Source organism: Streptomyces sp. CA-243310 (genome assembly GCF_050936775.1).
Lineage (GTDB): Bacteria > Actinomycetota > Actinomycetes > Streptomycetales > Streptomycetaceae > Streptomyces.
This window is the reverse complement of the sequence record NZ_JBNJMF010000002.1, coordinates 2,955,587-3,070,929: the sequence shown is the minus strand read 5'-3', so window position 1 is coordinate 3,070,929 and position 115,343 is coordinate 2,955,587. Positions and strand designations below refer to the sequence as shown.

The following is a 115,343-nucleotide window of genomic DNA, read 5'->3' as shown; positions in this document are numbered from 1 at the left end:
GGTGCGGTCAGGGGTTCAGCGGCTTCGTCATGCAGCGGCTGGAGTCGTGGAAGCGGTAGTGGCCGAACTTCTGCGACAGGGTGTAGCCCGACGAGCCGTAGAGGGCGATGGCCTCCGGCTGTTGGTCGCCCGTTTCGAGGACCATGCGGGTGCGACCCGCCGCCCGGGCGTCGTCCTCCAGCACGGCCAGGATGCGCCGGGCCAGACCGAGGCCGCGGGCCTCGGGGACCACGTACATCCGCTTGATCTCGGCGTCACCGTCCGAGTACCCCTCCTCGCCGTGATCCTGGCTGCGCCAGGCACCGCTGGCCACCGGGGTGTCCGAGGCGTCGTAGGCGAGGAGGTAGAGGCCGTTCGGCGGGACGAACATCGCCGGGTCGAGGAAGGTGGCGTCGCCCTCCCCCTCGTAGCGCTCCTGGTATTCGATCTGTACCCGGGCGTCGAGTTTCGCCGCGTCGGGGTGGTCGTAGGCGACGGTGCGCAGGGTTATCCCATGAGACATCCGAACATCGTACGGAACGCTCCCGCTAAGGTGCTGGGATGCTCACCGTGACCTCCGTGAATGTGAATGGGATCCGGGCCGCCGCGAAGAAGGGCTTCGTGGAATGGCTGGCGGGATCCGACGCCGACGTCGTGTGCCTCCAGGAGGTGCGGGCCGAGGAAGGGCAGATCCCGGTCGAGGCCCGGGAGCCGGAGGGCTGGCACACCGCGTTCGCGCCGGCCGCGGCCAAGGGGCGGGCCGGGGTCGCGGTGTACACGCGCAGGGCGCCCGAGGCGGTGCGGGTCGGATTCGGGAGCGACGAGTTCGACGCCGCCGGCCGCTACCTGGAGATCGACCTCCCCGGGGTGACGGTGGCCAGCCTGTACCTGCCGTCCGGCGAGGCGGGTACCGAGAAGCAGGACGAGAAGTACCGCTTCATGGCCGAGTTCCTCGATCATCTCGTCCGGCTCGGGGAGCGGGCCGCCGCCGACGGGCGCGAGGTCGTCGTCTGCGGCGACTGGAACATCTGCCACCGGGAAGCCGACCTCAAGAACTGGAAGACGAACCGCAAGAACGCGGGCTTCCTGCCCGAGGAGCGCGAGTGGCTCGGGAAGGTGTACGAGCAGGCCGGGTACGTCGACGTCGTGCGCGCGCTGCACCCGGACACCGAGGGTCCGTACTCGTGGTGGTCCTACCGGGGCCGGGCCTTCGACAACGACGCCGGCTGGCGGATCGACCTCCAGGTCGCCACCCCGGGACTGGCCGGCAAGGCCGTGAAGGCCTTCGTGGAGCGCGCGGAGACCCACCCCGAGCGCTGGTCCGACCACGCGCCGGTGACCGTCGTCTACGAACTCGGCGTCTGAGGGCGCTGCTCCCGCTGCTGGTGCAACCGGTCCATAGCCATCGTCAGCTCGGCCTCCACCACGCTCTTGGCCAGCGGGCGCAGGCGCGGGACGGCGTCGTCCGCGATGTGCGTGGATATGAGCTCGGTGAACAGGGCCGCCATGGCGTCCGCGTGCTCGCGGACCCGGCGGCCCGTCTCCAGCACCGCCGCGAGCGGAACGCCCTCGCGGACCAGCGCCGAGGAGACGTCCAGCAGGCGGCGACTGACGTGCACGATGGCGTCGCCGTCGGTGGCGAGGTAACCGAGGTCCAGTGAGGCCGCCAGGTTCTCCGGGGTGACCTCGCCCTCGAAGTAGTCGGCCAGGGCCTCGGGGGACATGCGCACCGGGGTCTCCTCGGACCAGCCGATGCCGAGCAGCTCCCCGAGCTGGCCGACGTCGCGCCCGTTCTCGAAGGCGGCCGTCAGCTCCGCGATGCCGCCGAGGGTGTGGCCGCGTTCCAGCAGGCCGGCGATGGTGCGCAGGCGGGCCAGGTGGTGATCGTCGTACCAGGCGATCCGGCCCTCGCGGCGGGGCGGCGGCAGCAGCTTGCGCTCCCGGTAGAAGCGCAGGGTGCGCACCGGGATGCCGGCCGCCTCGGCCAGCTCCTCCGTACGGTATTCGCGCACGGCACTCGGCACGATCGTCGTCCTTGCTTCCGTCTCGTTGTCGGCCACGTGCGCAGCCTAGGCGGTGTCCCGTCCGTCGGGCGGCGTCCCGCCGATCGGGCGTACCCCGGGCGTACCCGCAGTAACTTTCCGGGCGCGACCCCTACCCATGAGTACGAGGCTGCTCTACTCTCCCGATTGTGCCAGTGATTGCTGGCAGTGTTGCACTGGTGGTTGTGGCTGGGCTGGGCTGGGACTGCGGAAGCGGAGGCGGCGGGCATGGGTGGCAAGGGTGACGGCGTGGACGGGCGCGAGCACGTGAGGGTGGCGGTGATCGGGTCCGGGTTCGGCGGGCTCGGGGCCGCCGTACGACTGCGCCGCGAGGGGATCACGGACTTCGTCGTGCTGGAGCGCGCCGATTCCGTGGGCGGCACCTGGCGCGACAACGACTATCCGGGGTGCGCCTGCGACGTGCCCTCCCACCTCTACTCCTTCTCCTTCGCGCCCAACCCCGACTGGCCCCGGACCTTCTCGGGCCAGCCGCACATCCGGGCCTACCTGGAGCAGGTCGCCGACACGTTCGGGCTGCGACCGCACATCCGACTGAACTCCGAGGTCCGGCTGATGCGCTGGGACGCCGACGAGCTGAGGTGGGAGATCGAGACCCCGACCGGGAGCCTCACCGCCGACGTGGTGGTCTCCGCGACCGGGCCGCTGTCCGACCCGAAGATGCCCGAGATCCCCGGGCTCGCCGAGTTCCCCGGCAAGGTCTTCCACTCGGCCCGCTGGGACCACGACTACGACCTGCGCGGGAAGCGCGTCGCCATGATCGGTACCGGCGCCTCGGCCATCCAGATCGTGCCGGCCATCGCTCCCGACGTGGACCGCCTCACCCTCTTCCAACGCACCCCGCCGTGGGTGATGCCGCGCACCGACCGGGCCATCTCCGCCTTCGAGCGCCGGCTGCACCGGCAGTTGCCCTTCACCCAGGCCGCCCGGCGCAGGCTGCTGTGGGGGATCCGGGAACTCCAGGTCAGCGCCTTCACCAAGCGGCCGAACCAGCTCGGCCTGGTCGAGTCCCTGGCCAAGGCCAACATGGCGCGTTCGATCAAGGATCCGGGGTTGCGGGCCAAGCTGACGCCCTCGTACCGCATCGGCTGCAAGCGCATCCTGCTGTCCAGCGAGTACTACCCGGCACTGGCCCGGCCCAATGTCGATCTGGTCGCCTCCGGGCTCAAGGAGATCCGGGGCTCGGTTCTGGTCGCCGCCGACGGGACCGAGACCGAGGTGGACGCGATCGTCTTCGGCACCGGGTTCCACGTGACGGACATGCCGATCGCGGACCGGGTGGTCGGCACCGACGGCCAGACCCTCGCGGACGCGTGGAAGGACGGGATGAAGTCGTTGCGCGGTGCGACGGCCGCCGGCTTCCCCAACTGGATGACGATCATCGGACCGAACACCGGTCTCGGCAACAGCTCGATGATCCTGATGATCGAGTCGGCGCTGAACTACATGGCCGACTACCTGCGGCAGTTGGACACCCTGGGAGGCCGGACCGCGCTCGCGGCCAGGCCCTCCGCCGTGAACGCGTGGAACCGACAGGTGCAGTCGCGGATGGAACGCACCGTCTGGAACACCGGCGGCTGCACCAGCTGGTACCTGGACGCCAACGGGCTCAACACGACGGTCTGGCCGGGCACCACCGGCGCCTTCCGCCGCGAGACCCGCACCGTCGACCTCGCCGAGTACGAGGTCCTCCGCAAGGGCGGGGAGCCGCGGGCGGAGCGGGCCGCCGCAGGGGCCGCTTCGGGCGGCGCTCAGACCTTCCCGACCGCCGCCCCGACCTCCCTGATCGCCCCGATCGCGTCGGCCTCCCGCGCCGGCGGGGCCGAGGTGGACGCGCCCGGGGTCGCCGTGCGTGAGGCCGCACCCGCGGTGGCCGTCACGAGCGACGGGAGCGCCGCGTGAGCCGCCGTCCCGCCCACGTCACGTCCGGACCCTACGCGCCCCCGGTCGCCGGTCGGGAGCTCACCGCCGTCTCCGCCGACGGGGCCCGGCTGCACGTGGAGGTGCACGGCGACGCGGGCGCCCCGCCCGTGGTGCTGGCCCACGGCTGGACCTGCTCCACCGCTTTCTGGGCCGCCCAGACACGGGACCTGGCCCGCGACCACCGGGTCATCGCCTACGACCAGCGCGGCCACGGCCGCAGCCCCGTCGGGCTCCGGCACGGCACGACCGCCCTCGCCGACGACCTGGTGGCCGTACTGAAGGCCACCCTCGCGCCCGGCGAACGGGCCGTCGTCGCCGGGCACTCGATGGGCGGCATGACGATCATGGCCGCCGCCGGGCGGCCCGAGTTCACCGAACACGTCGCGGCCACCCTGCTGTGCAGCACCGGCAGTGGGGGGCTCGTCGCCGAGGCGCTGGTGCTGCCGATGCGTGCCGGACGCGTGCGGACCGGGATCACCAAGGCGGTGCTCGGCTCCCGCGCCCCGCTCGGGCCGGTCACGCCCGTCGCGAGCAAGGTGCTCAAGTACGCCACCATGGGGCCCGGTACCGCGCCCGACCGGGTCGAGGCCGTCGCCCGCATCGTGCACGGCTGCCCCGCGGCCGTCCGGTACGCCTGGTCCCAGGTCCTGGCCGACCTGGACCTGGGCGAGAACCTGGCCCGACTGACCGTGCCCACCGCGGTCCTCGCCGGTACCGGCGACCGTCTGACTCCGATCGCCCACGCCCGCCGCCTGGCCGCCGCGCTGCCCGACTGCCGCGGGCTCACCGAGCTGACCGGCATGGGACACATGACCCCGATCGAGGCCCCCGAGGCCGTCACCCGGGCCGTGCGAGAGCTGACCGCCCTGTACGCGGGAAGCGCTGGCCACCGGCAGGACCACGACACATCCCCGAAGGAGAAGACGCCGTGAGCGCTCGCAGGAGTCTGGAAGGTCAGGTCGCCGTCGTCACCGGCGCCGCCCGCGGGGTCGGTGAACTCCTCGCCCGCAAACTGTCCGCGCGCGGGGCGAAGGTGGCCCTGGTGGGTCTGGAGCCGGAGGCCCTCAAGGAGGTCTCCGAGCGGCTCCACACCGAGAGCGACCACTGGCACGCCGACGTCACCGACCACGAGGCGATGGCCCGGGTCGCGCAGGAGGTCAAGCAGCGGTTCGGCAAGGTGGACATCGTCGTCGCCAACGCGGGCGTCGCCGCCGGCGGGCCGTTCGTCGACTCCGACCCCGACGCGTGGCGCCGGGTGATCGAGGTCAACCTGATCGGCGGCGCCGTCACCGCCCGGGCCTTCCTGCCCGTGCTGATGGAGAGCCGCGGCTACTTCCTCCAGATCGCCTCGCTCGCCGCGATCACCCCGGCGCCGATGATGACGGCGTACTGCGCCTCCAAGTCCGGTGTCGAGGCGTTCGCGCACTGCCTGCGCGCCGAGGTCGGGTACAAGGGCGTCAAGGTCGGCGTCGGCTACCTCTCCTGGACCGACACCGACATGGTGCGCGGCGCCGACCGGGACGAGGTCATGCGGGAGTTGAGGCAGCGGCTGCCCTGGCCCTCGAACCGCACGTACCCGCTGGGGCCGGCCGTCGACCGGATCGTGGCCGGCATCGAGCGGCGTTCGCCGCACGTGTACGCGCAGTGGTGGCTGCGGGGCATGCAGGGCGTGCGCGGCTACCTGCCGGGCATCATCGCGACCGTCGGGCAGCGCGAGATGGCACGTTTCGAACCGAGGCTCGGCGGCGTCTCCAAGGGGCTCGTGGGGGCCGGCGGGGCCGCGGACGAGCAGGGGCGCAGCACGTCCCGCTGATCGCGCCGACGGTGGTCACGACGGGGCGGATCCCGACCGGATCCCGACGGGACTCCGACCGGACCTCGACCGTCAAGTGCCCGAAATGCGCACTTAACGACCGCGTGGAAGTCTGGGCGCATGTCTATCAGGGAGCAGTTCCAGGACAAGGCGAGAGAACTCGAACGCAGGGCCGCGAAGGCCCGGGAAGCGAGGGACGAGGCGAAGGACGCGCCGGGGGACCCGATGCCGACGGCGGTACGGGACCGGGCCGCCGGACCCGGTGACGCGTTCGACCGGCCCTTCGAGGAGTAGGCCGAGGGGCGGGTCGGGACGGGTGGGACGAGGACCGTGTGACGAGGACCGTGTGACGAGGGGCGGGACCGCGAGCGCGGTCCCGCCCCTTCGACGACCCGCCGCTACCGCGCCGAATCGGCCGGGCGCGGCGGCAACTTCGGGCGTCGCAGGTCCGGGGCGTCCGCGTAGCCCGGGGGTACCGCCGCCGGGTCCTGCTCCAGCAGTTCCAACGCCAGGTGCACCGCGTCGTCGAGTACCGCGTGCCGGCCCTCCGCCCAGTCGAGCGGCGTGCGCAGGATCGCCAGGTCGGGCTCGACGCCGTTGTTCTCCACCGACCAGCCGTACTCCGGGAACCAGGCCGCGTTCATCGGCACCGTGATCACCGTGCCGTCGCCCAGGACGTGCCGGCCGGTCATGCCGACCACCCCGCCCCAGGTGCGCTGGCCGACCACGGGGCCCAGCCCCAGCAGCTTGAACGCCGCCGTGATCATGTCCCCGTCGGAGGAGGTCGCCTCGTCGGCCAGGGCCACGATCGGGCCCCGGGGCGCGTTGGAGGCGTACGACACCGGCTGGGCGTTGCGCGTCAGGTCCCATCCGAGGATCGAGCGGGTCAGCTTCTCCACGACCAACTCGCTGATGTGACCGCCGGCGTTGCCGCGCACGTCCACGATCAGTGCGGGTCGGGACATCTCCATCCGCAGGTCCCGGTTGAACTGCGCCCAGCCCGAGCCGCCCATGTCGGGGATGTGGAGGTATCCGCACCGGCCGCCGCTGAGCTCGCGGACCACCGCCCGGCGTTTGGACACCCAGTCCTGGTAGCGCAGCGGCCGTTCGTCGATCAGGGGGACGACCGCGACGCGGCGCGCCCGACCCTCGCCGTCCTGCTCGAAGGTCAACTCGACGGTGGTGCCGCCCGCCGCGTCCAACAGCGGGTAGGGGCCGGTCACCGGGTCCACGGGGCGGCCGTCGATGTGCGTGAGCACGGCGCCCTCGCGGATGCCGGTGCCGGCCAGTGGGGAGCGGGCCTTGGAGTCCGAGGACTCGCCGGGCAGGATCCGTTTGATCATCCAGGCGCCGTCCCGGCACACCAGGTTGGCGCCGAGCAGGCCGATGGCCCGCTGGTAGTGGGGCGGGCCCTCGTTGCGGCGGGCGGGGGAGACGTACGCGTGCGAGGTGCCCAGTTCGCCGAGGACCTCGCGCATCAGGTCGGCGAACTCGTCGGGGGAGGCGACCCGTTCGACCAGGGACCGGTACTGGCGCAGCACCCCGTCCCAGTCGATGCCGCACATGTCGGGCTCCCAGAAGTAGGCGCGGATCAGCCGGCCGGCCTCCTCGTACGCCTGGCGCCATTCGGCCGCCGGGTCCACCTCGTGCAGGATGCGGCGCAGGTCGAGGTAGACGGTGGAGTCGCCGTCGCCCGACTCGGTCGAGGGGACGGCCCGCAGGTCTCCGTCGTCGTTGATCACCAGCCGGGTGCCGTCGCCGCTGACCGCGAACCAGTCCAGTCCGGAGGCGAGTTCGCTCTTGCGGGCCTTGGAGATGTCGTAGTGCTCCAGCGTCGGCTTGCCGCTGGTGTCGGAGGGGTTGGCGAAGGTCTCGCCGAGCGCCCCCGAGATCGGCCAGCGCAGCCACACCAGGCCGCCGCCGTTGACCGGGTACAGGGCCGAGTACTTCGACGCCGTGACGGGGAAGGGCGTGACCCGGCTCTCCAGGCCCTCCACTTCCACGGTCACCGAGCCGTCCCCGTCGCCGGACTCGCCCTCCACCGGGTCGAGTCCGCCCGCCGCGGGGCGGCCGTCGGGGGAGAAGGCGAACGGCGAGGGTGTCGCGGAGGACAGCGGCACCAGGTACGGGCGGCAGCCGAGCGGGAAGGACAGGTCGCCGGTGTGGACGTCGTACACCGGGTCGAAGCCGCGCCAGGACAGGAAGGCGAGGAACCGGCCGTCCCGGGTGAACACCGGGTTCTCGTCGTCGAAGCGGCCGTTGGTGACGTCCACGACCGTGCGGGTGCCGGGGCCGGCGATGCGGGCCATCTTGATCTGGCGCAGCGAGCGCCCGATGCCCGGGTGCGACCAGGTCAGCCAACAGCCGTCGGGGGAGAACGCGATGTCGGTGACGGGCCCGTTGATGGACCGGATCAGCTCGGTGACCTCCCCGTCGGACTCCTCGGTCGCGTCGATCAGCAGCAATCGGCCGTCGTTGGAGGCGACGGCGAGCCGCTCCCCGTCCGGGTCGGAGAGCAGTTCCAGTACGCGGCCCAGCCGGCCCGAGGCCAGCCGGCGGGGTTCGCGGTCGCCGGAGGCGCGGGGCAGGTAGGCGATCTCGATCGCGTCCTCGCCCTCCGCGTCGGTCACGTACGCCACCTGGCCGCCGCTGCCGAGCATCTCGGGCAGCCGGGCCCGTACGCCCGGGGTGTCGGCGATGGTGCGGGCCGGTCCGTCGCGGTGGGTGAGCCAGTACAGGCTGCCGCGCACGACGACGGCGCTGGCCCGGCCGGTCGCGTCGACGGAGAGCGAGTCGACGTGGTGGGCGGCCGGGATCTGATAACTGCGCCGGCCGGCGCGCGGGCCACCGAGGCGGACCTCCAGCTTGCGCGGGACGGCGTCCGGGGCGAGGGAGTCCACGAGCCAGAGGTCGCCCGCGCACTGGTAGACGACCCGGGTGCCGTCGCTGGAGGCGTGCCGGGCGTAGAACTCCGCGTGGTCGGTGTGGCGCCGCAGGTCGGTGCCGTCGGGGAGGCAGGAGTAGAGGTTGCCGATGCCCTCGTGATCGGAGAGGAAGGCGATCCGGCCGGCCACGAACATCGGCGAGTCGAGATGGCCCTCCACGTCCTCCAGCAGCCGCCGGCCGTGCAGCCAGAGCCGGCCGGTGGCGCCGCCGCGGTACCGCTTCCAGGCGGCGGGTTCGTGCGGGGGCTTGCCGGTGAGCAGCAGGGTTCGGCGCTCGCCGTTCGGTTCCTCGCGCACGGCGATGTCGGACACCGGGCCCCAGGGGAGCTTGCCGCCGGGGCTGCCGTCGGTGGGCAGGCTGTAGGCCCAGGAGTAGTACGAGAAGGGCTGGGCGTGCGAGGAGACGGCCAGGATGTCGCTGCGGCCGTCCTTGTCGGGCGGGGTCCAGCCGCAGACGCGGGTGTCGGTGGAGCCCCAGTGGCTGAGGCGGCGGGCCGGACCGCCGTCCACGGGCGCGAGGTGGATCTCGGGGTCGAGGCTGCGCCAGGTGGTGAAGGCGATGTGCCGGCCGTCGGGGGAGAACCGCGGGTGGCCGACCCGGGTCCGGTCGACGGTGATCCGCCAGGCCCGGCCGGCCGGGCCGTCGGGCGGGGCCAGGGGTGCCACCCAGAGGTCGTCCTCGGTGGCGAAACACAGCAGGTCGTCGTGCAGGTGCGGGAACCGGAGGTACGCGACGTCGTGACTCACCCCCCAATGCTTTCCGCGCAGGGGGGCCCTGGCAACTCGTACAGGTGATCCATGACACTCCCCGAAGCGAAACGGAACGGTTTCGTTTCGTTCGGGGGGAGGGTACTCTCGAAGGAGTACGAAACCGTTTCGTTCGGATGGGAGGGCCCGGGGATGCCCGAAGAGGTCGCGTCGCGGCGCAGCCGGATCACCCCCGAGCGGGAAGCCGAACTCCACGGGGCGGTCCTCGACCTCCTCCGCGAGGTCGGGTACGAGGCGCTGACCATGGACGCGGTCGCCGCCCGCACCAAGTCCAGCAAGGCCACCCTCTACCGCCAGTGGGGGAGCAAGCCCGAACTGGTGGCCAAGGCCCTGCGATGCACCCAGCCGGTCTCCCTCCGGGAGATCGACACGGGCAGCGTGCGCGGGGACTTCGCCCTGATGGTCGAGCACTCCGACGACGCGCAGATGGCCAAGGACACCGCGCTCATGCGGGGTCTGGCCCATGCCGTCCACGAGAGCCCGGAACTCCACCAGGCACTGCGCGACCTGCTCGTCGATCCCGAGATCAACGGGCTCCAGATGATGTTGCAGCGCGCGGTGGCCCGGGGCGAGATCGCCCCGGACTGTCCGGCGCTCGACTTCGTACCGCACATGCTCATCGGGGCGTTCATCGCGCTCCCTCTGATCGAGGACCGGTCGGTCGACCGGACGTTCCTCGGCCAGTTCCTGGATGCCGTGGTCTTCCCCGCCCTCGGCGTCTGAGTCCCCACGCACGACCCGTACCGCTGCTCCTGACACGCCGCTCTCGTCGTCGGGCCGGCTCACCACGCCCTGTCCCATCCCACGACTCGAACGGGAGAACCACCGACGTGGCCACCTTCCTCTACCGCCTCGGCAAGGGCGCCTTCCGGCGTCGGCGCCTCGTCGCCCTCGTCTGGGTGGCGCTGCTGTTCGTCGCCGGCTTCGGCGCGGCCTCGGCGTCCGCGCCCACCTCAGGCTCCTTCTCGATACCCGGCACCGAGGCCCAGAAGGCCTTCGACCTGCTGGAGCAGCGCTTCCCGGGCATGGCCGCCGACGGCGCCACCGCCCGTATCGTCGTCAAGGCGCCGGCCGGCGCGAAGGTCACCGACCCGGGTGCCAAGACCGAGGTCGAGAAGATCATCTCCGGCCTGCAGAAGGGCCCCGGCGCCGAGCAGATCGCCAAGATCGACGACCCCTACCAGGTCAAGGCCGTCAGCCAGGACGGTTCCACCGCCTACGTCAGCGTCAAGTACGACGTCAGCGGCATGGAGCTGAAGGACGACACCCGCGACGCCCTGAAGGTGTCCGGCAAGGCCGCCCAGGACGCCGGGCTCACCGTCGAGATCGGTGGCGACGCGCTGATGGCCGCGCCCGAGACGGGCTCCGGCGAGATCATCGGCATCGCCATCGCGGCGATCGTCCTGGTCATCACGTTCGGCTCGCTGATCGCGGCCGGACTGCCGCTGCTGACCGCGCTGATCGGCGTGGGCATCGGCGTCTCCAGCATCACGGCCCTCGCCAACGTGCTGGACCTCGGCTCCACCACCTCCACCCTCGCGATGATGATCGGCCTCGCCGTCGGCATCGACTACGCCCTCTTCATCGTCTCCCGCTACCGCGCGGAGCTCGCCGAGGGCCGCGAGCGCGACGAGGCCGCCGGCCGGGCCGCCGGAACCGCCGGCTCCGCCGTCGTCTTCGCCGGCCTGACCGTGGTCATCGCCCTGGTGGGCCTGGCCGTCGTCAACATCCCGATGCTGACCAAGATGGGCGTCGCGGCCGCCGGCACGGTGGTCATCGCGGTCCTCGTGGCCCTGACCCTGGTCCCGGCCATCCTGGGCTTCGCCGGCAAGAAGGTCCTGCCGGCCGGTGCCAAGAGCAAGCTGTTCGGCAAGGGCGGGGCGAAGGCCGAGGGCGCCGAGCCCAAGGCCAACGGCGGCACCCGCTGGGCCCGCTTCGTCCTGCGCCGCCCGATCATGGTGCTGCTGGTCGGTGTGATCGGCCTCGGCGTGATCGCCATCCCGGCGAGCAAGCTGGAGATGGGCCTGCCGGACGACGGCGCCCAGCCGGTCTCCACCACCCAGCGCAAGGCGTACGACCTGCTGTCCGACGGCTTCGGCCCCGGCTTCAACGGCCCGCTGATGATCGTCGTCGACGGCGACAAGGCGCTCGCCGACTCCACGGCCGACCGCATCAAGGGTCTGGAAGGGGTCGTGGCGGTCACCCCGCCGATGTTGAACAAGGACGGCGACGCGGCGATCATCAACGTGATCCCGAAGGACCGGCCCTCCTCGATCGAGACCGAGAACCTGGTCCACGAGATCCGTGACGGCAGCGGCGACGACGTCCTCGTCACCGGCGCCACCGCGATGAACATCGACTTCTCGCAGAAGATGAACGACGCGCTGCTGCCCTACCTGGCGCTCGTGGTCGGCCTCGCCTTCCTGCTGCTGATGCTGGTGTTCCGCTCGATCCTGGTCCCGCTCAAGGCGGCCCTCGGCTTCCTGCTGTCGGTCGTCGCGGCCCTCGGCGCGGTCGTCGCGGTCTTCCAGTGGGGCTGGCTCGGCTCGCTCTTCGGGGTGGAGCAGACCGGTCCGATCATGTCGATGATGCCGATCTTCATGGTGGGCGTGGTCTTCGGCCTGGCCATGGACTACGAGGTCTTCCTGGTCACCCGCATGCGGGAGGCGTACGTCCACGGCGAGCGTCCGGGCCAGGCCGTCGTGACCGGCTTCCAGTACAGCGCGCGGGTGGTCGTGGCCGCCGCCGTCATCATGATCGCCGTGTTCTCGGGCTTCATCGGAGCCAGTGAGCAGATGGTCAAGATGATCGGCTTCGGCCTGGCCGTCGCCGTCTTCTTCGACGCCTTCGTGGTCCGCATGGCGATCGTCCCGGCGGTACTGGCGCTGCTCGGCCACAAGGCCTGGTGGCTGCCGAAGTGGCTCGACCGGCTCCTGCCGAACGTGGACGTGGAGGGCGAGAGCCTGCGCAAGCACCTCGGCGACTCCGGCGACGCCTCGGACGGTCCGGACAAGGACCGCGAGCTGATCAACGCCTGACCGTCATCGCGGCAGAGGCCGGCCCCGCACCCGAAGCACCGGGTGCGGGGCCGGCCCCGTTCGCGCCCGCCGGTCGGACGGGTGCGGTGGCGTTGGGCCTAACGGGTGGCGTGCTCGCCGACCGGCGTCGCGGCGGGCGTCGCGGCGGGGGCGTACGTACGGCGCAGGAAGCGGCGCAGCGCGGAGAGGTCGAACTGGACCACGGCGACGCCCTCGGGGGAGTGGAACTCGACGATCGCCTGCACCCGGCCGCACGGCCAGACCCGTACGTCACCGGTCCCGGTCGGGGCGGTCAGGCCCGCCTCCAGGAGGGCGCGGGGGAAGACCCACTCGTTGTCCGTGCCCTCGGGGGACAGGTCGGCCGGGAAGACGATCCGTACGGCCAGCGGCTCGGCGGAGGTGAACCGCAGGAGGACCGGAATCGCCCGGTAGAGCGGATCGTCCGTGATCACACGGGCGCGGACGCGCTCCTCCACGGTGGTGGTCACCTCGGTCACGTGGGGACTATCGGCGGTCGCTGACATCGACACCGCTCCTACAAATCGGACCATATGCGTCTCTATTGCCCCAGCGTCGCACATTCCAACGAATCCGCGCGCCACTATTTGGGGCGCGTACGCTCTTGCCAACGGTTTGCAAGTGGGCACTATTCTTGAACGGTTAAAGACTTTGTCAGCGCAACACCGGCCCGAGCTCCCACGCACCCCACCGCCATGAGCCCCACCGCCGTGAGCCTTACCGCAGGAAGCGGAGCAGACACATGCATGTCCCCGACGGCTTCATCGACGCCCCCGTCTCCATAGCCGCGGGCGTCGCTGCCGCGGGCGCGGTGGCGGTCAGCCTCCGCGGCGCCCGCCGCGAGCTCGACGAGCGCACCGCACCGCTCGCCGGCCTGGTCGCCGCCTTCATCTTCGCCGTGCAGATGCTCAACTTCCCGGTGGCCGCCGGCACCAGCGGCCACCTCCTGGGAGGGGCCCTCGCCGCGATCCTCGTCGGCCCCTACACGGGCGTGCTCTGCGTCTCCGTGGTCCTGCTCATGCAGGGCATCCTCTTCGCCGACGGCGGTCTGACGGCCCTCGGCGTGAACATCACCGTCATGGGCGTCGTCACCGTCGTGATCGCCTACGCGATCTTCCGCGGCCTGGTGAAGGTGCTGCCGACCGGCCGGGCCTCGATCACCACCGCCGCCTTCGTCGGGGCCCTGCTCTCGGTGCCCGGCGCGGCCACCGCCTTCACCGCGATCTACGCCGTCGGAGGGACGACCGACATCCCGGTGGCCAAGGTGTTCACCGCGATGGTCGGCGTACACGTCCTCATCGGCATCGGCGAGGCCCTCATCACGGCCGCGACCGTGGGCGCCGTGCTGGCCGTCCGCCCCGACCTGGTCCACGGCGCGCGCGGGCTGGCCACGCCGCTGAAGCTGCGCGTCGACGGCGAACTCGTCGACGCCCCGAGCGCCGCCCCGGCGCCCGTCGCAGCCGCCCGTTCCACCAAGCCCGTGTGGATCACCGGCCTGGTCACCGCCCTCGTGCTGGCCGGTGTCGTGTCCTACTACGCCTCCGCCAGCCCCGACGGGCTGGAGAAGGTCGCCGCCGACAAGGGCATCGACGCCCACGTCGAGGAGCACGCCTCCGCGAACTCCCCCGTCGCCGACTACAGCGTCAAGGGCGTCGGCGACGCCCGACTGTCCGGCGGCCTCGCCGGGATCATCGGCGTCGGCGTGACCGTCGTCGTCGGCACCGGCATCTTCTGGGTGGTCCGACGCCGCCGCGCCGAGGACCTGACCGCCACCTCCACCGCCGTGCCCACCGCCTGACATGGGGGCCGGCCACACCCACAAGCTCTACCGGCACGGGCACTCGCCCCTCCACGCCCTGCCGCCGCACTGCAAGCTCGCCGCGACCTTCGCGTTCGTGCTGGTCGTCGTGTCCACACCGCGGGAGGCGATGTGGGCCTTCGGCCTGTACGCCCTCCTGCTCGCGGCGGTCACGGCCGTCGCACGGATCCCGGCCGGCTTCGTGCTGCGCCGGCTCCTGATCGAGGTGCCGTTCGTCGCCTTCGCCGTGCTCATGCCCTTCGTGGCGGAGGGCGAGCGGGTCGAGGTGCTCGGCATGTCGCTGAGCGTCTCCGGCCTGTGGGGCGCCTGGAACGTGCTCGCCAAGGGCACCCTCGGGGTGGCCGCCTCCGTCCTGCTCGCCTCGACGACCGAACTGCGGGCGCTGCTCCTCGGCCTCCAGCGGCTGAAACTGCCGCCACTGCTGGTCCAGATCGCCTCGTTCATGATCCGGTACGGCGACGTGATCGGCGGCGAACTCCGCCGGATGTCGATCGCCCGCCGCTCGCGCGGGTTCGAGGCGCGCGGGATCCGGCACTGGGGGGTGCTGGCCAAGACGGCCGGCGCGCTGTTCATCCGGTCCTACGAACGCGGCGAGCGGGTCTACCTCGCGATGGTCAGCCGCGGCTACTCCGGCTCCATGCCGGTGATCGACGACGTCGCGGCCACGCGCGCGCAGTGGGCGTACGCGGCCGTGCTCCCGCTGGCGGCGCTCGCCGTCTGTCTGATGGGGTGGACGCTGTGAACGCGATGGGTGGAGTGGACACCGTGAACGTGCCGGGTGGGACGGGCGCCGCGAACGTGATGCGTGGGCTGGACACCGTGAACGTGCCGGGTGGGACGGGCACCGCGAACGTGATGGGATGGACGCCGTGAACGCCCCCTCGACCCCCGCACCGGCCTCGCTGGACGTATCCGGCCTCGCCTACGCCTACCCGGACGGACACCAGGCCCTCTTCGGTGTGAACCTGACCGTCGGGCAGGGGGAACGCGTCGCCCTCCTCGGCCCCAACGGCGCGGGCAAGACCACGCTCGTCCTGCACCTCAACGGCATCCTGGCCGGAGGGGTCGGCACCGTGACGGTGGCCGGGCTGCCCGTGGAGAAGCGGAACTTCGCCGAGATCCGCCGCCGGGTCGGCATCGTCTTCCAGGACCCCGACGACCAGTTGTTCATGCCCACCGTGCGCGAGGACGTGGCCTTCGGCCCCGCCGCCGCCGGCATGCGGGGCGAGGAACTGGAGCAGCGGGTCCGGGAGGCGCTGGAACAGGTCGGCATGGCCTCCTTCGCGGACCGGCCGCCGCACCACCTGTCCTTCGGCCAACGCCGACGGGTGGCGGTGGCCACCGTACTGGCGATGCGGCCCGAGATCCTGGTCCTGGACGAGCCCTCCTCCAACCTCGACCCCGCCTCGCGGCGCGAGCTGGCCGACATCCTGCGCTCGCTGGACGTGACGGTGCTCATGGTCACGCACGACCTGCCGTACGCGCTCGAACTGTGCCCGCGCGCGGTGATCCTCAGCGACGGGGTCATCACCGCCGACGGGCGGACACAGGACCTGCTGTGCGACGAGGAACTGATGGGCGCCCACCGGCTGGAACTCCCCTTCGGCTTCGACCCGCGTTCGGTGACACCGCCCACGCCGGCGGCATAAGCGCCGGCGGTCGGTTGTTGGAACCGTCGTGGAGATCCAGGGTGAGGTGACGGAGGGCTTCGAGGCCGTCCGGGACGCGTTCGCGCGCAACTTCGAGGTGCTCGGGGACCGGGGCGCGGCCGTGGCCGTGTACCGCGACGGCCGCAAGGTCGTGGACCTGTGGGCCGGTACGAAGGACGTGGACGGCGGCGACACCCGGGGCACGGACGGCGCGTCCGCGGTCCATGCCCCGGAAGGCGCCGCGCCCTGGACCGCGGACACGGCGCAGGTCGTGCGCTCGGCCACCAAGGGCGTCGCCGCGGCCGTCCCGCTGCTTCTCCACCAGCGGGGGCTGCTGGACCTGGACGCGCCGGTCGGGGCCCACTGGCCGGAGTTCAAGGCGGGCGGCAAGGAGCGGACACGGGTCCGCGACCTGCTGGCACACCGTGCGGGCGTCCCGGCGCTGGACCGACCGTTGACGCCGGCCCAGGCGGCGGACGGCGAGAGCGGGCCGCGGGCCGTCGCCGAACAGACCGCCTTCTGGCAGCCCGGCACGGACCACGGCTACCACGCGCAGACGTACAGCTGGCTGCTGTCGGAACTGGTGCTCCGGGTGACCGGCACGTCGGTGGGGCAGTGGCTCGCGCGGGAGGTCACGGGGCCGCTGGGCCTGGACTTCTGGATCGGGCTGCCCGACGCCGAGGCGGGACGGGTCGGCAGGGTCGGACCGGTGGAGCCGCCGGCGTCGGCGGGAGCGCTGCGCACCCGGCCCCGCAGAAACGTTTCGGAGGCCTACGCCGACCCGCACTCGCCGACCCGGCGCGCCTTCGCGGCCATCGACCCCCTGCCCGACGAGAACGACCCCGCCTACCGGGCCGCCGAACTGCCCGCCTCGGCCGGCATCGGCACCGCCCGGGCCCTGGCCGGCTTCTACGCCGCGCTACTGGGCGACACCGAGGACGGAACCCGCCTCTTCACCCCCGAGACCGCGGCCCTGGCGTCCTCGGAACTCTCCTCGGGACCGGACCGGGTCCTCGTCGTCAACACCCGCTTCGGCCCCGGCTACATGCTGCACGGTCCGGCCTCCCCGCTGCTGTCCCCGGCCTCCTTCGGGCACCCGGGACGCGGCGGCTCGCTGGCCTTCGCCGACGCGGAGGCGGGCATCGGCTTCGGGTACGTCACCAATTCCCTGGCCAAGTCGGTCACCGCCGACCCCCGCGCGCAGTCCCTGGTCCGGGCGGTACGCGCGTCCCTCTGAGCGCGGTCCCGCCGGGCGCGCGGCCTCGCCGTGGGCGCGGGTCGGGGCGCGGGTGGGGGGCGCGCGTCGGGGCGCGCGTTCGCGCCTCGGGGCTCGCGGCTCGGGAACGTCCGTGCTCGCGGCTCGGGGGGACGCCCGTGCTCGGGGCTCGGGGGGACGCCCGTGCTCGGGGCTCGCGGACGTCCGTCAGGGTGGCGCCCGCGACGGTCACGAGCTGCTTCGGATCCATGCGGAACACCGTGTGCGGCGTCCCGGCCGCCGCCCACACGACGTCGTGGTCCAGCAGGGAGCGGTCCGCCAGGACCCGGGTACGGGAGCGGTGGCCGAAGGGCGGGACGCCGCCGATGGCGTACCCGGTCGTCTCCCGGACCAGAGCGGCGTCCGCCCGGGTGACCTTCGCCGCCCCCAGTTCCCTGCGCACGGCCTCCACGTCCACCCGGGACGACCCGTCCATCAGAACCAGTACCGGCACCCCGTCCGCCGCGAAGATCAGCGACTTCACGATCTGGCTGAGCTCGCAGCCGATCGCCGCCGCCGCGTCGGCGGCGGTACGGGTGCCGTCCGGGAAGGTCCGTACGGACAGGTCCGTCAGTCCCAGTTCGGCCAGGGCTTCCGCGAAGAGGGGGTGTGTGGTGGTCATGTCGCCACCCTGGGCCTCGGTGTCGTCCCGTCGCCGAGGTGCTTTCGAAGTCCCGCCCGGCTCGAACGGCGACCGCGACCCGCAGGGCGGGCCCGCGATCACCCCGGCCGGATCAGGAACGCAGGACCGCCGCCACGATCGGGCCCGCCGCGTCACCGCCGTGGCCACCGCCCTCGACCATCGCCGCCGCCGCCACGTCGTCGCTGAAGCCCGTGAACCAACTGTCCGGGCTCGCCGCGCCGTCCACCTCCGCCGAGCCGGTCTTCGCGCCCTTGTCGCCGCCGACCGAGGCCATCGCCTCGGCGCCGGTACCGCTGGTCGCCGTCAGCCGCATCATGGACACCAGTTGGCCGCGCACCGACGACTTCATCGTGCGCGCCGCCGTCGCGGTCGGCCGGCCGTCCAGCTCGGCGGAGACCAACAGCGGCTGGTGGAACCGGCCGCTGCGCGCCGTCGCCGTGATGGACGCGATGTTCAGCGGGTTCATGGTGATCTGGCCCTGCCCGATGTACTCGGCCGCCGACTCCGCGCCGGTCGTCACCGGGACCTTGCCGTCGAAGGACTTGATGCCCGTCTTCCAGTCCAGGCCGATGCCGAAGACCTCCGTGGCCTCCTTCGACAGCGCGGCGTCCTCGTCGACCTCCTTGATCTGCTTGATGAAGGCGGTGTTGCAGGACTTGGCGAAGCTCGTGGAGAAGTTCGTGCCCGCCGGCAGTTGGAAGTTGCTCAGATTGTGGAAGGAACGGCCGCCCCAGGAGACCGTCTTGTCGCACGGGGCGGGCCTGTCGGCGGCCACCTTGCCCCGGTCGAGCAGCATCGCCGCCGTGACGATCTTCATCGTCGATCCGGGTGCGCGCGTGCCCGTCATCGCCGCGTTGTAGCCGTCCTTGCGGTGGTTGGCGATGGCCAGGATGTGACCGTTGCTCGGCTTGACGGCCACCACCGAGGACTCCGGGTACTTGGCCACCGCCTGCTCCGCCGCCGCCTGCACCTTCGCGTCCAGGTACGTCTTGAGCGTGCTCGGCTCCCCCGCCACCAGGGTCAACAGCGTGCGTCGGCCGCCGCCGTCCTGCCCGGCGTCACCGTCCTGAGTGGGAGCCGTGGCCGGTTCGATCCACAGCTCCACTCCCGCCTTGCCGCCGGCCTTGCCGCCGTAGACCTCGCGCAGTTGGGCCAGTACGGGCCGCAGCGACGGGTACTTCTCCGGGGTCAGTTCCTGGTCGTTGCGGTCCACCAGCTTGACCGGGGGACTGGCCGGTGTGCCCGCGCGCAGACGCTCGCCGCGCTTGAGGTCCGGATGGATCACCGATGCCTGCCAGTCGACCAGGGCCTTCCCGGTACTGAGTCCGCGGACCACGGTGAGCCGGGACTCGTACGCGAGGGGCTTGGTCGTGCCCTCGTAGGTGACCTCGGCCTCGACCTTGAAGGGCACGGTCGTGCCGCTCGGGGTGCCGGGAGTGATCACCGCCTTGGACACGTAGGCCCTGGCCTTGAAGTCGGCGACCGCCGACAGTGCCTCGGACGCGTTGTTCGTCCAGTCGGCCGCCGCGCGCTCGTCCCCGGCCGCCCACGCGGTCAGGAAGCCCTTCGCGGCCTCGGAGGTCTCCTTCTCGGTGACCGGCCCCTCTCCCCTCGACGCGCCGGCCGCCGTCGTGCCGTCGGTCGTGTCGTCCTTGCCCCCGCCGGTGTCGCCGACCAGTGAGTACATGCCGTATCCGGCTCCGCCGATCATCGCGAGGAAAACCCCGCCGATGATGGCACCCTTCGCCGCCCCGTTCACTTGCGTCCCCTCCCCAGGAACCACGGTTCTCTGAACATGTTCAAGAACCCCTGGTGTGGACATTACGCTGAGCGAGCGCGTGTTGCGCGCGTTGTTACCGGACCGGAACGTGCCCCCCGTCACACGCCGAACGGGGCGCCCGGGCCGGAGCGTTGACGATGGGCGCGGCACCGGGCGCCTCGGCGGTGCCGGTGCGGGCGGCCGTCGGGTCGCCCGTCCGCCCGGCGCTCCGCCCCATGCGACGGGGCCCGGCCGGGCCGGATGCCGGTCCGGGAGTTCCATGGGGTTCTCCCGGTATGCCGGAATCGGCGAAAGTGCTGCAAAGCGACAGCCGAGCCGGATACCGTCCCAGCTCAGCAAGCCTGCTCCCCGCACGTGCGGGGATGGCCCCCAGGAACCAGGCCACGGTGCTGGTGTCCCCCGCTGCTCCCCGCACGTGCGGGGATGGCCCCTCGTGCGCGAAGTCCTCCAGCCAGACCCCGTTCTGCCCCCGCACGCCGCGGGGATGAGCCCCGCGACATGCCGAGGGCCCGGCACCTCCCGGTGCCGGGCCCGCGGATTGTGCTGCTAGACCCAGGTGTCCAGCCACATGCGGCCGCGCCAGGAGTCCATCGGGAGGGACTGGCCCGTGTAGATGGGCCAGAAGTAGATGAAGTTCCAGATGATCAGCAGGACGAGTACGCCCGCGCCGATCGCGCCGATCGCGCGGCGGCGTTCCGAGGAGCCCGCCGGGCCGAGCATCGCGCCGATCATCATCGCCACGGCCAGGCACAGGTACGGGACGAAGACCACCGCGTAGAAGAAGAAGATGGTCCGCTCCTGGTAGTTGAACCAGGGCAGCAGGCCGGCGGCCAGCGCGCACGTGATGGCGCCCGCCCGCCAGTCGCGGCGGAACAGCCACCGCCACAGGACGTACAGCAGCGCGAAGCAGCCGGCCCACCAGAGCAGGGGTGTGCCCAGGGCCAGTACCTCGCGGGCGCACTTGGCGGTCTCCGTGGCCGGGCAGCCGTCCGTGCCGGGTGCGGGGGACTCGTAGAAGTACGAGACGGGCCGGCCGAGCACGAGCCAGCTCCACGGGTTCGACTCGTAGGTGTGGCCCGAGGTCAGGCCCACGTGGAACTTGTAGACCTCGGTCTCGTAGTGCCACAGGCTCCGCAGCCATTCGGGCAGGAAGGACAGCGAGCTGTGTTGGTCGTTCTTGGCGGCCCAGTCGCGGAAGTAGCCGCCCTTGCCGTTGTCGGGGCTGAGGATCCAGCCCGTCCACGACGCCAGGTACACGCCGATGGCCACCGGCACCGTGGAGAGGAAGCCGGGCAGCGCGTCCTTGCGCAGCATCGCCGCGTACGGGGCGCCCGCGCCGGCGGTGCGGCGCGCGGCCGCGTCCCACAGCACGGTCAGGATCCCGAAGAAGGCCAGGATCACCAGGCCGTTCCACTTGGTGCCGAACGCCAGGCCCAGGCAGACGCCCGCCAGGATCCGGTACGGGCGCCAACCCAGCCGCAGTGTCTCCGCGACGGCGAGGTCGGGACGGGTGCGCCCGTCCTCGTCCACGGGGAGCGCCGCCGCGAGTTTCGCCCGGGCCTTGTCCCGGTCGACGACCAGCGCCCCGAAGGCGGCCAGGACGAAGAACATCAGCACCAGGTCGAGGAGGGCCGTGCGGCTCATCACCAGGTGCAGGCCGTCCACCGCCAGCAGCGCGCCCGCCAGGCAGCCCAGGAAGGTGGAGCGGAAGAGCCGGCGGCCGATCCGGCACAGCATCAGCACGGACAGCGTGCCGAGCACGGCGGTCATGAACCGCCAGCCGAACGGATCGAAGCCGAACATCCACTCGCCGATGCCGATCACCCATTTGCCGACCGGCGGGTGCACGACGTAGCCCGGGTCCAGCGGCAACGCCACCCCGTCCGGGTCGGACAGGATCGACTTGTCGATGTCCTTGGGCCAACTCGCCTCGTAGCCCTGCCGGATCGTGGCCCAGGCGTCCTTGGCGTAGTACGTCTCGTCGAATATCACCGCCTTGGGGCTGCCCAGGTGCACGAACCGCAGCACCCCGGCGACCAGGGCCACCAGCAGCGGTCCGACCCACGCCAGGACCCGCTGCCAGGTGACCGCCGCCGCGGCCGGCACGCCGAGCGCCGTCCACAACTGTGCGGAGGGGCGGGCGTACGGGGGCACGAGGCGGGTGCGGACGTCCGCGTCCGGGGTCCGCGGCGCGTAGCCGAAGCCCCGCAGACGGCGGAGCCAGACGGACGGCTCGGGCTCGGAGTCGCGTCCGTCCGAGGGGGCGGGCGGGGCCCCCGCGGGGCTGGGCGGCGGCGTCGCGGTACTGGTCACCGGGTCATCGTAGGGAACGCGTCCGCGGGAACCCCAGCGCCGGGGCGGCCCGGGGCGTGCCGGCTGGGGCTCCTGAGAGGATGGGCGGGTGACGACTGACCAGCCCCGCGGCGCCGATACCTCCCCTTCCACCGGTGTGCTCGTGCTCGCCGGCACCCCGATCGGCGATCTCGCCGACGCCCCTCCCCGGCTCGGGGCCGAGCTGGAGCGGGCCGACGTGGTCGCCGCCGAGGACACCCGGCGGCTGCGGAGGCTGACCCAGGGGCTCGGGGTGCACACCACCGGGCGCGTCCTGTCGTACTTCGAGGGCAACGAGTCCGCGCGCACACCCGAGCTGGTCGAGGCCCTGGAGGCCGGCAAGCGCGTGTTGTTGGTCACCGACGCCGGCATGCCCTCGGTGTCCGACCCCGGCTACCGGCTGGTCGCCGCCGCCGTGGAGAAGGACATCAAGGTCACCGCCGTGCCGGGGCCCTCCGCCGTGCTGACCGCGCTCGCCCTGTCCGGATTGCCCGTGGACCGGTTCTGCTTCGAGGGCTTCCTGCCGCGCAAGGCCGGCGAGCGCCTCGGCCGGTTGCGCGAGGTCGAGTCGGAGCGCCGCACCCTCGTCTACTTCGAGGCGCCCCACCGGCTCGACGACACCCTGGCCGCCATGGCCGAGGTCTTCGGCGCCGACCGGCGGGCCGCCGTCTGCCGCGAACTGACCAAGACGTACGAGGAGGTCAAGCGCGGCGGGCTCGGCGAGCTGGCGGAGTGGGCCGCCGAGGGCGTGCGCGGGGAGATCACGGTCGTCGTCGAGGGCGCCCCGGCCGCCGGCCCCGGCGACGTGGACGACGAGGAGCTGGTGCGCAGGGTGCGGGTGCGAGAGGAGGCGGGGGAGCGTCGCAAGGAGGCCATCGCCGCCGTCGCCGCCGAGGCGGGCGTACCCAAGCGGGACGTTTTCGACGCGGTCGTCGCGGCAAAGAACGCGGCACAAAAGGTGCCCGGAATCGGAAAAGACCGGGCCTGAAAAGCAAAGCTCAGGCCGTGTATCGGGCACTTTGGGCATGACTCGGCCAAAGGCCGTCCAACAGTCGACAGGGCCTGATGCGCTCCCGCCTCCAGAGGCGTCCACTGGCTATGCACCAGTGGAACAGAGGAGCTGGCATGACCGAGATCGCAGACACCCCGGTACCCGGACCCGTCGTCGCCGCCACCGTCGAATCCCCCGTCGTCCCCGCGCCCTTGAAGCGCGACGTCCCGACCGTGCACGAGGCGTACTCGTTCGCCTGCATGAAGTGCGGATACGGCTGGGAGCAGGGCTACGAGATAGAGCACCACGTCGACGCCGAGGGCCGGCCCGTCATCGTCTACACGGTGCAGGGCGAACGGGTCCCGTCCCCGCTCTCCAACCCGACGTGCGTGAACTGCGGCGGCCACGTGGTCCGCATCATGCGCGAGGGTCAGGTCAAGTCGGTGCTCGGCACGCTCGACCGGCTCTACCACCACCCCGTGGCGCCCGGCATCGCCGGACCCGTCCCGGCCGGGGCGAACACCCCGCGCACCCCCAAGCCCCGCAAGTCGCCCCGGGCGCACGCCGCCCCGGGGTCGGTGCCCGGGACCGAAGGGGAGGGGCGCCCGGGACTGCTGGCCCGGCTGACGCGGCGGTTCCGCCGGTCCTGAGCCCGCTCCCGCACGGGACGCGGGGAGGCGTCCCGGAGCCCCGGTCATAGGATCGGCCGTATGAGCCGTACCGCCAACGACGCACCGCCCCCGCCGCCCGAACCGCTGCGGGTGGCGGTCGCCGATTCCCACACCCACCTGGACATGCAGTCGGGCACCGTCGAGGAGGGCCTTGCCAAGGCCGCCTCGGTGGGCGTGACCACCGTCGTGCAGGTGGGCTGCGACGTGAAGGGCTCGCGCTGGGCCGCCGAGACCGCCGCCGCGTACGCGAACGTCCACGCGGCCGTCGCCCTCCACCCGAACGAGGCCCCCCGCATCGTTCACGGCGATCCGGACGGCTGGTCCCGGCAGGGAGCCCGGGCCGGCGGCGGCGACGGCGCCCTCGACGAGGCGCTCGCCGAGATCGAGGCCCTCGCGGCGCTCGACCACGTGAAGGCGGTCGGCGAGACCGGCCTCGACTTCTTCCGCACCGGCCCCGAGGGCATGGCGGCGCAGGAGCGCTCCTTCCGCGCCCACATCGAGATCGCCAAGCGCCGGGGCAAGGCCCTGGTCATCCACGACCGCGAGGCCCACGCCGACGTGCTGCGCATCCTGCGCGAGGAGGGCGCGCCCGAACGCACCGTCTTCCACTGCTACTCGGGGGACGCCGAGATGGCCCGCGAGTGCGCCGCCGCCGGCTACTACATGTCCTTCGCCGGCACCGTCACCTTCAAGAACGCCGCCCCGCTGCGCGAGGCCCTCGCCGTGGCCCCGCTGGAACTGGTGCTCGTGGAGACCGACGCCCCGTACCTCACCCCGGCGCCCTACCGCGGCCGACCCAACGCCCCGTACCTGATCCCGGTCACCGTGCGGGCCATGGCGGCCGTCCGGGGCCTCGACGAGGACGCCATGGCGACCGCCCTGGCCGCCAACACGGCGCGCGCCTTCGACTACGTCCCGCCGAGCCCCGGCGCCGCGCTCTGACAAGCGCGCCGCTCTGACGAACCCGTCGCTCTGACACACCCGTTCGCCTGACACGCTGCGTAACCGAACGACTTTGGTGCGTGACGGTCGTTCCCGTTAGGGTGCCCTGCCCGAACCAGCGGGGCCGGACCAGTGGAGCGAGCGTCGTGAGCGATACCCAGGGCAGTCACCGCCGTGGCGGCGGTCCCGTCGGTCCCGTCCCGGAGGCGTACCCGGCGCCCCCGACCCCGGCCGGGGCGGTGCCGGAGTCCTGGGATCCGGGGCCGTCGGGGCCGCCGGGGGCCGCGCGCGTCACGGAACGAGATCCCGAACCGGTGTGGCCCGAGCCGGCGCGACGCGCGCCCGGCGCGGATCCCGGCCCCGCCGACGCGGTGGCCCGCCCGGACGCCGCCACCCTCCCCGCGGTGCCCGTGTCCGGTGTGCCCGCGCCGAGGGCCGCGCGCCGCCGCAACCCCCGCGAGCCCGGGTGGTCCCGGGGGTACGACCCGGGCGCCGACACGCTCCTGTCGCCCCACGGGCCGCCGGTCGAGGAGCCCGCCGGCCCGGGACGCCGACGCCGCCCGGACACCGGGCCCGGGCTCGCCCCGACGGGGTACACCGGAGCCCCGGGCACCCTGGGGATCCCGGCGGCCCCCGGCTCGGGGCGGCGCCGGGGAGCGGTCGCCGCCCCCGAGGCACCGGAGGAGCCGGCCGCCGGCCGCCGCAGGCGACCGCTCCCCACCACCGTCCCCACCGGCGCGGGAACGGTGGGACAGGGTCCGGCGGGTGCGGGCCCGACCCCCACGCTCGTGGAGTCCGCCCCCGCCCGGTCCCGGTCCCGCCGCTCCACCGGCACCGCGGCCGACACCTGGCGGCGGATCGTCCCGCAGGCGCTCGTCGTCGCCTTCCTCGCCGGCGGCACCACCGCGTTCGTCGCCGCAGACAAATCGGTTCGGCTCACCGTCGACGGAGTCCCGAGGTCCCTGCACACCTTCGCCGACGGGGTCGATGAACTCCTCGCCGCGGAAGGCCTCGGAGTCGGCCCCCACGACCTCGTCGCCCCGGCCCGCGGCAGCGCCCTCGACGACGGCGAGGACGTCGTCGTCCGCTACGGGCGACCCCTGCGCCTCACCCTCGACGGCCAACGCAGCCAGGTGTGGACCACCTCCCGCACCGTCGAGGGCGCGCTGCGCCGGCTCGGCATCCGCGTCGAGGGCGCCCACCTCTCCGCCCCCCGCACCACCCCCGTGCCGCGCAGCGGCCTCACCCTCGACGTCCGTACGGAACGCGGCGTCACCTTCCTGGCCGACGGCCGCGAGACCACCGTCCGCACCAACGCCGCCACCGTCCAGGAGGCCCTCGACGAGGCCGGCATCAGCCTGCACGGCCAGGACAGCACCTCCGTCCCGCCGACCGACTTCCCGCGCGACGGCCAGATCGTGACCGTCCTGCGCATCACCGGTACCCGCGAGGTCCGCGAGGAGCGCATCCCGTACGAGATCGAGTGGGTCAGGGACGACGACCTGTTCGCCGGCACCGAGGTCGTCGAACGGGTCGGCCGGCCCGGGACCCGCCGGGTCACCTACGGCCTGCGCACCGTCAACGGGGTCCGCCGGCCGCCCCGCCGGCTCGCCGACGAGATCGTCCGCGCACCCGTCAACCGGCTCGTGAAGGTCGGCACGAAGGTCCTGCCCGACTCCGTCGCCGGGGCCGACGGCCTCGACTGGGGGGCGCTGGCCCGGTGCGAGTCCGGCGGCCGGCCGGACGCCACCGACCCGTCGGGGACCTACGGAGGGCTGTACCAGTTCGACGTACGGACCTGGCAGGCCCTCGGCGGCAGCGGACGCCCGCAGGACGCGCCGGGGACGGAGCAGACGTACCGGGCCAAGAAGCTCTACGTGCAGCGGGGGGCGACTCCGTGGCCCCACTGCGGCCGTAGGCTTTACCGGTGAGCACCGCAGAGCAGCAGCCCGAGAGCACGACCCCCGACGCCCTTCTCGGCCCGGCCGACATCCGGGAGCTGGCCGCCGTACTCGGCGTCCGGCCGACGAAGCAGAAGGGTCAGAACTTCGTCATCGACGCCAACACGGTCCGTCGGATCGTCCGCACCGCCGAGGTGCGCCCCGACGACGTGGTCGTCGAGGTCGGCCCGGGCCTGGGCTCGCTGACGCTCGCGCTGCTGGAGGCCGCCGACCGGGTCGTCGCCGTCGAGATCGACGACATCCTGGCCGCCGCCCTGCCCGCCACCATCGAGGCACGGATGCCGGCCCGCAAGGACCGCTTCTCCCTCGTGCACTCCGACGCGATGCTCGTCACCGAGCTGCCCGGTCCGGCGCCGACCGCGCTCGTCGCGAACCTGCCCTACAACGTGGCGGTCCCGGTGCTGTTGACCATGCTCGACCGGTTCCCGACCATCGAGCGGACCCTCGTCATGGTGCAGGCGGAGGTCGCCGACCGGCTCGCCGCCGAGCCCGGCAACAAGGTGTACGGAGTGCCCTCCGTCAAGGCCAACTGGTACGCCCACGTCAAGCGCGCGGGCTCCATCGGCCGCAAGGTCTTCTGGCCCGCGCCGAACGTCGACTCCGGACTCGTCTCGCTGGTCCGGCGCGCCGAACCGATCAAGACGACCGCCTCCAAGGCCGAGGTCTTCGCCGTCGTGGACGCCGCCTTCGCGCAGCGCCGCAAGACCCTGCGCGCCGCGCTGGCCGGCTGGGCCGGCTCGGCGGCGGGCGCCGAGGCCGCCCTGGTCGCCGCCGGCATCTCCCCGCAGGCCCGCGGGGAGTCCCTGACGGTCGAGGAGTTCGCGGCCATCGCCGAGAACAAGCCCGCCGCGCAGAGGCCCGCACTGTGAGCGAGCACGCGACCGAGTACCCGGCCGCGCGGGCGACCGACTCCCCGGCCGGGCCCGTCACCGTACGGGTCCCCGCGAAGGTCAACGTCCAACTGGCGGTCGGCGCCGCCCGACCCGACGGCTTCCACGACCTCGCCAACGTCTTCCTGGCCGTGTCCCTGTACGACGAGGTCACCGCGACCCCGGCCGCCGGGACCAAGGTGACCTGCGAGGGACCCGACGCCGACCAGGTGCCCCTGGACCGCACCAACCTCGCCGCACGCGCCGCCGAGATCCTGGCCGGGCGGGCCGGGCTCTCCCCGGACGTGCACCTGCACATCGCGAAGAACATCCCCGTCGCGGGCGGCATGGCCGGCGGCAGCGCCGACGGCGCCGCCGCCCTGGTGGCCTGCGACGCCCTCTGGGGCCTGAACACCCCGATGACCGAACTCCTCGACATCTGCGCGGAACTCGGCAGCGACGTGCCGTTCAGCCTGGTCGGCGGCGCCGCGCTGGGCACCGGACGGGGCGAGATCCTCACCCCCGTCCCCGCCGGCACCTTCCACTGGGTCTTCGCCGTCGCGGACGGCGGACTCTCCACCCCGGCCGTCTTCCGGGAGTTCGACCGGCTCGCCGCAGGCCGCGACGTCCCCGCCCCCCAGGCGTCCCCGGCACTGCTGGCCGCCCTGGCCTCCGGCGACCCCGACGCCCTCGCCCCCACCCTGGTCAACGACCTCCAGCCCGCCGCCCTGTCACTGCGCCCGCAGCTCGCGTCCGTCCTCGCCGCCGGCACCGGGGCCGGGGCGCTCGCCGCGCTGGTCTCCGGCTCCGGGCCCACGACGGCGTTCCTGGTCCGCGACCCCGAGGCGGCGGTCGAGGTCGCCGCCGTCCTCGACGCCTCCGGGCTCTGCCGCGCCACCCGCGTGGCCTCCTCCCCGGCCCCCGGCGCGACCCTGCTCTGACCGGCCCCGCCCCGCCGGCGCGGCCGTTCCCCGGCCCCGGCGGCGGGGCGGTACCCAGACCGGACATGAGTACCCGCACTCTGTCGGGGCCCCCGTGCGGCGGGCGACCGTGGCCCCATGACAGTCACCGCAAGCGAAATGGCCGCGGCCACGCCCGCCACTCGGGACCGGTACGTCGACCTGTTGCGGGTCGCCTCGCTCGCGACCGTGGTCCTCGGGCACTGGCTGATGGCCGCCGTCGGCCCCGACGGCATGGGGAACCTGCTCGGGGTCGTGCCCGACCTCCAGCCGCTCACCTGGGCGTTCCAGGTGATGCCCGTGTTCTTCTTCGTCGGCGGCTTCTCGCACGCCCTCTCGTACCGCTCCCTCACCCGCACGACGGACGGCCCGGTCTACGCCTCCTTCCTGCGCGCCCGGCTCCAGCGGCTGCTGCGCCCCACCCTCGTCTTCGTCGGCGTGTGGACCGCCTGCGCCCTCGTCGTGCAACTCGCCGGCGCCGACCGGGGGCCGCTCGCCGGCGCCGCGCTGCGGCTGGTGACGCAACCGCTGTGGTTCATCGGGATCTACCTCGCCATGGTCGCCTTCACCCCGCCGTTGCTGAAGCTGCACGAGCGCCGCGGCTGGGCCGCCTTCGCCGGCCTCGCCGGCGCCGCCGCCCTCACCGACGTGCTGCGCTTCGCGCTCGGCGTCCCCTACGTCGAGTTCCTGAACTTCGCCTTCGTCTGGCTCGCCGTGCACCAGCTCGGCTTCCTGCGCGCCGACGGGCGACTCACCCGCCCCGCCGTCCTCGCCGCCGCCGGCCTCGCGGGAGCCGCGCTCCTCGTCGCGTACGGGCCGTACCCGCTCTCCATGGTCGGGATGCCCGGCGAGAAGGTGTCCAACATGGCTCCGCCCACCCTGGCCCTGCTCTGCCACGGCATGTGGCTGGTCGGCGCCGTGCAGCTCCTCGCCCGGCCCGCCGCCGCCTGGGTGGCCCGGCCCCGCGTCTGGCGGGGCGTCGTCGCCGCCAACGGGATCGCCATGACCGCCTTCCTCTGGCACCTCACCGCCATGCTGGCCGTGTACGCCGCCCAGATCGGCCTCGGCCTCACGCTCCCCGAGCCCGCCGGCGCCGCCTGGTGGGCGCAGGTCCCCGTCCGCCTGCTCCTCGCCGCCGCGCTGACCGGCGTGCTCGTCGCCGCCTTCCGACGCTTCGAGGCGCCCGTGCGCGGCGGCGCCCGCCCCGGATCCGGGCCCCGCGCCGCCCTGGGGATCACCCTCTGCCTCCTCGGGATCCTCGGCCTGTCGACGACCGGCCTCGGGGGGCTGCTGGAGGGCCACAGCGCCACCCTGATCGCCCTTCCGGTCACCGCGCCCGCCGCCATCGCGATGGCGCTCGGCGGGTGGCTCCTGGTGGAACGGTCCGCCTCCCCCCGGAGGGTTAGGCTGAGGGGCTGATCCACACCCCTTCCCTGGAGCGCGTCTGATGGCCGTCAATCTGGTCAATGTCGAGGCAGTCGGCAAGGTGTACGGAACCCGTGCCCTGCTCGACGGCATCTCCCTCGGCGTGTCCGAGGGGGACCGGATCGGTGTCGTCGGCCGCAACGGCGACGGCAAGACCACCCTCATCCGGATGCTCGCCAAGCTGGAGGAACCCGACACCGGTCGGGTCACCCAGAACGGCGGACTGCGCATGGGCGTCCTCACCCAGCACGACTCGCTGGACCCCTCGGCCACCGTCCGGCACGAGATCATCGGGGACATGGCCGACCACGAGTGGGCCGGCAACGCCAAGATCCGCGACGTGCTGACCGGCCTCTTCGGCGGCCTGGACCTGCCCGGCTTCGGCCAGGGCCTGGACACCGTCATCGGCCCGCTCTCCGGCGGCGAGCGCCGGCGCATCGCCCTCGCCCAACTGCTCATCGCGGACCAGGACCTCCTCGTACTCGACGAGCCCACCAACCACCTCGACGTCGAGGGCATCTCCTGGCTGGCCCGCCACCTCCAGGAACGCCGCTCCGCACTCGTCTGCGTCACCCACGACCGGTGGTTCCTCGACCAGGTCTGCACCCGCATGTGGGACGTGCAGCGCGGCGACGTCCACGAGTACGAGGGCGGCTACAGCGACTACGTCTTCGCCCGCGCGGAGCGCGACCGCATCGCCGCCACCGAGGAGTCCAAGCGGCAGAACCTGATGCGCAAGGAGCTGGCCTGGCTGCGCCGCGGCGCCCCCGCCCGCACCTCCAAGCCCCGCTACCGCATCGAGGCCGCCAACGAGCTCATCGCCGACGTGCCGCCGCCGCGCGACACCTCCGAGCTGATGAAGTTCGCCAACGCACGCCTCGGCAAGACCGTGTTCGACCTGGAGGACGTCACCGTCCAGGCCGGGCCCAAGACGCTGCTCAAGCACCTGACCTGGCACCTCGGCCCCGGCGACCGCGTCGGCCTGGTCGGCGTCAACGGCGCCGGCAAGACCTCCCTGCTGCGCGCCCTCGCCGAGGCCGCCCGCACCCAGGGCGAGACCCAGCCCGCCGCCGGCACCGTCACCGTAGGCAAGACCGTCAGGCTCGCCTACCTCTCCCAGGAGGTCGGCGAACTCGACCCGTCGCTGCGCGTCCTGGAGGCGGTCCAGCGGGTCCGCGACCGTGTCGACCTCGGCAAGGGCCGCGAGATGACGGCGGGACAGCTCTGCGAGCAGTTCGGCTTCACCAAGGAGAAGCAGTGGACGCCCGTCGGCGACCTGTCCGGCGGTGAGCGGCGCCGGCTGCAGATCCTGCGCCTGCTGATGGACGAGCCCAACGTCCTCTTCCTCGACGAGCCCACCAACGACCTCGACATCGAGACCCTGACGCAGCTGGAGGACCTCCTCGACGGCTGGCCCGGCTCGATGATCGTGATCTCCCACGACCGGTTCTTCATCGAGCGCACCACCGACACGGTGATGGCCCTGCTCGGGGACGCGAGCCTGCGCATGCTGCCGCGCGGCCTCGACGAGTACCTGGAGCGCCGGAAGCGGATGATCGACGCCGCGGCCCCGGCGCCCGCCCCGGCCGCCGCGAAGTCGACGGCCTCCGGCGATTCCCGCGCGGCCAAGAAGGAACTCCAGAAGATCGAGCGGCAGCTCAACAAGATGTCGGACCGCGAGTCGAACCTGCACGCGCAGATCGCCGAGAACTCCACCGACTACGACAAGGTCGCCAAGCTCGACGCCGAGCTGCGCGAACTCATCTCCGAGCGGGACGATTTGGAGATGCGCTGGTTGGAACTCGCCGAAGACGCGTGATCGTCGTCTTCCAGCCACGCCGACCGGCCCGATAACGGCCGAGTCACAGGCCGGTCCGCCCTTGGGAACAGGGGCCGGACCGGCCCGGCACAAGAACGGTGTCAGTGATAGAAAGGGCATCCTCCACCCTCCCTGACCTCCTGACGCCGAAGGTATGCGCTGATGACCGAGCCGCCCCAGCCGCCGAACCAGCCACCCACACCTTCCGGTTACGGACACCTCCCGGGCCCGCCGCAGCCCGGCTACGGGTTCCCGCCCCAAGGCGCGAACCCGTACGCCCAACAGCCGCCGACCGTCCCGCAGCAACAGGCGCACCCCGGCTACGGATACCCGCCGCCCATGCCGCCCGGCCCGCCGCCGGGCGGCCCCGCGGGCCCCGGCGGGCAGCGCCGGCAGAAGCTGCTGATCGTCATCGCGGCGTCCGTCGCGGGCGTGCTCGTCCTCGGCACCGGCGCCTGGTTCGTCTTCGGCAAGGGGGACGACGAGGCCGGGAAGCCCGTCGCGCAGGCCTCGACGCCCGCCGACGCCAAGCCCTCCGTCTCGGCCTCCGTGGACAAGGGCGACGGCAGCGGCAACGGCAGCGGTGACCAGGAGGACCTCAACGCCGGCCGCAAGCAGGGCGAGGACAAGGTCCTCTGGCTCAAGAACAGCAAGGTGGACGGACCCGGGGCCGGCGTCGCGGCGAACGGTCAGTGGATCGTCGGCGACACCGTCGTCAAGAGCGTGTGGAAGTCCCTCACGGGCTTCGCCGTCGCGGACGGCAAGGAGAAGTGGACGCTGTCCTTCCCCACCGAACTGTGCGGCGTCACCCCCGACACCACCACCGACGGCAAGACCGTCGTCATGTTCAAGGACGGCGAGTCGGACAGGTCCATCTGCAACCAGATGCGACTGGTCGACCTCAAGACGGGCAAGGCGGGGTGGACGAAGGCGGTGCCCAAGGAGGGCCTGTTCGACATCATGACCAGCCCCACCCTGTCGATCACCGGGGACACCGTCGGCGTCAACCGGTCCACCACCGCGAGCGCCTTCAAGGTCAGCACCGGCGACAAGCTCTTCGGCAGCGCCCAGGCCGAGGGATGCAAGCCCGGGAGCTACATCGCCGGCAACAACAGGATGATCGCCATCGCGACCTGTTACGACGACGACCACACCGTCGAGGTCCACGACGCCGACCCGGTCACCGGCAAGGCGACCTGGAACTACCGACTTCCCAAGAACCACGACGTGACCAGCGTCTACTCGCTGGACCCGCTCGTCCTCGACATCAGCGACAAGGACAAGAAGGAACGCGCCATCGTGGTCCTCGGACCCGACGGGAAGCAGCGCACCAGCGTCACCGGCGAGGGCAGTTTCGCCAACAAGTGCGGGGGCAGCCTCTTCGGATCCGTCGAGGTGTGCCGCGGCGCCGTGGTCGACTCCAACACCCTCTACCTGCCGACCACCCCGGCCGCCGGCACGGGCAACGAACTCGTCGCCTTCGACCTCGGCACCGGCAAGGTGAAGTGGCGCGCCCCGGCCGGCGAGAAGCGGACCCTCACCCCCGTGAAGGCCGTGAACGGACAACTGGTCGCCTACCGCGCCGCGGAGCAGGACAAGGGCGGCGAGATCCTCACCTATCCCGCCGGCGGCGGCGAACCCGCCGCGACCCTGCGCAACCCGTCCGGGCCCGCGTCCGCTGTCGAGAACTCCTTCTACAACCCGAGGATCGACTACGTCGACGGACGTCTGTACATCTCCGTGACCCGCCTGCTCGCCAAGGGCAAGGACGAGAAGCTCCTGATGGTCTTCGGCAAGTGAACGAACCCACCGAGCCGCCCACCGAGCCCCCCACCGAGAGGCAATGGCACCCCATGAGCACCCCGCCGCCCCCCAACCGGCCGCCGTCCGGCGGCTTCGGCGCCCCGCAGGACCCCCCGCCCGGCGGGTTCTCCACCCCGCCACTGCCGTCCACCCCGCCGCCGGTCCCGCAGCAGCCGCCCGGCGCGCCCTCGTACGGCTACCCGCAACAGCCGCCCGGCGCACCCGCGTACGGCTACCCGCAGCAGCCCGGCGCCGGCACTCCGCCGCCCGCCTTCGGCCACCCCACCGCCCCCATGTACGCGGCCTCCGTCCCGTCCGGCGGCGCCCCCGGCGGCAACCGTGACCAGCGCAACCAGCTGATGATCGTCGGTGCGGCCCTGCTCGCCATCGTCCTCATCATCGGCGGCGGCTTCTGGTACGTCTCCGGCGACGACGGCGGCTCCACGCCCACCGCGAAGGGCGACCCGACCGGGAGCCCGGGCGACGACAAGGCGGCGGTCGGCGCGGGCGGCAAGGAGAAGGCCCCCGGCAACCCCAAGTCCAAGGTGCTGCTGAACCTGCCGAGCCCGACGCCGACCGACACCGTCCAGGTCCCGGGTTCCTGGATCACCGACACCACGTACGTCAAGTCGGACATCGGCAAGATCGTCGGCTACAACCTCGTCGACGGCGGCAAGAAGTGGGAGGTGCCCCTTCCCGGGGAGATCTGCGCCGCCACCCACCACGTCAGCGACAACAAGTCGGCCATCCTCTTCCGGCCCACCCAGCCGACGGCGGAGAGCAAGTACCCGCCCTGCACCCAGGTCGGCGTCATCGACCTGAACGCGGGCAAGCTCCTGTGGTCCGGCAACGTCAAGGGCGCCACCTCCGGCGACAGGCCCGCCTCCTTCGACGAGGTCACCCTCAGCGGCCAGACCGTCGCCGCCGGCGGAACCAACGGCGGTGCGGCCTGGAACCTCGCCGACGGCAAGTCCCTGTGGACCCCCAAGGTCGACGCCGAAGGCTGCTACGACTACGGCTACGCGGGCGGCGAGGCCCTCGCCGTCATGCGCAAGTGCGGCAGCGGCGCCGAGCGGAACCTGATCGCCCAGGCCCTCGACCCGGCCACCGGTGCTCCCACCTCCTCGTACAAGCTCTCCGAGGGCATCGAGTGGGCTTCCATCGTGTCCACGAAGCCCCTGATCGTCGGCGCCGACGTCGGCAAGACCGCCAAGAACGCCACCGGCGTCAGCGACCTCTTCGTCATCGACCCCAAGGGAGAGCTGAAGGCCCGCATCCCGCTGAACTCCGGCAACTTCGCCGGCAAGTGCGGCAGCACCGAGGTCGAGAAGTGCACCGGCATGCTCGTCGGCAACGGCAAGCTCTACCTGCCCTCCTACGAGCACCAGGGCCAGTCCTCCTACGGCCGCACCAACGAGCTGCTCTCCTTCGACCTGGAGACCGGCAAGCAGACCAGCGACCGCGCCGACGCGGGTGAGAAGTACCAGCTCTACCCGCTGCGCATGGACGGGTCGAACGTCATCGCCTACAAGGAGCCCCCGTACGACAAGGGCGGCCAGATCGTCAGCATCGACGGCACGACGATGAAGGAAACCCTCCTCATGGAGAACCCGGCGGACAAGGAGACCCAGCGCGCCGAGACCGGTGACTTCTCGCCGGAGTTCTCCGAGTACCGCTACCACGACGGGAAGCTCTTCATCTCGCGCCGATCGGTGAGCAAGCCGCGCTCCGGCGGCGACCCGGACTACCTGTTCGTGTCCTTCAGCGCGAGCTGATCCCGCCACCGCGACACCCCGAAGCCCCCGGAAGGTCCGCCCTTCCGGGGGCTTCTGCGCGGTAACGAGGACGCCCCGTCGAACAAGCGTGTAGCTTGCCGGGGCAGAGGAGCGGGGGAGGGTGCCCTCATGGGCGTACGGGTCATGGTGGTCGACGAGCACCGGCTGCTGGCCGAGGCGCTCGCCTCGGCCCTGAAACTGCGCGGCCACCGGGTGCTCGCCGCGGCCGCGCCGGCCGTCGGCGCGGCCGAACTGGTCATCAACCGGTCCCCGGAGGTCTGTCTCTTCGGCACCGCGGTCCCCGCCGAGCCCGGGGTCTTCGAGCCCGTCGTCCGCATCAAGCGGGAGCGCCCCCAGATCGCCGTCGTGGTCCTCGGACCGGTGCCGAGCCCGCGCGGGATCGCCGCCGCCTTCGCCGCCGGCGCCTGCGGATACGTACGCCACGACGAGCGCATCGAGGGCGTGGAACGGGCCCTCGCCAAGGCGCGGGCGGGGGAGGTCGCGATCTCGCCGCAGCTGCTCCAGGGAGCGTTCGGGGAGTTGCTCAACCCCGCCGCCCAACCCGACGACGAGGGAAGCCGATTGCTGCGGCTGCTCACCCCCCGCGAGATCGAGGTGCTCGTCCGGGTCGCGGAGGGCGAGGACACCCGGCTCATCGCGGCGGGCATGGCCATCGCGCCGAGCACCGCCCGCACGCACGTGCAGCGGGTGCTGATGAAACTGGGCGTGGGCTCCCGGTTGGAGGCCGCCGCGCTGGCCGCCCGTACCGGCCTGCTGGACCGGGCGGTCCCACCGGTGCGATCCATCTCCCCGCCCTTCGAACGCGATTGAGGGACGGGCGGCGCTTTCCCCTGAGCGCTCGGATCGGGTAAGCCGGGGGGCGGCACGTGTTCCCGCGTGCCTTCCCGGCGAGAGGCGACAGACGAGTGAGCAAGTACCTGGTCACAGGTGGAGCCGGATACGTGGGCAGCGTCGTGGCCGCCCACCTGCTGGAGGCGGGCCACGAGGTCACGATCCTCGACAACCTGTCCACCGGCTTCGGAGAGGGCGTCCCGGCGGGCGCCACCCTGATCAACGGGCGGATCCAGGACGCCGCCGAGTACCTGGACCCGTCCTTCGACGCCGTCCTGCACTTCGCGGCCTCCTCACAGGTCGCGGAATCCGTCGCCGACCCCGGCAAGTACTGGGACAACAACGTGGGCGGCACCCTCGCCCTGATGACCGCGATGCGCGACGCCGGCGTGCGCAGGCTGGTCTTCTCCTCCACCGCCGCCACCTACGGCGAGCCGGTCGACGGCCCGCTGACCGAGGCCTCCCTGACGGCTCCCGGCAATCCGTACGGCGCCTCGAAGCTGGCCGTCGACCACATGATCGCGGGCGAGTGCGTCGCCCACGGCCTCGCCGCGGTCTCACTGCGCTACTTCAACGTGGCGGGCGCCTACCGGGGGCTCGGCGAGCGCCACGACCCCGAGACCCACCTGATCCCGCTGGTCCTCCAGGTCGCCCTCGGCGAACGCGAGTCGATCGCGGTGTACGGCGAGGACTACCCGACCCCCGACGGCACCTGCGTACGCGACTACATCCACGTCGCGGACCTGGCCGAGGCCCATCTCGCGGCCCTGCGCGTCGCCACCGAGGGCGAGCACCTGATCTGCAACCTCGGCAACGGCAAGGGGTTCTCCGTCCGCGAGGTCGTCGACACCGTCCGCCGGGTCACCGGCCGCGAGGTCCCCGCGGTCGTCGCCCCGCGCCGCCCGGGCGACCCGGCGGTCCTGGTGGCCTCGGCGCGCACGGCCCGCGAGCGGCTGGGGTGGACCCCGACCCGCTCGGACCTCACCAACATCGTCACGGACGCCTGGAACTTCGCCCGCGCGCAGCGTTCCTGACCGACGACGGGTGACGGGTGACGGGTGACGGGTGACGGGCGACCGGCGACGGGTGACCCGCGACCGGCACCGCTCCCGTCCGTCCGCGTGGTCCACGCCCCTCGCGCCTTCCCGGCGCGGGGGGCGTGCGCGCGTGCGGGCGGGCGCCGTGTACGGGCGCTCCGCGCGGGCGCCCGGCGTGCGCGAGCGGGGTGGAACGCACCCCGTGCAACTGCCCGTGGCACGAGCCCGTGTGGAAAGCCGATTCCGAAGCGACCCGATGGTCGAAAACAAGCCACGGCCGGAGCTGTTCTGGACGACCCCGCCGGAAAATCGCTCGAAAAACTTCTGCTATTCGGCCAACCGCGAGACCGTGCCGGCCCTACGCTGAGCGTGACGCCGGTGGGGGCCGGTGTTGATTCAGGGGTCGAGACAAGTCGGGTACGACGTCCGGTCTGGGTAGTGCAGAGATGTCTCGGCGGCGGCCGCGGCGACTGCGGATCACCCGGTCCGGGCGCCGTACCCGCCGTCGTCCGTTCCCCGACCCTTGGGGGTTTTGTGGTTCGTATCCGGGTTCTCGTGGTCGACGATCACCGCATCTTCGCCGAATCTCTCGCAGCCGCGCTCGCGGCCGAGCCCGACGTGGACGTGTCCGCGGCGGGCAGCGGTCCGGCCGCCTCGCGCTGCCTCGAACGCGCGGCGGCCGAGGGCCGTCGCTTCGACGTCCTGCTGGTGGACGCCGACCTCGGCGCCGCCGTCGGAGCCGTGCCCACGCAGCGCGAACCGGGCTCCGGTCCGCCCGCGCCCGGGCCCGGCGCGGACGGCATCGCACTCGTCGCGAACGTCCGGGTGGCCCACCCGGGGGTGCGCACGGTGGTCCTCGCCGAGCGCGACGACCCCCGCCGGGCCGCGCTGGCGCTCCAGGCCGGGGCCTCCGGCTGGGTGGCGAAGGACTGCTCGCTGTCGCGGCTGCTGGCCGTGATCCGAGGGGTGCTCCGCGAGGAGACGCACCTGCCGCCGGCGCTGCTGACCGGAGTGCTCCGTGAGCTGACGGCGGCCCGCAAGCACCGCACGGACAGCGAACGCCTGGTGGAGTCCCTCACACCGCGCGAGCACGAGGTGCTGCGCTGCATGGTCGCCGGGCTGGGTCGCAAGGACGTGGCCGCGCGGCTGTTCCTGTCCCCGCACACCGTCCGCACCCACATGCAGAACGTGCTGGGCAAACTGGGGGTGCACTCCACGCTGGCGGCGGTGGCCCTGGCCCGGCGGGCAGGCGTGCGACCGGCCGAACTAGCCGGGGATGTTGTCGAACGGAGCGGTCAACCGGCGTAGCAGTCCGGCGAGGTCACCGCGCTGGCCCTGGGAGAGCTGGGCGAGGATCGCCCGCTCCTGGGCCAGCAGGCCGGCGAGCGACTGGTCCGCGCGGTCACGCCCCTCGGCGGTGAGCCGGACCAGGACGCCGCGCCGGTCGTTGGGGTCGGGCAGTCGCTCGACGAGGCCCTTCTTGGCGAGCCGGTCGATGCGGTTGGTCATGGTGCCCGAGGTGACGAGGGTCTGCGTCAGGAGCTGGCCGGGGGAGAGCTGGTAGGGCGCGCCCGCGCGCCGCAACGAGGTCAGTACGTCGAACTCCCACGGCTCCAGGCCGTGCTCGGAGAAGGCGAGCCTGCGGGCGCGATCGAGGTGACGCGCGAGCCTGCTCACGCGACTCAGGACCTCAAGCGGTTCCACGTCGAGGTCAGGGCGCTCTCGCCGCCATGCCGCGACCAGTCGATCGACCTCGTCCTCCATGTCGATCAGTGTAAGGGGTCTGTCGATGTGAAGTCTCTTCAGTTCGAGAATCTCAAGCCTGGATATCTTGCAACCATGTCTCTTGACGTCAAGATATAAATGGGGTGACGATGGGAAGGGAGGGGCCGGAACCGCTTCCGCTTCCGATCGCCCCACCCAGCAGGGAGGCTCACCCATGCATTCCGACACCGCGCCGGCCCGGACCCCCGCCCCCGGCTCCCCCTCCGCACCGACCTGGGATCCCCGGCAGTACCTGCGCCACGCCGGGCACCGCGCCCGGCCCTTCCTGGACCTGCTGAACCGCATACCCGAGCTGCCCACCCGCCCGGCCCGGATCGCCGACCTGGGCTGTGGCCCCGGCAACGTCACCGCACTGATCGCCGAACGCTGGCCCGAAGCCCGGATCACCGGCTTCGACCTCTCCCCGGAGATGCTCCGCCGCGCCGGCGAGGAGTACGCCGGTCCCACCATCGGCGGCGGCCGGCTCGACTTCCGCCACGGCGACCTCGCGCACTGGCTCCCCGAGGAGACGTACGACCTGATCGTCTCCAACGCCGCCCTCCAGTGGGTGCCCGGCCACCCGGGCTCCTTCGGCCCCTGGATCAACGGACTACGGCCCGGTGGCACCCTCGCCTTCCAGGTCCCCGGCAACTTCACGGCCCCCAGCCACCGCCTCCTCGCCGAACTCTGCGACACCCCGCGCTGGCGCGACCGCCTCGCCGGCCACGGCGCGCACTACGTCCATCTGCTGGAACCCGCCGAATATCTCGCCCGATTGATCGAACTCGGCTGCTCCGCCGACGTCTGGGAGACCACCTACCATCAGCTGCTGACCGGGACCGATCCGGTGCTCGACTGGGTCAAGGGCACCGCCCTGCGCCCCGTGCTCACCCGGCTCGGCGAGGACCGGGCCGCCGTGGACCTGTTCCTCGACGAATACCGCGAGGCGCTGCGCGAGGCCTACCCGCCCGGCCCGCAGGGCACCGTCTTCCCGTTCCGCCGCATCTTCGCCGTCGCCCGCAAGGAGGCCTGACCGTGCTCACCGCCGTCGACCACGTCCAACTCGCCGCACCACCCGGCGCCGAAGACCTGCTCCGGGCGTACTACTCCGACGCCCTCGGCATGTCCGAACTGCCCAAACCGCCCGTTCTCGCCGGCCGGGGCGGCTGCTGGTTCGCCGCCGGCGCCGTACAGCTCCACCTGGGTGTCGAGGAGGACTTCCGGCCCGCCCGCAAGGCCCACCCGGGACTGCGGGTCACCGACATCGAGGCGTACGCGCGCCGCCTGCGCGAGCACGGGGCCGAGGTCGTCTGGGACGACGACCTGCCCGGATACCGCCGCTTCTTCTCGACCGACCCCGTCGGCAACCGGCTCGAGTTCCTGGAACCGCACCACCCGGAACCCTGCCTGGAGGCCGCGGGCTGACCGCACGCCGATCCGACACGACGGCGCCCCGCCACCGGAGACCGGTGGCGGGGCGCCGTCGTGCACGGGTGTGCGCGGAGAAATCAGAGGAGTTCCGCGTACGTGTTCCAGCCGCCACCGAGACTGGTGCGGCCCTTGAAGGTGTTCAGGCCCTTCTCGCCGGTCGCCGAGTAGACGTAGGCGACACCGGCGGAGTCCACGCCCACCAGGTCCGTGCGGCCGTCACCGGTGACGTCGCCGGCCGCGGTGAGCTTGCCGAGGCCGTTCCAGCCGCTGCTGCCGATCTTGACGCGGTCCCCGAAGGGGGCGGCGGCGGTGCCGGTGCCCGGGTAGGCCCACAGGGCGCCGTCGGTGCCGCGGGCCAGCAGGTCCGCGCGACCGTCGCCGGTCACGTCGCCCGCGCCGATCAGCTTGTTGTAGATGCCCCAGCCGGCGCCGAGCTTCACGCGGTTCCCGAAGCCCTGGCCGTTGCCGCCCTTGCCCGGGTACAGCCACAGCACGTTGGACTTGTCCCGGGCGAGGAGGTCGCCGTAGCCGTCGCCGGTGAGGTCACCGACGCCCGCGAAGGCGTTGTAGATGTTCCAGCCGCCGCCGAGCGGGTAATCGCCGTCGTACATGTCGCCCTCGACGCGGTACAGCAGGTCCGCGCGGGACGACGTGGTCAGCGAGGAGGTCAGCGTGATGTCGACCACGGACAGCGGCCAACCACCGTCGCTGGAGATCTGCTCGCGAGGGGCGAACGAACCGTCGCCGTAGGTGCCGTAGCCGAACAGCGTGCCGCCGGCGGTGCGGCCCCACAGCTCGGCCTTGCCGTGCGCGGGGATGCCGCCCTGGCCGGCGAACAGGGCGACGGACCGCCAGCCCTTGCCCAGGTCATGGGGGTTGACGAGCGCCCCGTTCGCGTCGGCGGCGTACAGCCGGCTCTGGCCGCTCACGGTGCGGGCCAGCACAAGACCCTGACCGTTGCTGTCGTTGAGCGGGACGAGCTGGTTGAAGCCGTTCCAGCCGGTTCCGGTCTGCACGCTGTCGCCGAAGGGCGCCGTAGCGGAGCCGGTGCCCTTGTAGAAGTACATGACGCCGGTCGCCGTGGTGGCCACGACGTCGGTCTTGCCGTCGCCGTTGTAGTCCACGCCACCGATGAGCTGGGAGAACGCGCCCCAGCCGGCGCCGAGCAGGACCCGGTTGCCGAAGGGGGTGTCGTAGCCGGCCTTGCCCGTGCCCGGGTACAGGTACAGCTGGCCGTCCTTGGTGCGGGCCAGCAGGTCGGCGTTGCCGTCGCCGGTGAGGTCGCCGGCGCCGAACACCTTGTTGTAGATGTTCCAGCCGCCACCGCTCCACATGGCACCGCTGGTGCCCGAGGTGGAGTACGCCTCGGCGAGGGAGAGACGGCCGGTGACCGTCAGGCGCAGCAGCTCGGGCCGGCCGTTGTGGTCGAGGTCGCCGACCGGGATGAGGTCCTTGAAGTCCTCGGCGGAGTCCGTCTTCGAGACGTCGAACGTGGTGTCCGCCTCATTGGATCCCGAGGCCTTGAGGTAGGTGGTGTGGTTCAACCCTCGGTAGAGGATGTCGTCGGCGCCGTCGCCGTCCACGTCGAACAGGTTCCACGCGGCGCCGGCGGCGGCGTTCGCGCCGGCTGCCAGACGCTGCTTCTGCTGCTTCTGCTGCTTCTGCTGCGGGGCGGCCTTCGCCTTGCCCGTCGGCAGGTGCCCGGCGACGCGGTCGTCGGCGGCGACCTTCGGGGTCGTGGTGACGGGCTTCGGCAGTTCTGCCGCCGAGGCCGCGGAGGCCATCAGCATGCCCGTGGCGAGGGCGGTGGCGGTGCAGGCCGCAATGCGACCGGAGCGCGTGATGCGCATGAAAGACAAGAGGTCTCCCTGTATGAAAGCAGGCGAAACCGGGTCGAATGTACCCGCGCGGAGGCGCGCTGAAGCGCGTCGCATCGCACGTGAGGTCTCATTCCCCCCCGGGAAGTAACCGAACAGTACAGCCGGGGAGCGCACGGCAGTAGCCATTTGAGGCGCTGTTTTGATCACGTTCAGAACGCACGGTGCCCGGGCACCGGGGCCCGGGCACCACCCGCCGCGCGGCGGGGTCGATCAGCTCTTGCGATGGCCCACCAGTCGGGGCTTCGCCTCCAGGTTCTCCAGTCCGTGCCAGGACAGGTTCACCAGGTGCGCCGCGACCTCGGCCTTCTTCGGCTGCCGCGTCTCCAGCCACCACTGCCCGGTCAGCGCCACCATGCCCACCAGGGCCTGCGCGTACAGCGGCGCCAGCTTCGGATCGAAGCCCCGGGCCTTGAACTCCAACCCGAGGATGTCCTCCACCTGCGTGGCGATGTCGCTGATCAACGACGCGAACGTGCCCGTCGACTGCGCCACCGGCGAGTCCCGGACCAGGATCCGGAAACCGTCCGTGTAGTTCTCGATGTAGTCCAGCAGCGCGAACGCCGCCTGCTCCAGCAGCTCCCGCGGATGCCCGGCGGTCAGCGCCCCCTGCACCCCGTCCAGCAACTGGCGCATCTCCCGGTCCACGACGACCGCGTACAGGCCCTCCTTGCCGCCGAAGTGCTCGTACACCACCGGCTTGGACACCCCGGCCTTCGCCGCGATCTCCTCCACCGAGGTGCCCTCGAAGCCCTTCTCGGCGAACAGCGCACGGCCGATGTCCAGCAGTTGCTGACGTCGTTCGGCGCCCGTCATCCGGACCCGGCGGCCACGCCGGGGCTTGTCACTGCTGGAACTGCTGCCGTCGATCGCCACGTCACCCATCATGCCGCGTTCGAGGACTTTTCCTTGCGCCGGGCGTCGATGCGCGCCTCGGACGGCCACCGCACGTCAGAGGCCCAGCCCAACTGCTCGAACCAGCGGATCAGCCGGGCGCTGGAGTCCACCTGGCCGCGCAGCACACCGTGTCGGGCCGAGGTCGGATCGGCGTGGTGCAGGTTGTGCCAGGACTCGCCGCACGAGAGCACCGCCAGCCACCACACGTTGCCGCTGCGGTCCCGCGACTTGAACGGACGCTTGCCCACCGCGTGGCAGATCGAGTTGATCGACCACGTCACGTGGTGCAGCAGTGCGACGCGCACCAGCGAGCCCCAGAAGAACGCCGTGAACGCGCCCCACCAGGACATCGTCACCAGACCGCCGACCAGCGGCGGCAGGGCCAGCGAGAACATGGTCCAGAAGACGAAGTCGCGCGAGATCCGCCGGATCGCCGGATCCTTGATCAGGTCGGGCGCGTACTTCTGCTGGTCGGTCTGCTCCTCGTCGAAGAGCCAGCCGATGTGCGCCCACCACAGGCCCTTCATCAGCGCCGGCAGCGTCTCCCCGAACCGCCACGGCGAATGCGGGTCGCCCTCGTGGTCGGAGAACTTGTGGTGCTTGCGGTGGTCGGCCACCCAGCGCACCAGCGGACCCTCCACCGCCATCGACCCCATGATCGCCAGTGCGATCCGCAGCGGTCGCTTCGCCTTGAAGGAACCGTGCGTGAAGTAGCGGTGGAACCCGATGGTGATGCCGTGGCAGGCCAGGAAGTACATGAACACCATCAGGCCGACGTCCAGCCAGCTCACCCCCCAGCCCCAGGCCAGCGGAATCGCCGCCAGCAGGGCCACGAAGGGGACGGTGATGAACAGCAGCAGGGCGATCTGCTCGACGGACCGCTTGTTCTCGCCGCCGAGCGTCGCCGACGGTTCGGACGTATCGGAGGGCGCGGACGCGTCCTCGATCAGATCGGGACTGATGGTCACAGTGATCCCCTGGGGGGTGAGGGAGACGGCAGGTGCCCTTACAGGGCACCCTACGGACCCGTAAGTTACGGCATCGTAAGTATGGCAAAGGTCCCGTGCGGGGCAAGAGGACCACGGGCCGCCGGTCGGGTGGGACAAACCGCCGCTACCGTCCGGTACGCACGGCTCTGCCGGGGCACCGGCACGGGACACCTATCCTGGTCACGTCGGACAGCGCGGTCCGCACGGGCAACCCGAGCTGCGCACCAGCGGGGACACCCCCGGACGAGATCCGGGAGGCGCCGCGGCGCACGGCAGGGAGCCCACCGCCCAGTAGCGCTCGAACACTGCAAGGAGCCGCACCTGTGAGCAGTGCTGACCAGGCCCCCCAGGCCCCCGTCACCCAGGCCGACACCGACCGGGCCGAAACCGCGAACGCCGAGCTGCGCGCGGACATCCGCCGCCTCGGAGACCTCCTCGGGGAGACCCTCGTACGCCAGGAGGGTCAAGACCTCCTCGACCTCGTCGAACGCGTCCGCGCGCTCACCCGCACCGACGGCGAAGCCGCCGCCGAGCTGCTCGGGGACACCGACCTGGAGACCGCCGCCAAGCTGGTGCGCGCCTTCTCCACGTACTTCCACCTCGCCAACGTCACCGAGCAGGTGCACCGCGGCAAGGAACTGCGCGCCCACCGCGCCGCCGAGGGCGGGCTCCTCGCCCGCACCGCCGACATGCTCAAGGACGCCGACCCCGAACACCTGCGCGAGACGGTCAAGAACCTCAACGTCCGCCCCGTCTTCACCGCGCACCCCACCGAGGCGGCCCGCCGCAGCGTCCTCAACAAGCTGCGCCGCATCGCCGCTCTCCTGGAGGAGCCCGTCACCGGCGCGGGCGACCGCCGCCGCCACGACCTGCGGCTCGCCGAGAACATCGACCTCGTCTGGCAGACCGACGAGCTGCGCGTCGTGCGTCCCGAGCCCGCCGACGAGGCCCGCAACGCCATCTACTACCTCGACGAGCTGCACGCCGGCGCCGTCGGCGACGTCCTCGAGGACCTCGCCGCCGAGCTCCAGCGCGTCGGCGTCGAGATCCCGGCCGGCACCCGCCCGCTCACCTTCGGCACCTGGATCGGCGGCGACCGCGACGGCAACCCGAACGTCACCCCCGACGTCACCCGGGACGTGCTGATCCTCCAGCACGAGCACGGCATCACCGACGCCCTCGAACTCGTCGACTTCCTGCGCGGGCTCCTGTCCAACTCCATCCGCTACACCGGGGCCACCGAGGAACTCCTCGAATCCCTCCAGGCGGACCTGGAACGACTCCCCGAGATCAGCCCGCGCTACAAGCGGCTGAACGCCGAGGAGCCCTACCGACTCAAGGCCACCTGCATCCGGCAGAAGCTCGTCAACACCCGCGAGCGCCTCGCCAAGGGCACCGGCCACGAAGAGGGCCGCGACTACCTCGGCACCGCCGAGCTGCTCACGGACCTCACCCTCATCCAGACGTCCCTGCGCGAACACCGCGGCGCCCTGTTCGCCGACGGCCGCATGGACCGCACCATCCGCACCCTGGCCGCCTTCGGGCTCCAGCTCGCGACCATGGACGTGCGCGAGCACGCCGACGCGCACCACCACGCGCTCGGCCAGCTCTTCGACCGGCTCGGCGAGGAGTCCTGGCGCTACGCCGACATGCCGCGCGACTACCGCGGCAAGCTCCTCGCGAAGGAACTCCGCTCCCGCCGGCCGCTCGCGCCCACGCCGGCGCCGCTCGACGCCGCCGGACAGAAGACCCTCGGCGTGTTCGGCGCCATCAAGGACGCCTTCGAGAAGTTCGGCCCCGAGGTCATCGAGTCGTACATCATCTCGATGTGCCAGGGCGCCGACGACGTCTTCGCCGCCGCCGTCCTCGCCCGCGAGGCGGGCCTCATCGACCTCCACGCCGGCTGGGCCAAGATCGGCATCGTGCCGCTCCTGGAGACCACCGACGAGCTGAAGGCCGCCGACGTCATCCTCGACGCCATGCTCGCCGACCCCTCCTACCGGCGCCTCGTCTCCCTGCGCGGCGACGTCCAGGAGGTCATGCTCGGCTACTCCGACTCCAGCAAGTTCGGCGGCATCACCACCAGCCAGTGGGAGATCCACCGCGCCCAGCGCCGGCTGCGCGACGTCGCCCACCGCTACGGGGTCCGGCTGCGCCTGTTCCACGGCCGCGGCGGCACCGTCGGCCGCGGCGGCGGCCCCTCCCACGACGCGATCCTCGCCCAGCCCTGGGGCACCCTCGAAGGCGAGATCAAGGTCACCGAGCAGGGCGAGGTCATCTCCGACAAGTACCTCGTCCCGTCCCTGGCCCGCGAGAACCTGGAACTGACCGTCGCGGCCACCCTGCAGGCCTCCGCCCTGCACACCGCCCCGCGCCAGTCCGACGACGACCTCGCCCGCTGGGACGCGGCCATGGACACCGTGTCCGACGCCGCGCACGACGCCTACCGCGCGCTCGTCGAGGACCCCGACCTGCCGGCGTACTTCTTCGCCGCGACCCCCGTCGACCAGCTCGCCGACCTCCACCTCGGGTCCCGGCCCTCCCGCCGCCCCGACTCCGGAGCCGGCCTCGACGGGCTGCGCGCCATCCCGTGGGTGTTCGGCTGGACCCAGTCCCGCCAGATCGTGCCCGGCTGGTACGGCGTCGGCTCGGGTCTCAAGGCCCTCCGCGAGGCCGGCCAGGACATGGTCCTCAGCGAGATGGGAGAGCGGTGGCACTTCTTCCGCAACTTCCTGTCCAACGTCGAGATGACCCTGGCCAAGACCGACCTGCGGATCGCCCGGCACTACGTGGACACCCTCGTCCCCGACGAGCTGAAGCACGTCTTCGCCCGCATCGAGGCCGAGCACGAGCTGACCGTCCGTGAGGTCCTGCGCATCACGGGCGGCCAAGAGCTGCTGGACTCCCACCCGGTGCTCCAGCAGACCTTCGCCGTCCGCGACGCCTACCTGGACCCGATCTCCTACCTCCAGGTCTCCCTGCTGGCCCGCCAGCGTGCCGCGGCCGAGCGCGGCGAGGAAGCCGACCCGCTCCTCGCCCGGGCCCTGCTGCTCACCGTCAACGGAGTGGCCGCCGGTCTGCGCAACACCGGCTGACGCACCCCGCACACGCAGGAAGCCCCCGCCGATCCGGCGGGGGCTTCCTGCGTTCCTGTGTACGCGGACTCCGTCAGGAGTTGTAGGTGGACTGCGCGCGCTCCAGGCCCTCCTGGATCAGGCACTCCACCGCGTCCGCCGACCGGTCGACGAACCAGTCCAGTTCCTTGCGCTCCGTGGACGAGAAGTCCTTCAGCACGAAGTCCGCCACCTGCATCCGGCCCGGCGGCCGACCGATGCCGCAGCGCACCCGGTGGTAGTCCGGTCCCATCGCCTTCGTCATCGACTTCAGACCGTTGTGTCCGTTGTCCCCGCCGCCCAGCTTCAGGCGCAGCGTCGGATAGTCGATGTCCAACTCGTCGTGGACCGCGACGATCCGGTCCAGCGGAACCTTGTAGAAGTCGCGCAGCGCCGTCACCGGCCCGCCCGACAGGTTCATGAACGACATGGGCTTGGCCAGCACCACCCGACGGTTCGCCGGGCCGGGCGGGCCGATCCGGCCCTCGATGACCTGTGCCCGCGCCTTGTGCGCCTTGAACTTGCCGCGCATCCGCTCCGCCAACAGGTCCACGACCATGAACCCGATGTTGTGACGGTTGCCCGCGTACTCCGCCCCGGGGTTCCCGAGACCGACGATCAGCCAGGGGGCCGTGTCGTCCGACATCAAAAGCTCCTTAACGAAGACGACCGCCGTCCCGCTCCAGTGGAGCCGGACGGCGGTCGTTCAGCACGTGCCGAGAGGGGAGGGCGAGGCTCAGGCCTCGGTGGTCTCGGCGTCGGCGGCCGGCTCCTCGGCCTGCGGGGCGACGACCTGGAGGACGGCGATGTCGCCGTCGACGGCCAGGGTGGTGCCCTTCGGGAGGACCAGGTCCTTGGCGTGGATGGTGGCGCCGGCCTCGAGGCCCGCGATGGAGACGGTGACCTCGGTCGGGATGTGGGTGGCCTCGGCCTCGACGGAGATGGTGTTCTGGAGGGTCTCCAGCATGTTGCCGCCGGCGGCCAGCTCGCCCTCGGTGACGATCGCGACGTCGACGGTGACCTTCTCGCCCTTCTTGACGATCAGGAAGTCGACGTGGGAGATCGTGCGCTTCAGGGGGTGCTTCTGCACGGCCTTCGGGATGACCAGCTCGGTGCCGGCGTCGCCGAGGTCCAGGGAGAGCAGGACGTTCGGGGTGCGCAGCGCCAGCTGAAGGGCGTGGGCGTCGACGTTGACGTGCTTCGGGTCGGTGCCGTGGCCGTAGATGACGGCGGGGGTCAGGGCGTCGCGACGGGCCTGACGGGCAGAGCCCTTGCCGAAGGTGTCACGGAGCTGGGCGGAAAGCTTGACCTCGGACATGCTCACTCCTCGTGGGGTGACGGAATTGGACGACAGTCACCCGGCCGGAACGGCCTGCTACGAAGAGCGCGTCGATAACGGAGTGCCGGCACCCGTGTGAACAGGTACGGCCTCCCTCGCCGAGCAACTCGTGGAGTCTACCCGGCCGGGAGGCCGTACCCAAAAGGATCTACCGCGCAGCGGTGGGAGCGATTACTGCTGCTCCTCGAACAGGCTGGTGACCGAGCCGTCCTCGAAGACCTCGCGCACGGCGCGCGCGATCATCGGGGCGATCGACAGCACCGTGATCTTGTCGAGCTCCAGGTCCGACGGGTCGGGCAGGGTGTTCGTGAACACGAACTCGCTGACCTTGGAGTTCTTCAGGCGGTCGGCCGCGGGGCCGGACAGGATGCCGTGCGTGGCCGTCACGATGACGTCCTCCGCGCCGTGCGCGAACAGCGCGTCGGCGGCGGCGCAGATGGTGCCACCCGTGTCGATCATGTCGTCGACCAGGACGCAGACGCGGCCCTTGACCTCACCGACGACCTCGTGGACGGTCACCTGGTTGGCGACGTCCTTGTCGCGGCGCTTGTGCACGATGGCCAGCGGCGCGTCCAGGCGGTCGCACCAGCGGTCGGCCACGCGCACGCGGCCGGCGTCCGGGGAGACGATCGTGAGCTTGGTGCGGTCCACCTTGGCGCCGACGTAGTCCGCGAGGACGGTCAGGGCGGACAGGTGGTCGACCGGGCCGTCGAAGAAGCCCTGGATCTGGTCGGTGTGCAGGTCGACGGTCAGGATGCGGTCCGCACCCGCCGTCTTGAGCAGGTCCGCGACCAGGCGCGCCGAGATCGGCTCGCGTCCCTTGTGCTTCTTGTCCTGGCGGGCGTACCCGTAGGACGGGACGATCACGGTGATGGAGCGGGCCGACGCGCGCTTCAGCGCGTCGATCATGATCAACTGCTCCATGATCCACTTGTTGATCGGAGCCGTGTGGCTCTGGATCAGGAAGCAGTCCGCGCCACGAGCCGACTCCTGGAAGCGGACGTAGATCTCACCGTTCGCGAAGTCGAAAGCCTTGGTCGGCACGAGGCCGACACCCAGCTGGTGTGCGACCTCCTCGGCCAGCTCGGGGTGGGCGCGGCCGGAGAAGAGCATCAGCTTCTTCTCGCCGGTCGTCTTGATCCCGGTCACAGCACTGTCTCCTCAGACGTGTGGAAAGCTGCTCGCCCCCGTGCGCGTCCGTCCCGCACACGGTGAGCCAGCCGAATTGCGTGCACCTATCACGGTACGCCGTCCAGGGCGTACCTGTTTCCGGTCAGTTCACCTCAACGGCCGTCGGAGTCCTCCGCGGCCACCGACTGGGCCGCCGTCGCCGCGGCGCTCCCCGGACGCTTGCGGGCCACCCAGCCCTCGATATTCCGCTGCTGGCCACGGGCCACGGCCAGCGCGCCGGCCGGGACGTCCTTCGTGATCACCGAGCCGGCCGCCGTGTAGGCGCCGTCCCCGATGGTGATGGGCGCCACAAACATGTTGTCGGAGCCCGTCTTGCAGTGTGAACCGATGGTCGTGTGGTGCTTGTTCTCGCCGTCGTAGTTCACGAACACGCTGGCCGCGCCGATGTTCGTGTACTCGCCGATGGTCGCGTCGCCCACGTACGAGAGGTGCGGCACCTTGGTGCCCTCGCCGATGGTCGCGTTCTTCATCTCGACGTAGGTGCCGGCCTTGGCCTTCAGGCCGAGGTTCGTCCCCGGACGCAGGTACGCGAACGGGCCGACGGACGCCGACTCGCCGATCACGGCGGTGTCCGCCACCGTGTTGTCGACGCGGGCCCGGGGGCCGACCCGGGTGTCCTTCAGGCGGGTGTTGGGGCCGACCTCGGCGCCCTCCGCGACGTGCGTGTTCCCCAGGAGCTGCGTACCGGGGTGGATGACCGCGTCCTGCCCGAAGGTGACCGTGACGTCCACCAGCGTGCTCGCCGGGTCGACGACGGTCACGCCGGCCAGCATCGCGTTCTCCAGCAGGCGCGCGTTCAGCAGGGCCCGCGCCTGGGCGAGTTGCACCCGGTTGTTGATCCCGAGGATCTGACGGTGGTCGGCGCCGATCGCCGCGCCGACGCGGTGGCCGGCCTCGCGCAGGATGCCGAGGACGTCGGTGAGGTACTCCTCGCCCTGGCTGTTGTCCGTGCGGACCTTGCCCAGCGCGTCGCTCAGCAGGGCCCCGTCGAACGCGAAGACCCCCGAGTTGATCTCACGGATCGCGCGCTGCGCGTCGGTGGCGTCCTTGTGCTCGACGATCGCCGTGACGGCGCCGTCGGCGCCGCGGATGATGCGGCCGTAGCCGGTCGAGTCGGGCACCTCGGCGGTCAGCACGGTGACGGCGTTGCCGTCGGCCTCGTGCGTGGAGGTGAGTTCGGCGAGGGTCTCGCCGGTCAGCAGCGGGGTGTCGCCGCAGACGACGACCACGGTGCCGGCCTGTTCGCCGCCGAGTTCTTCGAGGGCCATCCGGACGGCGTGTCCGGTGCCGTTCTGCTCGTACTGGACGGCCGTGCGGACATCGGTGTCGATGTCGGCGAGGTGCGCGGTGACCTGCTCGCGTGCGTGGCCGACGACGACCACGAGGTGTGCGGGGTCGAGCTCGCGCGAGGCGGCGACGACGTGACCGACGAGCGAACGCCCGCTGATCTCGTGCAGAACCTTCGGTGTGGCCGACTTCATGCGGGTGCCTTCACCCGCTGCGAGTACGACGACGGCTGCCGGGCGGGTTGCGCTCACGGGGGTGCCCTTCGGCTTCGGGGGTGGACCCGTGAAGGATAGCCGGGGGCGGGAGGGCGGAAACGAAGCCGGGTCCCGACCGGAGGTCGGGACCCGCATGTGTGAAAGCTCCCCCGCCAGGACTCGAACCCGGACATAAGGCACCAAAAGCCTCAGTGCTGCCAATTACACCACAGGGGATCAATCGTGACTTGACCGGACATTACTCCCTGGTGGTCGAGTCGACGAGACCTACTATGCCGCACCACCACCCCTCATCGCGACGGTATGGATCGGTGCCTTGCGGTACGCGCGTCGCGCGACGCGCGTGAGGGGTGTCGCGCACTTCGGCCGCGGGAATTTCGCTCGCCTGCCGCCCGGGGCCCCTGCGTAGGCTGGACGGCATGACCAGTACGGGGGAAGAGCGGGACGGGATGGGGCGCGACGGCCCCTGGTGGTGGGAGAGGCGGCGGAGCGCCGCACTGGACGTGGGACTCGGCGTGGTGTCGGCCACCGAGTGCGCCGTCGAGGGGGTGTCCTTCGCCCACGAGGCCGGCATTCCCGTGGCCCTCGGGGTGCTGTTCGGGATCGTGGTGGGGGCCACGCTCGTGCTCCGGCGCAGGTGGCCCATCGCCGTGGTGCTGGTGGCCATCGCCGTGACGCCCGCCGCGATGGGGTTCCTCCTCGCGGTGGTGGGCCTGTACACGCTGGCCTCCTCCGACGTGCCCCGGCGGATCACCGCCACGCTCGCGTCGATGTCGCTGGCCGGGACGTTCGTCGTGATGTACATGCGGACGCGCGGGGACGTGGAGGCCGACGGGACGCTCGTGATCGTGCTGTCCGTGTTCGTGGCGGTGGCGCTGACCGTGCCGCCGGTGCTCCTCGGCCTCTACATCGGGGCGCGCCGCCGGTTGATGGAGAGCCTCCACGAGCGCGCGGACTCGCTGGAGCGGGAACTGTCGCTGTTGGCGGACCGGGCCGAGGAGCGGGCCGAGTGGGCCCGCACGGAGGAACGGACGCGGATCGCGCGGGAGATGCACGACGTGGTCGCCCACCGGGTGTCGCTGATGGTGGTGCACGCGGCGGCCCTGCAGGCGGTGGCCGTGAAGGACCCGGTGAAGGCCGTGCGGAACGCGGCCCTGGTGGGTGACATGGGACGGCAGGCGCTGACGGAACTGCGCGAGATGCTGGGCGTGCTGCGGGCCGAGTCACCGAAGCCGGCCAGCGCCTCCCTGGCGCCGGCGTGGGCGGGGATCTTCGAGGACGGGCCGTCGATCGGCGAGCTGGAGGCGCTGATCGGGCAGTCCCGCACGGCGGGGATGGTCGTCGAGCTGGACGTGCGGGGCGAGTGCCCCGGCTATCCGGCGGAGGTCGAACAGACCGCGTACCGGGTGGTGCAGGAGGCGTTGACCAACTGCCACAAGCACGCGCCGGGCGCGAAGGTCGTCGTACGGCTGGCCCACCGGGACGGCGAGGTGGCCATGCAGGTGGAGAACGGGCCGTGTGACGGCAAGGCCGCCGAACCGCGACTGCCGAGCGGCGGCAACGGCCTGGTGGGGATGCGGGAGCGGGTGCTCGGACTGGGCGGGGTGTTCGTCTCGGGGCCGACGGAGGACGGCGGCTTCAAGGTGTCGGCGGTCCTGCCGCGCGAGCGGTAGGAGGCGCCTTCCCGCAGACGTCCTTCGGAGGTCGGGGGCGGGCCCCGACCTCCGACCGGGTCAGCCCGTCGTGAGACGGACCGGCTGGAGACCCGTCAGGAGCAGGGCCAGGGCATCGTCGAGGCTCGCGCCGAGGAACCAGTCCCCGGTGTGGTCGATGCCGTAGACGCGGCCCTCGCGGTCGATGGCGAGGTGCGAGCCGCCGTCGGTCTCGGCGCCGAGCGGGCTCAGCTCCGTGGACAGGGCGCGCCCGAGGTCGCAGAAGGTGCGGGCCAGGTGGAGCCCGGTGAGCGGGTCCAGGCGCACGCGGGCGGGGGCTATCTGACGGCCGGGCCCGGGGCCGGCAACGGTCAGACCGCCGAACTCCGCCCAGGCCTCGACGGCCGCGGGGAAGACGGTGTGCCGGTGCCCGGCGGGGGTGGTGTGGTCGCGCAGGGCGTCGGCCCAGTACTCGGCCTGCTTGATGTCCCAGCGGCCCGGCTCCCAACCGGCGGTGCGCAACGCGGAGTCCACCGGCCCCGGGAAACGGGTGGCCGAGGAACGGTCGTAGGAGGCGGACGAGGGGGACGAGGTGCTCATGGCGGCTACTCGGAGTGGGTGAGGTCGACGGAACGTACGCCGAAGTGGGCGAGGAGGGCGTCGCAGGAGCGGCACGGGGGCGCGTAGGTCCCGTGGAGCGGGTCGCCGTCCTCGCGGATGCGACGGGCGGTGATCCTGGCCTGTTTCAGTGAACGGCGCGCCTCGCTCGCCGTCAGCGGTTTGCGGGACGCGCGCTTGCTGCGGGCGCCCTCGACGCCGGCGAGGTGGCGGGAGAGGAGCATCGCTTCCGGACATCGGCCGGTGAACCGTTCCCGCTGTCCGCTGGTGAGGGTGTCGAGGAAGTCCTGTACGAGCGGGTGCAGCACGGGTGGCTGGTCGGCCTTCCCGGCGGTGCCGGTGAGGGTTTCCCCGCGTACGGAGAGGGCGGCGGCGACGGTGGGGAGGATGCCGTCGCGCCGGAAGCGGAGCACGGGGACGGCGGGGCCGTCGGTGCTGCTCCAGCGCAGACGGGGATCGCCGGCGGGACCGGCTTCCGTCGGTTCCGTCCGGTCTGTGCGTGTTGCCGTGTTCTGCATGCTGCGTGTTCCCTCCCGTGGCGGCGGTGCGGGCCGCTGTCGCGCACGCCCCCGTGCTGCGGGGACAGCCTGTCAAATGTCCCCTGTGGTGGGGAAGCGGGGTCGAATATTCGTATCAATTCGGCTCTTCCCACCCCACGTGAGGGGGTGTGGCCGGCATGCTGCTTCGGCTGCGGGTGAGCCCCTTGCCGGAGCACATAGGCTGTGGTGAACCAGCCAGATCCAGCAGGGGGCTACCGCCATGACGACAGGTCGGCTCGGGCAGCAGGCCGCGCCACCCAACGCCGCTTACTCGGGGCAGGTCGTGCATTTCCCGGACCCGGTCCGGGCCGCTCGGCATCCCCACGGAGTACGGATCAGCGGGGACGGGCATCCCGATTTCTCGCCCTACGCGCGCGCCGCGGTGGAGATCGCCGAGCCGCCGGAGGGCTTCGGCGTGGACGAGCTGCGCCTGACGGACTACGTGTCCGCCAACGCGGCGATGCGGGGGGCGGGCCACGAGCTGTGGGACACCGTCGGCCCGGTGGCGACACCGCACGGATGGACCTGGCACCACGTGGCCGGGACGCGGCGGATGGAGCTGGTCCCCGTCGAGGTGAAGGCGCTGCTGCGGCACCACGCCGGACTGGCGACGGCGCCCGTGGACCACGAGAAGCGCGGCACGCGCCCCCTCCAGGAAGTGCGCCCGGCGCACCTGGGGCTGCCGAAGTCGGTGGTGTCGGTGTCCGAGCAGCAGGTGCAGGGCGTCGAGGAGGACCTCGGCTACCGGCTGCCGGAGGCGTACCGGGCGTTCCTGAAGGCGGCGGGCGGCTGCGCGCCGGTGGGCGCGGGCCTGGACGTGGACCTCGGGGTGCTGGTCGACCAGCCGTTCTTCACGGTGCGTGAGGAAGCGGCGGTCAACGACCTCGTCTACGTCAACAAGTGTCTGCGGGACCACCTGACGAAGGACTACCTGTGCGTGGCCTTCGCGCAGGGCGGGCTGCTCGCGGTGAAGGTGAAGGGCGAGGGGATCGGCTCCGTGTGGTTCTCCCCGTACGACGACGCGCGCGACCGGGACGGCTGGTCGGTGCAGGAGCGCGTGGAGCGGCTGTTGCTGCCGTGCGGTGCCGATTTCGACGCCTTTCTCGAACGCTTGGCGGGTAACCCGCCGGAGCTGGAGACGGTGGCCGGTCTGATGGTGGACGGCGGATTCGCTCGTTCGGTTCCGGTGGCGGGTTCCGCGCCGGTGGAGGGGTGACGGCGCGATGGTGACCTTCGCACAGGCGCAGGAACGCGCCGAGGAGTGGATCAACGGGGACGTGCCCGCGTACCAGCACCGCGAGGTGCGCGTGCGGGAGTTCGGGCTGGGCTTCGTGGTGTGGGCCGAGGACCGGGCGGCCGGTCCGGTGTCCGGCGGTGGCCGGCAGCGGCTGGTCATCGCCCGGGACAGCGGCGAGGCGACGCTGTGGCCGGGGCTGCCGGTGGGTGAGGTGATCCGGCGGTACGAGGAGGAGTACGGGGCCGCGACCGTTCCGGAGGGCTCGGAGGCCTCGGTCCCGCCGCCGCGGATCGACTCGGAACAGACCTCGTTCATGCTGAGTCCGCCCGAGTGGTTGCAGGAGGCGGCGGACCGTGCGGGGATCCCGCGGGCCCCCGCCGCGGACTCGCCGGACGCGGCCCTGTCGTCCGGTGCGGGACCGTCGTCCGACGAGGCCGCGGGTGTGGGTTCCGGTTCCGGGTCGGGGGCCGTTCCGGCGGAGCCCGCCGTCCCGGTCGGCGGCCCTTCCGTGCCCGCCGCCCCGGCGCCCGGCACGGCCGACGCCCCGGGTGACGTCGTACCGCTGCGGCGCGGCGGCGAGATTCCGTACGAGCCGACCGCCAACGACGGGTTCCCGATCGGCGCCACGCCGTGGGCCGGTACCGATGTGAACTCCGGCGCGGACGAGGGTTCCGTGCCCCTGCCGGCGACGGTGTTCGCGCCGCCGCTGTCCGGGTCGGACCGGGAGGACGCGCCGGCCGCGGCGGCCCCCGACGCGCAGACCCAGCTCATGGCCGGTGGCAGCCGGCTGCCGCGGACCGCGGTCGTGCCCGCCCTGGGGCACGGGCCGGACGCGGGCGACATCGCCGACGCGCCGACGAGCAAGGCCCAGCTCTCCCGGCCGGGGTCGGGCGCTTCCGTGAGCCCGCCCGGGCCGCCCGGTCCGCCCGGTGCGCCCGGAGCCTCCGCTCCGGGGCAGCCGCCCGTGCCGCCCCGGCCGCCGGGTGTGCCCGGTGGTGGGGTGGATCACGCGGCGACGATGCTCGCGGGTCCGGGTGTGGGTGCGGCGGGGCCCGGTGCGCCGACGCCTCCCGGTCCGCCCGGGGTTCCGGGTGCGCCCGGTGGTTCCGGTTTCGCCGGTCCTCCCGGTCGACCCGCTCCTTCCGGTGGCGGGATCGATCACGCCGCGACGATGTTGGCGGGCCCGTCCGTCGCGCAGCCGCCCGGTCCGCCGGGTGCGCCGGGTGCGCCCGGTGGTGGGGTGGATCACGCGGCGACGATGCTCGCGGGTCCGGGTGTGGGTCCGGCGGGTCCCGGTGCGCCGACGCCGCCGGGTCCGCCCGGTTCTCCTGGTGGCGGCATCGATCACGCCGCGACGATGTTGGCGGGCCCGTCCGTCGTGCAGCCGCCCAGGCCCCCCGGCGCGCCCGGGGCTCCCGGTACTCCCGCCGGCGGGACGCCGCACCACGCCGCGACGATGCTCGCCGGCCCCGGCGTGCCCCAGCCGCCCGGTCCGCCCGGCGCACCCGCCGCTCCGGTGCCGCAGCACATGGCACCGGCGCCGGCCGCGTCCGGCGCGCCCACCGTCGGCCCCGGCTACCAGGCCGTGCTGCGCTACCGCGCGCCCGACGGCTCCGAGCAGCAGCTGATCCGCCGCTCGGCGCCCGGCACCCCGCACCCCGAGTGGCAGATCCTGCACGAGCTGCGCGCCATGAACGTGCCGCCGCAGCAGGTACTGGAACTGCACACCGAGTTGGGGTCCTGTGAGCTGCCCGGCGGCTACTGCGCGCGGATGATCCGCGAGACCTGGCCCCAGGTCCGGATCACCAGCGTGGCCCCGTACGGGACGGATCACGCGAGCCGTCAGCAGGGCATGCGGCACCTGATCACCCACCAGAGCGAACTCCATCAGGTGGCGGACGGGCCGGCGCGTCCCGCGCCGGTACGCGCGCCGCTGCCGCAGGTCCCCCTCCAGCCGGCGATCCCGTTGGAGGCCATCGCGCAGGAGTTGGCGGGGGCGTTCGGTCCGCAGGGCGTGTTCCGCTTCGACCAGCGGGCCGTGTCCCGGCAGGGCGTGCCGGAGATCGTGGCGCAGACCCTGATGTGGTCGGGGCTGCCGGTGGACTTCGGCCCGTTCTTCTGGGCGCAGGCCGTGCCCGGTCAACCGGTGCCGACACTGGCCGAGTTGGCGGCGCAGCGACAGGTGCAACCGGCATCGGACGCGGGCTCGTACCTGGTCGTCGGAAGCGACTTCGGCAAGGCGCTCTGCGTGCAGTACGGGACGGCGCACATAGTGGCGGTCCCGGTGGAGGCCGGTCCGGGCGGTGCTCCGGTACCGCCGCAGTTCGTGAACTCCAGCCTGCCGCAATTCGTGCGGTCGCTGGCGATGTTGGGACACATGTGGCGGCTGCGGCAGCACCTGACGCCGGAGCAGGCGGGCCGCTGGACGGTCGATTTCCAGACGAATCTCGCGGGCCTCGACAGCGCGGCGCTGGCGTCGCCGGAGAGCTGGTGGTCGGTGCTGCTGGAACAGATGTGGGACGGACTCCTCTGACCCGCGGGTCCGTGTGAATGGCCGGGCCGGAACCCTCGAACGGGGTTCCGGCCCGGCCATTCCGGCTTCTGCTCGCAAATGACGCATCCTTGACAGGAATCCCCGCGAGAGAGGCGCTTCCAGGATGAGTGCACCCATGTCACCTCACGGTCCCCATGGTTTCGCGACCGTGCGCGGCCGCGGCTACCGGCCGGAAGAGGTGAACCGGTACCTCGTGCGCCTCTCGGCCGGCCGGGACGAGGCCTGGGAGCGAGTGGCACGGTTGACCGTCCTGGCCAAGCAGATGGAGGCGGAGGCGGAGCTGCTGCGCGAGCGGGTCGCCTCGCTCGCCCCCCAGACGTACGACGAGCTGAGCGAGCGGGCCCGGCGGATCCTGCTGCTCGCGCAGGAGGAGGCGGACTGCGTACGCGCCGACGCGCGCGCCGACGCGTTCACCACCCAGGGCGCCGCCGAGGCGCACGCGGACCGGGTGACCGAGCTGGCGCGACAGGACGCGGAAGCGGTACGGGAACAGACCGAGGTCCGGGCCCGACAGGGACTGCTGCGGGCGCGCCGGGAAGCCGACGACGCCCGGGCGGAGGCCCGGGACGACGCGTCGGCCTGGCGGTCGCAGGCGCACGCGACCCTGGTCGAGACGCGCCGCCGGTCGGACGAGCTGCTGGCGGAACGCGAGCAGGAACACGCGGACCGCCGGGATGCGGCCGAACGGGAACTGGCGGCGCGGGAAGCCGAAACGGAAGCCCGGCAGACGGAGTCGGAACGCCAGGCCGACGCGCGGTTGGCCGACGCGCGGCGGGCGTTCGCCGAAGCGGAGGAATCGGCGCGGCACGGACAGGAGGACGCCGAGGCCCGGGCGTCCGAGGTGCTGGCGCAGGCGCGGGTGCGGGAGGAACGGGTCGGGCGGGAGACGGAACGGATCCTGCGGGAGCACGGGGAGGCGCAGGACGAGATGCGGGCGCACATGAACCACGTGCGGGCCAGCCTGGCCGCGCTTACCGGGAGGGCGCCGGCCTGAGCCCTGGCCGGGCGGGGGGGGCGTGGTCGGGACGGGGTGGGGTGTCGTCCCGGACTGTGCGGTGCAGGCGCCCCGGGGCGGTGCGGCCCGTTCGACCTCGCCGGCCGGTCCCGCCGTCCCCGCCTCGCCGACGTTTGAGGCGCGAGGCGGAGCCCCGTCACGCTCGGCGGGGGCGGGGCCGCTTCGTGCGGTGGTGCGAGGCGGTCAGAGGGTGGGGAGGAAGGCCGCGATCAGGGGGGCGATGGTGGGGAGGTGGGTTTCGAGGGCGAAGTGGCCCGCGCCCTCGAAGACGTGCACCTCCGCGTCCGGCGCGTCCCGCAGGTACGCCTTGGCTCCCGCCGGGGTGAAGAAGGGGTCGCCCGCGCCCCAGAGGACCAGGACGGGGAGCCGCGCCGAGCGGAGCCACGCCTGCCAGGCGGGGTAGTGGGCGAAGTTCGACGCGTAGTCGAAGGCCAGGTCGGCCTGGGCGTCCGCGCGGCCGGGGCGGGCGAGGTGGTGGAGGTCCAGGGTCCAGGAGTCCGGGGAGATCGGCGCGGTGTCGGCGACCCCCGTCTCGTACTGGAAGCGGACGCCCTCCTCGGCGAAGAGTCCGCGGACCTTCTCCTCGTCGCCGGGGACCTCCCGGCGCAGGCCGGCGAACGCGCGGGCCGCGTCCGACAGTCCCTCCTCGTACGCGTTGCCGTTCTGCACGATGAGGCCCGTCACCCGCTCCGGTCGGCGTGCGGCGATCCGCAGGCCGACCGGGGCGCCGAAGTCGAAGACGTACAACGCGAAGCGGTCCAGGGCGAGGGCGTCGGTGAAGCCCTCGACGATGTCCGCGAGCCGGTCGAAGGAGTACGTGAACCCGTTCGGGGTCTCGGTCCGGCCGGAGCCGGGGTAATCGGGGGCGATGAGCCGGTACGGGGTGTCGGCCAGGGCGTCCATGAGGCGGGCGAACTGGTGGGAGGAGGTCGGGAAGCCGTGCAGGAGGAGCAGCACGGGGGCGTCGGCCGGGCCGCTCTCGCGGTAGGCGACGGTGACGCCGTCCACGTCGACGGTGCGGTGCTGGATCCGGGCCACGGTCATCACATGCCTCCTGGGGTGCTTGTTCCATTAGTCTCGGGGAGCGGGGCTAATGGGTCAAGGGGGTTGGGTACCATTAATGGCGTGACTGTGAACTTTCCGCTCATCGGCGAGCACCTCGCGCTCGACCTGCTGAACACCCGTCCCGCCGACGGAGACCTCATTGCCGAACCCGAGGGCCTGACCGGGTGGTTGGGCGAGGAGGCCGGGCGGCTGGGGCCGGTCGCCGGCGGGGTCGGGGAGGCCGAGGTGGCCGCGGTGGTCGCGGTACGGGAGGCGGCGCGGGCCGCGTTGGCCGCCGTACGGGGTGGTGAGAGGCCGCCGGTCGACGCGCTGCGCGTGCTGAACGCGGCCCTGGCGGGCGCCCCCGCCCACCGGGCGCTGGACTGGACCGCCGGATCGGGGCTGACGGCCGATCGCGTGCGCCCGACCGTCGATCCGGCGGCGCGCCTCGCGGCGGAACTCGCCGAGGGGGTGACGGAGCTGCTCACCGGGCCGCGGGTGGGGGAGGTGCGGGAGTGCGAGGGGCCGGAGTGCGTGCTGCTGTTCCTCCCGGCGCACCCGCGGCGGCGGTGGTGCGTGGCGGGCGCGTGCGGGAACCGGGCCCGGGTGGCCCGCTACTACGCGCGGCGTCGGGCCTGACCGGGGATCTCGGGGCGCGGGTGGCGGTAGGGGTCGCTCCTGAGGCCGTGTGAGGTCACCACCACGGTGAAGGTGGGCGCGGTCCCGTCCGGGAGGGGGGCCGTCAGGGTGGACGTCGTGGGGTCCAGGGTCGAGGGGACGGCCGTGTCGTCCACGCTCACCCGGGCGTCCTCGAAGCCGCCGCCCGACACCGTGAGGACGCCGTCGGCGAGCGCGACGTCGGTGATCACCGGGTTGGCCCGGGTGGCCATCTTGTTCACCAGGTAGGCGCCCGCCGGGGCGCCGGTCAGGGCCCAGATCTCCGAGGGGAGGCGGGGGAGCCCGCCGCCGACGTCCGACAGGAAGAACAGCACGACGTAGAGCATCGTGACCGCGCTGAGGGCGACGTACTGGAGGTCCATCAGGTCGGTCCGGCCGCTGTCGTTCGCGATGAGGTCGCGCAGGGGTCGTCGGCCGCCGGGTGTGGGCTTCGGGGCGGGTTTGGCCATGCTGCCGTTCTCCACGCGCACCCCGACGACGGCCTTCGCCGCGATGAGGGCCACGTACGGGCCGCCGAGGAGCGGCAGGTACACCGTGGTCAGCGAGGACAGCGGGCCGTGTTCGCCCTGGAACCAGTCGACGCCGCCGCCGGCCGTCAGTCCGTACGCGAGGATCGCCAGGAGCAGCCAGAGCAGGATCACCGTCCAGGCCAGGGCCAGGGTGGTGGAGGTGGAGAGCCGGCCGTCGCGCCCGGTGACGAAGCCGGGGTTGCGGCGCAGCCGCAGGGCGACGGGGCAGGTCAGGGCGGCCAGTAAGAGCAGGGCGAGGAGTGCGGAAGTCATGGTGTTCCCCCGGGTGGTGTCCGTGGGGAGAAACATGGCCCATCCGTTCGGGTCATGACAACCCGGGTCGGTCCTACCGCTGTTCGGGCAGGACCGGGAACTTCCGCGGCGCCACCAGGAGCAGCACCACCAGCGCCGCCACCGCGGCGGCCGTCGCGCCGAGGAAGACGTGGTCCACCGCGGCGTCCACGGCCTCCCTCAGGTAGTCGGCGGCGGCCGGCGGGAGCCGTCCCGGTCGGTCGAGTGCCTTCGACACGTCGTCCAGGTGGTCCGGCAGTCCCGCCACCGGGGCGTCCGCGAGCCGGGCGGCCATGGTGGCGTTGGCGACGGCCCCCGTCAGGGCCGCTCCCACGCTCTGGCCGACCTGCCGGGAGAACAGCACGGAGGCCGTCGTGGTGCCCCGCTCCGCCCAGCCGACGGTGGACTGCACCCCGACGATCAGCGGCAGTTGGAACAGGCCGAGGGCGCCGCCGAGCAGCAGCATGACCAGTGCGGGCTGCCACACCGAGCCCGGGTACGGGAGCAGCGTGAAGCCGAACAGGGCCACGGCGGCGATCCCCACCCCGAGGACGGCGCTGTCGCGGAAGCCGACGCGCCGGTAGACGTGTTGGGACAGGGCGGCGGTGAGGGGCCAGGTCAGGGTCATCGCCGAGGTGAGCAGCCCGGCGCCGACGGCTCCGAGGCCCAGCACGCTCTGGGCGTAGATCGGCAGGAACACCTGCGGGGCGACGATCAGCAGGCCGAGGGCGCCCATGGCGAGGTTGACGGCCGCGATGGTGCGGCGGCGCCAGACCCAGCCGGGCAGGATCGGTTCCGCGGCCCGGCGCTCCACCCGGACCACCACCGCGGCCAGGACCGCGCTCGCGCCGAACAGCCCCAGGGAGGGTGCCGACAGCCAGGGCCAGGCGACACCGCCCTGCACCAGGGCGTAGAGCAGCACTCCGCCGCAGGCGAAGACCCCGAGGGCGCCCGCCCAGTCGACGGGCCCCCGGCGGCCGGGCGGCCGTACGGGCTCGACGAGGTGGCGGGCGATGAACCACAGGGCCACGGCGGCGGGCGGCACGTTGACCAGGAAGATCCACCGCCAGTCGGCGTATGTGGCGATCAGGCCGCCGACGGCCGGGCCGGCCAGTGCGGACACGGCCCACACCGCGGACATCCGGGCCTGGATGCGGGGGCGTTCCCGGCCCGGATAGAGGTCGGCGGCGAGGGTCTGGACCGTCCCCTGGAGGGCGCCGCCGCCCAGGCCCTGGATGATCCGGAAGGCGATGAGGGCCGGCATGTTCCAGGCGAGCGCGCAGAGCACGGAGCCGACGAGGAACAGGGCCGTCCCGAAGATCAGCACGGGCTTGCGTCCGTGGGTGTCGGACAGCTTGCCGTAGACGGGGAGCGAGACGGTGGTGGCGAGGACGTACCCGGCGAAGATCCACGAGAACACGGCGAAGCCACCGAGGTCACCGACGATCTGGGGGACGGCCGTGGAGACGACGGCGGCGTCGAGGGCGACGAGGCTCATGGTCAGCATCAGCGAGACGACGACCACGGACTTCGGACGCCCCGGTGCGGGCGCGCCGGCCGCGGGGTCCTCTGTGGCGGAAACGATTCCTCCAATGATTCCGCCGCTGGTCCCGCCGCTGTTTCCCCCGGCGTTTCCCCCGGGCGGTCCGGTCGGCGGGACGACCGCCTCGGCCGGCCCCGAAGGTTCCTCTCCGAGGGGCGGTTCCGCTTTCTCCCCCATGCCCGTCGAACCCCCTTCACCGTGCACGCATCCGCGGGAACACCTTCTCACCGCGCGTGTTTCCGGCGGTATCCCTCACCTCGGGTCCATCGAAGGGTGCAGAACCCCTAGGGGTTCGTCAGCACAAGGACCCAGGGGCCGTTCGTCCCGCCGGAGGAGGTGGACGGTCCCGGTACGTCTTTAACTGGTTCACATGAGGCGAGGCCGTCGGGGGGTGGGGACAACCCCCCGACGGACACGGAGACGGGCACCAGTGCGCCCGAACGCCCCCGCGCCGGAGACTTCACGACGGCGGCACACGGATCACCGCGAGCCGCCGCCGCAGCGGACGCACGCACCGACGCGACGCACGCCGAGGAACGAACGAGGGGAAACACCGTGACAACGGCTATGACCGAAACCAGGCACGGGGGTACTGGAGGGCATGAAGCCGTCGCGGCCCGGGCACGCAAGGTCGTCAAGGCCTACGGCTCGGGAGAGACCCGCGTCGTCGCCCTCGACGCGGTGGACGTGGACATCCGGCGCGGACAGTTCACCGCGATCATGGGCCCGTCCGGCTCCGGCAAGTCCACGCTGATGCACTGCCTCGCCGGCCTGGACACGGTGACGAGCGGCGAGATCTTCCTCGACGACACCGAGATCACCGGCCTGAAGGACAAGAAGCTCACCCAGCTCCGCCGGGACCGGATCGGCTTCATCTTCCAGGCGTTCAACCTGCTGCCGACGCTCAACGCCCTGGAGAACATCACGCTCCCCATGGACATCGCGGGCCGCAAGCCCGACGCGGAGTGGCTGAACCGGGTCGTCGAGACGGTGGGCCTCGCGGGCCGCCTCAAGCACCGCCCCACCGAACTGTCCGGCGGCCAGCAGCAGCGCGTGGCGGTCGCCCGCGCCCTCGCCGCCCGCCCCCAGATCATCTTCGGCGACGAGCCGACCGGAAACCTGGACTCCCGGGCCGGCGCCGAGGTCCTCGGCTTCCTCCGCCAGTCGGTGGACGAGCTGGGCCAGACCATCGTCATGGTCACCCACGACCCCGTCGCCGCCTCCTACGCGGACCGCGTCATCTTCCTCGCCGACGGCCGGATCGTCGACGAGATGATCGACCCGACCGCCGACCAGGTCCTCGACCGCATGAAGGCCTTCGACGCACGCGGGCGGACCTCGTGACCGTCATGAAGACCGCGCGACGCAACTTCGTCGCGCACAAGGGAAGAATGGCACTCTCCGCCATCGCCGTCCTGCTGTCCGTGGCCTTCGTCTGCGGCACGCTGGTGTTCACGGACACCATGAACACCACCTTCGACAAGCTGTTCGCCGTCACCAACTCCGACGTCACGGTCAGCCCCAAGGGGGTCGCCGACGGCGAGGAGAACCCGGGCAGCGGCAAGCCGCGGACGCTGAACGGCTCGGTCGTCGACCGGGTCGAGAAGGCCCAGGGCGTGAAGTCCGCCGAGGGCGGCGTCCTGTCGATGTCCGTCACCGTCGTCAACACCAAGAACGAGAACCTGGGTTCGACCACCGGTGCCCCGACCATCGCGGGCAACTGGAGCGACAACGAACTCAAGTCGATGAAGATCACCTCCGGCAACGCCCCGCGCGGGCCGACCGAGTTGATGATCGACGCCGACACCGCCGAGAAGCACCACCTCGGCCTCGGTGACGAGATCCGCACCATCGCCGTCACCGGCGACAACCGGGCGAAGATCAGCGGCATCGCCGCCTTCACCGTCACCAACCCGGGCGCGACCGTCGTGTACTTCGACACGGCCACCGCCCAGACGTTCCTGCTCGGCTCCGCCGGCGCCTTCACGCACGTCAACGTCACCGCCAAGGAAGGGGTGAGCGACGAGCAGCTCAAGCAGAACGTCGCCGCCGCCGTCGGCGCCGACACGTACAAGCTCCAGACCGCCAAGGAAGCCGCGGACGCCAACCGCAAGGACGTCGGCTCCTTCCTCGACGTCATGAAGTACGTGATGCTCGGCTTCGCCGGGATCGCCTTCCTCGTCGGCATCTTCCTCATCTTCAACACCTTCTCCATGCTGGTCGCCCAGCGCACCCGGGAGATCGGCCTGATGCGCGCCATCGGCGCCGACCGCCGGCAGATCAACCGGTCCGTCCTCGTCGAGGCCTTCCTGCTCGGCGTCGTCGGCTCCGTCCTCGGCGTCGCCGCCGGAGTCGGCCTGGCCGTCGGCCTCATGAAGCTCATGGGTCAGATGGGCATGGACCTGTCCACCGACGACCTGACGGTCGCCTGGACCACCCCGGTCCTCGGCCTGGTCCTCGGCGTCGCCGTCACCGTCGTCGCCGCCTACATCCCCGGCCGCCGCGCCGGGAAGGTGTCCCCCATGGCCGCCCTGCGCGACGCGGGCACCCCGGGCGACAAGAAGGCCGGCCGGATCCGGGCCGCCCTCGGGCTGGTCCTCACCGGGCTCGGCGGCGCGTCCCTCTACCTCGCCGGCGTCGCCGAGGAAGCGGCCCCGGGATCCCTGTGGCTGGGCCTGGGTGTGGTCCTCACCCTCATCGGCTTCATCGTGATCGGCCCGCTCCTCGCGGGTGTCGTGGTCAGGGCGCTGTCCGCCCCGGTGCTGCGGCCCTTCGGATCGGTCGGCCGGCTCGCCGAGCGCAACGCGCTGCGCAACCCGCGCCGCACCGGCGCCACCGCCGCCGCGCTCATGATCGGCCTGGCCCTGGTCGCCTGCCTGTCGGTGGTCGGATCCTCGATGGTGGCCTCCGCCACCGACGAACTCGACAAGTCGGTCGGAGCGGACTACATCGTCAACTCCATGACCGGCCAGCCGGTCATGCCGCAGGCCGAGCAGGCACTGCGCGCCAACAAGAACCTCGATCACGTCACCGCCTACCGCGAGGTGCCCGCCAAGATCACGGCCCCCGACGGTTCCACGGTCACCGAGGGCCTGGGCGCCACCGACCCGTCGTACGCCAAGGACATCCGCCGCACGATGCGGGCCGGGGAACACGCCGACGCGTACGGTCCGAACGCGATGGCGGTCGGTTCGCTCTACGCCGACGAGCACAGCATCAAGCTCGGCGACACGCTGACGGTCGCCTTCACCGGCGGCAAGACCGTCAAGCTGAAGGTCGCCGCGATCACCGGCGACGAGGGCAACATCGACAAGGGCATGAAGTACGTGTCCACCGCCGTCGCCGAGGCCAACGTCCCGGCCGACCGGATGCCGCGCCCCTTCATGCTGCTGGCCAGTGCCAAGGCCGGTCAGGCCGACACCGCGTACGCCGAGGTCAAGGCGGGGCTCGCCGAGTACCCGCAGTACAAGGTGCTCAACCAGGCCGACTACAAGCAGTCGCTGAAGGACCAGGTCGGCCAGCTGCTGAACATGGTCTACGGGCTCCTCGCCCTCGCGATCATCGTCGCGGTCCTGGGCGTGGTGAACACCCTGGCCCTGTCGGTGGTCGAGCGGACCCGCGAGATCGGCCTGATGCGCGCCATCGGTCTCTCCCGCCGCCAGCTGCGCCGCATGATCCGCCTGGAGTCGGTGGTCATCGCCCTCTTCGGCGCCCTCCTCGGCCTCGGCCTGGGCATGGGTTGGGGCGCGACCGCGCAGCAACTCCTCGCCCTCCAGGGCCTGAAGGTCCTGGAGATCCCCTGGCCGACCATCCTCGGGGTGTTCGCCGCGTCGGCCCTGGTGGGCCTGTTCGCCGCACTGGTGCCGGCCTTCCGGGCCGGGCGGATGAACGTATTGAACGCAATCGCCACCGACTAGCTCGGGAGGCGGTTGTCACGGGGGTACGCCGGCCCCGGTCGTCCAGTCGGACGACCGGGGCCGGCGTCGTGCCAGGGGGGCGGGCCCGCCCCCTGGCGCCCGTCGTCACTCCCCGCGACGACGGCAATCCCCCGCGCGGTCGGGGGAGACGCGTCGTAGGCTGGGAACCCCCGGCCCGTTCACGTGTCGGGCCCTTCGCGTTGCCCCTCCACCGGACGGAAAGCCCTCCTCATGAGCCTGTACGGACTGCTCGACGCCGTCACCCGGGACCCCGCCCTCGCCGAGGCGGTCGCGGCGGCCGGGGACGGCAACCGGATGCACGTGGACCTGGTCGGCCCGGCCGCCGCGCGGCCCTTCGCGATTGCCGCGCTGGCCCGGCGTACCGAACGGACCGTGCTGGCGGTGACCGCCACCGGACGGGAGGCCGAGGACCTGGCCGCCACGCTGCGTTCCCTGCTGCCGCCGGACGAGGTGGCCGAGTACCCCTCCTGGGAGACGCTGCCCCACGAGCGGCTCTCCCCCCGCAGCGACACCGTGGGCCGCCGGCTCGCGGTGCTGCGCAGACTGACGCACCCCAGCAAGGACGACCCGGCCACCGGTCCCGTCTCCGTGGTGGTCGCGCCGATCCGCTCCGTGCTCCAGCCGCAGGTCAAGGGGCTGGGGGAACTGGTGCCGGTCAGCCTTCGGCAGGGGCAGTCCGTCGATCTGGGGGAGGTCGTCCAGGCGCTGGCCGCAGCCGCTTACGCGCGGGTCGAGCTGGTCGAGAAGCGCGGCGAGTTCGCCGTGCGCGGCGGCATCCTCGACGTGTTCCCGCCCACCGAGGAACACCCGCTGCGCGTGGAGTTCTGGGGCGACGACGTCGAGGAGATCCGCTACTTCAAGGTCGCGGACCAGCGGTCCCTGGAGATCGCCGATCACGGGCTGTGGGCCCCGCCCTGCCGTGAACTGCTGCTGACCGACGAGGTGCGGGGGCGGGCCGCCTCGCTCGCACAGGAGCACCCGGAGCTGGGGGAACTGCTGAACAAGATCGCCGAGGGGATCGCGGTCGAGGGCATGGAGTCCCTCGCGCCCGTCCTGGTCGACGACATGGAACTGCTGATCGACGTCCTGCCGGCCGGGTCGATGGCCGTCGTGTGCGACCCGGAGCGGGTACGGACCCGGGCCGCCGACCTCGTCGCCACCAGCCAGGAGTTCCTGATGGCCTCCTGGGCGGCCACCGCCGGCGGCGGACAGGCCCCGATCGACGTCGGCGCGGCCTCGCTGCGGGGCATCGCCGACGTCCGCGAGCACGCCCGCGCACTCGACATGATGTGGTGGTCGGTCTCCCCGTTCGCCGCCGACGACAGTGCCGACGGGGCCGACACCCTCAAGCTCGGGATGCACGGCCCGGAGGCCTACCGGGGCGACACCGCCCGCGCGCTCGCCGACACGAAGGGGTGGATCGCCGACGGCTGGCACACCGTGTACCTCACCGAGGGGCACGGCCCGGCCGCCCGCACCGTCGAGGTGCTCGGCGGCGAGGGCATCGCGGCCCGCCTGGAGGCGGACCTCGCGGTCCTGGAGCCGGGCATCGTGCACGTGACGTGCGGCTCCCTCGACAACGGCTTCGTCGACCCGGCGCTGAAGTTGGCCGTGCTCACCGAGACCGACCTGACCGGGCAGCGCACCGCCAGCAAGGACCTGGGGCGGATGCCGACCCGGCGCCGCAAGTCCGTCGACCCCCTGACCCTGGAGGTCGGGGACTACATCGTGCACGAGCAGCACGGCGTGGGCCGCTACATCGAGATGGTCCAGCGGACCGTGCAGGGCGCCACCCGCGAGTACCTGCTCGTCGAGTACGCGCCCGCCAAGCGCGGCCAGCCCGGCGACCGGCTGTACATCCCCACCGATCAGCTGGAGCAGGTCACCAAGTACGTCGGTGGCGAGGCCCCGACCCTGCACCGGCTCGGCGGCGCCGACTGGACCAAGACCAAGGCGCGCGCGAAGAAGGCGGTCAAGGAGATCGCCGCCGACCTGATCAAGCTCTACAGCGCGCGGATGGCGGCCCCCGGCCACACCTTCGGCCCGGACACCCCCTGGCAGCGGGAACTGGAGGACGCCTTCCCGTACGCGGAGACGCCCGACCAGCTCACCACCATCGCCGAGGTCAAGGAGGACATGGAGAAGTCCGTTCCCATGGACCGGCTGATCTGCGGCGACGTCGGTTACGGCAAGACCGAGATCGCCGTGCGGGCCGCCTTCAAGGCGGTGCAGGACGGCAAGCAGGTCGCCGTCCTCGTGCCCACCACGCTGCTGGTGCAGCAGCACTTCGGGACCTTCTCCGAGCGCTACAGCCAGTTCCCCGTCAAGGTGAAGGCGCTCTCCCGCTTCCAGAACGAGACCGAGTCGAAGGCCACCCTGGAGGGGCTGCGCGAGGGCTCGGTGGACATCGTCATCGGCACGCACCGACTGTTCTCGCAGGAGACGAAGTTCAAGGACCTGGGCCTGGTCATCGTCGACGAGGAGCAGCGGTTCGGCGTCGAGCACAAGGAGCAGCTGAAGAAGCTCCGCGCCAACGTGGACGTGCTGACCATGTCCGCGACCCCGATCCCGCGCACGCTGGAGATGGCGGTGACCGGCATCCGCGAGATGTCGACGATCACCACCCCGCCGGAGGAGCGCCACCCGGTGCTCACCTTCGTCGGCCCGTACGAGGAGAAGCAGATCGGCGCGGCCGTCCGTCGCGAGCTGCTGCGCGAGGGGCAGTGCTTCTACATCCACAACCGGGTCGAGTCCATCGACCGGGCCGCCGCGAAGCTGCGCGAGATCGTGCCCGAGGCGCGGATCGCGACGGCGCACGGGCAGATGTCGGAACAGGCCCTGGAACAGGTCGTGGTGGACTTCTGGGAGAAGAAGTTCGACGTCCTCGTCTCGACCACGATCGTCGAGTCGGGCATCGACATCTCCAACGCCAACACCCTGATCGTGGAGCGCGGCGACAACTTCGGTCTCTCCCAACTCCACCAGTTGCGCGGACGTGTGGGCCGCGGTCGCGAGCGCGGGTACGCGTACTTCCTGTACCCGCCGGAGAAGCCGCTGACGGAGACGGCGCACGAGCGGCTCGCGACGATCGCCCAGCACACCGAGATGGGCGCCGGCATGTACGTGGCCATGAAGGACCTGGAGATCCGCGGCGCGGGCAATCTGCTGGGCGGCGAGCAGTCCGGCCACATCGCGGGCGTCGGCTTCGACCTGTACATCCGCATGGTCGGCGAGGCCGTGGCCGACTACCGGGCCGCCATCGAGGGCGGTCCGGAGGAGGAGCCGCCGCTGGAGGTCAAGATCGAGCTGCCGGTCGACGCGCACGTCCCGCACGACTACGCGCCCGGTGAGCGGCTGCGCCTCCAGGCCTACCGGTCGATCGCCTCGGCGAACTCCGAGGCCGACGTCAAGGCGGTGCGGGAGGAACTCACCGACCGCTACGGCAAGCTGCCCGAGCCGGTGGAGAACCTGCTGCTGGTGGCCGGGCTGCGGATGCTCGCCCGTGCCTGCGGGGTCGGTGACATCACCCTCCAGGGTCCCAACATCCGCTTCGGGCCGGTGGAGTTGAGGGAGTCCCAGGAGTTGCGGCTCAAGCGGCTCTACCCGGGGGCGGTGCTCAAGCCGGCCGCCTCGCAGGTGCTGATTCCCCGGCCCAAGACGGCGAAGGTCGGCGGGAAGCCGTTGGTCGGGCGGGAACTGCTGGCCTGGACCGGCGAGTTCCTCGCCACGATCCTCGGCTCGTGACCCACGCGGGTGGCTCGTGACCCACACGCGGGTGCGGAACCGGCGGACCCGCCGGCTCCGCACCCGCGTCGGCGGACTACCTCGTCGGGTCGTCGTCCACGCCGAGGCGCTTCTCCGCCTCCTGCTGGGCCCGGTCGACCTGGTCGGCGTACTTCCCGCCGGTCTTCTCGTTGGCCTCTTCCTCGAGGTTGTCCGAGACGTCCTTGCCCTTGGTCTTGGCCTGATCCCTGAACCTGTCGAAGATCCCCATGCGTACGACCTCCTGATGGCATCCCCTTTGTGACGCTACGCGCGTTCCGCGCGCTTCGCCCGCCGGCGATCGGCCCCGGTGGTGGGTCCGGCGGGCGGCGCCCCGGCGCCGTCGTGCTGCGACCCTGCAACGGTTGCGGTCATCCCCTCACCCACTTCGGACAAGGCTGTATACGCTCAGTCCCGGAACTCATCTTTTCTTTATCCGCACGGCCCGTCAGGAGCAGCGATGCACGGCCCCGGCTACCCGCCGCAGCATGGCCACCCCGGCCCCCGTCCCAGCGACGGGAGCGTGGTGACGTTGCGCGTACTGTTCGCCGTGCTGCCCATCCTGACCTGCGGTTTCCTCGCGTGGGGCACGATGTTGCGGCTCGCGTTGGTCACGCGCAAGCCACGGGACTGGATGCTGCTCGGCCTCAGTTGCGTGCTCTTCGTCGTGTGGGTGGTCTTCATCGGCCTCGACAAGACCCCGGACACCAGCGGCTGGCAGAGCGACTTCGGCGCCGGCGGCACCCTCCTGACCGGTCTCGCCGTCACCGTGTACTTCCTCGTCGCGGACATCCGGCACCACGAGAACCGGAACGACGGCCGGGCGCAGGCGCCGTGGTACCCGGCGCCCGCGCCGTACACGCCGCCGCAGCAGCACCGGCCCGGCCAGGGCTACGGCTACCCGCAGGGTCAGACCTCCACCCCGGTCCCGAACCGGCCGGACGTCCCGCCGCAGGTGACGCCGCCGCCGCGGATCGGGCAGGTCCGCGCCGAACTCGACGAGCTGAGCGAACTCCTGCGCAACCGGCCGCCGCAGCCGAACGGGCCCCCGAGGCCCGGCGGCCCGTACCAGGACCCGAACCCGACCGCGACCCAGGACCCCCACCAGTGACCGACCGGCTCATCGGCGACCGCTATCAGCTCGCCGGCATCCTGGGCCAGGGCGGCATGGGTCAGGTCTGGACGGCGTACGACCGCCGGTTGGACCGGCGGGTGGCCGTCAAACTGCTGCGCCCCGACAAGGTCGCGGGGCCCGGCACCGTCGCCGAGGAGCTGCGCCGCCGCTTCGTGCGCGAATGCCGGGTCACGGCCCAGGTCGACCACCCCGGGCTGGTCACCGTGCACGACGCCGGCAACGACGGCGACGAGCTGTACCTGGTCATGGGGTACGTCGAGGGTTCCGACCTGTCCGACCACCTCACGGCACACGACCCCTACCCCTGGCCGTGGGCCGTCGCGGTGGTCGCGCAACTGTGCTCGGTGCTGTCCGCCGTCCATGCGGTGCCGATCGTCCACCGCGACCTCAAGCCCCGCAACGTGATGATCCGCCCCGACGGCACGGTTCTCGTACTCGACCTCGGCGTCGCCTCGGTGATGGACACCGACACCACCCGCCTCACCAGCACCGGGACTCCGATCGGCAGCCCCGCCTACATGGCACCCGAACAGGCCATGGGCGGCGCCGTCGGCCCGTACACCGATCTCTACGCCCTCGGCGTGCTGCTGTACGAACTCCTCAGCGGCAACGTGCCCTTCGCCGGCTCCACCGCCCTCGGAGTCCTGCACCGGCACCTGTACGAACCCCCGGTGCCGGTGCGCCGGCTGCGTCCCGAGGTGCCGCACGCCCTGGAGGCCGTGCTCCTGCACCTCCTCGCCAAGGACCCGCAGGACCGGCCCGGTTCCGCGCAGGAGGTGTACGAGGCCCTCACCCCGCTGCTGCCCAAGCACGGGGTCCCGACCGGCCACCTCGACCCGACCCGCCCGTTCCTGCGCCCGCAGGCCCCCTGGCCGGACCGGCCGACCGTGCCGGCCCGCCCGGACACGCCGCCCGCCCCGCCCCGGCCGGACATCCCGGGCGCCGTGGACGAGGCCCGCACCCTCCTGGACCAGGGGCGACTCACCCAGGCCGTGGACATCCTCGGCGGCATCCTCCCGGCGGCCGCCGCCGAGCACGGGGACCACTCGCCGGTGGTCCGCTCCCTGCGCAAGCAGTACGCGGCCACGCTGATGGACGACGGCCAGTACCGGCGCGCCCTGCCCGAACTGCGCCGCCTCGCCGACGAGTTCCCGCCCGGGGACACCCAGGCACTGCGCTTTCGCTACGACGCCGCCCAGTGCCTGGAACAGCTCGGCGAACCGGCCGCCGCCCTCGCCGAGTACCGCTCCCTGCTGCCACTGTTCGAGAACCACTACGCCAACCCGGACCCCGGCCTGCCCCTGGAGGTCCGCCGCCGGATAGCCCACCTGCTGCTCTCCCTCGGGGACCGGGCGGGCGCCCACGACACCCTGGTCCGCCTCCTCTTCGACGCGGACCGCGTGCACGGCCCGGGCCACCCCCTCCCGGTGGAGATCCGCCGCACCCTCCAGTGGCTGGGCCAGGTCCGCTGACCCCCGCGTCCGGGCCGTGCTCACACCCGGACGCCGAAGGCCTCCGCCCGATCGGACGGCGTACCGGCCGGGGCTGACGGACCCGGTCCGGACCGCCGCGCCCCACCGGCACCGCGCCGGAGTCGGCCGACCGGGACGAGCCGGGCGAGCAGGACCAGGAGGGCGACCGCCGCGACCGCCGCGCCCGAGGCCAGGCCCGGCGGGCGGAACGTACACGTCACCGAGCGGGTGTCGGGGCCCGCGGGGACGGCGACCAGACCCAGGTGCGCGCTCGCCGGACGGCCGTCGCAGGTCCAGCCCGCGATGGCCGGTGCCGACAGCACCACCGTGCCGGTCGTGCCCGGCCGCAGGGTGGCCCGCACCCCCGACGCGTCGACCCGGAGCGCGGTCGGCGCGCCGGCCCGCAGTGCGGCCACCGCCGTGTCCAACCGGGCCCGGTCCAGGCAGGCCAGCTCCCAACGGGCGGGCGCGGGCCGCTCGAAGACCAGCCGCGAGGCGGGCCCGTGCGCGACGCCCATCGGCTGGAGCGCGGCCCGGTTGCGCGGCGGACGGGCGTTCAGCCGGAACGCGGCGCCGTCCGCGAGCCGGGCGGTGCCGTTGTACTCCGGGGCCCACAGGAACGCCTCGGTGCCGGCGCGGCAGACGCCCGGCGTGAGCGGAGGCTCGTAGACCCGGGAGCCCAGCAGGAGTTCCTGGTTGGCGAAGGGGGAGGGCCCGTAGGCGAGCGGGGGGCCCGCCGGCCGGACCGTGACCAGCGGCGCGACCGTCGCCCGGCCGATCGTGCCGTCGGGCCGCAGCCTCGCCCCGACCGCGAAGACGGCGTCGGTCACCGGGTTGTCGAGGCTCTGGACGTTGCGGCCCCGCGAGGTCCAGCCCGCCCCGAGGGCGACCATCGTGCGGGTGAACACGTCCGGGGTGTGGCTGCTGTAGTACGCCCCGCCCTCGCCGCCGAGCAGCAGAGGATCGTTGCCCGTCAGCGCCGGGCGGCCCGCGTCGGTCCGGTACCCGGGCCACCCCTCGGCGCCCGCCAACGCCTCGGCGCGCGCCGTGTGCGCAGGCCCCCAGGACGGGTAGTCGTCCAGCCCGCCGAGCTTGCCCAGGTGCCCGTACGCGACGGTCGCCGCGGCCTGGCCCACCAGGACCGCGACCAGCAGCCCGGCCGCCGGGAGCGCGAGGCGCCGGGCGCGCATCGCCCACCACGCCCAGCCGGCCACCACCAGCCCGCCGCCGAACAGCGCGTACCCCCAGCCCGTCGCGAGGGCGCTGCCGGCCGCCCCGAGCACGGCCAGACAGAGCACCCCCGCGCCCGAGGCGAGCGCCCGCACCCCCGGCGGGCCGGCCGCGAGCCCGGTCCAGGCGGCGATGACCACGATCCCGGCGAGCACGAAGGTCTGCCGGTACGGGCTGCCGTTCGGGGTCGCGAAGGCGTGCCAGGCCAGGTGGGTCGGCGCCCACTGGAACGACAGCAGCACCACCACCACGAGCCCCGTCCAGCACAGTCGGGCCCGCGCCGGCACCACCCGGTGGAACGGCAGCGCCGCCACCAGCAGCAGCGTCCCGGTACCGACGAAGAGGGCGGGGGAGGAGAAGGAGTACGTGGCGGGCATCAGCCGCGCCAACAGGTCCCCGGTCGCCGCCGGCGCGAACTCCCGGGACCACCCCGGGTACGCCTGCCTCGAACTGAGGAACAGCGGCGCCAGCACCGGCGCGGCCAGCGCGACACCCAGGACGGTCGCCGTCGCGGCCCGCCCCAGCACCCGCGCCCGCCCGAGCCCGCGCCGACCGCCCGGCACCACGTCCCGGTCCTGCGCCAGCCGCACCACGAGCACCAGCGCGGCGCCCAGGGTCGCCATGTACGCGGTGTAGAAGTTCGCCGTCCAGCACAGGGCCACGACCAGGGCCGCAGCCCCGGGACGTCGGCCGCGCAGCGCCCATTCACCCGTCAGACACAGGAGCGGGAACGCGATCAGTCCGTCCAGCCACATCGGGTTGTACGCGGCCTCGATCACCGACCAGCCGCACAGCGCGTACGAGGCGCCGAGCAGTCCCGCCGCCCACCACGGTCCGCGCCGTTGCGTGCGCAGCAACCACGCCATCGCCGCGGCCGCGGCGGCCGTCTTGAGCACGGTGACCACGTACACGGCGAGGTCGATGTCCGCGCGCGGGAAGACCCCGACGAGCACCGCGAACGGGCTCGAAAGGTACGTCCCGAAGTCCGGCAGGAAGCTCGTCCCGTACCCGGACTGCCAGTTGAGGAGCAGGCCGCCCTCGGCGCGCCCGTGCAGCAGGTCCCACAGGTGCGCGTGGAAGGGCACGAACTGGTTGCCGAGGTCGTTGACGCTGCGGTGACGGGGCCCGTACGGGAAGACGCGCGCGACGGCGTCCCCGGCACACACGGCCACCGTCGTGATCAGGGCGGCGAGCGCCGAGCCGAACAGGCTGCGGCGCCGCGGGGAGCTGTGCGGTGTCGACATGGTGGGCCGACACTGGCAGACGCGCAGGACGCCCGGATGGCGCCGGGGTGACCGGCGCGCCAACACTCGCGCACCCCAACACGCTCGGAATCGTTGGTCGAACCAGTGGCTCGGATCACCGTGACTGCATAACATCGATCACCGCACGGCCCTTGTGCATCGACGCACAATCTCCCGGCCCTGGAGGCTCCTTTGCACCGTCGCACTGCGCTCTCCGTCTCCGCCGTCCTGCTCGCGGCGGCTCCCCTGCTGTCCGCCTGCTCGAACGAGACCCGCCCCGGCACGGCGGCCGTGGTCGGCGGCGAACGGATCACCACCTCAGCGCTCCAGGCCCAGGTGAACGACGTACGCGCCGCACAGAACCGGTCCACGACCCCCACGCCGGCCGAGCTGGTCGAGAGCTCGCCACGACTGGAGCGGACGAAACTGCGCGGGCTGATCAACAGTCGGATCCTCGACAAGATGGCCAAGGACGCCGGGATCACCGTCACCACGAAGGAGATCGAGGAGCAGCGCAAGCAGCTCGTCGAGAGCAGCGGCGGCCCGCAGAAGTTCCAGGCGGCCATCCTGCAGGAGGCGGTGACGGCCCCCGGCCAGATCGACCGCTTCATCACGGACCAGCTGCTCCTGTCCAAGCTCATGGAGAAGTACGGCAAGGACAAGCTCACCGCCCCCGCGTCGGCTGCCGCCGAGAAGCTGGGCATCGAGGTCAACCCGCGTTACGGCAGCTGGGACGCCGAGGGGATCCGGCTCGGCGACGGGACCACCCCGTGGATCATCCAGCGGACCCGCCCCGAGCAGGCCGTACCCGCCGGGACCTGAGTCGCCCGACCGGAGGTAGGTTCGGGGGGTGACTGAGCCCACGTCCCCCGAGCCCACCGGCCGCATCGTCCTGCTGACCACCAGCCACCGGGTCGCCCCGGGCCTGCTGTCCTGGAGCGCGTGGCAGACCCTGCACGCCGCGGACCGGGTGCTGTGCGCCGACCCCGACCACCCGCAGCTGCCGTACCTGCGCGAGGCGGGTGTCGAGGTGCTCCACGCGGTCCCCGACGCCCACGAACTCGTCGAGGCCTGCGCCGGCGGCGCCACCGTCGTGGTGCTGCCGAGCGGCGAGGGCGACCAGCGCCTCACCGACGGGCTCGCCCGGCTGGCCGGCTCCGGTCGGGTCGCCATGCCGGACCTGGAACTGCTGCCCGGGTCCTACGACCTGCCCGGCGCGCGGCTGCTCGACCTGGTGCAGGTAATGGACCGGGTGCGGCGGGAATGCCCCTGGACCTCGGCGCAGACCCACGAGGGCCTGGTGAAGTACGCCATCGAGGAGGCGTACGAGCTGGTCGAGGCGATCGAGGCCGGTGACCGGGACGAACTGCGCGAGGAGTTGGGCGACGTACTGCTCCAGGTGTTCTTCCACGCGCGGATCGCGCAGGAGCACGCCGACGAGCCGTTCTCCATCGACGACGTGGCCGGCGACCTGGTCGACAAGCTGATCCGCCGGCACCCGCACGTCTTCGGTGACGCGCGGGCCGAGACCCCCGAGGACGTCAACGCGCACTGGCAGGCCACCAAGGCGGTCGAGAAGCGGCGCGCGTCGGTCACGGACGGGGTCCCGGTCGCCCAGCCCGGCCTCGCTCTCGCGGCCAAGCTCGCCGGCCGGGCCCGGGCCGGCGGGATCGCGGTGGAACCGCCCCGGGGCGAGGGCGTCGGCTACGAGTTGCTGGAACTGGCGGCGCGCGCCGAGGCGGCGGGCGTCGACCCCGAGACCGCGCTGCGCGCTGCGGCCCGCGCCTACCGGGACGCGATCCGGGCGGCGGAGGCCGCCGACGCCTGACCCGTGGCGGGCGCCACGTGGACGACGTCCCCTACAGCGGTGCGCGCCCCGAGGGGTTGTGCCAGTGCGGGTCCGGCGGGCTCAGGAACCACTCCCCGAAGCCCACCGGGCGGGTCCGCGCGGAGCCGCCCGGTGGGATCGCGTCGTGGAAGATCCGGTCGGGTCGGGCGCCGAGTTCCTCCAGGAGGTACGCGGTCTCCTCGATGAACTGCGCCGGCCCGCCGAGGTAGACGTCCTGGTCCCGCCACAGGCCGCGGTGGCCGAGCGCGGTCGCCAGCCGGTCGGTGGCCTGGTTGCGGTGCTGTCCGGGGGCGGGCGTGAGGTAGGTGACGGCGAGCCGGCGGTGGGTGGCGGCGAACGCGTCGATGAACGGCCGGTCGTAGAGGTGCGCGGCGTCCCGGGCGACGACGAAGAGTCGTACGTCCTGGTCGGGAGGGTGCTCCGCGAGGTCCTCCAGCATGGCGCGGATCGGGGCCCAACCGGTGCCGGCGGCGATGAAGGTGACCGGGCGGTCCTCGCGGCGCAGCGTGAGCCGGCCACCGGGCGCGCCCAGTCGGAGCGTCTCCCCGGGCCGCACCTCGCGGACCAGCACGTGGGACAGCCGGCCCTCCTCGATCCGGCTGACGTGCAGGTCGACGGTGCCGTCGGGGCGGGGCGCGTTGGCCAGGGAGTACGTGCGCCAGGTGGTCGGGACGCGGGCGCTGCTCACGCTCACGTACTGACCGGGGAGATAGGGGAGGGGAAGGTCGGGGCGCAGGGTCAGTACGGCGACGTCCTGCCCGTACTGGAGGTGGCGGACGATCTCGGCGTCCCACCAGGGCGGGTCGGTGCTCTCGACGGCGCCGGCCGTCATCGCGTCGGCGATCACCTGGTAGGCCTCGGCCCAGGCCTTCTCCACCTCGGGCGTCCAGGTCTGGCCGGAGGTCTCGGCGAGCGCGGCGAGCAGGCTGGTGCCGACGGCCGCGTAGTGCTCGGGCCCGACGCGGAACTTGCGGTGGTCGCGGCCGAGGTCGCGGAGGTAGGGGACGAGGGTCTCGTTCTCCAGGTGGGTGACCACGTGGGTGAGGGCGGCGAAGAGCCGGTCCCGCTGGCGTTCCATGTCCGCCGGGGAGGAGGGGAAGAGCGGGCGGACCTCGGGGTGGTGCCAGAAGAGGTGCGAGTAGAAGTACTTGACGGCGTGCTCGGCCCGTCTCTCCACCACCGCGAAACTGCTCTTCAAGATCCTCACGTCCACAACAGCGAAAGTAGGAACGCCGGAGCGGGCGGGGTCAAGCCTTGGCGGATCTGCGGACAGCCGCGACGAAGCACCCATATGGGATGGTGTGCGGAGGCCGGGATACGGTCAGCGGGTGCATGAGCCGACCCCCGCGGAACCCGCCGACGAGACCTCCTCCCCCCAGGGCCCCACCCTGTTCGACTGGGAGTTCGCCACCGACCCGTACCCGGCGTACGCCTGGCTGCGCGAGCACTCCCCGGTGCACCGCACCAAGCTCCCGAGCGGCGTGGAGGCCTGGCTGGTGACCCGGTACGCGGACGCCCGCCAGGCCCTCGCGGACCAGCGCCTCAGCAAGAACCCGGCGCACCACGCGGAGCCGGCGCACGCCAAGGGCAAGACCGGCATCCCGGGGGAGCGCAAGGCGGAGCTGATGACGCACCTGCTGAACATCGACCCGCCGGACCACACCCGGCTGCGGCGGCTGGTGTCGAAGGCGTTCACCCCGCGCCGGGTCGCGGAGTTCGCCCCGCGCGTCCAGGAGCTCACCGACCACCTCATCGACGGGTTCGCCGCGAAGGGGGAGGCGGACCTCATCCACGAGTTCGCCTTCCCGCTCCCCATCTACGCCATCTGCGAGATGCTCGGCGTACCGCGCGAGGACCAGGACGACTTCCGGGACTGGGCCGGGATGATGATCCGGCACGGCGGCGGACCGCGCGGCGGGGTGGCCCGTTCCGTGAAGCGGATGCGGACCTACCTCGGGGAACTCATCCACCGCAAACGGGATGATCTGGGCAACGACCTGATCTCGGACCTGATCCGGGCCGGCGATCACGGCGACCACCTGACGGAGGCCGAGGCCACCGCGATGGCCTTCATCCTGCTCTTCGCCGGCTTCGAGACGACCGTGAACCTCATCGGGAACGGCGTCCACTCCCTCTTCATGAACCCGGAGCAGCGCGAGCGCCTCCAGACGTCCTTGGCCGCCGGCGAGAGCGGGCTGCTGGAAACCGGTGTCGAGGAGCTGTTGCGGTACGACGGGCCCGTGGAACTGGCGACCTGGCGGTTCGCCACCGAACCGCTGACCCTCGGCGGGCGGGACATCGCGGCCGGCGATCCGGTGCTGGTGGTCCTCGCGGCTGCGGACCGGGACCCCGCAAGGTTCGCAGAACCGGACACTCTGGACCTGTCCCGGAGTGACAATCAGCACCTCGGATACGGGCACGGCATCCACTACTGCCTCGGTGCGCCGCTCGCGCGCCTCGAAGGGCAGACGGCGCTCAAGAGTTTGCTGATGCGTCTGCCGGATCTGGAACTCGCCGTTCCACCTGCGGACCTGCGCTGGCGGGGCGGACTCATCATGCGTGGCCTGCGCACACTTCCGGTCCGCTTCACACCCCGAAACGACTGAGGCGCGACCGGAGCCGGCCTGACCGCGAGTCAGTTTCCGACCAAACTTGTTACTTGTATGCCAAGGCCGCTAGGTTCTGCCGTTACCCCGCCGTTATGCGAAAGGTACAGCCTCATGCGTTCCGGGAACGGCCGCCACAGACGCCCCAAGCAAATACCCGCACTCGTCGTCACCGCCGGAGTCGCCGGTTCCGCGCTGGCCCTGCCGCTGCTCGCGGCAACCAACGCGAGCGCCGCCGACGCCGGCACGTGGGACACGGTCGCCGAGTGCGAGAGCGGCGGTTCCTGGAGCGCCAACTACGGCAGCGGCGCCTACGGGGGGCTCCAGTTCACCCAGGAGCAGTGGAACGAGGCCGGCGGACTCGACTACGCGACGCGCCCCGACCTCGCCAGCCGCGCCCAGCAGATCGCCATCGCCGAGAAGGTGCTGGCCTCGCAGGGCCCCCAGGCGTGGCCGCTGTGCGCGTCCTCGGCCGGCCTGACGCGACAGGGGCCGTCGGCCGCGGTGGACCCCGGCCGGGTCGAGACACCCGCGCCGGTCGCGCCCACCCCCTCCCGCCCCGACTCCGCGGTGCCGAAGAGCGGTTCCACGCCGGCCACCGACTTCGGGGTGCCGACGCCCAGCGCGCCCACCCCGAGCCTGCCCACCCCGTCCGGCGCGCCCTCGTTCACGCTGCCCGACGTACCGCAGGGGCCCAACGCCGGACTGCCCGTCATGCCGGACCCGGACCCGACCCTTCCCACCGGCCCGGGCAACCAGCCGCCCGTCACCCCGACCGCCCCGGGCGGCACGACCACCCCGGTGGTCCCCTCGGACCCCGCCAGGGACCCGAACCCGGCCGACCCGTCCACCACGCCCTCGGCCCCGACCGGCACCCCGACGGGCACCCCGACCGACTCCGCGGCGGACGGCGGCGGCAAGCACCGCGGCCCGGCGGCGAACGAGGGCCCCGGAGCCGTTCCCAACACCGCGCCGGAGCCCGTCTACACGGTGAAGGCGGGCGACAGCCTGACCGCCATCGCGGACGCCAAGGGACTCAAGGGCGGTTGGACCAAGCTCTACGAGGCCAACGAGCAGGTCATCGGAGGGGACGCGGACCTCATCAAGCCCGGTCAGAACCTGGATCTAACCAAGTAATAGGGGCAGTTCGGGCACCCATTAAGATCCGAATGTCCGGTATCGGCAAGTGAGACATGCATCTCTTCCGCCCAACTGGCGTGTCCCGTATCGAAGCTGCTGCAAACCCCGCCCTCACCTGCGCAAACGTCCCTAAGCGGAACGCAAGTAGGGCCCTTTCCCCCCGATGTTGCTCGTTGAACATCGGGGGGAGACCTGTCTACCTTCTGAGTCGCTCGTCACCGCGAGCCTCTTCGACCGCATCGCCGAATCCTGCCGGCGGACGGAGAGAACAGTCGTCGCGCAAGCGCCGAAGGCAGGAGCGGGGGAACCAAGGTAGGCGCCGGAACGGGCCGTCGAGAGACGGCCGCGGACCGGCTGGGGGTTAAGACGCGCGCCAGTCGTGCGGCCGGGCAACTCACTCGCCCGAACCCGACAGCTCACCTCGTAGGCGTCGGTGAGGAGAAACTCCATGCTGCTTTCCGGCAAGGGCAAGCACCGTCGCGCCTCCAAGGCCGCCCGCATCGTCACGCTCGCCGGTGTCGCCGGTGTCGCCGTCGCGGCGCCGCTGATGGCCGCGGGCTCCGCGTCCGCCGCCACCACCTCCGAGTGGGACAAGGTCGCCTCCTGCGAGTCCGGTGGCAACTGGTCCATCAACACGGGCAACGGCTACTACGGCGGCCTGCAGTTCTCGTCCGGCACCTGGGCCGCCTACGGCGGCAAGGCCTACGCCTCGCAGGCCAACCAGGCCTCCAAGTCGCAGCAGATAGCCGTCGCCGAGAAGGTTCTCAAGGGTCAGGGCAAGGGTGCCTGGCCGTCCTGTGGCGTGGGCCTGTCCAACGCCTCGTACGACGGTGGCGGCTCGGCCGAGACCCCCAAGCCGAAGAAGCAGCAGGCCGCTCCCAAGAAGCAGCAGGCCGCGCCGAAGGCGGAGACCAAGCGCTCCGAGGGCTCCACCACCACGCGCTCCGAGCGTTCCACGGCCGCCCCGGCGCCGCAGAAGGCCCCGAAGACGACCGCCGCCCCGAAGATCGGCAACGGCTCGTACGAGGTCAAGGCCGGCGACACCCTGGGCACCATCGCCGACGCGAACGGCGTCAAGGGCGGCTGGCAGAAGCTGCACGAGCTGAACAAGGACATCGTCCCGGACGCCGACCTGATCTACCCCGGGCAGAAGCTGAAGCTCAGCTGAACCCCCCGATGACCCCGCGTCAGTCCTGACGCAACCCCTGCCCGGCGCGTACCCCTCCACGCGCCGGGCGGTGGCGTGTCCGGGCCCGGTCGGCACCGATCCGGCGGACGATCAAGAGACGTATGTCCTGGAAGAAGGGTATTCGGGCCCTTTTTCGTCCCAGGACCCGGGCGGTCGGCCGGTCGAGTGGCCGGAGCCGGTTAGGCTCTAGTCGGCAAGGCCATCCCACGGCCTGACCCGCCACCGCACACCCAGCGTCACATCCCAGAAGGAGATGCTCGTGCCGTCCATCGACGTCGTCGTAGCCCGGGAAATCCTGGACTCCCGAGGCAACCCCACGGTCGAGGTCGAGGTTGGCCTCGACGATGGCAGCACCGGTCGTGCTGCAGTTCCGTCCGGCGCCTCCACCGGTGCATTCGAAGCCATCGAGCTGCGTGACGGTGACCCCAACCGTTACTTCGGCAAGGGTGTCGAGAAGGCCGTCCTCGCCGTCATCGAGCAGATCGGCCCGGAGCTCGTCGGCTACGACGCCACCGAGCAGCGCCTGATCGACCAGGCCATGTTCGACCTGGACGCCACCGACAACAAGGGCTCCCTCGGCGCCAACGCCATCCTCGGCGTGTCCCTCGCCGTCGCGCACGCCGCGTCCGAGGCCTCGGACCTGCCGCTCTTCCGCTACCTCGGCGGTCCGAACGCGCACCTGCTGCCCGTCCCGATGATGAACATCCTCAACGGTGGGTCGCACGCCGACTCCAACGTGGACATCCAGGAGTTCATGATCGCCCCGATCGGCGCGGAGTCCTTCTCCGAGGCGCTGCGCTGGGGTGCCGAGGTCTACCACACCCTCAAGAAGGTCCTGCACACCAAGGGCCTCTCCACCGGCCTGGGCGACGAGGGCGGCTTCGCCCCGAACCTGGAGTCGAACCGCGCCGCGCTGGACCTCATCGTCGAGGCCATCAAGCAGGCCGGCTACGTCCCCGGCAAGGACATCGCGCTCGCGCTCGACGTCGCCGCGTCCGAGTTCTACAAGGACGGCAAGTACGAGTTCGAGGGCCAGTCCCGCTCGGCCGCCGAGATGACCGAGTACTACGAGGAGCTCGTCTCCGCGTACCCGATGGTCTCCATCGAGGACCCGCTGTACGAGGACGACTGGGCCGGCTGGAAGACCCTCACCGACAAGCTGGGCTCCAAGGTCCAGATCGTCGGCGACGACCTCTTCGTCACCAACCCCGAGCGCCTGGCCCGCGGCATCGAGGAGGGCTCCGCGAACGCCCTGCTCGTCAAGGTCAACCAGATCGGTTCGCTGACCGAGACCCTCGACGCCGTCGAGATGGCCCAGCGCAACGGCTTCAAGTGCATGATGTCGCACCGCTCCGGCGAGACCGAGGACGTCACCATCGCCGACCTCGCCGTCGCCGTGAACTGCGGCCAGATCAAGACCGGCGCCCCGGCCCGCTCGGACCGCGTCGCCAAGTACAACCAGCTGCTGCGCATCGAGGAGATCCTCGACGACGCCGCGGTGTACGCGGGTCGCTCCGCCTTCCCGCGGTTCCGCTCCGCGAACCAGTAGGAACGGCGGGGGCTCACCACGCCCCGGCCTCCGTACGTCCCCGCACTCGGTCCCGTACCGTGTGCGGGGACGTATTGCGTAGCGCACACAGGGGAGGCGGGACCATGGCCGGGAACCGGGATCGGTTCTCCACCTTCTCGACCGCGACCAGGCTCAAGGCCCTCGGCGAACGGACCGCGGCGCACGTCTACCGCTCCCAGTCACGCCGTCAGGTCCGCCGCAGCCGGCTCACCGGCCGGGCCGCGCTCCTGGTGCTCGTGCTCTGTACCCTGGTCGTCGCCCTCGCGTACCCCATGCGCCAGTACGTGTCCCAGCGCTCCGAGATCGCGCAGCAACAGCGGAACGCCACCGACGCGCGCGAACGGCTGGAGAAGCTCCGCGACGAGAAGGCCCGCTGGCAGGACCCCGCCTACGCGGAACAGCAGGCGCGCAAGCACCTGCACTTCCTGCGCCCGGGGGAGATCGGCTACATCATGAACGACCCCGGCACCGAGGCCAAGGAAGACCGCCGCACCGGGCAGTCCGGCTCCGACCGGCCCTGGTACTCGAACGTCTGGGACGGCGTCGACAAGGCCGACCGCCCCGGCGACTGACCCCGACACGCCACGCCCGCGACACACCCGCACACGAACGAAGAGACTCATCCCAGGCATGCAGACGCCCCCGCCCCAGACCGACCGCACCGAGCCGACCGCCGCGGACATCGAGGCGTTCCAGCAGCAGCTCGGCCGCCCGCCGCGCGGGCTGCGCGCCATCGCGCACCGATGCCCCTGCGGGCAGCCGGATGTCGTCGAGACCGCGCCCCGACTCCCCGACGGCACCCCCTTCCCGACGCTGTTCTACCTGACCTGCCCGCGCGCCGCCGGTGCCATCGGCACGCTGGAGGCCAACGGCGTGATGAAGGAGATGCAGGCCCGGCTCGCCGACGACCCGGAACTGGCCGCCGCCTACCGGGCCGCGCACGAGGACTACATCACCCGCCGCGACGCCATCGAGGTCCTCCAGGGCTTCCCGAGCGCCGGCGGCATGCCGGACCGGGTCAAGTGCCTGCACGTGCTGGTGGGCCACTCGCTGGCCGCCGGCCCCGGCGTGAACCCGTTCGGCGACGAGGCCCTGGCGATGCTGCCCGAGTGGTGGGCCAAGGGCCCCTGCGTCACCCCGTGCGGGGAGAAGAAGGACGCGGACGCGTGAGCGCCACACGGGTCGCGGGCATCGACTGCGGCACGAACTCCATCCGCCTCCTCGTCGCCGACTGCGACCCGGCCACGGGCGAGTTCGTCGAGCTGGACCGCCGGATGACGATCGTCCGGCTGGGCCAGGGCGTGGACAAGACCGGCCGGCTGGCCCCGGAGGCGCTGGAGCGCACCTTCGCCGCGTGCCGCGAGTACGCCGCGGTCATCAAGGAACTGGGCGCCGAGCGGATCCGTTTCGTGGCGACGTCGGCCTCCCGCGACGCCGAGAACCGGGACGACTTCGTCCGGGGCGTCCTGGACATCCTGGGCGTGGAACCCGAGGTGATCACCGGGGAGCAGGAGGCCGAGTTCTCCTTCACCGGCGCCACCAAGGAGCTGACGGGCCGCACCGACATGGAGCGGCCGTTCCTGGTCGTCGACATCGGCGGCGGCTCCACCGAGTTCGTCGTGGGCACCGACCACGTCCGGGCGGCCCGCTCCGTGGACGTCGGCTGCGTCCGGATGACGGAACGCCACCTGGCGGTGGACGGGACCGTCACCGACCCGCCGACCGAGGAGCAGATCGCCGCCATACGGTCCGACATCGAGTCGGCCCTGGACCTGGCCGCCGAGACCGTGCCGCTGACCGAGGCCCGCACCCTGGTCGGCCTGGCCGGCTCGGTGACCACCGTCGCCGCCATCGCGCTGGGGCTGACGGAGTACGACTCGGCCGCCATCCACCACTCCCGGATCCCCTACGCGAAGGTGCGGGAGATCAGCGAGCGGATGCTGACGGCCACGCACGCCGAACGCGCCGCGATCCCGGTCATGCACCCGGGCCGGGTCGACGTGATCGGCGCCGGCGCCCTGGTCCTGCTGGCGATCATGGAGCGGATCGGGGCCGAGGAGGTCGTGGTCTCCGAACACGACATCCTCGACGGCATCGCGATCAAGACCGCGGAAGACGTCGAGGCCGACAAGCAGCGGACCTGACCCGGTGAACCACACGAGGGGGGGCGCTCCGGCCGGCCGGTCGGAGCACCCCCCCTCGTCGTCGGATGCCGCGGTGGACGTCACGGCGGTCGCCGACCTTGACGACGAGGGCGACGAGTTCGCGGCCTCGGCCTCCCGGGCGGGCCCGGTGTCGTACGCGTGGACGAATACTTCGCGCCGGCTCCTGGTCGAGGCCACGAATCACCCCCGAAGAAGGGGCTGTTGATTCCGTTTCCCCTCCCCCCGTTCGGCTGATGGGGGATCATATGGTGAATTGTTGAGGTGGGGGATGACCCGCCGCACCGCGGTCTGTCACGGCCGGGCGCGCGCGGCGGCGCGGCCTTCGGCACGACGTGCCGGTGAGGGGCCCCCACTCCACGTCTTCCATGGGGGTGGACATGCCCGTTGGGGCACTGGCGACGGCCTCCGTCGTCGCCACACAGCTCAACGAACTGGCGGCCAAGCCGGGGCTCGGCTCCCGTCGGGACGAGCTGAAGTCGCTGGCCGACGCCCTCCAGGGACTGGGTGACGGCGACATCGAACCCTGGACCGAACTCGACCTCCTCCAGGCCTACGCCCGGCCGGAGAGCGTGAGCGCCGCCCTGGCCGAGACACCGGAACACCGGGGCTGGGCCCTGCTGGAGGTCGCCATCGGCACCCTCGTGTTCCTGCCGCTGTTACTCACCTGGTTCGGCCTCAGCCGAGCCGCGGACGCCTACCGGACACTCATCGGCGAGGACCCGAAATCCGCCGCCCGCCCCTTCCTGCAACTGTGGCAGTCCGGCTTCGAGGGCCGGCTGGCCGACTGGTCCACCTTCGGACACGTCGCAGGATCCGCCACCGCCGTCATCCTCCTGCTGTGCCTGCTCGCCACCGTGCACGGGGTGCGCAGAACCCGTACGGAACACCGGGCCGACCAGGCGCGACGCACCGCCGACGAACTGCTCGCCCTCCTCGTCCCGCTGCTCACCCGGGCCCAGTTGCTGCTCAACGAACAACGCCTCTCCTCTCCCCGACGGTTCACGGCGGAGCTCACCGGGGCCGCCGCGAACCTCGGCAGGCTCGGCGACAACGCGGTGCGCGCCCACCAACAGCTCGGCGCGGTCGCGACCTCGCTCGCCACGTCGGTCGAGGCGGCGAGCACCCGGCTCGACGCCCTCGACTCGGCCGTGCTGCCGCTGGAGCGGGCCGTCGCCCGGGTCGAGGCCGCCGTACAGACGAACACCGGCGAGGTCGGTCGGGCCGTCGCCGCGCTCACCGACCCGCTGGAACAGCACACCTCCCGCCTGGAGACCGTGGTCAGCGGCAACGGGACCATGCTGCGCAAGGCGCTGGAGGACGTGCGCGAGGTCAACGGCGAGGTCCGCGACGCCCTCGGCGCAGCCGGTGAACGGGTCGAGGACTCGGTGACCACCCTGGCCGCCGCGCAGCGCTCGTTCACCACCGGCACCGAACTCGCCGCCGACGTCACGGCGCGGGTCCTGCACCGCCTCGGCGACGTCACGCAGGACACCGCGGAGGCCGTGGCCCTCGCACAGCGGGCGGTGCTGGGTCTGGAGGAGCAGACCGGCGCGCTGCGGCAGGCCGCCGAGCGGTTCGCCGAACTGGCCCGGGCGATGGCCGGGGCGGCGGACGTCTCCGCCGCGGCGGCCGAGGCCAGGACGCTCGTCGACACGCGGTTCGTCCACGACGCCCGGACCGGCCCCGCCCCCGTGCGCGCGCGGGCCGTCGGGGTGGACCTGGCCAAGGAGCACGACGCCCACGCGCACCCGCAGGACGATCCGACCCGGACGGCCCGACGATGAGGAGGCCGCCGCGGCCGCGGTTCAACCCGCTGACCCTCGCCGGCTGGTTGTTCGCCGACATGCTCCTGGTCCTGGCCATGGTCGCGATGGGCGACCGGGGCGACCCGGTGAAGGCGGCCGAGGCCTCCAGCGCCGGGAGCGGAGCCTCGCCCCGACCCGACGCGACACCCGGCGCGAGGCCGAGCCCCACTCCCTCGGGGCCCCGGTCCGTGGAACGGCGGGCGGTGACGTTCTCCTTCGACGCCGACTCCTCCGACACCGAGCGCATCGTGGGGCAACTGCGCGCCAGGACGAAGGCGCACGACGGCCGCACCGCGGCCTTCGTCCTGACCTTCGGCCGCAGCCCCCGGGTCGGCGACGGCGTGGACTACGCCCGCCACGTCAACGCCCTGCTGACGAAGGCCCGCCCCGCGATGTTCACGGGCGCCACCACCCGGGACTTCTTCGTCCAGGGATCCTCCGGCGACCACGCCGACATCGAGATCTACTTCTACACCTACTGACAGCCCTACTGACAGCCCGAGCCGTACACCCCTCGGAGGCGCGAGACCGTGCAGATCCTTCCCTTCTACCTGGTGTGCGACGAGTCCGGCTCGATGGCCGGCCCGTCGATCGACAGCATCAACCGCGCCCTGCCGGAACTCCACAAGGAGATCAGCAGGAACCCGGCGGTCGCGGACAAGACCAGGTTCTGCCTGATCGGGTTCTCCGACGACGCCACCGTCCTGCAGCCGCTGGCCGACCTCAGCGACCTGGACACGCTGCCCGCCCTGTCCGCGGGCGGATTCACCGCGTACGGGGAGGCGTTCCGCACGCTCCTGCGGTGCATCGAGAACGACGTCGCCCGGCTCAAGGCGCAGGGCCACGAGGTCTACCGGCCCGTCGCCTTCTTCCTCTCGGACGGCGGCCCCACCGACGAGGACTGGATGCAGGCGCACGAGGAGCTCAACGAGGCCCGTTACCGGCCGAACATCATCGCCTTCGGCATCGGGGAGGCCGACCGCGCCACGATCGGCCACGTCGCCAACTTCCGCGCCTTCATCCAGGACGACAAGACCGTCTCCCCGGCCGCCGCGCTGCGCGAGTTCGCGTCCAGCCTCACCCGGTCGATCGTACGGTCGGCCCGCAGCATCCCCGCCGGTGGCAACGGCGTGTTCAGCCTGGCCGTGGACGACACGGTGCCCGGCTTCTCCACCGTCTCCCTCGACAAGCTCTGAGGCCGGGCATGCGAGAGGAGACACCCGACCCCGCGCACGGCCCGAGGGGCGCGACGCACACCCGGTGGCCCGCCCCGGCCGCCTCCGTCGAACCCGAACCGTTGGAGCTGCCCCGCGAGGTGACCGCCGAGTCCGAGCCGGCCGCCGAGCGGCTCCACGCCCCGCAGCCCGTTCCCGCACCGCGGGAGCCCGCCCCCGCGGTGGTCCCCGAACTCGCCCCCGCGGCGGATGCCGGGCGGGCGCCCGCCGTGCTCGGCGACCCGCCGTTCAGCGGGCCCAAGCCCCCGCTCTACGCGCCCGGGCCCGGGGCGCCGGTCGGGGCCCGGGCGGACGTGGACGGCGCGGTCCTCCCGGACACCGTCGTCGACGGGGCGACCCACGGGTCGTTGACCGTTCGGGCCGCGTCCGTGCGGGGCGACTCCCACCGCTACCACGCGGAGCCCCGGCAGGACGCGGTGGTGGTGGTCCGGTTGGGAGGGCCGGACCCGGGCGAGGACGGCGGGGTGCTCCTGCTGGGCGTCGCGGACGGCGTCGGCTCGGCACCGCGCTCGCACCTCGGATCCCAGCTCGTGTGCCGCGAGATCGTCCGCTTCCTCGACGAGTACGCCGGGGAACTGGCGCGGTCCCTGCGCACGAGGAACGAGAAGGCCCTCACCGCCGTCGTGAACTCCGCCGTGGGCAGCGTCGCCGAGTCGCTGGTGCGGGCGGCCACCACCGCCGGCCACCGACCCGGCGACTACGCGACCACCCTGCGCGTGCTGCTCGTCCCGCTCGATCCCGCGGTGCGTCACCGGGCCGTTTTCACCGTCGGCGACGGCGGCGCGGCGCTCCTGCGGGACGGGACCTGGTACCTCGACGTGGTGGGCGCCGCGGACGGCGAGGGGTCCGGGATCATCGACACGCGCACGGCGGCCCTGCCCACCACGCGCGTCGCCGAGGCGCACCTCTTCGGTCCGGCCCTGCCGGGCGACGTGTTCGTCCTGTGCACGGACGGCCTGTCGACGCCGCTGGGGGGAGAGGAGGGGATGCGCGGCTTCCTCCGCGGGGCGTGGGGCGGGCCCCCGCCCGGACTGCCCGACTTCCTGTGGCAGCTCCAGTACCGGGTCAAGTCCTACGACGACGACCGCAGCGCCGTCTGCCTGTGGGAGGGGGACTCGTGAGCGTCATCGACGGCGCCGACGTGGCGCTGTCCTCGCTGGACCCGCTCGACAAGGTCGGTGACGGCGGTCAGGGCGAGGTGCGCACGCTGGCCGGTTGGCCCGGCCTGCTCTACAAGAGCTATCGGGAACCGCACCGCGTCGCGGGGGACTCGCTGACCGCGCTGGTCTCCGTACGGCTCGGGCTGCGGGCCGACGAGCGCGACCGGTTGGACGCGTCGACGGCCTGGCCGCTGTGCCGCGTCGTGGACGCCGGCCGGGTCACCGGGTTCCTGATGAACGAGGCGCCCGCCTCCATGCGGTGGGCGACGGGGGACGGCTCGACGAAGCTGACCGAACTGGCCTTCCTGCTGCGCCCGGGGAAGGCCGCCTGGCAGGGGGTCGTCCAGCCGTCGCCGGCCGAGCGATTGGCCCTCGTGGTCGCGCTCGTCGAACTCGTCGACCGGCTGCACGCGACGGGCCTCGTCTTCGGCGACCTGTCGGAGGCCAACGTGCTGTGGACGGTCCGCCCCGCGCCCGCCGTTCACCTCATCGACTGCGACGGCGCCCGCCTGGTGGGCGCCGAGCCGGTGCTCGCCCAGGCGGAGACGCCGGACTGGAACGACCCGCTGGCACCGGCCGGCGCGGCCACCGTGGACAGCGACCGCTACAAGGTCGCGCTGGCCGTCGGCCGGATCCTCGCGCGGGACGCGTACGCGGCTCCGGGCCGCCCGCTCGATCCGCTGCCCGGGGTGCTGGACGAACGCCGGGAGGAGACCGTGCGCGGGCTCTACGAGAAGGCGGCGGGCGGCCACGGGACCCGGCCGGACCTGGGGCAGTGGCGCATCGCGCTGGCCGGGCGGCGGCAGATCGCGTTGGAGGCGGGTCGGCCCCGCGAACGGCCGGTCCTCGACCCGCGCAAGTTCGACGGGCCGCGGAGACGGGGGAGCATCAGGCTTCGCGACTGAAGCTCCCCGCGACCCGCCCAACGGGCTGCTCCATCCGGCCGAGACCCTTCGAAAGGCAGCTTGGGGGGCCGAAAGTCCCTTCGCCCCGATCAGGTTCGTGAAGTTCTTCACAAGGAAAAAGGGCCCAGTGCGTCAAGGTGGGGGTCGTTCGGGCCCCTCAGGGGGTCCACAGGCCCGTTTCATGCGAGCGTTCGTGCGAATTGCGGCCGGCGGCGAGGGGGGTCGGTAGGTATCCACGAACCCGGTGGTCTACTCCGCTCGGAGGCCTTCAGGCCAGTTCAGGACTGGTGTACAACGTCTCCCGTTACACCGCGGTTCCCGTTTCCCGCCATGACCTGGGTCACGTGGGCGGCGCAGTGTAGCAGAGGGTGGGTAGCACCTTGTGAAGGGGCTCACGAGCGTCACCCCTGGGGGTGCTGGATACTCGTTCCATGAGCACCACGGAGCGTCCCAGGATCCTCGTTGTAGGAGGTGGGTACGTAGGCCTGTACGCAGCCAAGCGCATCATGAAGAAGATGCGCTACGGCGAGGCGACCGTCACGGTCGTCGACCCGCGCTCGTACATGACCTACCAGCCCTTCCTCCCTGAAGTGGCCGCAGGCAGCATCTCGCCTCGGCACGTCGTCGTCCCGCTGCGACGCGTGCTGCCCAAGGCAGAGGTCCTCACCGGCCGGGTCACGACCATCGACCAGGACCGCAAGGTCGCCGTCGTCACGCCGCTGGTCGGCGAGGCGTACGAGCTGCCCTTCGACTACCTGGTGATCGCGCTCGGCGCCGTCTCCCGCACCTTCCCGATCCCCGGCCTCGCCGAACAGGGCATCGGCATGAAGGGTGTCGAGGAGGGCATCGGTCTGCGCAACCACGTGCTGGAGCAGCTCGACAAGGCCGAGTCCACGACGGACGAGAACGTCCGCCGCAAGGCCCTCACCTTCGTCTTCGTCGGCGGCGGCTTCGCCGGTGCGGAGACCATCGGCGAGGTCGAGGACATGGCCCGCGACGCCGTGAAGTACTACACCACCATCAAGCGCGAGGACATGCGCTTCGTGCTGGTGGACGCGGCCGACAAGATCCTCCCCGAGGTCGGGCCGAAGCTCGGCACCTGGGGCAAGGAGCACCTCGAGTCCCGCGGCATCGAGATCTACCTGAACACCTCCATGGACTCCTGCGTGGACGGCCACGTGGTGCTGAAGAACGGCCTCGAGGTCGACTCCAACACCATCGTGTGGACCGCCGGCGTGAAGCCCAACCCGGCGCTCGCCCGCTTCGGCCTGCCGCTGGGCCCGCGCGGTCACGTGGACGCCGAGCCGACCCTCCAGGTCAAGGGCACGGACTACATCTGGACCGCCGGCGACAACGCCCAGGTTCCCGACATGGCCGCCCGCAAGGCCGGCGTCGAGAACGCCTGGTGCCCGCCGAACGCCCAGCACGCGCTGCGCCAGGCCAAGGTCCTCGGCGACAACGTCATCTCGGGCATGCGGGGCTTCCCGCAGAGCGAGTACTCGCACTCCAACAAGGGTGCGGTGGCGGGCCTCGGCCTCCACAAGGGCGTCGCGATGATCGTCATGGGCAAGATGAAGATCAAGCTCAAGGGCCGGCTGGCCTGGTACATGCACCGTGGCTACCACGGCATGGCCATGCCGACCTGGAACCGCAAGATCCGCGTCTTCGCCGACTGGACCCTCGCGATGTTCCTCAAGCGCGAGGTCGTCTCCCTCGGAGCCCTGGAGACCCCGCGCGAGGAGTTCTACGAGGCCGCCAAGCCGGCGCCGGCCCCGGCGGCCACCGCCGCACCGGCCGCCAAGGCCAAGGCCTCCTGACCCGGCGCGCTCCGGCAGGATCCTGAGCACGACCAGCACGTCCCCGAAGGGGCTGCCCGCCATCCGTGGTGCGGGCGGCCCCTTCGGCGTTCCCCCGGATTGTCCGGCGCCGGAAATGGGTAGGTCGTTCGGTCGAAACTTCCGGAGGTGCCCACCATGACCGACGCCGCGCCGCGGCTGGCCGCTCTTGCCGAGACCCTGCTGGGCACGCCCCTGCCCGTCCGCGTACGAGCCTGGGACGGGAGCGAGGCCGGTCCGCCGTCCGGGCCCATTCTGGTACTGGCCAACCGGCGCGCCCTGCGCCGCGTGCTGTGGAAGCCCGGGGAGCTCGGACTGGCCCGGGCCTGGGTCGCCGGCGACCTCACCGTCGACGGGGACCTCTTCGAACTGCTGGACCGCGTCGCCGGTCTCCTCTGGGAGGCGGACCCCGCGCCCGCCCGCCCCGCGGTGGAGCCCCTCGTGGGCCTCGGCAAGCTCGCCGCCCTGCGCCCCCACCTGCCCGCCCGGGCCGCCGCCGCCTCCGGCTCGGCCGCCCTGCTGCGCGACCCCGAGGCCCGGGCCGCCCTGCGCGAACTCCTCGCCCTGGCCCGGCCGTGGCCCGCGCCCGCCCCGCCGCCCGAGGAGGCCGTCCGACGCTCCGGGACCCGCCACACCAAGGGCCGCGACCGCGACGCCATCAGCCACCACTACGACGTCGGCAACGAGTTCTACGAGCGGGTGCTCGGCCCGTCGATGGTGTACTCCTGCGCCTACTGGAGACCCGGCGGCACCCTGGAGGAGGCCCAGCGGGACAAACTCGACCTGGTCTGCCGCAAGCTCGCCCTGGAGCCCGGACAGCGGCTGCTCGACGTCGGCTGCGGCTGGGGCTCCATGGCCCTGCACGCGGCCCGCGAGTACGACGTCCAGGTCACCGGCATCACCCTCTCGCGCGAGCAGGCCGCGTACGCCCGCAAGCGGGTCGCGGAGGAGGGCCTCGCCGACCGGATCGAGATCCGGATCCAGGACTACCGGGACGTCAAGGACGGCCCCTACGACGCCATTTCCTCGATCGGGATGGCCGAGCACGTCGGCGCCGAACGCTACCGCGAGTACGCCCGCACCCTGCACGCGCTGCTGCGCCCCGGCGGGCGACTGCTGAACCACCAGATCGCCCGCCCGCCGGAGCCCGACGAAGAGGCCTACCGCATCAACGAGTTCATCGACGCGTACGTGTTCCCCGACGGGGAGCTGTCCCCGGTCGGCGGCACCGTGGGCGAACTCGAACGCGCCGGCTTCGAGGTGCGCGACGTCGAGGCGCTGCGCGAGCACTACGCACTCACCCTGCGGGCCTGGGTCGCCCGCCTGGAGCGGCACTGGGACGAGGCCGTGCGCCTGACCTCGCCCGGCCGGGCCCGGGTGTGGCGGCTGTACATGGCGGCCTCCGCGCTCGGCTTCGAACACAACCGGCTCGGGGTCAACCAGGTGCTCGCCGTCCGGCCCGGACCGAGGGCCGAATCGGGACTGCCGCTGCGCGCCCGGGAGTGGGGCGCGCCGCAGGCCCCGTGAGCGGCGGACGACGACGAAGGGCCCCGCGACGGTGAACGTCGCGGGGCCCTTCGCCCTGTGGCCCGCCAAGGCCTCGGACCGCGGCCGGGCTACTCGGTCTTGATGGCGGTCAGCATGTTCAACCGGGCGGCGCTGCGGGCCGGCCACATGGCCGCCAGCACGCCCACCACGCCGGCGAGCAGGAGGAAGATGCCGATCCGGTCCCACGGGAGGACCAGCGCGTAGTCGGGCACCGTCTCGGTGAGGGTGGAGCCGACCGCCCAGGCGAGGAAGATGCCGATGGCCACACCGAGGAACGCGCCGAAGAGCGAGATGACCACGGCCTCCAGGCGGATCATGTTCTTCACGCGGCTGCGGTCCAGGCCGATCGCCCGCAGCATGCCGATCTCCTGCGTCCGCTCGAAGACGGACATGGCCAGGGTGTTGACCACGCCGAGCACCGAGACGATCAGCGCCATGCCGAGCAGGCCGTACATGACGTTCAGAGCGGTGTTGATCATGCCGCCCATCTCGTTGCGCATGTCCTGCTGGGTGGCGATGGAGATGGCCGGGTTGTTGCCGAGGGCGTCGAGGACGGCCTTCTCGCCGGCCTTCGACTCGCCGCCGACGGCGTTGACGTACACCTCGGGGATGTACGGGGTCTCGGTGTGCGGGCTGAGGATCTTCTCGTCGAGGACGTACGGGGAGAGCAGGCCCTCCAGGTCCTTGTAGACCGCGCCGACCTTCAGCGAACCCTTCTTGCCGTCGTCGTACACGACCTGGAGGGTGGAGCCGACCGTCAGCCCCTTCTCCTTCGCCGTCTTCTCGGCCACCGCCAGCTCGCCCTTGGCGAGGCTGTCCAGGGAGCCGGTGACCACGTCGATGTTGAGCAGGTCGCCGATGGCCTTCGGGTTGACGCCGGAGGCCGCCTTGAAGTCCTCGCCGATCTTCAGCGCGTCGGCCCGCTGCGGGGAGACCGCCTTGATGCCGGGCGCCTTGGCCAGGGCCTCGGCGACGGACGCGTCGAGGCTGCCGCCACCCATGGCCATGGAGACCTTGTAGTCGGCCTTCAGCTTGTCGGTGCTCATCCGGTCCACGGCCTTGCCCATGGTGATGCCGAGCACGGACAGGGTGGTGACCAGGGTGAGGCCGATGGCGAGGGAGGCCGCGGTGACGGCGGTGCGGCGCGGGTTGCGCACGGCGTTCTGCGCGGCCAGCTTGCCCGGTACGCCGAAGACCTTCTCCAGCAGCGGTCGCACGGCGGCGATCAGCGGCCGGGACAGCAGCGGGAGCAGCACGATCAGGCCGATGAGGATGAAGAAGGCACCGCCGCCGATGAGGTACCGGCCGTTCTCGCCGCTCACCGACACACCACCGAGGGTCATCGCGAAGCCGATGAGGCTCAGGACGCTGCCGCTGATGTTGCGCAGGAGCAGGGACTTGGCGTCGGCCGGCAGGTGGGCGCTGCCCATCGCGGCGACCGGGGGGATCCGACCGGTGCGCCACGCGGGGAACACGGCCGCCACCGTGGTGACGAACACGCCGATGACGAGCGCCGCGATGATCGTCGCCGGGGCGATGACCAGGTCACCGGCCGGGATCTTGGCGCCGATGGAGTCCATCAGGGACCGCATGCCGATCGCCAGGCCGACACCGGTGACCAGGCCGATCGCCGAGGAGATCACACCCACGACCAGGGCCTCGGTCAGCACCGAGCGCACGACCTGTCCGCGCTTGGCGCCGACGGCGCGCAGCAGGGCCAGTTCCTTGGTGCGCTGGGCGACCAGCATGGTGAAGGTGTTGTAGATCAGGAAGATGCCGACGAAGAGCGAGATCCCGGCGAACACGAGCAGCATCGTGCTCATGCCGCTCATCTGGGCCTTGATGTCCTTGGCCTGCTCCTTGGCGAGCTCGGCGCCGGTCCGGGCCCGGGTGTTCTTCTCGTCGAGCAGCGGCTTGATGTCGGCCAGCAGCTGGTCGGAGGAGGTGCCCGCCGCCGCGCTGACGGACAGCTCGTCGAAGAAGCCCGGCTTCAGGTACAGCTGCTGGGCGGTGGCGGTCTCGAAGAGGACGAGGCTGCCGCCGGCGTTGACCTGGCCGTCCTCGGTGGTGAAGACGCCGCCGAGGACGTACTCCTTCACCGGGCCGTTGGTGGCGACGCGGACCTTGTCCCCGACCTTGTACTTGCCCTTGGTCGCCGTCTCCTTGTCGAGGGCGACCTGGTTCGCGACGGTCGGACCGGAGCCTTCGACGAACGTGTAGGACGGGTCCTGGCCGCCCTTCGCCGGGGCGAAGTTGGAGCCCCGGTTGGCCCAGCCGTCGCCGATGAGCCTGCCGTTCTCGTCGCCGACGCCGGCGAAGCCGGAGACCCGGGCGGAGACGGTGTCGACGCCCTTGACGGCCTTGACCTTGTCGACGGTCTGCCGGCTGATGCCGGGATCGCCCTCGCGGACACCGTCCTGGTTGCGGCCCGCGCCCCACGAGGTCACGGAGACGGCGACTTTGTCGAAGCTCTTGGCGGACTGGCCCGAGAGGGCCTTGCCGAGGGTGTCGGTGAACACGAGCGTGCCGGACACGAAGGCGACGCCGAGGGTGACGGCGAGCACCGTCATCAGCAGTCTGGCCTTGTGCGCGAGCACGTTGCGCAGGGCGGTACGGAACATGGTGGAGGATCCAGGTGTCGGGGGCCGGCGGAGGACGTGCGGAGGGGAAGTCCCTCAGCTGGTGCGGCCCTTGGCGTCGAAGGCCTTCATGCGGTCGAGCACCCCGTCGGCGGACGGGTCGATCATCTCGTCGACGATCCGGCCGTCGGCGAGGAAGATGACGCGGTCCGCGTAGGAGGCGGCGACCGGGTCGTGGGTGACCATGACGACGGTCTGGCCCAGCTCGCGGACCGAGTTGCGCAGGAAGCCGAGGACCTCGGCGCCGGAACGCGAGTCCAGGTTTCCGGTCGGCTCGTCGCCGAAGATGATCTCGGGGCGGGAGGCCAGGGCGCGGGCGACCGCCACGCGCTGCTGCTGGCCGCCGGAGAGCTGGGTCGGGCGGTGCCCGAGCCGGTCGGAGAGACCGACCATGGAGATCACGGAGTCCAGCCACTGCTTGTCGGGCTTGCGGCCCGCGATGTCCATGGGGAGCGTGATGTTCTCCAGGGCGGTCAGCGTCGGCAGCAGGTTGAACGCCTGGAAGATGAAGCCGATCTTGTCCCGGCGCAGCTGCGTCAACTGCTTGTCCTTCAGGGAACCCAGCTCGACGTCGCCGATGCGCACGGAGCCGGCCGAGAAGGTGTCCAGACCGGCGACGCAGTGCATCAGCGTCGACTTGCCGGAGCCGGACGGGCCCATGATCGCGGTGAACTGGCCGGCGGCGAAGTCGACGGACACGTTGTCCAGCGCGACCACCTGGGTCTCGCCCTGGCCGTACACCTTGGACAGCTGGGTGGCGCGGGCGGCCACGGCCTGGGTGGTGTGCGGGGCGTAGTTCATGGTGGTCACGGGGACTCCTGTCGAGCAAGGGTGCTGCGGTGTGGCGGGACCCTTCCATCCTCGCCGCGCACCCCACCGCTCCGGATCAGCCGAGGTGCCCGTTCGTGGGCCCACTGGAGTCTGATCACCGGCCCGGGCTTCTCCTCCTCTGGTATGACAGGGGGCGGTCGCGGAGAGGGGCCGCGCCGGCGGTGCCGGGCACGCCCGGGGGTTGCCCCGGAACGTTTTCGGGTGCCCCGGGAGCCTTCCGGGGAGTTCCGGGGGCCGGTCGTCCGTCGACCGTCGCGTCGACCGTCGCGCCGGCCGTTCGGGGGCGCGGATCGGTCCGGGGTGGCGGACCGGTGGCGACCGGGTGGCGTGCGGCGGCGAAATCCCGTCATTCCCATCGCGGGGGTGATCGTCGTCGGGAAGGTGCCGACAACGCGTTATCGGGCCTGACGGTCCCTCAAGCGCCAATAAAATCAGACAACATCGGGCAGAAGCCCAGGTCGGGGCAGGGGCGTTCCGGATAGGGTCGACGCAGCGTTGAAGGCTTTTTCCACGGGGGCCGCCACGCCCTGCCCGGATGGTGGAATGCAGACACGGCGAGCTTAAACCTCGCTGGCCCTCGGGCCGTGCCGGTTCAAGTCCGGCTTCGGGCACGACCACGCTCTGTGCGGACGGGAAACACGCGAACGGCGGGGGTGCCCTGGGGGCGCCCCCGCCGTCGTCCTGTCGGGACGCGACCACGACCGACCGACGACCCTGCCCCACCCGGGTGTTCGGCCGTCCCGTGCCCGACTCCGCCCGCCACGGGCCCCGTTGACGGCCCTGCCCTCCGAGCGTGCCCCGACCCGTGCGCGCGCCCGCACCCGCCCGCCCGCCCGCCCGCCCGCGCCCGCCCGTTCGTCCGTCCCGGGCGCAGATCTCGCCCGACCGCCCCTCCCGCGGCGGTGGTCGGGCCTCCGCGGTCGAGGCGCCTCGACCGCGGGGCGGGTCGGTGAATGCGGGCCGTGGGTCGAGGTCCGGGAAAGCGCCCTTTCGGATGTGTCGGAATGCCCCGCGATTCGACGGGCCTCGAATGGCCGGGCGTTTCGGACCGGGGATATCGGGCGATACGCGGATCGCGCGGATCAAGGACGCGACGGCCCGGCGCCCGAGCCGCTCCGGAAGGGCGTCACGGCCGGTCCGCAGGGCATCGCAGGCCTTGCGGCCGTATGCTCCGACGTCCCGGTCGCCCCGCGCGGGCCGGGGTCCCGCTTGCCCTTTTTGGGCTCCTGTGAGAGGGGGAAAGATCCTCCTCCAGCAGTAGGGTGATTCCTTTGCTAGCGCATTACTCTTGTTGCTAAGGCTGCGCACGGTGGCCATGGAGGAGTGAGATGAGGAGCAGTAACCCGGTCTTCTCGCGACGGGGGTTCAGCCGCGACAACGGCGGCTACGCGGGCTTCGACGCGCAGCAGGCGCAGGCCGGGACCGCGACCAACCCGTACGCGACGAACCCTTACGCCACGGACCCCGCCACGGGGATGCCGCAGGCACCGGCGCGTTCCGGTGCGATGACCATCGACGACGTCGTGAGCCGTACGGCCATGACGCTCGGCGTGCTCACGCTCACCGCGACCATCGCCTGGCTCGCCCTGCCGGTCGACGCGGCCAACCTGAACAAGTCGTACGGCATCGCCATCGTCGCGATGCTCATCGCGTTCGGCCTGGCGCTCGTCCAGTCCTTCAAGCGCAAGGCCTCGCCGGCGATCATCCTCGCCTACGCGGCCTTCGAGGGTGTCTTCCTCGGCGTCATCAGCGCCGCGGTGAGCACCTACATCAGCTCCGGCGTGGTCATCCAGGCCGTGCTCGGCACGCTCTGCGTCTTCGCCGGCGTGCTGTTCGCGTACAAGATGCGCTGGATCCGCGTCACCCGCCGTTTCTACGGCTTCGTGATGGCGGCGGCCATGGGCTTCATGCTGCTCATGGTCGTCAACCTGCTCTTCTCGGTCTTCGCGGGCGGCAACGGTCTGGGCTTCCGCAGCGGCGGCCTCGGCATCCTGTTCGGCGTCATCGGCATCATCCTCGGCGCCTGCTTCCTCGCCCTCGACTTCAAGCAGGTCGAGGACGGCGTGACGTACGGCGCCCCGCGCGAGGAGGCGTGGCTGGCGGCCTTCGGCCTCACCACGACCCTGGTCTGGATCTACCTGGAGATGCTGCGGCTCTTCTCGATCCTCTCCGGCGACGACTAGTCGTACCGGCCACAGGCCCCCGGGCGGACGCCCACACGGCATCGGGAAGGCCCCGCGAGCACGATGCTCGCGGGGCCTTCCCGCGTACGCGTGGGGGATGCGGAGCCGGTCGGGGACTCGGGACGGTGACAGGGGCAGGGGCGGCGACGGTGACAGGGGTTCAGCCCAGTCTGCGGGCGGCCCTGCGCAGGTCGTACTCGTGGATGATCGCCTTGGCCTGGCCGTACGACAGTTCGTGCGCGCCGCGCAGCCAACTGACCTTCTCCTCGAACCGGACGAGGGAGGGACCGTCGTCCACGGCGCGGAGCCAGTCGGAGAGTTCACGACCGGTGGTCAAGGGGATTCTGTCGATCATGTTGCGGTGTGTCTGCTCGGAGAACTCTACGGACATGGGCGCCTCCGGAGGTATCGCCGTGTTCTCTTCACGACACCGTGCCTCAGCGTTCGCCCGTTGGCAATGGTGCCCGGGCGCCGCGTAAGGTCGGCCGGGTGCTCGATACCTCGCCCCTGACCCTCGTGGTCGAACGTTTCGCCGACCGGCTGCGGGCCGCACCGCAGAGCCGACTCCAGCGCGGCGCCGCCGCCGAGGCGCTGGAACTGGCCCGCGAGTTGGCCGTACGGGCCCAGCGGCTGGAGTCCGCCGCGAGCGCCGCGGGAGCGGGGGCGGCTCCGGCGCGTGTCGTTCCGGACGCGGGCCTCTTCGTCGTCGGGGACCAGGTGGCGGTCGCCGGACTGGACCTCGTGGAGGCGCTGCGCGCCACCACACCCGCCACCGACGACGCACCCGCCACCGACGACGCGAAGGCCCCGTCCGCGATGCTGGACGAGGCCGTGCGACTGGTGGAACAGGCGGAGATCAGAGCGATGCGATGACGCGGTCCGCGAGGATGTAGACGTTGCTGTCGGGATCCTCGGAGTCACCGCAGGAGAACGTCAGCGCGTAGGCGCCGGAGATCCCCGAGCCGCCCAGCAGGACCGGCGCGGTGCCCGAACGCAAGGCCTCGGAGAGGCGCTCGGCGGTTTCCCGGTGCCCCGGGGTCATGCAGAGCGTGGTGCCGTCCGTGAAGACGTACACGTCCAGGGTGCCCAGCGGGCCCGGACGGACGTCCGCGAGGGCCGTACGGGCCTCCGCGAGCTCCTCCAGGCGGTTCACCGTGCGCTCGTGGTCCGCTCCCGGGTGGGAGGCCTGCACGGGCACGAAGTCGGGGTGCGAGGGGTGGCGCCGACGGGCCGCCGCCAGCTCCGGGGAATCCTCCGGGTACTCGTCGAGGATCTCGTCGCCCAGGAGCGGCTCCAGGCCCACCATGTCCGCCTGCCGGGGCAGGAAGACCGGGTTCTCCTCGCCGAGCCCCGAAAGGCCGCCGAGCAGCGAGGGGGCGTCGGCGGCGTCACGGGCCTCCTGCGCGGCCCAGAAGGCCCGCGCCTCGGCCAGCTCGCGCTCGCGCTCCTCGGCGAGGGCTTCGGCCACGGCGGCTCGTATCTCCGCCGCGGGGGACTCCACGGCGCTGCGGGCATGCGGGACGGTCGCACCGTGCGGGTGCGACGACACGACGAGCTCGCCGCGCAGGGCCGTGACCTGCTTTCGCAGTCCGTGTACGGCGTGCAGCGCAGCGGCGCCCACGGCCGTGGCAGCGGCCGTGGTCAGCAGCAGGGCAAGAGACATGGCGCTCACTGACTAACTCCCGGTTGATTCGATCCCCCGACTTCCTACATCAGCTTGACCTCTGCTGGGAATGGCAGGCAGTGCATTACGTCATGAATTGGACAGGTCTTTGGGCCCTGTGGCCTCCAGTGGGTACCGTCTGACCTGCGCAAACGCCAAACCCCCGGGACAAAGGTCACATCCTGGGGGAGATTCGGTCACAGCTCGGCCGCGACGGGATTAGATTCGGCGTCAGTACGGCGGGCGCCAGGCGGCGGAAATCCTTACGGCGTCTGGGCGCCGAGCTTGATCAGGTGGGCGCCGGCCCGAAGCGGGAGCCTGCGACGCCGTCGCACAGCGTCCCGAGCCCACTACCGCACGGCCTGACCACTTTTCGCCCCCGCCCCGCGCCCCGGCGATCCGGACGGAGCGAAGGGCCCCCTCGACGCGAGGGGGCCCCTGTTTCGCCGGGTCGCCGCTCCGGCTCGGCTCAGTCGCTCGGCTCAGCCGCTCAGCTCAGTCGCTCGATCACCATGGCCATGCCCTGGCCGCCGCCCACGCACATCGTCTCCAGACCGAACTGCTTGTCGTGGAACTGCAGGCTGTTGATCAGGGTGCCGGTGATGCGGGCACCGGTCATCCCGAACGGGTGACCGACGGCGATGGCTCCGCCGTTGACGTTCAGCTTCTCCAGCGGGATCTCCAGGTCCCGGTAGGAGGGGATGACCTGGGCCGCGAAGGCCTCGTTGATCTCGAACAGGTCGATGTCGTCCACCGTCAGACCGGCCCGCTTCAGGGCCTGCTTCGACGCCTCGACCGGCCCGAGACCCATGATCTCGGGGGAGAGGCCGGTGACACCGGTGGAGACGATGCGGGCCAGCGGGGTCAGGCCCAGCTCGCGCGCCTTCGTGTCGCTCATGATGACCAGCGCCGCGGCGCCGTCGTTCAGCGGACAGCAGTTGGCGGCCGTGACCAGGCCGTCCGGGCGGAAGACGGGCTTCAGACCCTGGACGCCCTCCAGCGTGACCCCCGCACGCGGCCCGTCGTCGGTGGAGACGACCGTGCCGTCCGGGGTGGTGACCGGGGTGATCTCGCGGGCCCAGAAGCCGTTCTTGATGGCTTCCTCGGCCAGGTTCTGGGAACGGACGCCGAACTCGTCCATGTCCGCGCGGGTCACGCCCTTGACGCGGGCCAGGTTCTCGGCCGTCTGCCCCATCGAGATGTACGCGTCCGGAACCAGGCCGTCCGCGCGCGGGTCGCGCCAGGAGGCGCCCTCGCTCTGCGCGACCGCGGCGGTGCGGGCCTCCGCGTCGGCGAAGAACGGGTTGTGGGTGTCCGGCAGGCCGTCCGAGGAGCCCTTCACGAACCGGGAGACGGTCTCGACGCCCGCCGAGATGAACACGTCGCCCTCGCCCGCCTTGATGGCGTGCAGCGCCATCCGGGAGGTCTGGAGCGAGGAGGAGCAGTAGCGGGTGACCGTCAGGCCCGGCAGGTGGTCCATGCCCATCTGCACGGCCACGATGCGGCCCAGGTTGTGGCCCTGCTCGCCGCCCGGAAGGCCGCAGCCCAGCATCAGGTCGTCGATCTCGCGCGGGTCGAGCCCGGGGATCTTGGCCAGGGCGGCCTGGATGATCTGCGCCGTCAGGTCGTCCGGGCGGACGTCCTTGAGCGACCCCTTGCCGGCGCGCCCGATGGGGGAACGGGCGGTGGAAACGATGACGGCTTCGGGCATCGGGACTCCAAGGGGTGCGTTGCGGCTCGTGTCGGACCGCATGTGAAGTTACCGGCCCGTACGGTCGAGGTCACCGGCCTCGGCATGTGATGAGGGCCGCACTGCGCTCACGGCGGGTCCCGCGAGCCGGATCCGGACGCCGTGCACCCGGACCCCCGGGCCGATCGGCGGCCCGGCAAGATCCTGAAAGGGCGGCCTACGCGCCCGTCCGGCTGCCGGAGAGACCCGCCGGCGTCTCTCCCTCGCCCGGCTGGCCGATGTCCGGATCGGTCGGCACCCGCCGACGGCGCCGGTGCTTGAGCAGGGCCCACGGGCCCCGGGCCGCCGTGACCTCCGTGCCGGCCTCGCCCGCCGCGGCGGACGCCGCCTTCGCCACCGGCAGCATGTCCTCGTCGCGCGAGACGTCGAGGCGGTCGGACTCCGGCCACAGGCCCAGCGCCGCGCACAGCGTCGGCAGGACGGCCATCGCGGCGGTCGCGTACCCCTCCGCCGACGGGTGGTAGGAGTCCGGTCCGAACATCTCACGCGGGTTCGCCGCGAACTCGGGGCCCAGCAGGTCCCCCATGGAGACCGTACGGGCGCCCAGGGCGAGGACACCGATCGTCTGCGCGGCGGCCAACTGGCGCGAGACCCTCCGGGCCAGCATGCGCAGCGGCTGGTAGACGGGCTCGATCGTGCCCAGGTCGGGGCAGGTGCCCACGACGACCTCGGCCCCCGCCAGCCGCAGCCGACGGACGGCCGCAGTGAGCAGCCGGACCGACTGGGTGGGAGGCATCCGGCGCGTCACGTCGTTCGCACCGATCATGATCACGCAGACGTCCGGGGCCGGCGAGCCCGCCTCCACACCGTCGAGGAGGAGGCCCACCTGCCGGTCGAGGTCGTCCGACATCGCCCCCGACAGGGCCACGTTGCGCAGCTCCACCGGGCGCTCCGCCACCGCCGCCAGCCCCGACGCCAGCAGGGCGCCCGGGGTCTGGCGGGCCCGCCGCACCCCCAGCCCGGCCGCCGTGGAGTCGCCCAGCATGCCCATCCGCAGCGGCCCCGGGCTCATCTCGGGCCCGCCGAACTCGCTCCCGTACAGGCCGTCCGCACGCGGCGGATCCGGCAGCCCGGTGCCCACGGTCCGCTTCGCGAACTGCACCTCCGCCAACACCAAACCCACCGCGGCGGCCCCGACGAGCCCGAGCCCGCCCCCGCCGTACGCCGCGCCCGCCGCGATCCGGCGGGCCGTCCTCGCCCTGGACACCCTTCAAGCCACCTCGCTTCCGTGCCTGGCCTCGAAGACCTACCTGCCCCGTAGTGCCGGTCGGTCAATCCCTTTCCGCATACTCTGGCCGGACCTCCCGGAGAACCCGTGGAGTCCCCTCCTTGGAGAACATGGTGCAATTCCACGACTCGATGATCAGCCTCGTCGGCAACACCCCGCTGGTGAAGCTCAACCGTGTGACCGAAGGGCTTCAGGCGACCGTCCTGGCCAAGGTCGAGTACTTCAACCCCGGCGGATCGGTCAAGGACCGCATCGCCGTCCGGATGATCGAGGCCGCCGAGCAGAGCGGTGCCCTCAAGCCCGGTGGCACCATCGTGGAGCCGACCAGTGGCAACACCGGTGTAGGACTCGCCATCGTGGCCCAGCAGAAGGGCTACAAGTGCATCTTCGTCTGCCCTGACAAGGTGTCCATGGACAAGATCAACGTGATGCGTGCGTACGGCGCGGAGGTCGTGGTCTGCCCGACCGCCGTCGACCCCGAGCACCCGGACTCGTACTACAACGTGTCCGACCGCCTCGCGCGTGAGCCCGGCGCCTGGAAGCCCGACCAGTACAGCAACCCGAACAACCCCCGTTCGCACTACGAGACCACCGGCCCCGAGCTGTGGGACCAGACCGACGGGAAGATCACCCACTTCGTCGCGGGCGTCGGCACCGGCGGCACCATCTCCGGCACCGGCAACTACCTCAAGGAGGTCAGTGGCGGCCAGGTCAAGGTCATCGGCGCCGACCCCGAGGGCTCGGTCTACTCCGGCGGATCCGGCCGCCCCTACCTCGTCGAAGGCGTCGGCGAGGACTTCTGGCCGACCGCCTACGACCCGAACGTGACCGACGAGATCATCGCGGTGTCCGACAAGGACTCCTTCCAGATGACCCGCCGCCTCGCCAAGGAGGAGGGCCTCCTCGTCGGCGGCTCCTGCGGCATGGCGGTCGTCGCCGCGCTCCGCGCCGCCGAAGGCCTCGGCCCGGACGACGTCGTCGTCGTTCTGCTGCCCGACAGCGGCCGCGGCTACCTCAGCAAGATCTTCAGCGACGAGTGGATGGCCGGACACGGCTTCCTGGAGGAGGCGGGCCCCTCCGCCCGCATCGGCGAGGTCCTCAAGGACAAGGAGGGCGGCATCCCCTCCCTCGTCCACATGCACCCCGAGGAGACCGTCGGCGAGGCCATCGAGGTCCTGCGCGAATACGGCGTCTCGCAGATGCCGATCGTCAAGCCGGGCGCCGGTCACCCCGACGTCATGGCCGCCGAGGTCATCGGCTCCGTCGTCGAGAAGGAACTGCTGGCCGCGCTGTTCGCCCAGCGTGCCTCCCTCGGGGACCCGCTGGAGAAGCACATGAGCGCACCCCTGCCGCAGGTCGGATCCGGCGAACCCGTCTCCGAACTCATGGCCGTCCTCGGCGAGGCCGACGCGGCGATCGTGCTGGTCGAGGGCAAGCCCACCGGCGTCGTGAGCCGCCAGGACCTGCTCGCGTTCCTCGCCAAGGGCGCGAAGTAAGCCCGACGCGCAAACGGTACGGGCCCGACACGTGACGGCAGCACCGGCTTAACACGGCCCCGGCACAGTGGTGGTTGTCGGCGAGAACGCGAAACGCTCCTCGCCGGCCCACCGACTGGTGTCGGCGTGGCTCCGGAGCGGCTCCCGGACCGTGACGACGCCATGGACGCGGACGGCCCTGACCCGGCCCGTGTCCATCGCGGGGACCGCCGTCGTCCCGCCCCCGGGCAACCGGGGTGCGGCGGTCCCCGCGCTTATGTTTTTTCGGGTTCCCCGGCCGCGCCCCTTCGGCTCACTCGCCCTGGGGGCCGCGGCGCAGGGACTTCGTCGCGTGGACGAAGTTCACCGCCACGATGCCCGCCCACGCCACCAGCAGGCCCTTGAACCCGGTCTGGACGGCGGCGATGGCGGAGAGGGGGATCGCCAGCACCAGCGTGATGATGGCGAACCCGAAGCGTTCCGCGAAGTTGGTGTCCGGGGAGGTCGCACGGTGATCGCCGCGGGCCGACGCCAGGCGTTCCTCGGCCAGGCGCCGGCGGAGTTGGACGTCCACCTTCTCGACGAAGGAGTCCACCAGCGCGGACTCGTACTCGGGCCCCAGTTCCCGCCGCGCGTCCAGCGTCGCGTCGAGTTCCTTCTTCAGCTCTTGGCGTTCCATGCGCCCAGGCTAGGCAGCGCCGGGCGCCCCGGCACTGGGGCTGGCCCCCGTCTCGCGGAGCGGCCGGCGCTTGCCGTCCTGCATAACCGCATGCAGAGTGCTCGGTGACTGAATATTCACCGGGACGGGGACGGAGGGGGACGGGATGAGCGACAGCCCGGCCGCGCGGCTGCAGAAGCTCTTCGAGGGGCACCGGCTGACGCCGACGCAGCGGCGGATCGCGCACTGCATGGTGCGCGGGGCGGCGGAGGTGCCGTTCCTGTCGAGCGTGGAGCTGGCGGAACTGGCCGGAGTGAGCCAGCCGTCCGTGACCCGGTTCGCGGTGGCGCTCGGCTTCGACGGGTACCCGGCACTGCGCCGACACCTGCGCGAGGTGGCGCCCGTCGGGCAGGGCGAGGGCGGGAGCGCGGACGCGTACAACGAGTACCAGCAGGCGGTCCAGGGCGAGATCGAGAACCTGCGCCGGCTGTCGGCGATGCTCGCCGATCCCGCGCCGGTCGTGGAGGCGGGACGGCTGCTGGCGGGATCGACCCCGTTGCCGGTGCTCGGCCTGCGGGCCGCGTCCTCGCAGGCGCGCGGGTTCGCGTACTTCGCCGCCAAGGTCCACCCCGACGTACGGCTCCTCGACGAGGGCGGCTCCATGCTCGCCGACCGGATCGACGCGGCCGTGACCGCCGGGGCGTCGGCGCTGCTGTGCTTCGCGCTGCCCCGGCACCCGCGGGAGGTGGCGGACGCGCTCGAACACGGGCGGGCGGCCGGGCTGACCGTGGTGACGGTCGCCGACTCGGCGTTCGCCCCCGTGGCCCGCCACAGCGACCTGCTGATCCCGGCGCCGGTCGGAACCGGGCTGGCCTTCGACACGGCATGCGCTCCGATGCTGCTGGGTCGGGTGCTGCTGGAGGCGATGGCGGACGCGCTGCCGGACGCCCAGGCGCGCCTGGAGGCCTTCGACGCCCGGGCCGCGGCGCGCGGGCTGTTCGTGGAGTAGGCGGCGGGGAGCAGGCGCAGGAGCAGGCAGTGGAGTGGGGGCGCGCGGAGGGCGGGTCCGGGTCGCCGCTCAGCGGTAGTCGAGTTCGGCGAGCTCGTTGGCGAGGCGGTCGCGCAACACCGGGATGCGGCCCAGGGCGGGCAGCGCGGTGTTGCGCACGGCGCGCAGGACCGGGTTGCGGGTGGTCGCGACGCGGGTCATCCGGTCGGTGAAGGCCACCACCCGCAGGGCGACGGGGCGGCGCGTCGCCTCGTACGTGTCCAGCCGGCCGTTGGTGAGGGCCCGGCCGAGGGCGTGACCGTCCTGGATGCCGGTGTTCATGCCCTGCCCGCCGGCCGGGCTGTGCACGTGGGCGGCGTCCCCGGCGAGCAGCATCCGTCCGGCCCGGTAGCGGTCGGCGACCCGGTGGTGGACGCGGAACCGGGAGGACCACAGGACCCCGGTGACACGGGCCTGTCCGGGCGCGCGCTCGTCCAGGAGCGCCTGGACGAAGCCGAGGTCCGGTTCGGCCGGTGCCTTGTCCGCGGTGGCGACGATCCGGTAGCGCCGGCCGTCCTCGCCGGGCAGCGGGGCGACCACGGTCAGCCCGGCCGCGCCGAAGGTCAGCGAGACCTCCCGTCGGCCCGGCGTCCAGTCCATGGTGACGTCGGCGAGGGCGAAGGACTCCTCGTACGAGCTGCCGGTGAAGCCGATCCCGGCCGCCTCGCGGACGACGCTGTGCATGCCGTCGGCGCCCACGACGTGATCGGCGCGCAGGGTCTCGCCGGTCGCGGTGGTCAGGGTGACGCCGTGGTCGTCCTGGGTGAGGTCGGTGACCTGGTACGGGCGGTGGACCTCGCCGCCCAGTGCGTGCAGCCGGTCGAGCAGCACCGCCTCGGTCTCGTACTGGGGGACCATCAGCGCGTACGGGTGGGCGGTCCGCAGCCCGTCGAAGGGGATCGCGGTCAGGACGCGGGCGCCGTCGCGGATCCGGAACCGGGTGACGGGGATGCCGCGGCCGATCAGTTCGGCGGAGAGGGCGCCGGACGGGTCCAGCTCGTCGAGGACCTCCAGCGTGCGGGCGTGGACGACGGCCGCGCGGGAGGTGTTGGCCCCCTCGGCCTGCCGGTCGAGGAGCACGAAGTCGATGCCGGCCCGGGCGAGGGTGATGGCGAGCGCGAGGCCGGTGGGGCCGGCGCCGACGACGGCGATCTCGGTGCGGGCGGGGAGTGCGGGACGGGTCACGGGGTGCCTCCTCGGGTTGCCAACGGTTGTTGGCCAACGACTGTTGACTTCAGGGTGCGCCTGCTTCGGTGGCATGTCAACGATCGTTGGCCTACATTCGTTGACATGGCAGCACACGAGGTGGGGAGCAGGGGCGCGCAGACCAGGGCGACGATCCTGCGGGCGGCGCGCGAACGATTCGCCGCACAGGGGTACGAGCGCACGACGATCCGGGCCGTCGCCGCCGACGCCGGCATCGACCCGTCGATGGTCATGCGGTACTTCGGCAACAAGGAGAAACTGTTCGACGCGGCCCTGGCCGTGGACCTGCGGCTGCCGGACCTGGGCGCCGTGCCGGAGTCGGACCTGCCGCAGGCGCTGGTGCGCCACTTCGTCGAGCGGTGGGAAGGGGACCCGTCCGACGACGCGCTCCTGGTCCTGATGCGCTCGGCCGTCACCAACGAGCGGGCCGCGCAGCGAATGCGGGAGACGTTCGCCGGGCAGGTCGCGCCGGCGCTGGCCGCCGCGCTGGGCCCGGAGCGGGCGGCGCGGGTCGCCGGCCTGGTCGCCGCCCAACTGCTCGGGCTGGGGCTGGCCCGCTACCTGCTGAGGCTGCCGGGGGTGGTGTCGCTGAGCGCGGACGCGGTGGTCGCCGGGCTGACCCCGGCGGTGCGCGCGACGCTCGCCGCGTCGGACTGACCCCCGGACCCCCGCGGTTTCAGAGGAGGGCGTCCGGGTGCGCGCCGCCCGCCTCGGCGACGATCGCGGACAGCGGCTGCGCCGGGCGGACCGGGGTGAAACGGACCGCTCCGGCCGCCTCCACCGCGAAGCCGTGGATCGCCGGCCGGGGGAGGCTGTTGTAGCCGTGGTGGGCGGTGAAGAAGTACGCGCCGGTGTCCGGGACGGCGATCAGGTCATCCGGGGCCAGTTCCGGCAGCTCCCGGGCCGTGGCCAGCAGGTCTCCCGCGAAGCAGGCCGGGCCCGCGACGTCCTGGGGGACGGGGGTCCCGGTCTTCGGGAGGCCCTTCGCGTCGTACGGGAGGATCCGCAGCGGCCAGGCCGCCGGGGCGTAGACCGTGCGGGTGGCGACCTGGACCCCGGCGTGCGTGACGGCGATGGGCCGGCCGCCGGCCGTCTTCGTGTACTCGACCCGCGCCAGGACGAGCCCGTGCTTGGCGGTCAGGGAGCGGCCGAACTCGGTGACCAGGCCGTAGGCGCCCGAGAACAGGCCGGGCGCGGCGGACCGCAGGGCCGCCACGTACCGCGCGTACGTCGGGGTCTCGGCGTCCGAGGAGAAGTTCACCGGCAGACCGCCTCCGATGTCGAGCGTGTCGACCTGCCGGCGCCCGGCCGCCGCGTTGATCTCCTCGGCCAGGGCGTACAGCTCCCGCACCCCCTCCGCGATCAACGGCAGGGGCACGCCCTGGGAGCCCGAGTGGGTGTGCAGCCGGGTCAGCCACGGCCGGTCCGCGTACGCCCGCAGCAGCCACTCGCGCGCGCCCGGGTCGCGCAGCGGGACGCCGAACTTCGAGGTGGCGGTGGCCGTGGAGAGGGCGTCGATGGCGCCCGCGCCGGTCTGCGGGTTGATCCGCAGGCCGATCGGGGAGCGGGTGGGGGCCGCCGCGACCAGGGCGTCGATGCGGCGCAGCTCCTGCGGGTTGTCGGCGTTGACGGCGATGCCCAGGGCGAGGGCCTCGCGGAGTTCCACCGGGGTCTTGGCGGGGGAGTCCAGCACGGTGTGCTCGGGCGCGACCCCGGCCGCCCTGGCCAGGGCCAGCTCGCCGGGGCTCGCCACCTCGCAGCCGACCCCGACGGAGGACAGCAGCCGGAGCACGGGGACCAGGGGGCACGCCTTCACCGCGAAGGCGTGCAGGACGGGGGCGCCGGCCGGCAGGGCGTCGGCGAACGCGCGGGTCAGGGCGTCGGCCGACGCGCGGATCCCGGCGGTGTCCAGCAGGCAGACCAGCGGTTCCGTGGCGAGGAGACCCTGCCGGACGGCGGCCCGAACGGCCCGGTCCCGGCGGGTGGCGGCGCTCTGCGCGTGCGTGTCGGCGGCCATGTCCGCCATCCCATCATCCGAAGGGGCCGGCCGCAGCTGTTGACTGAATCTATTCAGGAAGGAAGGATGTGAATGGATTCACCTACACCGGAGGAGGCACCCGCCATGTCAGGACCCCGCCCCGTACGGGCCGCGCGAGGCACCGAACTCAGCACCCTGGGATGGCAGCAGGAGGCCGCCCTGCGGATGCTCCAGAACAACCTCGACCCCGAGGTCGCCGAGCACCCCGACAAGCTCGTCGTCTACGGCGGCACCGGCAAGGCCGCGCGCGACTGGCGCTCGTACGACGCCATGGTCCGCACCCTCCAGACCCTCAAGCAGGACGAGACGATGCTCGTCCAGTCCGGCCGCCCGGTCGGCGTGATGCAGACCCACGAGTGGGCGCCGCGCGTCCTGCTCGCCAACTCCAACCTGGTCGGCGACTGGGCCAACTGGGAGGAGTTCCGCCGCCTGGAGCACCTCGGCCTCACCATGTACGGCCAGATGACCGCCGGTTCCTGGATCTACATCGGCACCCAGGGCATCCTCCAGGGCACCTACGAGACCTTCGCCGCCGTCGCCGCCAAGCTGCATTCAACGGGTAAGGGAGGGGTCAACGGAACCCTGGCCGGGACGATCACCCTCACCGCCGGCCTCGGCGGCATGGGCGGCGCCCAGCCGCTGGCCGTCACCATGAACGACGGCGTCGCGATCTGCATCGACGTCGACCCGCGCGCCATCGACCGCCGCATCGAGCACCGCTACCTCGACGTCAAGGCCGACAACCTGCGCCACGCGCTCCAGCTGGCCGTCGAGGCCCGCGACGCCCGCAAGCCGCTCTCCATCGGCCTGCTCGGCAACGCGGCCGACCTGCTGCCGCAGATGCTCGCCGAAGGCGCCCCGATCGACATCGTGACGGACCAGACCTCCGCCCACGACCCGCTCGCCTACCTCCCCGTCGGCGTCGACTTCGACGACATGGCGGACTACGTGGCCAAGGACCCGGCGGGCTTCACCACCCGCGCCCGCGAGTCCATGGCCACGCACGTCGAGGCCATGGTCGGCTTCATGGACGCCGGCGCCGAGGTCTTCGACTACGGCAACTCCATCCGCGGCGAGGCCCAGCTGGCCGGCTACGACCGCGCCTTCGCCTTCCCCGGTTTCGTCCCCGCCTACATCCGCCCGCTGTTCTGCGAGGGCAAGGGCCCCTTCCGCTGGGCCGCCCTGTCCGGCGAGGCCTCGGACATCCACAAGACCGACAAGGCGCTGCTCGAACTCTTCCCGGAGAACGAGTCGCTGCACCGCTGGATCAAGATGGCCGGCGAACGCGTCCACTTCCAGGGCCTGCCCGCGCGCATCTGCTGGCTCGGCTACGGCGAGCGCGACAAGGCCGGCGAGCGCTTCAACGAGATGGTCGCCGACGGCACCCTGGCCGCCCCGCTGGTCATCGGCCGCGACCACCTCGACTGCGGTTCCGTGGCCTCCCCGTACCGCGAGACCGAGGCCATGCTCGACGGCTCCGACGCCATCGCGGACTGGCCGCTGCTCAACGCCATGGTCAACGTCGCCTCCGGCGCCTCCTGGGTCTCCATCCACCACGGCGGCGGCGTCGGCATGGGCCGCTCCATCCACGCCGGCCAGGTCACCGTCGCGGACGGCACGAAGCTCGCCGGCGAGAAGATCCGCCGCGTCCTGACCAACGACCCGGGCATGGGCGTCATCCGCCACGTCGACGCGGGCTACGACATCGCCGAGTCCGTGGCGGACGAGCGCGACGTGCGCATCCCGATGCGCGAGGGCGACGACGCGTGAGCGACCACCCCGCCGGGGCGACCTCGTTCCACTCCATGTGGGACGAGCTCGCCCCCATCGGCCGGCACGCCGACTCCGGCGGCTACCGCCGGCACGCCTGGACCGGCGCCGACGCCGACTGCCGCACCTGGTTCCAGGCCCAGGCCGAGGCCCGCGGCCTCACCTACGAGACCGACCGCAACGGCAACCAGTGGGCCTGGCTCGGCGACCCCCTCGCGGGGGACGCCGTCGTCACCGGCTCGCACCTGGACTCCGTCCCCGACGGCGGGGCCTTCGACGGCCCCCTCGGCGTGGTGTCCTCCTTCGCGGCCCTGGACGAACTCCGCGGGAGGGGAGCGGAGTTCTCCAGGCCCCTGGCCATCACCAACTTCGGTGACGAGGAAGGGGCCCGCTTCGGCCTCGCCTGCGTCGGCTCCCGCCTCGCGGCCGGGCAACTGACCAAGGAGAAGGCGTACGAACTCCGCGACGCGGACGGGATCACCCTGCCCCGCGCCATGGAGGCCGCCGGGTACGACCCCGAGACGATCGGCGCCGACCCCGAGCGCCTCGCCCGCATCGGGGCCTTCGTCGAACTCCACGTCGAACAGGGCCGGGCCCTCGACCTGTCCGGGGACCGCGTCGGCATCGCCTCCGCGATCTGGCCGCACGGCCGCTGGCGCTTCGACTTCCACGGCGAGGCCAACCACGCGGGCACCACCCGCCTCGTCGACCGCCGCGACCCGATGCTCACCTACGCGGCGACCGTGCTGGCCGCCCGCACCGAGGCGGCCCTCGCCGGAGCCGTCGCCACCTTCGGGAAGATCGCCGTCGAGCCCAACGGGGTCAACGCCATCCCCTCGCTGGTCCGCGGCTGGCTCGACTCGCGCGCCGCCGACCAGGCCACCCTCGACACGGTCGTCACCGCCATCGAGAAGGCCGCCCGCGAACGCGCCGACCAGGACGGCATCGACCTCGACATCGTCCGGGAGTCCTTCACCCCGGTCGTCGAGTTCGAACACGCCCTGCGCGACGAACTCGACCGGCTCCTCGGCGGATCCCTGCCCGTCCTCGGCACCGGCGCGGGACACGACGCGGGAATCCTCTCCGCCGCCGTCCCGACCGCGATGCTGTTCGTACGGAACCCGAGCGGCGTCTCCCACTCCCCGAAGGAGTTCGCCGCCGAGGACGACTGCGTGGCCGGAGTCCTGGCCCTCGCCGACGTACTGGAAGGACTCGCGTGCAGGTGACCGCGCACAAGACGTACTGGCTGGAACACGCCTGGCTCGGCACCCACGTCGAGCCGGGCGTCGCCCTGGACGTCACCGCCGACGGGCGGATCGGCGCCCTGCGCACCGACACCCCGACCCCGCCCCCCGGGACGGAGGTGCTGCGCGGGCTCACCGTCCCGGGCCTGGCCAACGCGCACTCCCACGCCTTCCACCGCGCCCTGCGGGGCACGGTCCAGGTCGGCAGCGGCACCTTCTGGACCTGGCGCGACTTCATGTACAAGGCCGCCCAGAACCTCACCCCCGACAGCTACTTCGCGCTGGCCCGCGCGGTGTACGCGGAGATGGCCCTGGCCGGCATCACCAACGTCGGCGAGTTCCACTACGTCCACCACGCGCCCGGCGGAGCCCCCTACGCCGACCCCAACGCGATGGGCGAGGCGCTGATCGAGGCCGCCGCCGCGGCCGGCATCCGCATCACCCTCCTCGACACCGCCTACCTCTCCTCGGGCTTCGGCAAGGCACCCGAACCACACCAGCGGCGGTTCTCCGACGGCACCGCCGACGCCTGGGCCGAACGGGTCACCGCACTCAAGCCCCGCGCGCACGCCCTGGTCGGCGCCGCGATCCACTCGGTGCGCGCGGTGCCCGCCGACCAACTGGCCACCGTCGCCCAATGGGCCGAGGAGCGACGGGCACCCCTGCACGTCCACCTCTCGGAGCAGACCGCCGAGAACGACGCCTGCCGGGCCGCCCACGGCCGCACCCCCACCCAACTGCTCTCCGACCACGGCGTGCTCGGCCCCCGCACCACCGGCGTCCACAACACCCACCTCACCGACACCGACATCGCCCTGCTCGGCGGAACCTCCACCGGCACCTGCATGTGCCCCACCACCGAACGCGACCTCGCCGACGGCATCGGCCCCGCGACCCGCCTCCAACACGCCGGC

92 protein-coding genes, 2 tRNA genes, 1 pseudogene and 1 riboswitch (1 of these 96 cut by a window edge) are annotated in these 115,343 nt (G+C 72.2%); of the genes and pseudogenes, 62 read left to right on the top strand and 33 right to left on the bottom strand.

What is annotated here, in order from left to right:
* Positions 1-7 precede the first annotated feature (7 nt).
* Positions 8-502, bottom strand: coding sequence for a GNAT family N-acetyltransferase (locus ACQEVM_RS31355; RefSeq protein WP_433084582.1), 495 nt, complete (start codon positions 500-502; stop codon positions 8-10).
* Between the two features lie 38 nt (positions 503-540).
* On the opposite strand from ACQEVM_RS31355, the gene ACQEVM_RS31350 reads away from it, so the two are divergent.
* Entirely contained in the window at positions 541-1,344 is an 804-nt protein-coding gene (locus ACQEVM_RS31350) for an exodeoxyribonuclease III (protein WP_433084580.1), read from the top strand.
* Here the strand turns inward: ACQEVM_RS31350 and ACQEVM_RS31345 are convergent.
* The gene (locus ACQEVM_RS31345) at positions 1,326-2,039 is read right to left on the bottom strand and encodes a MerR family transcriptional regulator (protein ID WP_433084578.1); all 714 of its coding nucleotides are present in this window, start codon (positions 2,037-2,039) and stop codon (positions 1,326-1,328) included. The two genes, ACQEVM_RS31350 and ACQEVM_RS31345, sit on opposite strands and share 19 nt — an antisense overlap.
* A 210-nt stretch (positions 2,040-2,249) precedes the next feature.
* Between ACQEVM_RS31345 and ACQEVM_RS31340 the strand changes: the two genes are divergently transcribed.
* From ACQEVM_RS31340 to ACQEVM_RS31325, 4 genes are all read left to right on the top strand, one after another.
* Positions 2,250-3,941: a flavin-containing monooxygenase gene (locus tag ACQEVM_RS31340; protein ID WP_433084576.1), complete on the top strand. Its 1,692-nt coding sequence runs from the start codon at positions 2,250-2,252 to the stop codon at positions 3,939-3,941.
* Positions 3,938-4,894, top strand: coding sequence for an alpha/beta fold hydrolase (locus tag ACQEVM_RS31335; protein ID WP_433084574.1), 957 nt, complete (start codon positions 3,938-3,940; stop codon positions 4,892-4,894). Before ACQEVM_RS31340 ends, ACQEVM_RS31335 begins: the two co-directional genes overlap by 4 nt.
* Positions 4,891-5,775 (top strand): SDR family oxidoreductase, encoded by an 885-nt coding sequence (locus ACQEVM_RS31330; RefSeq protein WP_433084572.1) that lies wholly within the window; start codon positions 4,891-4,893, stop codon positions 5,773-5,775. The genes ACQEVM_RS31335 and ACQEVM_RS31330 overlap by 4 nt, the downstream gene beginning before the upstream one ends.
* 120 nt (positions 5,776-5,895) lie before the next feature.
* Positions 5,896-6,069, top strand: a complete 174-nt coding sequence (locus ACQEVM_RS31325; protein WP_433084570.1) for a hypothetical protein — start codon at positions 5,896-5,898, stop codon at positions 6,067-6,069.
* Between the two features lie 104 nt (positions 6,070-6,173).
* Here the strand turns inward: ACQEVM_RS31325 and ACQEVM_RS31320 are convergent, their stop codons facing one another.
* Positions 6,174-9,467 carry a S41 family peptidase gene (locus ACQEVM_RS31320; protein ID WP_433084568.1) on the bottom strand — a complete coding sequence of 1,098 codons (3,294 nt, stop codon included), beginning with the start codon at positions 9,465-9,467 and terminating at the stop codon, positions 6,174-6,176.
* Between the two features lie 153 nt (positions 9,468-9,620).
* On the opposite strand from ACQEVM_RS31320, the gene ACQEVM_RS31315 reads away from it, so the two are divergent.
* Both ACQEVM_RS31315 and ACQEVM_RS31310 read left to right on the top strand, forming a co-directional pair.
* Positions 9,621-10,211 carry a TetR/AcrR family transcriptional regulator gene (locus ACQEVM_RS31315; protein ID WP_433084566.1) on the top strand — a complete coding sequence of 197 codons (591 nt, stop codon included), beginning with the start codon at positions 9,621-9,623 and terminating at the stop codon, positions 10,209-10,211.
* A 107-nt stretch (positions 10,212-10,318) separates the two neighbouring features.
* Positions 10,319-12,526: an MMPL family transporter gene (locus tag ACQEVM_RS31310; protein WP_433084564.1), complete on the top strand. Its 2,208-nt coding sequence runs from the start codon at positions 10,319-10,321 to the stop codon at positions 12,524-12,526.
* A 98-nt stretch (positions 12,527-12,624) separates the two neighbouring features.
* Here ACQEVM_RS31310 and ACQEVM_RS31305 read toward each other — a convergent pair whose 3' ends face one another.
* Positions 12,625-13,023: an SsgA family sporulation/cell division regulator gene (locus ACQEVM_RS31305; RefSeq protein WP_433084562.1), complete on the bottom strand. Its 399-nt coding sequence runs from the start codon at positions 13,021-13,023 to the stop codon at positions 12,625-12,627.
* 263 nt (positions 13,024-13,286) lie between these two features.
* On the opposite strand from ACQEVM_RS31305, the gene ACQEVM_RS31300 reads away from it, so the two are divergent.
* The 4 genes from ACQEVM_RS31300 (at position 13,287) to ACQEVM_RS31285 (ending at position 17,249) form a co-directional block, all read left to right on the top strand.
* Positions 13,287-14,342: an energy-coupling factor ABC transporter permease gene (locus ACQEVM_RS31300; protein WP_433084560.1), complete on the top strand. Its 1,056-nt coding sequence runs from the start codon at positions 13,287-13,289 to the stop codon at positions 14,340-14,342.
* Between the two features lies 1 nt (position 14,343).
* Entirely contained in the window at positions 14,344-15,105 is a 762-nt protein-coding gene (gene cbiQ / locus ACQEVM_RS31295) for a cobalt ECF transporter T component CbiQ (protein ID WP_433084558.1), read from the top strand.
* Positions 15,106-15,223: 118 nt separating this feature from the next.
* Positions 15,224-16,012: an energy-coupling factor ABC transporter ATP-binding protein gene (locus tag ACQEVM_RS31290; protein WP_433084556.1), complete on the top strand. Its 789-nt coding sequence runs from the start codon at positions 15,224-15,226 to the stop codon at positions 16,010-16,012.
* Between the two features lie 28 nt (positions 16,013-16,040).
* Positions 16,041-17,249 (top strand): serine hydrolase domain-containing protein, encoded by a 1,209-nt coding sequence (locus ACQEVM_RS31285; RefSeq protein ID WP_433084554.1) that lies wholly within the window; start codon positions 16,041-16,043, stop codon positions 17,247-17,249.
* A gap of 169 nt (positions 17,250-17,418) precedes the next feature.
* Here the strand turns inward: ACQEVM_RS31285 and ACQEVM_RS31280 are convergent.
* The 3 genes and pseudogenes from ACQEVM_RS31280 to ACQEVM_RS31270 form a co-directional block, all read right to left on the bottom strand.
* A pseudogene (locus tag ACQEVM_RS31280) lies at positions 17,419-17,889 on the bottom strand (YbaK/EbsC family protein); the annotation flags it as partial.
* Between the two features lie 112 nt (positions 17,890-18,001).
* Positions 18,002-19,669 (bottom strand): penicillin-binding transpeptidase domain-containing protein, encoded by a 1,668-nt coding sequence (locus ACQEVM_RS31275; protein ID WP_433084552.1) that lies wholly within the window; start codon positions 19,667-19,669, stop codon positions 18,002-18,004.
* A gap of 567 nt (positions 19,670-20,236) precedes the next feature.
* Complete coding sequence (locus ACQEVM_RS31270; protein ID WP_433084550.1) at positions 20,237-22,003, bottom strand: dolichyl-phosphate-mannose--protein mannosyltransferase; 1,767 nt, start codon at positions 22,001-22,003, stop codon at positions 20,237-20,239.
* 88 nt (positions 22,004-22,091) lie between these two features.
* On the opposite strand from ACQEVM_RS31270, the gene rsmI reads away from it, so the two are divergent.
* From rsmI to ACQEVM_RS31205, 13 genes are all read left to right on the top strand, one after another.
* The gene (gene rsmI / locus ACQEVM_RS31265; protein ID WP_433084548.1) at positions 22,092-23,009 is read left to right on the top strand and encodes a 16S rRNA (cytidine(1402)-2'-O)-methyltransferase; all 918 of its coding nucleotides are present in this window, start codon (positions 22,092-22,094) and stop codon (positions 23,007-23,009) included.
* A 137-nt stretch (positions 23,010-23,146) separates the two neighbouring features.
* Positions 23,147-23,662, top strand: a complete 516-nt coding sequence (locus tag ACQEVM_RS31260) for a hypothetical protein (RefSeq protein WP_433084546.1) — start codon at positions 23,147-23,149, stop codon at positions 23,660-23,662.
* A gap of 60 nt (positions 23,663-23,722) precedes the next feature.
* Complete coding sequence (locus ACQEVM_RS31255; RefSeq protein WP_433084544.1) at positions 23,723-24,625, top strand: TatD family hydrolase; 903 nt, start codon at positions 23,723-23,725, stop codon at positions 24,623-24,625.
* 620 nt (positions 24,626-25,245) lie between these two features.
* Positions 25,246-26,556, top strand: coding sequence for a ubiquitin-like domain-containing protein (locus ACQEVM_RS31250; RefSeq protein ID WP_433085495.1), 1,311 nt, complete (start codon positions 25,246-25,248; stop codon positions 26,554-26,556).
* Positions 26,553-27,455 carry a 16S rRNA (adenine(1518)-N(6)/adenine(1519)-N(6))-dimethyltransferase RsmA gene (rsmA, locus tag ACQEVM_RS31245; protein ID WP_433084542.1) on the top strand — a complete coding sequence of 301 codons (903 nt, stop codon included), beginning with the start codon at positions 26,553-26,555 and terminating at the stop codon, positions 27,453-27,455. Before ACQEVM_RS31250 ends, rsmA begins: the two co-directional genes overlap by 4 nt.
* Positions 27,452-28,396, top strand: coding sequence for a 4-(cytidine 5'-diphospho)-2-C-methyl-D-erythritol kinase (locus ACQEVM_RS31240; protein ID WP_433084540.1), 945 nt, complete (start codon positions 27,452-27,454; stop codon positions 28,394-28,396). Before rsmA ends, ACQEVM_RS31240 begins: the two co-directional genes overlap by 4 nt.
* Positions 28,397-28,513: 117 nt before the next feature.
* Complete coding sequence (locus tag ACQEVM_RS31235) at positions 28,514-29,833, top strand: acyltransferase family protein (protein ID WP_433084538.1); 1,320 nt, start codon at positions 28,514-28,516, stop codon at positions 29,831-29,833.
* Positions 29,834-29,861: 28 nt separating this feature from the next.
* Positions 29,862-31,658 carry an ABC-F family ATP-binding cassette domain-containing protein gene (locus tag ACQEVM_RS31230; protein WP_433084536.1) on the top strand — a complete coding sequence of 599 codons (1,797 nt, stop codon included), beginning with the start codon at positions 29,862-29,864 and terminating at the stop codon, positions 31,656-31,658.
* A 162-nt stretch (positions 31,659-31,820) separates the two neighbouring features.
* The gene (locus tag ACQEVM_RS31225) at positions 31,821-33,458 is read left to right on the top strand and encodes a PQQ-binding-like beta-propeller repeat protein (RefSeq protein WP_433084534.1); all 1,638 of its coding nucleotides are present in this window, start codon (positions 31,821-31,823) and stop codon (positions 33,456-33,458) included.
* A 53-nt stretch (positions 33,459-33,511) separates the two neighbouring features.
* A complete protein-coding gene (locus ACQEVM_RS31220) occupies positions 33,512-35,236 on the top strand; it encodes a PQQ-binding-like beta-propeller repeat protein (RefSeq protein ID WP_433084532.1) in 1,725 nt (574 codons plus the stop codon).
* 129 nt (positions 35,237-35,365) lie between these two features.
* A complete protein-coding gene (locus ACQEVM_RS31215; RefSeq protein WP_433084530.1) occupies positions 35,366-36,067 on the top strand; it encodes a response regulator transcription factor in 702 nt (233 codons plus the stop codon).
* A 95-nt stretch (positions 36,068-36,162) separates the two neighbouring features.
* Complete coding sequence (galE, locus tag ACQEVM_RS31210; RefSeq protein ID WP_433084528.1) at positions 36,163-37,122, top strand: UDP-glucose 4-epimerase GalE; 960 nt, start codon at positions 36,163-36,165, stop codon at positions 37,120-37,122.
* 537 nt (positions 37,123-37,659) lie between these two features.
* Positions 37,660-38,433, top strand: a complete 774-nt coding sequence (locus ACQEVM_RS31205; RefSeq protein WP_433084526.1) for a LuxR C-terminal-related transcriptional regulator — start codon at positions 37,660-37,662, stop codon at positions 38,431-38,433.
* On the opposite strand, the gene ACQEVM_RS31200 is transcribed toward ACQEVM_RS31205, so the two are convergent.
* Complete coding sequence (locus ACQEVM_RS31200) at positions 38,392-38,889, bottom strand: MarR family winged helix-turn-helix transcriptional regulator (protein ID WP_053679498.1); 498 nt, start codon at positions 38,887-38,889, stop codon at positions 38,392-38,394. The genes ACQEVM_RS31205 and ACQEVM_RS31200 overlap by 42 nt on opposite strands.
* A 175-nt stretch (positions 38,890-39,064) precedes the next feature.
* Between ACQEVM_RS31200 and ACQEVM_RS31195 the strand changes: the two genes are divergently transcribed.
* Both ACQEVM_RS31195 and ACQEVM_RS31190 read left to right on the top strand, forming a co-directional pair.
* Positions 39,065-39,922 (top strand): trans-aconitate 2-methyltransferase, encoded by an 858-nt coding sequence (locus ACQEVM_RS31195; protein ID WP_433084522.1) that lies wholly within the window; start codon positions 39,065-39,067, stop codon positions 39,920-39,922.
* Between the two features lie 2 nt (positions 39,923-39,924).
* Positions 39,925-40,314, top strand: coding sequence for a VOC family protein (locus tag ACQEVM_RS31190; protein WP_267796223.1), 390 nt, complete (start codon positions 39,925-39,927; stop codon positions 40,312-40,314).
* Positions 40,315-40,397: 83 nt separating this feature from the next.
* On the opposite strand, the gene ACQEVM_RS31185 is transcribed toward ACQEVM_RS31190, so the two are convergent.
* The 3 genes from ACQEVM_RS31185 to ACQEVM_RS31175 all read right to left on the bottom strand — a co-directional run bounded on the left by ACQEVM_RS31185 (position 40,398) and on the right by ACQEVM_RS31175 (position 44,062).
* Positions 40,398-42,170 carry an FG-GAP repeat domain-containing protein gene (locus ACQEVM_RS31185; RefSeq protein ID WP_433084520.1) on the bottom strand — a complete coding sequence of 591 codons (1,773 nt, stop codon included), beginning with the start codon at positions 42,168-42,170 and terminating at the stop codon, positions 40,398-40,400.
* Positions 42,171-42,410: 240 nt separating this feature from the next.
* Entirely contained in the window at positions 42,411-43,085 is a 675-nt protein-coding gene (locus ACQEVM_RS31180) for a TetR family transcriptional regulator (RefSeq protein ID WP_433084518.1), read from the bottom strand.
* A complete protein-coding gene (locus ACQEVM_RS31175; protein ID WP_433084516.1) occupies positions 43,082-44,062 on the bottom strand; it encodes an acyl-CoA desaturase in 981 nt (326 codons plus the stop codon). The genes ACQEVM_RS31180 and ACQEVM_RS31175 overlap by 4 nt, the downstream gene beginning before the upstream one ends.
* Positions 44,063-44,484: 422 nt before the next feature.
* Here ACQEVM_RS31175 and ppc point away from each other — a divergent pair, with 422 nt between their 5' ends.
* Positions 44,485-47,178, top strand: a complete 2,694-nt coding sequence (ppc, locus tag ACQEVM_RS31170) for a phosphoenolpyruvate carboxylase (RefSeq protein WP_433085493.1) — start codon at positions 44,485-44,487, stop codon at positions 47,176-47,178.
* Between the two features lie 73 nt (positions 47,179-47,251).
* On the opposite strand, the gene pth is transcribed toward ppc, so the two are convergent.
* The 5 genes from pth to ACQEVM_RS31145 form a co-directional block, all read right to left on the bottom strand.
* On the bottom strand, positions 47,252-47,842 hold the full coding sequence (gene pth, locus ACQEVM_RS31165; protein WP_433084514.1) for an aminoacyl-tRNA hydrolase: 591 nt from the start codon (positions 47,840-47,842) through the stop codon (positions 47,252-47,254).
* 90 nt (positions 47,843-47,932) lie between these two features.
* On the bottom strand, positions 47,933-48,514 hold the full coding sequence (locus ACQEVM_RS31160) for a 50S ribosomal protein L25/general stress protein Ctc (protein WP_433084511.1): 582 nt from the start codon (positions 48,512-48,514) through the stop codon (positions 47,933-47,935).
* A 192-nt stretch (positions 48,515-48,706) separates the two neighbouring features.
* On the bottom strand, positions 48,707-49,684 hold the full coding sequence (locus tag ACQEVM_RS31155; protein ID WP_053679484.1) for a ribose-phosphate diphosphokinase: 978 nt from the start codon (positions 49,682-49,684) through the stop codon (positions 48,707-48,709).
* Positions 49,685-49,818: 134 nt separating this feature from the next.
* A complete protein-coding gene (glmU, locus tag ACQEVM_RS31150) occupies positions 49,819-51,264 on the bottom strand; it encodes a bifunctional UDP-N-acetylglucosamine diphosphorylase/glucosamine-1-phosphate N-acetyltransferase GlmU (protein WP_433084508.1) in 1,446 nt (481 codons plus the stop codon).
* Between the two features lie 108 nt (positions 51,265-51,372).
* Positions 51,373-51,444 (bottom strand) — tRNA-Gln (locus ACQEVM_RS31145).
* A 203-nt stretch (positions 51,445-51,647) separates the two neighbouring features.
* Here ACQEVM_RS31145 and ACQEVM_RS31140 point away from each other — a divergent pair.
* Complete coding sequence (locus tag ACQEVM_RS31140) at positions 51,648-52,901, top strand: sensor histidine kinase (RefSeq protein WP_433084506.1); 1,254 nt, start codon at positions 51,648-51,650, stop codon at positions 52,899-52,901.
* A gap of 60 nt (positions 52,902-52,961) precedes the next feature.
* Here ACQEVM_RS31140 and ACQEVM_RS31135 read toward each other — a convergent pair whose 3' ends face one another.
* Positions 52,962-53,480 carry an SUKH-3 domain-containing protein gene (locus ACQEVM_RS31135; protein WP_433084504.1) on the bottom strand — a complete coding sequence of 173 codons (519 nt, stop codon included), beginning with the start codon at positions 53,478-53,480 and terminating at the stop codon, positions 52,962-52,964.
* Between the two features lie 5 nt (positions 53,481-53,485).
* Positions 53,486-54,016: a YwqJ-related putative deaminase gene (locus ACQEVM_RS31130; protein WP_267796216.1), complete on the bottom strand. Its 531-nt coding sequence runs from the start codon at positions 54,014-54,016 to the stop codon at positions 53,486-53,488.
* A gap of 241 nt (positions 54,017-54,257) precedes the next feature.
* On the opposite strand from ACQEVM_RS31130, the gene ACQEVM_RS31125 reads away from it, so the two are divergent.
* From ACQEVM_RS31125 to ACQEVM_RS31115, 3 genes are all read left to right on the top strand, one after another.
* Positions 54,258-55,253 (top strand): SMI1/KNR4 family protein, encoded by a 996-nt coding sequence (locus ACQEVM_RS31125; protein ID WP_433084502.1) that lies wholly within the window; start codon positions 54,258-54,260, stop codon positions 55,251-55,253.
* A gap of 7 nt (positions 55,254-55,260) precedes the next feature.
* Positions 55,261-57,807, top strand: a complete 2,547-nt coding sequence (locus tag ACQEVM_RS31120; protein WP_433084500.1) for an SUKH-4 family immunity protein — start codon at positions 55,261-55,263, stop codon at positions 57,805-57,807.
* Between the two features lie 136 nt (positions 57,808-57,943).
* Positions 57,944-58,822: a DivIVA domain-containing protein gene (locus tag ACQEVM_RS31115; RefSeq protein WP_433084498.1), complete on the top strand. Its 879-nt coding sequence runs from the start codon at positions 57,944-57,946 to the stop codon at positions 58,820-58,822.
* A 204-nt stretch (positions 58,823-59,026) separates the two neighbouring features.
* On the opposite strand, the gene ACQEVM_RS31110 is transcribed toward ACQEVM_RS31115, so the two are convergent.
* Positions 59,027-59,887 (bottom strand): alpha/beta fold hydrolase, encoded by an 861-nt coding sequence (locus ACQEVM_RS31110; protein ID WP_433084496.1) that lies wholly within the window; start codon positions 59,885-59,887, stop codon positions 59,027-59,029.
* A gap of 81 nt (positions 59,888-59,968) precedes the next feature.
* Between ACQEVM_RS31110 and ACQEVM_RS31105 the strand changes: the two genes are divergently transcribed.
* Entirely contained in the window at positions 59,969-60,526 is a 558-nt protein-coding gene (locus ACQEVM_RS31105) for an ABATE domain-containing protein (RefSeq protein ID WP_433084494.1), read from the top strand.
* Here the strand turns inward: ACQEVM_RS31105 and ACQEVM_RS31100 are convergent.
* Positions 60,505-61,347 carry a hypothetical protein gene (locus ACQEVM_RS31100; protein WP_433084492.1) on the bottom strand — a complete coding sequence of 281 codons (843 nt, stop codon included), beginning with the start codon at positions 61,345-61,347 and terminating at the stop codon, positions 60,505-60,507. The two genes, ACQEVM_RS31105 and ACQEVM_RS31100, sit on opposite strands and share 22 nt — an antisense overlap.
* 73 nt (positions 61,348-61,420) lie before the next feature.
* A complete protein-coding gene (locus ACQEVM_RS31095) occupies positions 61,421-63,085 on the bottom strand; it encodes an MFS transporter (protein WP_433084490.1) in 1,665 nt (554 codons plus the stop codon).
* A gap of 390 nt (positions 63,086-63,475) precedes the next feature.
* On the opposite strand from ACQEVM_RS31095, the gene ACQEVM_RS31090 reads away from it, so the two are divergent.
* The 3 genes from ACQEVM_RS31090 (at position 63,476) to mfd (ending at position 70,590) form a co-directional block, all read left to right on the top strand.
* Positions 63,476-64,252 (top strand): ABC transporter ATP-binding protein, encoded by a 777-nt coding sequence (locus tag ACQEVM_RS31090; protein WP_433084488.1) that lies wholly within the window; start codon positions 63,476-63,478, stop codon positions 64,250-64,252.
* Positions 64,249-66,825 (top strand): ABC transporter permease, encoded by a 2,577-nt coding sequence (locus ACQEVM_RS31085; protein WP_433084486.1) that lies wholly within the window; start codon positions 64,249-64,251, stop codon positions 66,823-66,825. Before ACQEVM_RS31090 ends, ACQEVM_RS31085 begins: the two co-directional genes overlap by 4 nt.
* A 231-nt stretch (positions 66,826-67,056) precedes the next feature.
* Entirely contained in the window at positions 67,057-70,590 is a 3,534-nt protein-coding gene (gene mfd, locus ACQEVM_RS31080; RefSeq protein WP_433084484.1) for a transcription-repair coupling factor, read from the top strand.
* 76 nt (positions 70,591-70,666) lie between these two features.
* Here mfd and ACQEVM_RS31075 read toward each other — a convergent pair whose 3' ends face one another.
* Entirely contained in the window at positions 70,667-70,840 is a 174-nt protein-coding gene (locus tag ACQEVM_RS31075; RefSeq protein ID WP_433084482.1) for an antitoxin, read from the bottom strand.
* A gap of 228 nt (positions 70,841-71,068) precedes the next feature.
* Between ACQEVM_RS31075 and ACQEVM_RS31070 the strand changes: the two genes are divergently transcribed.
* Together ACQEVM_RS31070 and ACQEVM_RS31065 are read left to right on the top strand one after the other, a co-directional pair.
* Positions 71,069-71,719 (top strand): hypothetical protein, encoded by a 651-nt coding sequence (locus tag ACQEVM_RS31070; RefSeq protein WP_433084480.1) that lies wholly within the window; start codon positions 71,069-71,071, stop codon positions 71,717-71,719.
* Positions 71,716-73,215: a serine/threonine-protein kinase gene (locus ACQEVM_RS31065; protein ID WP_078999291.1), complete on the top strand. Its 1,500-nt coding sequence runs from the start codon at positions 71,716-71,718 to the stop codon at positions 73,213-73,215. The genes ACQEVM_RS31070 and ACQEVM_RS31065 overlap by 4 nt, the downstream gene beginning before the upstream one ends.
* A gap of 20 nt (positions 73,216-73,235) precedes the next feature.
* Here ACQEVM_RS31065 and ACQEVM_RS31060 read toward each other — a convergent pair whose 3' ends face one another.
* Complete coding sequence (locus ACQEVM_RS31060) at positions 73,236-75,689, bottom strand: YfhO family protein (protein ID WP_433084477.1); 2,454 nt, start codon at positions 75,687-75,689, stop codon at positions 73,236-73,238.
* A gap of 192 nt (positions 75,690-75,881) precedes the next feature.
* Between ACQEVM_RS31060 and ACQEVM_RS31055 the strand changes: the two genes are divergently transcribed.
* Together ACQEVM_RS31055 and ACQEVM_RS31050 are read left to right on the top strand one after the other, a co-directional pair.
* On the top strand, positions 75,882-76,511 hold the full coding sequence (locus tag ACQEVM_RS31055) for a SurA N-terminal domain-containing protein (RefSeq protein ID WP_433084475.1): 630 nt from the start codon (positions 75,882-75,884) through the stop codon (positions 76,509-76,511).
* 28 nt (positions 76,512-76,539) lie between these two features.
* On the top strand, positions 76,540-77,517 hold the full coding sequence (locus ACQEVM_RS31050) for a nucleoside triphosphate pyrophosphohydrolase (protein WP_433084473.1): 978 nt from the start codon (positions 76,540-76,542) through the stop codon (positions 77,515-77,517).
* A gap of 31 nt (positions 77,518-77,548) precedes the next feature.
* Here the strand turns inward: ACQEVM_RS31050 and ACQEVM_RS31045 are convergent, their stop codons facing one another.
* Positions 77,549-78,745: a globin domain-containing protein gene (locus ACQEVM_RS31045; RefSeq protein WP_433084472.1), complete on the bottom strand. Its 1,197-nt coding sequence runs from the start codon at positions 78,743-78,745 to the stop codon at positions 77,549-77,551.
* A gap of 121 nt (positions 78,746-78,866) precedes the next feature.
* Here ACQEVM_RS31045 and ACQEVM_RS31040 point away from each other — a divergent pair, with 121 nt between their 5' ends.
* The 14 genes from ACQEVM_RS31040 to ACQEVM_RS30975 all read left to right on the top strand — a co-directional run bounded on the left by ACQEVM_RS31040 (position 78,867) and on the right by ACQEVM_RS30975 (position 94,675).
* Positions 78,867-80,144, top strand: a complete 1,278-nt coding sequence (locus tag ACQEVM_RS31040) for a cytochrome P450 family protein (protein WP_433084470.1) — start codon at positions 78,867-78,869, stop codon at positions 80,142-80,144.
* A gap of 114 nt (positions 80,145-80,258) precedes the next feature.
* Positions 80,259-81,281: a transglycosylase family protein gene (locus ACQEVM_RS31035; protein ID WP_433084468.1), complete on the top strand. Its 1,023-nt coding sequence runs from the start codon at positions 80,259-80,261 to the stop codon at positions 81,279-81,281.
* A gap of 277 nt (positions 81,282-81,558) precedes the next feature.
* A riboswitch (cyclic di-AMP (ydaO/yuaA leader) is annotated at positions 81,559-81,729 on the top strand.
* 3 nt (positions 81,730-81,732) lie between these two features.
* Positions 81,733-82,452 carry a transglycosylase family protein gene (locus ACQEVM_RS31030; RefSeq protein ID WP_433084466.1) on the top strand — a complete coding sequence of 240 codons (720 nt, stop codon included), beginning with the start codon at positions 81,733-81,735 and terminating at the stop codon, positions 82,450-82,452.
* A gap of 274 nt (positions 82,453-82,726) precedes the next feature.
* Entirely contained in the window at positions 82,727-84,022 is a 1,296-nt protein-coding gene (gene eno, locus ACQEVM_RS31025) for a phosphopyruvate hydratase (protein WP_267796196.1), read from the top strand.
* Between the two features lie 104 nt (positions 84,023-84,126).
* Positions 84,127-84,615 (top strand): FtsB family cell division protein, encoded by a 489-nt coding sequence (locus ACQEVM_RS31020; protein ID WP_433084463.1) that lies wholly within the window; start codon positions 84,127-84,129, stop codon positions 84,613-84,615.
* Between the two features lie 58 nt (positions 84,616-84,673).
* Complete coding sequence (locus tag ACQEVM_RS31015; protein WP_053681476.1) at positions 84,674-85,213, top strand: DUF501 domain-containing protein; 540 nt, start codon at positions 84,674-84,676, stop codon at positions 85,211-85,213.
* Complete coding sequence (locus ACQEVM_RS31010) at positions 85,210-86,187, top strand: exopolyphosphatase (protein ID WP_433084461.1); 978 nt, start codon at positions 85,210-85,212, stop codon at positions 86,185-86,187. Before ACQEVM_RS31015 ends, ACQEVM_RS31010 begins: the two co-directional genes overlap by 4 nt.
* Positions 86,188-86,585: 398 nt before the next feature.
* Positions 86,586-87,992 (top strand): methyl-accepting chemotaxis protein, encoded by a 1,407-nt coding sequence (locus ACQEVM_RS31005; RefSeq protein ID WP_433084459.1) that lies wholly within the window; start codon positions 86,586-86,588, stop codon positions 87,990-87,992.
* Positions 87,989-88,495, top strand: a complete 507-nt coding sequence (locus ACQEVM_RS31000; protein WP_433084457.1) for a hypothetical protein — start codon at positions 87,989-87,991, stop codon at positions 88,493-88,495. The genes ACQEVM_RS31005 and ACQEVM_RS31000 overlap by 4 nt, the downstream gene beginning before the upstream one ends.
* A gap of 48 nt (positions 88,496-88,543) precedes the next feature.
* A complete protein-coding gene (locus tag ACQEVM_RS30995; RefSeq protein ID WP_433084455.1) occupies positions 88,544-89,209 on the top strand; it encodes a vWA domain-containing protein in 666 nt (221 codons plus the stop codon).
* Positions 89,210-89,217: 8 nt separating this feature from the next.
* Positions 89,218-90,369 (top strand): protein phosphatase 2C domain-containing protein, encoded by a 1,152-nt coding sequence (locus ACQEVM_RS30990; protein WP_433084453.1) that lies wholly within the window; start codon positions 89,218-89,220, stop codon positions 90,367-90,369.
* The gene (locus ACQEVM_RS30985) at positions 90,366-91,313 is read left to right on the top strand and encodes a hypothetical protein (protein ID WP_433084451.1); all 948 of its coding nucleotides are present in this window, start codon (positions 90,366-90,368) and stop codon (positions 91,311-91,313) included. Before ACQEVM_RS30990 ends, ACQEVM_RS30985 begins: the two co-directional genes overlap by 4 nt.
* A 431-nt stretch (positions 91,314-91,744) precedes the next feature.
* Complete coding sequence (locus ACQEVM_RS30980) at positions 91,745-93,130, top strand: NAD(P)/FAD-dependent oxidoreductase (RefSeq protein WP_267796190.1); 1,386 nt, start codon at positions 91,745-91,747, stop codon at positions 93,128-93,130.
* A 156-nt stretch (positions 93,131-93,286) separates the two neighbouring features.
* A complete protein-coding gene (locus ACQEVM_RS30975) occupies positions 93,287-94,675 on the top strand; it encodes a class I SAM-dependent methyltransferase (protein WP_433084448.1) in 1,389 nt (462 codons plus the stop codon).
* An 89-nt stretch (positions 94,676-94,764) separates the two neighbouring features.
* On the opposite strand, the gene ACQEVM_RS30970 is transcribed toward ACQEVM_RS30975, so the two are convergent.
* On the bottom strand, positions 94,765-97,317 hold the full coding sequence (locus tag ACQEVM_RS30970; protein ID WP_433084446.1) for an ABC transporter permease: 2,553 nt from the start codon (positions 97,315-97,317) through the stop codon (positions 94,765-94,767).
* A 54-nt stretch (positions 97,318-97,371) separates the two neighbouring features.
* Entirely contained in the window at positions 97,372-98,136 is a 765-nt protein-coding gene (locus tag ACQEVM_RS30965; RefSeq protein ID WP_267796244.1) for an ABC transporter ATP-binding protein, read from the bottom strand.
* A 559-nt stretch (positions 98,137-98,695) separates the two neighbouring features.
* On the opposite strand from ACQEVM_RS30965, the gene ACQEVM_RS30960 reads away from it, so the two are divergent.
* Both ACQEVM_RS30960 and ACQEVM_RS30955 read left to right on the top strand, forming a co-directional pair.
* Positions 98,696-98,777, top strand: a tRNA-Leu gene (locus tag ACQEVM_RS30960).
* A gap of 717 nt (positions 98,778-99,494) precedes the next feature.
* Positions 99,495-100,349 carry a Bax inhibitor-1/YccA family protein gene (locus tag ACQEVM_RS30955; protein ID WP_433084444.1) on the top strand — a complete coding sequence of 285 codons (855 nt, stop codon included), beginning with the start codon at positions 99,495-99,497 and terminating at the stop codon, positions 100,347-100,349.
* Between the two features lie 160 nt (positions 100,350-100,509).
* On the opposite strand, the gene ACQEVM_RS30950 is transcribed toward ACQEVM_RS30955, so the two are convergent.
* Positions 100,510-100,740, bottom strand: coding sequence for a DUF4287 domain-containing protein (locus ACQEVM_RS30950; RefSeq protein ID WP_351384444.1), 231 nt, complete (start codon positions 100,738-100,740; stop codon positions 100,510-100,512).
* 98 nt (positions 100,741-100,838) lie between these two features.
* Here ACQEVM_RS30950 and ACQEVM_RS30945 point away from each other — a divergent pair, with 98 nt between their 5' ends.
* On the top strand, positions 100,839-101,222 hold the full coding sequence (locus ACQEVM_RS30945; RefSeq protein WP_433084442.1) for a hypothetical protein: 384 nt from the start codon (positions 100,839-100,841) through the stop codon (positions 101,220-101,222).
* Here ACQEVM_RS30945 and ACQEVM_RS30940 read toward each other — a convergent pair.
* The 3 genes from ACQEVM_RS30940 to ACQEVM_RS30930 form a co-directional block, all read right to left on the bottom strand.
* The gene (locus tag ACQEVM_RS30940; protein ID WP_433084440.1) at positions 101,206-102,021 is read right to left on the bottom strand and encodes a hypothetical protein; all 816 of its coding nucleotides are present in this window, start codon (positions 102,019-102,021) and stop codon (positions 101,206-101,208) included. The two genes, ACQEVM_RS30945 and ACQEVM_RS30940, sit on opposite strands and share 17 nt — an antisense overlap.
* 481 nt (positions 102,022-102,502) lie before the next feature.
* Positions 102,503-103,723: an acetyl-CoA C-acetyltransferase gene (locus tag ACQEVM_RS30935; RefSeq protein WP_433084438.1), complete on the bottom strand. Its 1,221-nt coding sequence runs from the start codon at positions 103,721-103,723 to the stop codon at positions 102,503-102,505.
* A gap of 196 nt (positions 103,724-103,919) precedes the next feature.
* Positions 103,920-104,969: an SGNH/GDSL hydrolase family protein gene (locus tag ACQEVM_RS30930; RefSeq protein WP_433084436.1), complete on the bottom strand. Its 1,050-nt coding sequence runs from the start codon at positions 104,967-104,969 to the stop codon at positions 103,920-103,922.
* 134 nt (positions 104,970-105,103) lie between these two features.
* On the opposite strand from ACQEVM_RS30930, the gene ACQEVM_RS30925 reads away from it, so the two are divergent.
* Positions 105,104-106,486, top strand: coding sequence for a cystathionine beta-synthase (locus ACQEVM_RS30925; RefSeq protein ID WP_053681514.1), 1,383 nt, complete (start codon positions 105,104-105,106; stop codon positions 106,484-106,486).
* A gap of 292 nt (positions 106,487-106,778) precedes the next feature.
* On the opposite strand, the gene ACQEVM_RS30920 is transcribed toward ACQEVM_RS30925, so the two are convergent.
* Complete coding sequence (locus ACQEVM_RS30920; protein WP_433084434.1) at positions 106,779-107,144, bottom strand: hypothetical protein; 366 nt, start codon at positions 107,142-107,144, stop codon at positions 106,779-106,781.
* A gap of 145 nt (positions 107,145-107,289) precedes the next feature.
* Between ACQEVM_RS30920 and ACQEVM_RS30915 the strand changes: the two genes are divergently transcribed.
* Complete coding sequence (locus ACQEVM_RS30915; protein WP_351384432.1) at positions 107,290-108,132, top strand: MurR/RpiR family transcriptional regulator; 843 nt, start codon at positions 107,290-107,292, stop codon at positions 108,130-108,132.
* A gap of 69 nt (positions 108,133-108,201) precedes the next feature.
* Here the strand turns inward: ACQEVM_RS30915 and ACQEVM_RS30910 are convergent, their stop codons facing one another.
* The gene (locus ACQEVM_RS30910) at positions 108,202-109,356 is read right to left on the bottom strand and encodes an FAD-dependent oxidoreductase (protein WP_433084432.1); all 1,155 of its coding nucleotides are present in this window, start codon (positions 109,354-109,356) and stop codon (positions 108,202-108,204) included.
* Between the two features lie 105 nt (positions 109,357-109,461).
* Here ACQEVM_RS30910 and ACQEVM_RS30905 point away from each other — a divergent pair, with 105 nt between their 5' ends.
* Positions 109,462-110,034, top strand: coding sequence for a TetR family transcriptional regulator (locus ACQEVM_RS30905; RefSeq protein ID WP_433084430.1), 573 nt, complete (start codon positions 109,462-109,464; stop codon positions 110,032-110,034).
* 19 nt (positions 110,035-110,053) lie between these two features.
* Here the strand turns inward: ACQEVM_RS30905 and ACQEVM_RS30900 are convergent, their stop codons facing one another.
* Complete coding sequence (locus ACQEVM_RS30900) at positions 110,054-111,394, bottom strand: diaminopimelate decarboxylase (RefSeq protein ID WP_433084428.1); 1,341 nt, start codon at positions 111,392-111,394, stop codon at positions 110,054-110,056.
* 105 nt (positions 111,395-111,499) lie between these two features.
* Here ACQEVM_RS30900 and hutU point away from each other — a divergent pair, with 105 nt between their 5' ends.
* The 3 genes in view from hutU to ACQEVM_RS30885 are tightly spaced (at most 35 nt apart) and all read left to right on the top strand, a layout consistent with a single transcriptional unit that may run on beyond the window.
* Positions 111,500-113,185 (top strand): urocanate hydratase, encoded by a 1,686-nt coding sequence (gene hutU / locus ACQEVM_RS30895; protein WP_433084426.1) that lies wholly within the window; start codon positions 111,500-111,502, stop codon positions 113,183-113,185.
* Positions 113,186-113,220: 35 nt separating this feature from the next.
* The gene (locus tag ACQEVM_RS30890) at positions 113,221-114,411 is read left to right on the top strand and encodes an allantoate amidohydrolase (RefSeq protein WP_433085491.1); all 1,191 of its coding nucleotides are present in this window, start codon (positions 113,221-113,223) and stop codon (positions 114,409-114,411) included.
* On the top strand, positions 114,408-115,343 hold the 5' portion of the coding sequence (locus tag ACQEVM_RS30885; protein ID WP_433084424.1) for a formimidoylglutamate deiminase. It continues 408 nt past the right edge of the window; the window shows 936 of its 1,344 coding nt (coding positions 1-936); its start codon is at positions 114,408-114,410; its stop codon lies off the right edge, out of view. The genes ACQEVM_RS30890 and ACQEVM_RS30885 overlap by 4 nt, the downstream gene beginning before the upstream one ends.

Bases quoted from the DNA above. Each gene is read 5' to 3' on its own strand.
- ACQEVM_RS30970 (WP_433084446.1), bottom strand. From the start codon at position 97,317: ATGTTCCGTACCGCCCTGCGCAACGTGCTCGCGCACAAGGCCAGACTG.
- ACQEVM_RS31015 (WP_053681476.1), top strand. From the start codon at position 84,674: ATGCAGACGCCCCCGCCCCAGACCGACCGCACCGAGCCGACCGCCGCG.
- ACQEVM_RS31000 (WP_433084457.1), top strand. From the start codon at position 87,989: ATGAGGAGGCCGCCGCGGCCGCGGTTCAACCCGCTGACCCTCGCCGGC.
- ACQEVM_RS31100 (WP_433084492.1), bottom strand. From the start codon at position 61,347: ATGACTTCCGCACTCCTCGCCCTGCTCTTACTGGCCGCCCTGACCTGC.
- ACQEVM_RS31200 (WP_053679498.1), bottom strand. From the start codon at position 38,889: ATGGAGGACGAGGTCGATCGACTGGTCGCGGCATGGCGGCGAGAGCGC.
- ACQEVM_RS31135 (WP_433084504.1), bottom strand. From the start codon at position 53,480: ATGAGCACCTCGTCCCCCTCGTCCGCCTCCTACGACCGTTCCTCGGCC.
- ACQEVM_RS30915 (WP_351384432.1), top strand. From the start codon at position 107,290: ATGAGCGACAGCCCGGCCGCGCGGCTGCAGAAGCTCTTCGAGGGGCAC.
- ACQEVM_RS31020 (WP_433084463.1), top strand. From the start codon at position 84,127: ATGGCCGGGAACCGGGATCGGTTCTCCACCTTCTCGACCGCGACCAGG.
- ACQEVM_RS31260 (WP_433084546.1), top strand. From the start codon at position 23,147: ATGACCGAGATCGCAGACACCCCGGTACCCGGACCCGTCGTCGCCGCC.
- ACQEVM_RS31225 (WP_433084534.1), top strand. From the start codon at position 31,821: ATGACCGAGCCGCCCCAGCCGCCGAACCAGCCACCCACACCTTCCGGT.
- ACQEVM_RS31005 (WP_433084459.1), top strand. From the start codon at position 86,586: ATGCCCGTTGGGGCACTGGCGACGGCCTCCGTCGTCGCCACACAGCTC.
- ACQEVM_RS31115 (WP_433084498.1), top strand. From the start codon at position 57,944: ATGTCACCTCACGGTCCCCATGGTTTCGCGACCGTGCGCGGCCGCGGC.
- ACQEVM_RS31220 (WP_433084532.1), top strand. From the start codon at position 33,512: ATGAGCACCCCGCCGCCCCCCAACCGGCCGCCGTCCGGCGGCTTCGGC.
- ACQEVM_RS31255 (WP_433084544.1), top strand. From the start codon at position 23,723: ATGAGCCGTACCGCCAACGACGCACCGCCCCCGCCGCCCGAACCGCTG.
- ACQEVM_RS31180 (WP_433084518.1), bottom strand. From the start codon at position 43,085: ATGATGGGTGACGTGGCGATCGACGGCAGCAGTTCCAGCAGTGACAAG.
- ACQEVM_RS31090 (WP_433084488.1), top strand. From the start codon at position 63,476: ATGACCGAAACCAGGCACGGGGGTACTGGAGGGCATGAAGCCGTCGCG.
- ACQEVM_RS30890 (WP_433085491.1), top strand. From the start codon at position 113,221: ATGTGGGACGAGCTCGCCCCCATCGGCCGGCACGCCGACTCCGGCGGC.
- mfd (WP_433084484.1), top strand. From the start codon at position 67,057: ATGAGCCTGTACGGACTGCTCGACGCCGTCACCCGGGACCCCGCCCTC.
- cbiQ (WP_433084558.1), top strand. From the start codon at position 14,344: ATGGGGGCCGGCCACACCCACAAGCTCTACCGGCACGGGCACTCGCCC.
- ACQEVM_RS31120 (WP_433084500.1), top strand. From the start codon at position 55,261: ATGGTGACCTTCGCACAGGCGCAGGAACGCGCCGAGGAGTGGATCAAC.
- ACQEVM_RS30980 (WP_267796190.1), top strand. From the start codon at position 91,745: ATGAGCACCACGGAGCGTCCCAGGATCCTCGTTGTAGGAGGTGGGTAC.
- ACQEVM_RS31350 (WP_433084580.1), top strand. From the start codon at position 541: ATGCTCACCGTGACCTCCGTGAATGTGAATGGGATCCGGGCCGCCGCG.
- pth (WP_433084514.1), bottom strand. From the start codon at position 47,842: ATGTCGGACGACACGGCCCCCTGGCTGATCGTCGGTCTCGGGAACCCC.
- ACQEVM_RS31140 (WP_433084506.1), top strand. From the start codon at position 51,648: ATGACCAGTACGGGGGAAGAGCGGGACGGGATGGGGCGCGACGGCCCC.
- ACQEVM_RS31035 (WP_433084468.1), top strand. From the start codon at position 80,259: ATGCGTTCCGGGAACGGCCGCCACAGACGCCCCAAGCAAATACCCGCA.
- ACQEVM_RS30920 (WP_433084434.1), bottom strand. From the start codon at position 107,144: ATGGAACGCCAAGAGCTGAAGAAGGAACTCGACGCGACGCTGGACGCG.
- ACQEVM_RS31185 (WP_433084520.1), bottom strand. From the start codon at position 42,170: ATGCGCATCACGCGCTCCGGTCGCATTGCGGCCTGCACCGCCACCGCC.
- ACQEVM_RS30975 (WP_433084448.1), top strand. From the start codon at position 93,287: ATGACCGACGCCGCGCCGCGGCTGGCCGCTCTTGCCGAGACCCTGCTG.
- ACQEVM_RS31060 (WP_433084477.1), bottom strand. From the start codon at position 75,689: ATGTCGACACCGCACAGCTCCCCGCGGCGCCGCAGCCTGTTCGGCTCG.
- ACQEVM_RS31215 (WP_433084530.1), top strand. From the start codon at position 35,366: ATGGGCGTACGGGTCATGGTGGTCGACGAGCACCGGCTGCTGGCCGAG.
- eno (WP_267796196.1), top strand. From the start codon at position 82,727: ATGCTCGTGCCGTCCATCGACGTCGTCGTAGCCCGGGAAATCCTGGAC.
- ACQEVM_RS30990 (WP_433084453.1), top strand. From the start codon at position 89,218: ATGCGAGAGGAGACACCCGACCCCGCGCACGGCCCGAGGGGCGCGACG.
- ACQEVM_RS31075 (WP_433084482.1), bottom strand. From the start codon at position 70,840: ATGGGGATCTTCGACAGGTTCAGGGATCAGGCCAAGACCAAGGGCAAG.
- ACQEVM_RS31315 (WP_433084566.1), top strand. From the start codon at position 9,621: ATGCCCGAAGAGGTCGCGTCGCGGCGCAGCCGGATCACCCCCGAGCGG.
- ACQEVM_RS30900 (WP_433084428.1), bottom strand. From the start codon at position 111,394: ATGGCCGCCGACACGCACGCGCAGAGCGCCGCCACCCGCCGGGACCGG.
- ACQEVM_RS31340 (WP_433084576.1), top strand. From the start codon at position 2,250: ATGGGTGGCAAGGGTGACGGCGTGGACGGGCGCGAGCACGTGAGGGTG.
- ACQEVM_RS31130 (WP_267796216.1), bottom strand. From the start codon at position 54,016: ATGCAGAACACGGCAACACGCACAGACCGGACGGAACCGACGGAAGCC.
- ACQEVM_RS30965 (WP_267796244.1), bottom strand. From the start codon at position 98,136: ATGAACTACGCCCCGCACACCACCCAGGCCGTGGCCGCCCGCGCCACC.
- ACQEVM_RS31125 (WP_433084502.1), top strand. From the start codon at position 54,258: ATGACGACAGGTCGGCTCGGGCAGCAGGCCGCGCCACCCAACGCCGCT.
- hutU (WP_433084426.1), top strand. From the start codon at position 111,500: ATGTCAGGACCCCGCCCCGTACGGGCCGCGCGAGGCACCGAACTCAGC.
- ACQEVM_RS31070 (WP_433084480.1), top strand. From the start codon at position 71,069: ATGCACGGCCCCGGCTACCCGCCGCAGCATGGCCACCCCGGCCCCCGT.
- ACQEVM_RS30950 (WP_351384444.1), bottom strand. From the start codon at position 100,740: ATGTCCGTAGAGTTCTCCGAGCAGACACACCGCAACATGATCGACAGA.
- ACQEVM_RS31355 (WP_433084582.1), bottom strand. From the start codon at position 502: ATGTCTCATGGGATAACCCTGCGCACCGTCGCCTACGACCACCCCGAC.
- ACQEVM_RS31290 (WP_433084556.1), top strand. From the start codon at position 15,224: ATGGACGCCGTGAACGCCCCCTCGACCCCCGCACCGGCCTCGCTGGAC.
- ACQEVM_RS31235 (WP_433084538.1), top strand. From the start codon at position 28,514: ATGACAGTCACCGCAAGCGAAATGGCCGCGGCCACGCCCGCCACTCGG.
- ACQEVM_RS31095 (WP_433084490.1), bottom strand. From the start codon at position 63,085: ATGGGGGAGAAAGCGGAACCGCCCCTCGGAGAGGAACCTTCGGGGCCG.
- ACQEVM_RS30935 (WP_433084438.1), bottom strand. From the start codon at position 103,723: ATGCCCGAAGCCGTCATCGTTTCCACCGCCCGTTCCCCCATCGGGCGC.
- ACQEVM_RS31110 (WP_433084496.1), bottom strand. From the start codon at position 59,887: ATGACCGTGGCCCGGATCCAGCACCGCACCGTCGACGTGGACGGCGTC.
- ACQEVM_RS31230 (WP_433084536.1), top strand. From the start codon at position 29,862: ATGGCCGTCAATCTGGTCAATGTCGAGGCAGTCGGCAAGGTGTACGGA.
- ACQEVM_RS31160 (WP_433084511.1), bottom strand. From the start codon at position 48,514: ATGTCCGAGGTCAAGCTTTCCGCCCAGCTCCGTGACACCTTCGGCAAG.
- ACQEVM_RS31325 (WP_433084570.1), top strand. From the start codon at position 5,896: ATGTCTATCAGGGAGCAGTTCCAGGACAAGGCGAGAGAACTCGAACGC.
- ACQEVM_RS30905 (WP_433084430.1), top strand. From the start codon at position 109,462: ATGGCAGCACACGAGGTGGGGAGCAGGGGCGCGCAGACCAGGGCGACG.
- ACQEVM_RS31300 (WP_433084560.1), top strand. From the start codon at position 13,287: ATGCATGTCCCCGACGGCTTCATCGACGCCCCCGTCTCCATAGCCGCG.
- ACQEVM_RS31195 (WP_433084522.1), top strand. From the start codon at position 39,065: ATGCATTCCGACACCGCGCCGGCCCGGACCCCCGCCCCCGGCTCCCCC.
- ACQEVM_RS31030 (WP_433084466.1), top strand. From the start codon at position 81,733: ATGCTGCTTTCCGGCAAGGGCAAGCACCGTCGCGCCTCCAAGGCCGCC.
- ACQEVM_RS30955 (WP_433084444.1), top strand. From the start codon at position 99,495: ATGAGGAGCAGTAACCCGGTCTTCTCGCGACGGGGGTTCAGCCGCGAC.